Here is an 83481-nt window from a genome sequence, read left to right on the forward strand (position 1 = left end):
TTGCAGCTGCACGCACCAGACCCCGCTCACCGGTGCTGACAAGGCGCCGGCGATTCCCGCAGGCTGATCCAAACGAGAGGCCCTTAGGGTCCGCCGGCCCACCCGGCGCTGGTGCCTCAGGAGCTGGGGAGCTGTTGGCCGTAGTCCAGGGTTTCGTCCTTGGTGGGCTTCTTGAGGGGGAAGTCGGCGCCCCAGGACGAGAAGGTGAGGACGCCGGCCTTGCCGGCGCGGACCAGGCGGAGGGGGAACGGCTGGCCCTCGAGGGAGACGTCGAGCGTGCCGCCGGAGCCGTCGTCGCCGGTGATCCGGATGGTGCGCACGCCCGCCTGCTCGTGGTGGCCGTCCGTGGCCAGCTTGCCGTGCAGGGTCAGCAGCCCGCCGAGCAGCACGTCCTTGTCGGTGAAGCCGCTGAACTTCTTGTACGAGGGGTCGCCCTTGGGCACCTTCACGTACTTCTCGGCGAGCTTCGCGGCCGCCGCGGCGTCCGCCTTGGTGCCGCCGCCGTCCTCGCCCTTGCCGTCCTGGCCCCAGAACTCGGCGCCGGCCTTCAGGAACAGCTCGTCGCCCACCCGCAGCAGGCGGAACGTCTCGCCCTCGGTGGTGACCGACCCGATCCCGCCCTCGGACTTCACCCGCATGTCGAGCTTGTAGGTGCGGCCCTTGGTGACCACGGTGCCGTGCAGCCGGACCGTGTCGACCGACGCGGCGGCCTTCTGGGTGCGGCTCTGGATCTCCTCGGGGGACAGCTTGCCGACGCCGTTGGTGCCCTCGTTCGGATCCTCGGAGCACCCCGTGAGCCCCGTCCCCGCCACCAGCAGTACACAGACGGCGAGCGCCGGCGCGGCCCAGCGCGGACGGCCCTGGGAGATCGGAATCACAGGTGCGGCTGCCTCTCTGACGGGGACCTGAACGGCGTACCGCAGAGTACCGGGGGCACACGACCCGGACGGAGCCAGTCCGTACGGACCGGCCGCCTGAGCACGGCCGATCAGGACGGGCTAGCCTGAAGCCCACCCGAGCGGGCAATTCGTATAAGCCGACGCACCAGGCAGTCCCCGTAACGAACACCCCGCATGAGAAGGAGACGCGGCCATGGCAGCGGGCGCCCCCCGGTTCTTCGTCTCGCACCTGTCCGGTGTCGCGGTCTTCGACCCGACCGGCGACCAGGTGGGGCGGGTGCGCGATCTGGTCGTCATGCTGCGGGTCGCCCGGCGGCCGCCGAGGCTGCTGGGGCTGGTCGTCGAACTCGCCACCCGGCGGCGCATCTTCCTGCCCATGACCCGGGTGACAGCCGTGCAGGCGGGGCAGGTCATCACCACCGGTGTGCTCAATGTGCGGCGCTTCGAGCAGCGGCCCACCGAGCGGCTGGTCTTCGGCGAGCTGCTGGACCGGAGGGTGACGCTGGTGGAGACCGGCGAGGAGGTCACCGTCCTCGACCTGTCGGTGCATCAGCTGCCCGCCCGCCGGGAATGGGAGATCGACCGCGTCTTCGTGCGCAAGGGCAAGAAGGGCGGGGCCTTCCGGCGCCGCAAGGGCGAGACGCTGACCGTCGAGTGGTCGGCCGTCACCGGCTTCACGCTGGAGGAGGAAGGGCAGGGCGCCGAGAACCTGCTCGCCACCTTCGAGCAGCTGCGCCCCGCCGACCTCGCCAATGTGCTGCGCCACCTCTCCCCCAAGCGGCGGGCCGAGGTCGCCGCCGCCCTGGACGACGACCGGCTGGCCGACGTGCTGGAGGAGCTGCCGGACGACGACCAGATCGAGATCTTCATGAAGCTGGCCGAGGAACGCGCCGCCGACGTGCTCGGCGCCATGGACCCCGACGACGCCGCCGACCTGCTCGCCGAGCTGCCCGAGGACGACAAGGAACGCATGCTGAGCCTGATGCGGCCGGGCGACGCCGCCGACATGCGGCGCCTGATGTCGTACGAGGAGCGCACCGCGGGCGGCCTGATGACGACCGAGCCGATCGTCCTGCGCCCCGACGCGACCGTCGCCGACGCCCTCGCCCGGATCCGCAACCCGGACCTGTCCCCGGCGCTCGCCGCCCAGGTGTACGTCTGCCGCCCGCCCGACGAGACGCCCACCGGCAAGTACCTCGGCACGGTGCACTTCCAGCGCCTGCTGCGCGACCCCCCGTACACCCTGGTCGGCTCGATGCTGGACGACGACCTGCAGCCGCTGGAGCCCGATGCGGCGCTGCCCGTCATCGCCGGGTTCTTCGCGACCTACGACATGGTGGCGGCGCCGGTGGTCGACGAGGCGGGCTCGCTGCTGGGGGCGGTGACCGTGGACGACTTGCTGGACCACATGCTCCCCGAGGACTGGCGGAGGACCGAGTTCCACCTCGACAAGGGGGTGGTCCCGGATGGCGCCTGAGCGCGACGGCGTGCGCGAGCGGCTGCCGTCGGGCGCCACCGCCGCCGGGCGGCCCCGGACGCCCCGGCTGGACCAGCCGCGCCCGCCGCGCCGGCGGATCCTGCCCGAGTGGGACCCGGATGCCTTCGGGCGGATGTCGGAGCGGATCGCCCGCTTCATCGGCACCGGGCGGTTCCTGGTCTGGATGACGGTCACGATCATCGTCTGGATCGTGTGGAACACGCTGCTGCCCGAGTCGGTGCGGTTCGACGAGTACCCGTTCATCTTCCTGACGCTGGCCCTGTCCCTGCAGGCGTCCTACGCGGCGCCGCTGATCCTGCTCGCGCAGAACCGGCAGGACGACCGCGACCGGGTCAATCTGGAGCAGGACCGCAAGCGCAACGAGCGCTCCATCGCGGACACCGAGTACCTGACCCGGGAGGTCGCCGCCCTGCGGATCGGGCTCGGCGAGGTGGCCACGCGTGACTGGATCCGCTCGGAGCTGCAGGACCTGGTCAAGGAGCTGGAGCTGCGGCAGAACGGGCACCGGGAGCACAGCGGGGCACTTCCGGCGATGCGCGCACAACGGCCTCCGGGACGTGACGCAGGCGACCACTGACGGGCTTACCGGCCGGTGTACCCGGCGCCGTACCATCGTACTCATGGCTACGGAAGACGCGGTGCGCGAGGCACTGGCGACGGTGAACGACCCCGAGATCAACCGGCCCATCACCGAGCTCGGGATGGTGAAATCGGTGGAGATCGGCGCGGACGGAGCGGTCGCGGTCACCGTGTACCTGACGGTGTCGGGCTGCCCGATGCGCGAGACCATCACCCAGCGCGTGCAGGATGCGGTCTCCCGCGTCGACGGCGTCACCCGTGTCGACGTCACGCTGGACGTGATGAGCGACGAGCAGCGCAAGGAGCTGGCCAACGCGCTGCGCGGCGGCCAGACCGAGCGCGAGGTCCCGTTCGCCAAGCCCGGCAGCCTGACCCGCGTCTACGCGGTCGCCTCCGGCAAGGGCGGCGTCGGCAAGTCCTCGGTGACGGTGAACCTGGCGGCGGCGATGGCGGCCGACGGGCTGAAGGTCGGTGTCGTGGACGCCGACATCTACGGCCACAGCGTGCCGCGCATGCTGGGCGCGGACGGCCGTCCCACGCAGGTCGAGAACATGATCATGCCGCCTTCGGCCAACGGGGTGAAGGTCATCTCCATCGGCATGTTCACCCCGGGCAACGCCCCGGTGGTCTGGCGCGGCCCCATGCTGCACCGGGCGCTGCAGCAGTTCCTGGCGGACGTCTACTGGGGCGACCTGGACGTGCTGCTGCTGGACCTGCCGCCCGGCACCGGTGACATCGCGATCTCGGTGGCGCAGCTGGTCCCGAACGCCGAGATCCTGGTGGTGACGACCCCGCAGCAGGCGGCGGCCGAGGTGGCCGAGCGGGCGGGCTCCATCGCCGTGCAGACCCACCAGAAGATCGTCGGCGTGGTCGAGAACATGTCCGGCCTGCCCTGCCCGCACTGCGGCGAGATGGTCGACGTCTTCGGCACGGGCGGCGGCCAGCTGGTCGCCGACGGCCTGACCCGCACCACCGGCACCAATGTCCCGGTCCTCGGCAGCATCCCCATCGACGTCCGCCTGCGCGAGGGCGGCGACGAGGGCAAGCCGGTGGTCCTCACCGACCCGGACTCCCCGGCGGGCGCGGCGCTGCGCTCCATCGCGGGCAAGCTGGGCGGCCGGCAGCGCGGCCTGTCGGGCATGTCGCTGGGGATCACCCCGCGCAACAAGTTCTGAGCGGGCCCGCCGCTCTCCACCAGTCCTCGGGCCATGCGAAGGGGCGCCGGTCACCGACCGGCGCCCCTTCGCCTCATGGCTCAGGTGTAGGCGGCGATGTCCTTCACCGCGGCGAAGCCCAGCCCGTAGGCGCTCATCCCGCGCCCGTACGCCCCTACGTGCACGCCCGCCTGGGTCGACCCGGCCAGCACCCACCCGAACTCGGACTCCCGGTAGTGGAACGGTGTGGGCACCCCGTCCACGGGGAGGGTCAGCGTCGACCACTGCTCCCCGGACAGATCGTCCGCCAGCGCCCACGCCGTCTCCGTCTGCTGCTCCAGCCAGTCGTCGCGCAGGGAGTGGTCCATCTGCCCCGGCCAGGTGAAGGACAGCAGCCCCACACCCGCCAGCCAGGCCGCGGAGGACACCGAGGTGGCCTCCAGCAGGCCTGTGCCGTCGGCGCTGCGCCGCACGGGGTTGGCCGCCACGGTCACCACGACCGCGAACTTCTCCTTGACCTCCTGGCCGGACGCGGCGGCGTGCTCGTTGCGCACCGTCGGCTCGTCGCCGTGCCCGAGGGACCCGTGCTCGACGGCCCCGTCGGCGGCCGTGCCGACCTGCATCAGCCAGCGGGGCCCGGTGAACGCCTCGTCCAGGCCGTACCAGGGAAAGGGCGCCCGCAGGTAGTCGTCGACCGCACGCCGGGCGGGGTGGACCTGTGGTCCGTCCTCCGCGGCCGGCGCCTGCGCGACTGCCCGACTCGTCGTCTCCATGATCCCGGACGCCTCCTCGCTCTCGTCGGACCGGGGCGGCCCGCCCCCCTACGGGCGTACTCGTCCGATCCGCACAACAACTCGGCAGCATAACCACCCTGTCGGCACACGGCCGGAAAGCGCCCGGCGCGTGGGCCGTCCGGACACCCGGATCAGGCCGTGCGGGGGCACATCGGAGTATGAAACGCGTCACGTACGCGGGGGCGTGCGCCCCGCGCGGGCGCAGGTCGGAGCGCGGCCGGTTCGCGCGCCGGACGGCGGGCGGCAGGGGTCAGGTGGCGTCCGCGTCGAACGGCGGCCGGTCGTCGGCGGGTCGCTTGGTCATGTCGACCCGGCCGCCGGAGGAGGACGCGGCGGCGGACGGGACGGACCCGGAGTCGGAGTCGCGTCCGTGGACGGCGTCCGTGACCTCGGCCATCTCCTTCTTCAGGTCGAAGCCGTTGCGGATCTCCTTCAGCCCCAGGTCGTCGTTCTCCAGCTGCTTGCGGATGAACGTCTTGGGGTTGAGGTCCTCGAACTCGAAGTCCTTGAACTCGGGGCCCAGTTCCTGCCGGATGTCCTGCTTGGCGCTCTCCGAGAAGTCGCGGATCTTCCGGATGGTGCGTGCCACGTCCTGGATGACCTTGGGCAGCTTGTCGGGTCCGAAGACGAGCACGGCGAGGATGACGAGCGTGACCAGCTCGAGCGGTCCTATGTCGTTGAACACTGCAAGCTCCTCGCGATCCCATCGGGCCGGGTCCACGGTACCCGGCCATCCGGTACCACCGGTACTGCACCGGACCCCTGCGTCTCAGTCGCCGTCGGAGGAGCCGAGCACCAGCGAGACGGTGCGCTCCTCGCCGTCCCGTTCCAGGGTGAGCTCCAGCCGGTCGCCGGGGCGGTGCGCCCGGGTCTTGACGATGAGTTCCTCACCCGAGTGGACGGGCCGGCCGTCGACCTTGGTGATGACGTCGCCGGGCTTGATCCCGGCCTTGTCGCCGGGGCCGCCGGAGACCACCGGCGGGCCGCCGTCGCTGCCCTTGGTGCCCACGCGGGCGCCGTCGCCGGTGTACTGCATGTCGAGGGTGATGCCGATGACCGGGTGGGTCGCCTTGCCGGTGTTGATCAGTTCCTCGGCGACGCGCTTGCCCTGGTTGATGGGGATGGCGAAGCCGAGGCCTATGGAGCCGGCCTGGCCGTCGGAGTCGCCGCCGGCGGAACGGATGGCCGAGTTGATGCCGATCACGCGGGCGTCGGCGTCCAGCAGCGGGCCGCCCGAGTTGCCGGGGTTGATGGGGGCGTCGGTCTGCAGCGCGTCGACGTAGGACACGTCGCTGCCGTCGCCCTTCTCGCCGCCCGCGGTGATGGGCCGCTCCTTGGCGCTGATGATGCCGGAGGTGACCGTCCCGGCGAGGTCGAAGGGGGCGCCGATGGCGACCACCGGGTCGCCGACCTTCACGTTGTCGGAGTTGCCCAGGGGCAGGGGCTCGAGCCCCTTGACGCCCTTGACCTTCACGACGGCCAGGTCGTAGCCGCTGTCCCGGCCCACGACGGTGGCCTCGGCGGTGTCGCCGCTGTGGAAGGTCACGGTGATCTCACCGTCGTCCCCGGCGGGCTCCACCACGTGGTCGTTGGTCAGGATGTGCCCGCGGGTGTCGAGCACGAAGCCGGTGCCCGTGCCGGCCTCCCCGCCGCCGCTGACGTGCAGGGTGACGACGCTGGGCAGCGCCCGCTCCGCGATACCGGCGACGCTGTCGGGATCCCGCTCGACGTCCTCCTTCGCGGCCTGCGGCAGCTCCACCGCGCCCACCCCGCCGTTGCGTTCGAGGTATGCGCCGACGAACCCTCCGGCCAGCCCGCACAGCAGCGCGAAGACCAGCAGGAAGCCGATGAGGAACCTCGCCCGCCGCTTGCGCCGCCGCTGCTCCGTCTCGACCGGCTCACCGTGCAGCTGGAGCGGAGCGGCCGCAGCGGCAGCGGCCCAGGGGTCGTAGCGCCGCCAGGGATCGGGGGCGGCGGATCCGGGGGCGCCGGGGGCGCCCGAAGGCTGCCCGGCGGCGCCGGGAGCGCCCGGGGCCTGCGCGGGTGCGGCGGCGCCCGAGGCCTGCGCGGGGACGCCGGGGATGCCTGGGACGCCGGGGGCCTGTGCTGGGACGCCGGGGGCCTGTGCTGGGGCGCCGGGGGTGGGGGCGGCCTGCTGCGGGGCGGTGGCCTGCGGGACGGGAGCCTGCGGGGCGGTGGCCTGCGGGACGGGAGCCTGCGGGGCGGTGGCCTGCGCGGGGATGCCCACCGGGGCGTGACCGCCCGGCGCGGGCGCGGGCGCGGGGGCGGGGGCGGGGGCGTGGGGAGCCTGGGCGGGCATGCCCTGTGCGGGCACCGGGGCGGGGGCCTGCTGCTGCGGGCCGCCTGGGTGCCCCGCGAGGGGCGGTACGGCGATCCCGTGGGCCGGCGTGGTCGCCGGGTGCTGCACGGGCGGTGCCGGGGCCCAGGGGCCGGGCTCGCCGTACGGCGGGGTGTTGTAGGGGTCGGGGTCGTGCAGCGGCTTCTGCCGCCGCTCGCCAACGGGAGCCGCAGACGCGCCGTGCGCACCGGACGGGCCCGACGTACCGGACGACGCCGCCGGGGCCGCCGCCGACTCCGTTCCTGCCGCCGCCGACCCGTGCTGCCCGTTCTCCGAGCCCTCAGCCACAGCCGAGGACTCGGCCGCCTCCGCGGCCCCGGCCGGCTCGTGGACCCGGGCTGGAGACCTGTGCTGCCCGGACTCCCCGCTTTCGACCTCACTCGCCCCCGAGGACTCAACCGCCCCCGGAGCCCCGCCCGTGCGTATGGCCTGCTGCTCGGCGGTCGCTGCGCCGCCGGGGGCTTCCGGTACCGGCGGGGCCGGGGTGGCCGGGCGCTCGAGTTCGTAGTCGCCTTCGTGGTCGCGCCGGCGCTCGTTATCGGCGGGCCGCTGCGGCCGGGCCAGTTCGAAGTCGGCGTCGGCGGGCCGGGGCTCGCTTCGGGCCGGCTCCGGCGTGCCCTCCCGTTCCCCCGACGGCCCCGGCTTCCCCTCGTTCATGCTCTCCCCGCAGCTGGTCACGGCCGGCCTGTCGGTCCCGGCCGCAGATCATCGACTCCGTGGCGCGCTCGGGCCAGGCCCGGCGCGCCTGATGGATTCAATCAGGTCTGTGCGCCCACGCGCAGGGGGCGATTCAGCGAACCGTGCGGGAGGACGGCGTGGGTCCGGCCGTCGGCAGCAGGTCCGGGGTCTTGATCCCGGACTTGGCGGCCCAGTCGGTGAGCACCGGCGGTGCCGTGGTGCCGAGGGGTCGTATCAGCGGGGACACGGGGGCCGCGTCGCCCACGGCGGAGGTGCCTTGGCCGTGCCCCGCTCCCGGAAGCAGCGGTGCCGACACCACCGTGGGGGCGGTTTGGGTGTCACCGAAGGTGCCCGTGCCCTGCATCTGGCTGAGCAGCGGGGCGGCGCCGCCGCGGCGGCGCTGTGTCTCGGCGGCGGCGGCCGCGCCGGTGCCCTGCGTGCGCGCCGGCGTCACATTGCTGCCCTTGCCCGAGCCGCGCATCTCCGCGTCGGTGGGGGCCATGGTGGCGACCCCGCCGAGCGCGATCGCGGCCAGCGACACCGCTCCGGCGGCGACGAAGGCGAACCGCAGCCCGCGCGAGGCCGCCCGGTCGTGCTCGGACCGGCTGACGTCGTGGATGCGGAAGCCGCGGTCCGGCGACGGGCCCACTGCGGGGGCGTGCCGCCGCGTCGGGGCGTAGGCGAACTCGAAGCGGTCGCCGCGCCGGGCGCCGAAGACGCCGGAGCCCGTGCCCGGCAGTCCTGCGCCCAGCGGTGAGCCGCCGCCGAGGCCGCCGCCCGCCGGCAGGCCCTGGAGGCGGGCCAGCAGACTCTCGGACGGCGGTGGCGGGGCCGCCTGGGCGAAGACGCTCTTCAGGCGGCGCTGCTCGTCCACCTCCGTCTTGCACCGGGCGCAGGTGGCGACATGCGCGAGGACCCGCTCACGTGCGTCATGACCGAGCTCTCCGTCCACCAGGGCGGAGAGTCGGTCTCCCAGATGCTGCTCGGCGAAGTGTCCCTCGGAAGACTTCGGTCGTGATCCGCTCACGCGCCCGCGCCCCCTCCTCCCAGTGCGGCGACTCGCGGCACGAAGGAGCGGCGGTCCGCCCGGGCCTGCGGCGAGCGGTGCGCAAGGGCCTTGCGCAGCTGCGACCTGCCGCGGTGGATCCGGGAGCGGACCGTGCCGAGCTTGACGCCGAGGGTCGCGGCGATCTCCTCGTACGACAGTCCCTCGATGTCGCACAGCACGACGGCGGCGCGGAACTCGGGGGCGAGCGTGTCCAGGGCCTGCTGGACGTCCGCGTCGAAGTGGGCGTCGTTGAAGACCTGCTGAGGGGTGGGCTCCTTGCTGGCCAGCCGCTCGGCCGCGTCCTCGCCCAGCGCGTCGAAGCGGATGCGCTGCTTGCGGCGGACCATGTCCAGGAAGAGGTTGGTGGTGATGCGGTGCAGCCAGCCCTCGAAGGTGCCCGGCGTGTACGTCGACAGGGACCGGAAGACGCGGACGAAGACCTCCTGGGTGAGGTCCTCGGCGTCGTGCTGGTTGCCCGTGAGACGGTAGGCGAGCCGGTAGACCCGGCCGCTGTGCATGCTGACGATCTCCTCCCAGGTGGGCGGAGTCCACGTCTGCCCGTCCGCGTCGGTGGCGAAGCTCGCGGTCTGGGCCGGGCCCTCGGCGGACCCGGCGGCGTGGCTGTGGTCAGCAGCGGTGTCGTTCACGGATTTCGGCCTGCCCGCTGATGGGAGGAAGCGCCGCAGCACTCCGCCCCGGTGTCCGGGCGCAGCCGCACCTCCCCTGTCGGCTCTGGTGGTGTCCAGTGGAGCCCCTACCATAGCCACCTCGCCCGTTAGCTCCGGATAAGCGGTTTTACGAAAATTTGATGTGGGCTGCCATCGCTCGTACGACTGCGTCAGCACTTGCTCGGCGTCCTCGTCCACCGTCTTCCCCCCGTCACGGCTCCCGCCACTTGCTCATCCCTTTAAACGACCGGTCCCATCTGCGGGTTCCCGACGGCAACGGATACAGTCACGCCCAGGCAACCACGGGGACAGGAGAGGGTCATTACCGCCAACCGGCAGACGAGCTGGGCGTTCGCCGACGCCTATGTCGCCGAGGACGACGCGCTGCGCTGGGCCCGCGAACGGGCCTGCGAGGCAGGGCTGCGCTCGGTGTCGCCCGGCACGGGCGCAGCGCTGCGGTTGCTGGCGGCGTCGGTGGACGCCAAGGCCGTCGCCGAGATCGGCACGGGCTGCGGCGTGTCCGGGATCCATCTGCTGCACGGCATGCGCCCGGACGGGGTGCTCACCACGGTCGACCCGGAGCCCGACCACCAGCAGTACGCCCGGCAGGCCTTCCGGGACGCCGGCTTCGCCGCCAACCGGGCCCGCTTCATCCCGGGCCGCGCCCTGGACGTGCTGCCCCGGCTGGCGGACGCGGGGTACGACCTGGTCTTCTGCGACGGCGACCGGCTGGAGTACCAGGACTACCTCGCTGAATCGTTGCGCCTGCTGCGTCCGGGGGGCCTCGTCGCCTTCGAGGGCGTGTTCGCGAACGGCCGGACCGTCGACTCCGGGCCGCAGCCCACGGAGGTGCTGCGGCTGCGCGAGCTGGTGCGGACCGTGCGCGACAGCCAGGAGCTGGTGTCCTCCCTGCTGCCGGTGGGCGACGGGCTGCTCTGCGCGGTCAAGCGCTAGGACCTTCCGTCCGGATCAGCCCGCACGACGTCCGCTACCGGCGCGCTCACCTGTGCGAAACCGGAGCCGGCCTGCGCAAACAGCCGCCCCGGCACCGGGAGCGGCGCCGGGGCGGCTGAAAGGGTATGGTCGCTTGCGCGTCAGCCGACGACCTTCTTGAGGGCGTCGCCCAGTGCGTCGGCCTCGTCCGGGGTCAGCTCGACGACGAGCCGACCGCCGCCTTCGAGCGGAACGCGCATGACGATGCCCCGCCCCTCCTTGGTCACCTCGAGCGGGCCATCACCCGTCCGCGGCTTCATGGCCGCCATGCTCGTTCCCCTTCCTGAAACCCAGCTCAACCGTCTCAGCCGACGGCCCACGAAGGGCACCCGCGGTCCCCTTTTTCAGGCAGGACACACCGCACCGGCATCGAACACATTGCTTCCAGGCCATTATCCCGCATCCCGCGACCCGATGACCAACATCGGTCGGCATCGCTTGGGCAACGCGCGCGAGCAAAACCACTCAATTCGGCGATGTGGCTGCGATACTGCGCCACCGCGCCCCGTCGGGCGGAACGAAAACGAAGGTGAATTGTTAGACGCAGGTCACATGGCGGCCGCCGTTCAGGGCCGGTGATCTCCGTCATGCTGTGTGCAGACAAGGTGCGTACCGGCCGGTACGCGCCGAGCCGCCGACACGGAGGGGATACGTCATGGCCGACACCGTGCTCTACGAGGTGAGCGACGGACTCGCGACGATCACGCTGAACCGCCCCGAGGCGATGAACGCGCTGAACGTCGCGACGAAGGTCGCCCTCCGGGACGCGGTCCGGTCCGCCGCCGACGACGACGCCGTACGGGCCGTGCTGCTGACCGCCGCCGGCGACCGGGCGTTCTGCGTCGGGCAGGACCTCAAGGAGCACATCGGACTGCTCACCGCCGACCGGGAGAACGGTTCGGGCCAGACCATGAGCACCGTGCGCGAGCACTACAACCCGATCGTCGAGGCGCTGGCCTCCGCGCCGAAGCCGGTGGTCGCCGCGGTGAACGGGGTCGCGGCGGGGGCTGGCTTCGGCTTCGCGCTCGCGGCCGACTACCGGATCGTGGCGGACACCGCGTCCTTCAACACCTCCTTCGCCGGGGTCGCGCTGACCGCGGACTCCGGGATCTCCTGGACGCTGCCGCGGGTGATCGGGCCGGGCCGGGCGATGGACCTGCTGCTGTTCCCGCGGAGCATCTCCGCGCAGGAGGCGCACGAGCTGGGCATCGTCAACCGTCTGGTCCCGGCCGCCGAGCTGCGCGCGGAGGCCGAGAAGGTGGCGCGCGGCCTGGCCGAGGGGCCGACGGTGGCGTACGCGGCGCTGAAGGAGTCGGTGGCCTACGGCCTGTCCCACTCCCTGCAGGAGACACTGCGGAAGGAGGACGAGCTGCAGACCCGGGCCGGCTCCTCCGAGGACCACGCGATCGCCGTCCAGGCCTTCGTCAACAAGGAGAAGCCGAAGTACCTGGGCCGGTGAGGCCGGGACTCTCCCGGTGACGCAGGTGTCGCCCGACTGCTCTCCCGGGGCGCCCCTCAGCGGGCGTCCCGGGCTGCGCAGTCGGCCAGGTGGTCGTTGACCAGGCCGCAGGCCTGCATCAGGGCGTAGGCCGTGGTCGGGCCGACGAAGCGCAGGCCGCGCTTCTTCAGGGCCTTGGACAGGGCCGTCGACTCCGGGGTGACCGCGGGGACGTCGGCCAGGGTTTTCGGCGCCGGGCGGCCGGCCGGGTCGGGGGCGTGGGACCAGATCAGGTCGTCCAGCTCGCCGGGGGCCCAGCCGGCCAGGACGCGGGCGTTGGCCAGGGTCGCGTCGATCTTGGCGCGGTTGCGGATGATGCCCGGGTCGGCGAGCAGGCGGGCCCGGTCCTCCTCGGTGAACTCCGCGACCGTGGCGATCTTGAAGTCGGCGAAGGCGGCGCGGAAGCCGGGGCGGCGGCGCAGGATGGTGATCCAGGACAGGCCGGACTGGAAGGCCTCCAGGCTGAGCCGCTCGAACAGGGCGTCGTCGCCGTGGACCGGGCGGCCCCACTCCTCGTCGTGGTACGTGAGGTAGTCCGGGGCGGACAGGGCCCAGGGGCAGCGCGGGGCGCCGTCCGGGCCGGTGGGCGCGGCGGTGTCGCTCATGGCCGCTCGCCCTCCTCGTCGCGCCGGGCCCGCTTGTCCATGGAGGTCTGGGCCGCGGCGGCGCGGGCGCCGGCGAGGGCGGACTCCAGGTCGGCGATCCGTGCGTCCCGCTCGGCGAGTTCGGCGCCGAGGCGGCCGAGGGCGTCGTCCACGTCGGCCATGCGGTAGCCGCGGGCGGCGAGCGGGAAGCGGAGGCGCTCCACGTCGGCGCGGCTGACCGGCCGGTCCGGCGGCAGGGAGTCCTGGAGGCGCTCCGGCGGCGCGTCCGGCAGCGGGGCCTTCTCGCCGCCGCCGACCACGGCGAGGGTCACCGCTGCGACCACGACGGCGAGCGCGACGACCAGGAACAAGAACATCACCATCGCGGGATCCCCCATGGGCGAATGGTCGGACGGAACGGACAGGTCTGACAGGTCCGGCAGGTCTGGCGGGCCGCCGGACGGGCCGGTGCCGGATGCAGGATCCGGTTGTGTGCGTCCGATCGTGCCATGCGAGTCTGACAGTCGGCGGCACAGGCCGGAACGGACGAGGAGAGGCACAGGGGATGCTCAGGCTGGGCAGGCGGGAATTCGGGCCGCACGAACCGGTGATCATGGCGATCGTGAACCGCACCCCGGACTCCTTCTACGACCAGGGGGCGACGTTCCTCGACGAGCCGGCGCTGGCGCGGGTGGAGCAGGCCGTGGCGGAGGGCGCCGCGATCATCGACATCGGCGGGGTGAAGGCCGGGCCCGGTGAGGAGGTCACCGCCGAGGAGGAGGCGCGGCGGACGGTGGGCTTCGTCGCGGAGGTGCGGCGGCGGTTCCCGGACGTCGTGATCAGTGTGGACACCTGGCGGCACGAGGTCGGCGAGGCGGTCTGCGAGGCCGGGGCGGATCTTCTGAACGACGCGTGGGGCGGGGTCGATCCGCGGCTGGCGGAGGTGGCCGCGCGGTACGGGGTGGGTCTGGTGTGCACGCACACGGGCGGGGCGCAGCCGCGGACCCGGCCGCACCGGGTGGCCTACGACGACGTCATGGCCGACATCCTCGAGGTGACCGTGGGGCTGGCGGAGCGGGCGGTGTCGCTGGGGGTGCCGCGGGAGTCCGTGCTGATCGATCCGGGGCACGACTTCGGGAAGAACACGCGGCACAGTCTGGAGGCGACGCGGCGGCTGGGGGAGATGGTGGCCACGGGGTGGCCGGTGCTGGTGTCGCTGTCCAACAAGGACTTCGTCGGGGAGACGCTGGACAAGCCGGTGAAGGAGCGCGTGCTGGGGACGTTGGCGACGACGGCGGTGTCGGCGTGGCTGGGGGCGCAGGTGTACCGGGTGCACGAGGTCGCCGAGACGCGCCAGGTCCTGGACATGGTCGCCTCCATCGCCGGCCACCGCCCCCCTGCGGTCGCCCGCCGCGGCCTTGCCTGAGAGGGTCCCCCCTCTCCAACCCCGCCCAGCCCCAGCCCGCCCAGGCACCGCAGGCTCCACCCCTCCGTCCCGGCCAGCCGCAGCCCGTCCAGGCCCAGGCGCAGGGGCTTCGCCCCGCACCCCCACCAGGGGCTCCGCCCCTGGACAACTTCGTTGGGGCAGGTCGGCCCGGTGGCCTTTCGGCCGACCGGTGCGGGTGGGTGGGCGGGAGGGGAAATGCGGGTGGGTGGGCGGGAGGGGAAAGGGGACGTCAGCGGCCGGCTTCCTTGGAGACCAAGGCGACTGCTTCTTCGACGTCGTCGGTGACGTGGAAGAGGAGGAGGTCATGGTCGGCCGCCTTGCCCTGGGCGATGACCGTGTCGCGGAGCCAGTCGACGAGGCCGCCCCAGTACTCCGTGCCGAACAGCACGATCGGGAAGCGGGTCACCTTCTGGGTCTGGACCAGGGTGAGCGCCTCGAAGAGTTCGTCGAGCGTGCCCAGGCCTCCGGGGAGGACCACGAACCCCTGGGCGTACTTCACGAACATCATCTTGCGGACGAAGAAGTAGCGGAAGTTCAGCCCGATGTCGACGTACGGGTTCAGCCCCTGCTCGAAGGGCAGCTCGATGCCGAGCCCGACCGAGATGCCCCTGGCCTCGCACGCGCCCTTGTTCGCGGCCTCCATGACGCCCGGCCCGCCGCCGGTGATCACCGCGAACCCGGCCTCCACCAGCCCGCGGCCCAGCCGCACCCCCGCCTCGTACTCCGGCGAGTCCACCGGCGTGCGCGCGGACCCGAAGACGCTGATCGCGGGCGGAAGTTCGGCCAGCGTGCCGAAGCCCTCGATGAACTCCGACTGGATGCGCAGCACGCGCCAGGGATCGGTGTGCACCCAGTCGGTGGGCGCCCGCTCGTCCAGCAGCCGCTGGTCGGTGGTGCTGTGCTGCACCTGGTCGCGCCTGCGCAGCACCGGGCCCAGGCGCCGTTCCTTCGGCGGCTGCTTCTTCCCGCGGGGGTTACCTGTCGCCATGTGCGCTCCCTCCGTCGTGCCGTCGTACCGCCCTCAGCGTAGATCTACGCGGGTTACGTACGAGGGACGTCAGCATGTCCGCACGGCGCCGGGTTAAACGTCCCAGGGCGCCGGACGTCTCAGGAGGTCAGCCAGGACCTCAGCCGCTCCTCCCCGGCGAGGATCTTCGCCGTGTCGACCCGCTCGTCCCGCTTGTGCGCCAAGTGCGGGTTGCCGGGGCCGTAGTTGACCGCCGGGATGCCCAGCGCGGAGAAGCGGGAGACGTCGGTCCAGCCGTACTTGGGCTGGGGGGTGCCGCCCACCGCCTCGATGAAGGCCGCGGCGGCCGGGTGGGACAGTCCGGGCAGCGCGCCGCCGCTGTGGTCGTCGACGACGAACTCGGTCACCCCGCAGTCGGCGAAGACCTCCCGCACATGGGCCAGAGCCTCCTGAGGCGTACGGTCCGGCGCGTAGCGGAAGTTGACCGTCACCACGCACTCGTCGGGGATGACGTTGCCGGCCACGCCGCCGGAGATGGCGACCGCGTTGAGGCCCTCCCGGTACTGCAGGCCGTCGATCACCGGGTTGCGGGGCTCGTAGGAGGCGAGGCGCGCCAGGACCGGGGCGGCGGCGTGGATCGCGTTGGAGCCCATCCAGGAACGCGCGGAGTGGGCGCGCTCGCCGCTGGTCCTGAGCAGGACCCGGAGCGTGCCCTGGCAGCCGCCCTCCACCTGCCCGTCGGAGGGTTCGAGGAGCACCGCGAAGTCGCCCTCCAGCCATTCGGGGTGGGCCTCGGAGACGTGCTTGAGGCCGTTGAGGTGCGCGGCGACCTCCTCGTTGTCGTAGAAGACGAAGGTCAGGTCGCGGTTGGGGGCCGGGACGGTGGCCGCGATCCGCAGCTGGAGGGCGACGCCCGCCTTCATGTCGCAGGTGCCGCAGCCCCACAGCACCCCGTCCTCGTCCAGCCGGGAGGGCACGTTGTCCGCGATGGGGACGGTGTCGATGTGCCCGGCGAGGATCACCCGCTCCTCGCGCCCGAGGTCGGTGCGGGCGACGACGTTGTTGCCGTACCGGTCGACCGTGAGGTGCGGCAGGGCGCGCAGCGCGTTCTCGATCGCGTCGGCGAGCGGCTTCTCGGTGCCGCTGACGGAGGGGAAGTCGACCAGCTGCGCGGTCAGGCGGGCGGCGTCCAGCGTGAGGTCAAGCGGGGTGTCGGCCATGCCGTCGACCCTAACCCGCCAGGTGCCGGCCCACTGTCCACACCCGGCTCACGGGCCCCCGTACCCTCCAGTACCTTGTACGCGTGCCAGAGTCGTCCCTTCCCTCCAAGCGTCGCGGCCGCCTCTTCCGCTTCGGGGCGGCCTTCGTGGTGCTGCTCGCGGTCGCCGGCTACCTGGTGGTGCAGTACATCACCGGGGGCACGGGAGCGCCGGGCTGCAAGGTGGTCTCCGCCGAGGGCGACGGAGCGAGCTACGAGTTCACGCCCGAGCAGGCGGTGAACGCGGCGACGATCACCGCCGTGGGGACCTCGCGGGAGCTGCCCGAGCGGGCCGTGACGATCGCGCTGGCGACCGCCCTGCAGGAGTCGGCGCTGCGCAACATCGACTACGGCGACCGGGACTCCCTCGGCCTGTTCCAGCAGCGTCCCTCGCAGGGCTGGGGCACGCCGGAGGAGATCATGGATCCGGCGTACGCGGCCGGGAAGTTCTACGAGCACCTGGTGAAGGTGCCGGGTTACACGCGGCTGCCGCTGACCGTCGCCGCGCAGAAGGTGCAGCGCAGCGGGTATCCGCAGGCGTACGCCAAGCACGAGCCGGACGCCGCGCTGCTGGCCGCGGCCCTCACCGGCCGCTCGGGGGCCACCCTGACCTGCGAGGGCCGGCCGGCGGCGACCCGGGCGGCGGGCGCGGACGCGGTACGGGCCGCGCTGGTGCGGGACTTCGGCCGGGACGTGCTGGACCCGGCCGGCGCGGAGGTGGACGGCGGCGGGAAGCCGTCGCCCGCGGCGAGCGCGCCGGCGGACTCCGAGCCGGGCACGGTGACGCTTCCGGTCACCACCGAGAAGGGCACCGGAGGACGGAGCGCGGGCGCCCGGGGCTGGCAGCTGGCGCACTGGGCCGTGGCCAACGCCTCGGAGCTGCACATCAAGCGGGTGTCCTACGCGGGCCGCGAATGGGTCGCCGGGATCACCGACAGCCAGTGGCGGGCGATCGACGGCAAGGCCTCCGCGGACGCCTCCGACGGCGCCGGGGCGGTCCGGATAACGACCGTGCAGTAGTGCGGGGGCTCACTCCCAGGGGTTATGGGGCGTCGCTCCCGGCTGACGGGGTGCGCAGGTTTTCGTGTCCCTGTGTGCCACTGCCCGGATCCCTTGAAATCAGGCGGCCGAAGCGATTCCGCAGCCGCTTCGGGGAGGCGCCCTTTGCCCGTCTTCATCCACAACCGATAATGCGACGCATTGCCAACTCTTTACGTCGGTGCGCCGCAACCTTCCCGGACTTCGAGCGGTATTCACTGCGTCCGCGCCCCGAGATCACAGCCAGTCGATCAACTCATGGGCAGCTTCGGACGCTTCACCGTTCTCTCCCGTCGAAGGAGCACCATGTCCCTCCCCCTGACCCGTCGGATCGCCCGTGCCGCGCTGCTCGTCGCTGCGGGAGCGGCTGCGGGGGTCGGTGCGGCCGGTTCCGCCAGCGCGGCGCCCCAGTTGCCGGCCAACCCGAACCTCGGCGGGCTGACCGCCCTGGACGGGGCGAACGTCGGCAGCACCGTGGACGGCGCGGCGCAGAGCGTCACCGAGACCGCGGGTGACACCGGTGGCAAGGCGGTCAAGAAGGCGGTGCCGGCCGCGGGCAAGGCCGGCGGCAAGGCCGTCAAGAAGACGACGCCGGTGGCGCAGAAGGCCGCCGGTGACACCGCCGGTTCGGCCGGTGAGATCCTCGGCGACACCGCCGGTTCGGCCTCGAAGGGCGGTGCGCTCGGGACCGGCTCGCTGACGAAGGGCAACGGCCTGACCAAGGGCAGCGGCGTCTCCACGCAGAACCTGCCGGTCAAGGGCCTGCCGGTCGGCTGAGTCGCGGGACTTCGGTTCCCCAAGGGCCGCAGGATCCACGAGGTTCCACAGAGACGGGGCCCGGGGTGTTCTCCCCGGGCCCCGTCTCCGTTCGTCGTCCGTCAGCGTGACCGTGAGTTGTTGGTCAGCGTGAGAGCGTGACCGTGTGCGTCGTTCGCCGGCGTGACAGCGTGACCGTGAGCGTCGTTCGCCGGCGTGACGGTGGCGTCGCTTGTCGCGGCGGCGTCAGCGCAGGCGGGCGACCGCCGCCGCGACCCGTTCGTCCGTCGCCGTGATCGCGACGCGGACGAACCGCTCGCCCGCCGGCCCGTAGAAGTCGCCCGGGGCCACCAGGATGCCCAGGCCGGCCAGGTGGGCGACCGTGTCCCAGCAGGACTCGTCGCGGGTGGCCCACAGGTAGAGGCCGGCCTCGCTGTGCTCGATGCGGAAGCCGTGGCCCACCAGGGCGTCGCGCAGGGCCGCACGCCGTGCCGCGTAGCGCTCGCGCTGGGCGTGGACGTGGGTGTCGTCGCCGAGGGCCGCGATCATCGCCGCCTGGGTCGGCGCCGGGGTCATCATGCCGCCGTGCTTGCGGATCTGCAGCAGCGGGCCCAGCACCGCCGGGTCGCCCGCCAGGAACGCGGCGCGGTAACCGGCGAGGTTGGAGCGCTTGGACAGGGAGTGCACGGAGACGATGCCGTCGTACGAGCCGCCGTTGACGTCCGGGTGCAGCACCGAGACGGGGGCGGCCTCCCAGCCCAGCTCGAGGTAGCACTCGTCGGAGAAGAGCAGGACGCCGTGCTCGCGGGCCCAGGCGACGATCCTGGTCAGCTCCTCCTTGGACAGCACCCGGCCCGCCGGGTTGGACGGGGAGTTGAGCCAGAGCAGCTTCAGGTTCGCCGGGTCCAGGTCGGTGGGGTCGTCGTAGGCCTCGTACCCGGCGCGGGCGAGGCGGGCGCCGACCTCGTACGTGGGGTAGGCCAGGCGCGGGAAGGCCACCTTGTCGCCGGGGCCGAGGCCCAGCTGGGTGGGGAGCCAGGCGACGAGTTCCTTGGAGCCGACGACCGGCAGGACGTGCCGGTGGGTGACCTCGCGGGCGCCGAGCCGTCGCTCCACCCAGCGGGTGATGGCGTCCCGCAGCTCGGGGGTGCCCCACACCGTGGGGTAGCCGGGAGAGTCCGCAGCGGCGATCAGGGCCTTCTGAACGGGCTCGGGCACCGGGTCGACCGGGGTGCCGACGGACAGGTCGACGATGCCGTCGGGGTGCGCGGCGGCCGTCTTCTTGTAGGGCTCCAGCTTGTCCCAGGGGAAGGTGGGCAGCCGGTCGGAGACTGCGGACACGGGTGCTGACTCTCTTTCTGCTTCGGCGCCCGGCTCGGCAAACGCATGCCTCGGCAAACGCCTGCCTCGGCCAGTGCCTGCCCCGGCAAACGCCTGCCTCGGCCAGTGCCTGCCCCGGCAAGCGCCTCGCTCGCCAGACGCCTCGGTCCCGCGCGGCGGTCTGGGCCCGTACGGGACCGAGGCGGCAGGTCTACGGACCGGGCCGCCGGTGGCCGGCTCGGGCTCAGGCCTGCGGCGGAAGCGCGGCGATCAGCGGGTGGTCCCGCTCGATCAGACCCAGCTTGCTGGCGCCGCCCGGCGAGCCGAGCTCGTCGAAGAACTCGACGTTCGCCTTGTAGTAGTCCTTCCACTCCTCCGGAGTGTCGTCCTCGTAGAAGATCGCCTCGACCGGGCAGACCGGCTCACAGGCCCCGCAGTCGACGCATTCGTCCGGGTGGATGTACAAGGACCGCTGGCCCTCGTAGATGCAGTCGACCGGGCACTCCTCGATGCACGCCTTGTCCTTGACGTCTACACAAGGCTGCGCGATGACGTAGGTCACGCTGTCGTTCCTCCTCGATAGGGCGCTGGCGGGCCACCTCAAGGCTCCGCCGCCTGGCGCGCGGGAGCGCGGCGTCGTCGATGCCCGCCCCTAGTATCTCCGTTCCTGGGCATGATCCGAACAGGAGGGGTGCACCGACCTGTGGAAATCTCGGCCGGCGGGCGTCTCGAGGTCCGTATCACCGCTGCTGACGTGGGGAAACGGGTCTCCGTACGCAGCTTGATCGAACATGGTCCCTCGGGTGAGAAGTTCACCGACACGGTCGGTGTTCTCACATCATGGGACCACGGTGTGCTGCGTATCACACGAAAGAACGGAGAGAGCGTCCACATCGCGGAGACCGCGCTGGTCGCGGGCAAGGTGGTGCCGTCCGCACCGGCGCGTCGCAGAGGGCCCGCGGCGTCCTACGAGGAGCTGGCGCGGGTCGCGGGGCGGGCCTGGCGGCCGGTGGAGAGCGAGCGGCTCGGCGAGTGGGAGCTGCGCGCCGCCGCGGGCTTCACCCGCCGGGCGAACTCGGTGCTGCCGCTCGGCGACCCCGGCATGCCGCTGGACGCGGCGCTGGAGGCGGTACGGCGCTGGTACGCCGAGCGCGGGCTGCCCGCGTACGTGCAGACCGCGACCGGCGCCGAGGGCACCCAGGAGCTGCTGTGCGCGGAGCTTGAGCGGCGGGGCTGGGTGCGGGAGGTGACCGCCGAGGTGTGGGTGGCCGCGCTGGCGCCGGTCGCCGACGCGGTGGCGGAGCCGTCCGGGGTGGTGCTCTCGCGGGATGCGGACGAGGCGTGGCTGGCGCGGTACCGGCGCAAGGGTGTGAGCGAGGTGGCGCTGCGGGTGCTGACGGGAGGGCCGTCGGTGTGGTTCGGGACCGCGCCGGGGGACGCCGGAGCGCCGCCGGCCGCCACCGGACGGTGCGTGGTGGACGGGCGGTGGGCCGGGTTCGCGGCGGTCGAGGTGGACCCGGACCGCAGGCGGCAGGGCCTGGCGACCGCGGTGATGGCCGCGCTGGCCCGGCAGGCGCTGGCGGAGGGCGCGTCGGCGGCGTGGCTGCAGGTCGAGGAGGACAACGAGGCCGCGCGGGCGATGTACGAGCGGATGGGCTTCGCGGCGCATCACGCGTACCACCATTACCGGGAGCCCCGGAATGGCTCGGAATCGTCCTCGGAATCAGCGGCTCCGGCCGGTAGCGGATCATCGTGACCGGGCACCAACGGGGCATGCGGACCCCTCACCCTCCACCGCCCGAGCGCTCCGCCGCACTGCGGCGGCGGTTCGCCGAGGAAGCCCGCTGCGAGCGGCCCGGCCTGTCCACGCTGTGCCTGCTGATCGGGGCGGAGGCGGACGGGAAGCTGGACGAGGCCGGCATGGACGCCGCCGAGATCGAACTGGACGAGCTGGCCGGACAGCTCCCCTACCGGCCGGGCACGCCCCGGGCGTGGGCGGAGGCGCTGCGCGATCTGCTGGGCGAGCGGTACGGCTTCCACGGCACCCCGGGCGACTACCGGCGGCTGGAGTCCTCGCTGCTGCACGAGGTGCTGCTGCGCAGGCGGGGGCTGCCGATCCTGCTGTCGGTGGTGTGGATGGAGGTCGCCCGCCGGGCGGGGGCGCCGGTGTACGGGGTCGCCCTGCCGGGACACTTCGTCGTCGGCTTCGGGGAGGCGGAGCAGCAGGTGCTGGCCGATCCCTTCGACGGGGGCCGGGTGCTGACCGGAGCGGACGCGGAGCTGCTGGTGGTGGGGGCGACGGGGTCGCCGCTGGACCCGTCGATGCTGCGGCCGGCGGACCCGCTGGAGGTCGTGCTGCGGATCCTCAACAACGTGCGGGCGTGGGCCGCGGCGCGCCCGGAGCGGTCGGACGTGGCGCTGTGGGCGGTGGATCTGTCCCTGCTGCTCCCCTCGCATCCGGCGCGACTGCGCTACGAGCGGGCGCAGGTGCTGGTGCGGCGCGGCCAGTTCCTGGAAGGCGCCGACGAGTTGGAGGCGTACGCGGACGTGGTGGCCGCGGTGGACGAGGCGGCCGCCACCCGGATCCAGGCGCAGGCCCAGGCGGCACGGGCCATGCTGAACTGACCACCGGGCGGCGTCGGTCGCAGAGCCTCCCGGTGAGGAGGATCTGCCGCCGGCGCTACAGCCAGCCCTTGTCGCGGGCGATCCGGACGGCCTCCGCGCGGTTTCTCGCGGCCAGCTTCTGGATGGCCGTCGACAGGTAGTTGCGGACCGTGCCCTGGGACAGGTGCAGCGCGGTGGCCAGTTCGGCGTTGGTGGAGCCGTCCTCCGCGGCCCGCAGCACCTCGCGTTCGCGGTCGGTGAGCGGGTTGGCGCCCTCGGCCAGCGCCGCCGCCGCGAGGGCCGGGTCGATCACCCGCTCCCCCGCCAGGACCTTGCGCACCGCCTCGGCGAGCTGGGCGGCCGGGGCGTCCTTGACCAGGAAGGCGTCGGCGCCCGCCTCCATGGCGCGGCGCAGGTAGCCGGGGCGGCCGAAGGTGGTGAGCACGACGAGTTTCACGCCGGGCAGTTCGCGGTGGAGTTCGGCCGCCGCCTCGATGCCGGTGGCGCCGGGCATCTCGATGTCCAGCAGAGCCACGTCCACGGCGTGCTCGCGGGCCGCCGCCAGCACCTCGTCGCCGCGGGCGGCCTGGGCGACGACCTCGATGTCCGGCTCCAGCCCCAGCAGCGCGGCCAGGGCCTCACGGACCATCGACTGGTCCTCCGCGAGCAAAACCTTGATCGTTCGGCTCATGCCCGGGATCCTACGTCCGCCCGCGCGCCCACCGGCACGCGGGCGACCAGCCGGAAGCCGCTGCCGGCGGGGCCCGCCTCCAGGGTGCCGCCGGCCGTGTGCAGGCGTTCGGCGAGCCCGGTCAGGCCGTTGCCGTGGCCCGCGCCGCTGCCGCCCGTGCCGTCGTCCTCGACGGAGAGTTCGAGCACCTGGCCGCCGGGGGTGCGGCGGCGCAGCAGCTCGACCGTGCAGCGGCGGGCGCCGCTGTGGCGCACCACGTTGGTGACCGCCTCGCGCAGCGCCCAGGCCAGGGCGGCCTCGCTGTCCTCGGGGACGCCGGTGAGGTCGGGCTCGCCGGGCAGTTCGGCGGCCACGTCGGCGGCGGCCAGGGCGAGCCTGGCTCCGGCCAGTTCGTCGGCCAGGCGGGGGCGCCGGTAGCCGGTCACGGCCTTGCGTACGTCGACCAGGGCCTGGCGGCTGACCTGCTCGATGTCGGCGACCTGCCGGGCCGCCTGCTCGGGCTGGTCGGGGAGCATCCGCCCGGCCAGCTCGGCTTTGAGAGTGATCAGCGACAGGGAGTGCCCGAGCAGGTCGTGCAGGTCGCGGGCTAGGCGCAGCCGCTCCTCGTTGGCGGCGAGCCGGGCGACGGTGGCCCGGGCCTCGCGCAGCGCGATGGTGGTGCGCACGAGCTCGCGTACGCCGGTCATGGCGAAGCCGCCGAGCAGCGCGGGGATGAGCAGGGCGCCCAGGAACCCGCGCCCGTCCGGCACCGCGAGAGCGAGCGCCGCCATCAGCGCCGAGGCGCCCGGGATCGTCCAGCGGGCCAGCCGCAGGGGCAGCGCGGCCCCGGAGGCGATGGCCACGTACACGAACAGCACCAGCCACTCCCGGCCCAGGGCCAGGACCAGCAGGGCGGACTCGGCGGCGAGGAACGCCAGCGAGCCGAGCGCCAGGGCGTTGCGCTCGCTGCGGCCGGTGTGGAAGACCAGCAGCAGGTACCAGACGACGAACACCGCCAGCCCGAGCCAGCCCAGCGCCTGGGCGAGCACGCCGTGGCCCCCGTCCAGCAGGTCGGTGACGGGGGCGCTCAGATAGACGAGCCAGATCCCGGTCCACAGGATCTTGACGATCCACTGTCTGCGGTTCTCGGGACGTCTGCCCATGGCGGCGCCGCCGAGGCCGCCCGGGCCTGTCGTTGCGGTGGTCATGCAGGACATGGTCACCCGCGCGGGTGCCGGATGGTCAGTGCCGTCGGTCCGCTCCGGCGGATGACGGATGTCATGCCCGGCCGCACGTCATACCCGGCCGGGATTGTCCTGCCCGGCCGGCGGACCTCATGCCGGTCAATTGGGGTCGGTGTCGATGACCGCCACCCGGTTGGTCTTGCTCTTCAGGGCTTCGCGCAGGGCGCCGTAGACGTCCTGGGGCGTGACGGGCGTCTTCTCCCCGTTGGCACGAGTGATCAGCACGCCGTCGAAGGCACCGCCGTACAGCTTCTTCAGGGCGTTGAGGTCCGGCTTCTCGACCAGCTTGCCGTCGACCGCGGTCACCCTGAGGAACTTCCACAGGGACTTCTCCGGGCTCATCGGCACCGAGTGCGCCGGGTCCGTCTGCACGGTGACGTTGGCCGACATGGCCGGCTCGGCGAACTCCTTCATCATCCGGTCGACCTCGGCCTTGGACACCGTGGGCTGCCGGACGGTGGTGGGGACGGCCACCGGGGCGGAGGAGCCGGTCTCCACCTGGGTGCGGAAGGCCTTCTCGACCGCCGCGGTCGACCGGCCGACGTCGATGCCCTGACCGGCCTTGCCGTAGACCGGGATCGCCTTGCCGGAGACGAACTTGATGGTGCCCTCGGTCATCGACCCGGCGCCGCCCGCCGCGTCCTCGAGCGCTGCCTGCAGCTTCTCCTCGTCGACCGGGATGACCGGGTCCACGACCCGCTCGTTGCCGAAGAGGGAGCCGATCACGGAGATGGGGTTGTAGTCGCTGCCCGCGGCGTCCTCGACGGTGGCGTCGGTGTCGAGCTGGAGGCCGGCGTTGTCCGGCTGCAGTTCGACGGTCTTGCCGGCGACCTGCAGCTTGAGCGGCTTGTCGAGCCGTTCGGCGAGGGCGTCGTTGAGCTTCTTGACGGCCTCGTCGCGGGTGCCGCCGCCGATGTCGACGCCGAGGACGGTGGTGCCCTTGGGGACGTCGGAGTGGTTCATCAGCAGGCCGGCGCCGTAGGCGACACCGACGAGCGCGACCACGCCGCCGCCGACCAGGACGAGCTTGTTGCGCCCCTTCTTCTTCGGCGCCTGCGAGGAGTTCGCGGAGGACGGGGAGACCGGCTCGGGCAGCCTGGGCGGCGTGTGCGGGCCGGGGCCACCGGCGGCGCCGCCCGTGCCGGGCGCGCGGCCGAAGTCCGCGTCGGGCGAGATGACCGGGATGCCGCTGGTGACGGTGTGCCCGGAGACGTTGTCGTGCCGGGGGTAGCCGGGGGTGCCCTCCGGGGCGGGGGCCTGCGGGGTGAGGACCGCGGTGTCGTCGCTGAGACCGGCCGCGGAGCCGCCCGGGGCCTCGGAGGCGCCGGAGCGGGGCTCGGAGTGGCCGTCTGCCGGGACGGCCGGGCCCTTGCCGGTGACCGGGCCGGTGGTGGGTCCGGCGGGGCCCTGACCGCTCTGGCCGGGCCGGTCGCCGGCGCCGCCGGGGCGGTCGCCGGTGAAGTACGGCAGGTCGTCGCGCCGGGGCTCGCTGCCGCCGCGCGGGCCTGAGCCGAGCGCCTCGGTGACGTCGAAGGAGCCGGTGCCGCCGCCGTGCCCGGGGGCCACCGGACCACCGGTCGCGCCGGGGAGCCCGGAGCCGGGTGCGGAACCGTTCGTGCCGCCGGAGCGGGTGGCGCCGGGCACGCTCATCGCGCCGACGACCCCACCGGGACGTCCGCCGCCGGGCGCACCCGCGGGCTTGGCACCGGAGGAACCGGCAGAAGGCGCACCGGAACCGGTCGAACCACCCGGACCACCCGAGCCGCCCGGACCGGTCGAACCGGGCGAACCGCCCGGTGTGCTCGTGCCGTTGGCGGGAGTGGCGCCCGAACCGCCCTTGGACTGCGGCGGCTTGCGGGGCGCGAACCAGTCGCTGGTCGTCTTCCCCTCGGCGGGCTGCTGCGCGGGGGCGGAGGAGGCACCGGCGGACGGTTCCCTGGAGCGCGCGGCCTGCCCCGCGGGCCGGCCGGACGCACCGGGCCCACCGGGCTGCGCCGGCCGGTCGCCGCCGGCGGCCTTCTGGCCGCTGCCGCTGGAGGTGCCGGTGCCCGGCGCGGAGCTCTGGGCGGCGCCGGCCTTGCCCTTGACGTCCGAGACGGGCTTGCGCACGACGACGGGCGGGATGGGCCGCGATCCGGGGATGTTGATGCGGACCCGCGTCGTCAGTGTGGTCTCGGTCTTGCGGTCCTCCGAGCGCGCGGCCGCGTCGCCGCCCGCACCCGTGCCCGCCTCCGGAACCGTCGGCGTCCCGTAGGGCGGGGTGCCCGACGGGTATGCGGCTCCGCCGCGCCCGCTGGGCCCGGAGGACGGAGTGTCAGTTTCACGACTCAAGGCAGGTTCTCCCGGTTGGCTCCGCCGCCCGTCACGACCTCACGGTGGGGGGTCCCCCCGGCTCGGGCGAAGCCGAGGGCTTGGGGGAGGCTCGGCGGCGCGCACCACCATACTGTCCGCGTCCCGCGCGTATCCCAGGACCGCTGGGGAAACCCACACCGGACCCGCACCCCCGTCACCCGGCGAATCAGTACGTCACTTGCCAAGTCGGGCAGAACCGCCACCGGGTTGCCCGCCCGGTGAAAGGGTGGCGCAGATCACAGCGAGTGCGATGCCGCCGAGCAGGAAGAGATACGAGCCGCCGCTCGCGGCGAACAGGAAGTCGCCCTCCGGGCGGCTGGTGGTGAGCAGGATGACGGCGAGCGTCCAGCCGCCGCCCGCGGCAGCGGCGGCGGCGCGGCTGCGCAGGGCGCGGGCCGCCCCCAGGCACAGGCCGGCCTCGGCGGCGAGGGCGAGCAGCAGGCCGCCCGGGAACCAGGCCGGCTGCACCAGCGCCCCGGCCGCCCCGACGACGGCGCCGAGGACGAACAGCCCCAGATACGCGGCGATCCGCCCGGCGGACGGCGGGCGCAGCGGCTGGGCGAGCAGGGGTCCGTTGCCGCCGCTCATGACGTCCCTCCGATCCCGGCGAACAGGTCGCTCTCCCTGATTCCGGACGGACGCCCCCGTACCAACTCGTAGTACTCGGTGGTGAACAGGGGCTGGGCGAGTCCGTTGGAGAGGACGAAGTACGGCTCGTGCACGGTGATCTGGGTGGCGTGGGCGCGCATCGCGGCGGCCTTGGCCGCGGCGGCGGGCCCGGTGCCCTCGACGGCGGCGGTGATGCGCTCGTCGTCCACGACGCCGGGCACGTCGTCGACGGTGGCCGCCTTCTCGAAGGGCAGGCGGGGCAGGTCCTCGCGGAGGCGCTCGAAGGCCTGCTCGGCGACGGAGCGGGGGACCCGGTTCCAGTAGACCTTGGAGACGGGGCAGCCGGCCTCCTCGGCCAGCTCGACGGCCCGCATGGCGACGCGGTTGGTCTGGATGTGGTCGGGATGCCCGTATCCGCCGTTGTCGTCGTAGGTGATCAGCACCTGGGGCCGCACCTCGCGGATCACGTCGAGGAGCAGCCCGGCCGCCTGGTCCACGTCGGCCTGCCAGAAGCAGCCGGGGTCGTCGTTGTCGGGCAGCCCCATCATCCCGGAGTCGCTGTACCGGCCGGCGCCGCCGAGCAGCCGGAAGTCGCGCACGCCGAGCGCGCGCATGGCCTCGCTCAGCTCCCGGTGGCGGTGCTGCCCGAGGGCGGCACCGCTGAGGTGGGCCAGCTCGGGCGGGATGACCTCGCCCCGCTCGCCGAGCGTGCAGGTGACCAGCGTCACGTGCACGCCCTCGGCGGCATACCGGGCCATGGTCACGCCGTTGTTGATCGACTCGTCGTCCGGGTGCGCGTGCACCAGCAGCAGACGATGAGCGGGCAGTTCCGTCATGGCCCCAGCCTACGAGGCGACGGCGGCACGCCGGTCGTCCCCGGCCCGTCATGCCTCGTCATCGAGTACATGCGCGACGGCGAGCGCGATGCGCTCGATCCAGTCGATGGCGTCCGTCACCTCGGCCTCGTCGATCGGACGCCGCTGTTTGAGATCCCCGTCGATCAGGTCGGCGTCGTGTGCGATCTCGTTGCGGCGCTGGGTGATCTCCAGAAAGCGGCTGCGCAGCGTCTTCTCGTTGAATGTCGTGCGCCCCTGGAAGAACTCCCAAGCATCGTCACGTTCACGCTAGGCGGCCTCCTGGAGATCGGTTCGGCAGTCGCGGCAGCGTGCGCCGGGGTGGGGTGAACGGAAGCCGCGATCGCAGCCGTCGCAGTTCCGCATCGGGTACCGGGTGGGTGCCGGCGGGGCGGTGGCTGGTGCTCGGTACGGGGCGGGGGGCGGGAGCTGAGCGGCCAGGCGGTGAGCCAGGAGGGCGGCGGGCCGCCGTAGCCCCTCGGGCGGCAGGTCGGCGGTCAGGGCCCTGCGTACGGCGGCGGGAGTGACATCCCGTTCCAGCCAGGCGGCGACACCGGGCGCCAGATGGGCCGTGTCGTCGGCCGAGAGGAGCAGTCGTGAGTCATGGCGGCGGAGGTCCGCCAGGAGGTCGGTGGCGGCCTGGAACAGCGCGGGGACATTGCACTCGGGGCGGGGCACTGCGGGGAGCAGCCTGCCCCGGGGTTCTCGCGACGCACGGCTCCCACTGCTCCCACTCGGGGTGTGCTCCGCCCGGAGCTCCCGGGGCTCCCGGGGTGCCCGTGCCGCCTGGGAGGCGCCCTCGGTGGGGCGGCGGGCCGCCGTCGGCTGGTTGCAGGAGATCGTGCGGGTGACGATCCGGCCGGAGGGGGTGCGGACGCGTTCGCGTCGCAGATAGCCGTGGGCCTCCAGCTCGCGCAGGGCGGCGGCGATCCGGGTGGCTCCCTCGGGGAACCGGGCGGCGAGGGTCTTGATGTCGGCCGGCGCGCCTTTCGGCAGCGACTGGAGGTGCGTACCGAGCCCGATCGCGAGGAGCGAGAGCTCCGGGTGCTGGGCCAGGTGGTTGCCGATCACCGTGAAGCGGGTGGTGTGGCGGGTGTTGTCGTGCTGGAGCCCGCCGGTGCGGTGGGCCGCGCCGGGCCGCCGGTTCGGGTGCTTGTCGCCCGCAACACGGGCCTGCGCGCGCGGGGGCACGCTAGGGTTCTGGGTACCCATCGGGAAGGCCTCTTCTTCCTCGGTGGTCAGGCCCTCGCACTGGGATTGCCGTCCCGGCGGGGGCCGTCTCATGTCTGCGGTTGTGGTGGTGCGTTGCGCCGAGCGTCGGGCCTTGAGGGCTGGTAAATCCAGCGGGTTCGGGGATGTTCACCCGCCCGAGTGAGCGCGGCCATGGGCGGGAGGGGTGGGGCTTGGAAAGGTTCTCTCCCCCAAGTTCTTTGTCTTTCAGTCGCCGACGGCACCGGAACGCGGGGAGCCGGGTTCCGGTGACTTAAGATCCATCTCCGCCCAGACGGTCTGCGCGGGAAGCGTCCGTCGCTGACCCCCCAGCGGTCGGCGAGCGCGTCCACGAGGAGCAGCCCACGCCCCGACTCGGCTCCGCCGCCGGGCTCCCGCAGCACGGGCAGCCGGTCACCGCGCGTGTCGCTGACCTCGATGCGGAGCACGGCACCGGCCACGTAGAGCGTCAGGCGGAAGCTGCGGCCCGGGACGCGGCCGTGCGTGGCCGCGTTCGCCGCCAGCTCGGCGATTTCCTGATTCACGTCACTCAGCGTGGCCGACCGGACGTACCGTGTGAGGTGATTGCTCCGCTACGTAGAGCTACCGTCCAGGACTTGTCCAGCGCTGTCCGGACTGTCGGTACGGCTCCTGCGGGCGGGGAGCAAACAGCACGGCACAGCACTACGGAGGGGCGCGCATGTCGGTGAACGGCGAGGCGGTGCGGGTCAGGACCGAGACGGATCAGACGGACGAGCCGGGCTGGGAGGTGGACCCGGACGACGACTGGGCGCTCGCCGTAGTGGCCACCGTGGGACGGCAGTTGAGGCTCCGCCGGGAGGCCGCGGGGATGCGGGTCGGCGAGTTCGCGGCGGCGGTCGGGTACGGGGAGGACCTCGTCTACAAGATCGAGACCGGCAAGCGGATCCCCCGCCCCGAGTATCTGGACACGGCGGACGAGGTGCTGGGCGCCGGGGGACTCGTCGGGGCGATGAAGGAGGACGTGAAGAAGGTCCGGTATCCGAAGAAGGTGCGGGATCTGGCGCAGATGGAGGCGCGGGCGGTGGAGCTTCAGCTCTATGACCCGCTGCACATTCACGGGCTGTTGCAGACCCCGGAATACTCGCGCGCTCTCCTGTCGATGCGACGCCCCGCCTACTCAACGGAGGAGGTGGAGCGGTTCATCGCAGCACGCGTAGCTCGCAAGGCGATCTTCGAGCGAGACCCGGCACCCGACCTCAGCTTCGTCCTGGAGGAGTGGACGCTTCGGCGACCACTCGGTGGAAGGGAAATCCTGCGCAAGCAGCTTGAACACCTGCTTGCGGCAGGGCAGTTGCGCAACGTCGAGCTCCAAGTGATGCCGATGGAACGCTATGAGCATGCCGGGGTGGACGGTGGCATTGAGGTGCTCAAGTTTGAGGACGGTTCAGCGGTCGGCCGTTCACCAGCAGTGGCCAACGGGCGACCGGTTTCTGACCTGCGCCAGCTCCGTATCCTGGAACTACGGTATGGCATCATCCGGGCGCAGGCCCTCACGCCACGTGAGTCCGCCTCGTTCATCGAGCAACTGCTGGGGGAGACATGAGCCGCAAGACCTCGTCCGGGGGCACCTGCGACCTGGCGTGGTTCAAGAGCAGTTACAGCAGCGGCAGTGAGGGCGACTCCTGCGTCGAAGTCGCCACCGAGCCCAGCACCGTCCACGTCCGTGACTCGAAGCACCTCGAAGGCCCCCAGCTGGCCTTCACCCCCACCGCGTGGGCCGACTTCGTGCCGTACGCGGTCGGGGGCTGAGCCGGCGACTCCTACTCGACCTCGGCCTCCGGTACGTCCACGGTGGTGTCGAAGAGGTGGTTGTGCGCGGCGTCGTTGCGGCCCCGGCGCAGTGTGTCGAAGGCAGCACGGCTCCAGCCGACCAGGACCCCGGCACGGGTGAGCGCGTTGAGACGGTCGATCTGGCGGGTCCCTCGACGCGTGTCCGGACTCACGAAGCCCGGACCGCGGCGCGGGCCAAGCACGCCTTGGGGCAGGCACCAGCCGAGTGTCGCTCAGAACTTGATGCTGCCGATCATGCCCGCGATGTTCGTCGTCAGGTCGTTGATCGTCGGAGCGATGGTGGAGGACGCGAGGTAGAAGCCGAGGAGCATGCACACGATCGCGTGGCCGGCCTTCAGGCCCGACTTCTTGATCAGCAGGAAGACGATGATCGCCAGCAGCACCACCGCCGAAATCGAGAGTGCCACGGCGGCTCACCTCCAAGGGTCCAAGACATGGGGGCAGACAAGTCGACACGGCCATCCAGTTGTTGATGCAGTTGTCGACACAGATAAATCCACTTGGGTGCCAAGCAGGTTCATACCCACTCTGCGCCAGCGATCATAACTATTCGTACCTGCGCATCGATCGGCGCACGGCCGCACAAGGGGGCGCATGGCCAATATGGTCAGGGCATGACGACCGAGACCAACTCCTTCCCCCGACGGCACGCCCGCACCCAGCGCTTCACGCTCGGCGCGCCGCGTTCGTTCACCGTGGCGCCCGACGGCTCCCGTGTCGTGTTCCTGCGCTCGGGTTCCGGCACGGACCGGGCGAACTCGCTGTGGGTGCTCGACACGGAGGAGGGCACGGAGCGCGTGGCGGCCGACCCGCGCGCCCTCCTCGGCGGCACCGAGGAGCACCTCTCCCCGGAGGAGCGGGCCCGGCGCGAGCGCAGCCGCGAGGGCGGGGCCGGCATCGTCTCCTACGCCACCGACGCCGCCGTGGAGCTGGCGTCTTTTGCCTTGTCAGGGCGGCTTTTCACGGCCGAGCTGCGGGCCGGGACGGCACGCGAGCTGCCCGCCGCCGGCCCGGTGATCGACCCCCGCCCCTCCCCCGACGGCCGCCATGTCGCCTACGTCGCCGGCGGCGCCCTGCGGGTCGTGGGCGCGGAGGGAGCGGACGACCGCGCACTCGCCGCCCCCGACGGCGACCACGTGTCCTACGGAATGGCCGAGTTCATCGCCGCCGAGGAGATGGGGCGCTCGCGGGGCTTCTGGTGGTCACCGGAGTCGGACCGGTTGCTCGTGGCGCGCGTGGACGACACGCCGGTGCGGCGGTGGTGGATCTCCGATCCGGCGCATCCGGAGCGGGAGCCGAGCCGGGTGGCGTACCCCGCGGCGGGCACCGCCAACGCCGACGTACGGCTGTTCGTGATCGGGCTCGACGGCGTGCGCACGGAGGTGTCCTGGGACCGGGCCCGCTACCCGTATCTCGCGCGAGTGCACTGGTCAGGGGCGGGTGCGCCGCTGTTGCTGGTGCAGGCGCGCGATCAGCGCAGCCAGCTGTTCCTGGCGCTGGACCCCGACACCGGGGCGACCCGGATGGTGCACGCCGACGAAGATCCGAATTGGCTTGAACTTTTCCCCGGGGTTCCGTGCTGGAGCCCCTCCGGGCGGCTGGTGCGGATCACCGACGAGGGGGGTGCACGGCGCCTGGTGGTGGGCGAACGGCCGCTCACCGGGGCGCAGTTGCACCTGCGGGCGGTGCTCGACGTCTCCGACGACGACGTGCTGGTCGCGGCCTCGGCGGGCGAGGAGGCGGCCGAGCCGGAGATCGGCGAGGTGCATGTGTACCGGGTGAACGAGCTGGGTGTGGAGCGGCTCTCGCAGGAGCCCGGGGTGCACACGGCGGTGCGGGTCGGGGACGTCACCGTGCTGGTGTCGGCGACCCTGGACCGGCCAGGTTCGCGGGTGCGGATCCTGCGTGACGGGAAACCGACGGCGGCTGTCCCGTCATATGCCGACGATCCCGGTATGTCGCCCCGGGTGACCTTGACCTATGGGGGCGCACGCCGCATCCCGTGCGCCGTGCTTATGCCCCGGGACTACTCCGGGAACGCCCCGCTCCCCGTCCTCATGGACCCCTACGGCGGACCCCACGGCGCCCGGGTGCTGGCCGCGCACAACCCGCACCTCACCTCGCAGTGGTTCGCCGACCAGGGCTTCGCGGTGGTCGTCGCCGACGGCCGGGGCACCCCGGGCCGCTCCCCCGCCTGGGAGAAGGCCGTCCACCACGACTTCACCCTCTGTCTGGACGACCAGATCGAGGCCCTGCAGGACCTGGCGGCGTCCCACCCGCTGGACCTGTCGCGGGTCGCCATCCGCGGATGGTCCTACGGCGGCTACCTCGCCGCGCTGGCCGTGCTGCGCCGGCCCGACGTCTTCCACGCCGGGATCGCCGGCGCCCCGGTGACGGACTGGCGGCTGTACGACACCCACTACACCGAGCGGTACCTGGGCGACCCGGCCGCGCAGCCGGAGTCGTACGCGAGGAGCTCCCTCGTCACCGACGACGGGCTGTCCGGCGCCGCCGGGCCGCACCGCCCGCTGATGATCGTGCACGGGCTCGCCGACGACAATGTGGTCGTCGCCCACGCCCTGCGGCTGTCCTCCGCGCTGCTGGCCGCGGGCCGGCCGCACGAGGTGCTGCCGCTGTCGGGGGTGACCCACATGACCCCGCAGGAGCAGGTCGCGGAGAACCTGCTGCTGCTCCAGGTGGACTTCCTCAAGCGGTCGCTGGGGCTGCGCCCGCACTGAGCGCGGCCCCGCCGCTCAGAGCAGGCTTCTGATCTCCTGCGGCAGCTCGGGGGAGTCGGCGGTGAGGACGTCGCCGGGAATGGCGCCCTCCACCTCGGCGATCTTGTCCTGCATCAGGCGCATCTGAGCGTCGTTCAGGCTGCCGACCGGGGTGCTCGTCGGCACCCCGGCGGCTTCCGCCACGGCCTGGGCGTACTTCACCGGGTTGTTGCCGTCCGACGCGGGCGCGTAGCACTCGAAGGCGTCGAGGATGCTCAGGTCCCGGTACGGGCCGCGCTGGGGGCAGTTCGCCGTGCGCAGGAACGTGGCGATCGCCCGGAACCCGGCCTCCCGGGTCGGGAAGATCAGGAAGTTGTGCCAGTTGAACTTGCCCGGGTACTGCCCGTAGTCCGGTCCGCCGGGGCGGCCGGTGATGTTGCCGGGATTGTTGTTCAGCCAGGCGTAGGTGCCGGGGAAGCCGCGCATGTGCGGCTGGCCCCGGAAGATGGTGCCGTCGGCGTGCACCACGAACTGGAAGATCTCCTTGCCGTGCCCCTGGTAGTCGGCCGGGCCCGTGGATCCCGGGAACCAGGTGGTGCGCGGGATGTCCTGTGACATCGAGATCCGCCCGTCGAAGTACCAGACGTGGTCGCCCGGGGTCAGCCGTCCGCCGACGGGTGTGATGGGAGTGGCGGCACCGGCCGGCGTCCAGACCGCGTCCACCGAGTCCGCGAACCCGGCCTCGGCCGAGCCGGGCCAGTTGCCGCTCACGGGCAGGGGGTAGCCGTCGTCGACCCGGTCACCGGCGATGTCGTAACGGACGTATTGGCCCCGGCGGAAGAAGTACGCCTTGCCGCTGCCCGTGACGAAGCCTCCCTCGATCCCGTCCGTGAATCCCGCCTCGGCGAAGCCGGGCCAGTTGCCGCTCACGGGCAGGGGGTAGCCGTCGTCGACCCGGTCGCCGGCGATGTCGTAACGGAGGTAGGAGTCCCCGCGGAAGAAGTACACCTTCCCGTTGCCCCAGTTCACCGCCGAGTCCAGCGAGTCGCCGAATCCGGCCGCCGGGAATCCTCCCCACCCGCCGTCGATGCCGGCCGGCTCGCCGTCGACGGCGAGCCGCTGTTCGTCGATGCGCAGATAGGAACTGCCTCTGAAGAAGTAGAGCTTTCCGTTGCCGAGCGAGACGGCCGCGTCGATGCCCGGCTCGAAGCCGGTTCCGTCGATCCCCGACCAGCCCGCCGTGGCGGGTTTTGGATATCCGTCGTCCACGCGATCGTGCTCCAGGTCGTACCTGGCATACATCGCACCGCGCAGGAAGAAGGCCTTGGTCATCACTGCTCGCCCTCTCGCGCGCTGGGCCCGGCGAGCGGGCTCGGAGCACGCGGTTCACTTGCTGCGGGATGCCCGGGCCCTGCCGCGTTCGCCACCGCCCCACCGGCTGCCCGGGACGTGCTGGGCGCCCACTTCAAACATACGGCGGTCCCGGGCAGACCGCCTGTTCAGCGGGCGTGCGCACGGCCACGGGCCGGGATCCCCACAGGGTCCCGGCCCGCTTACGGCACCCGCACGGCCGTACGCTGTCCAGCGTCGCCCGTCCGTATATCGGAACCGAGTCCGCCAAGTTGCGTGCGTGTTAACACAGTTGGCGGACATATGTACGGATGTGGGAGGTGGCCGGGGAGCTCCTAGGCGAGCCGCTCCTCCGGCGGCACCACCAGCTTCTCCTCCGCGAAGTGGCAGGCCGACGCATGGGCCGCCGGGCCGCCCAGGGCGCGGTACTCGGCGGGCACCGCCAGCGCCGGGACCTCCACCGCGCACCGCTCCCGCGCCTTGAAGCACCGGGTGCGGAAGCGGCAGCCGGAGGGGATGTTCGTCGGGGACGGCACGTCACCGGTGAGGATGATCCGCTCCCGGCGCTCCCGGGCCTCCGGGTCGGGGACCGGGACGGCGGAGAGCAGGGCCTGGGTGTAGGGGTGGGTCGGATGCTCGTAGATCTCGGTTTCGGTGCCCGTCTCGACGATGCGGCCGAGGTACATCACCCCGACGCGGTCGGAGATGTGACGGACGATCGACAGGTCGTGCGCGATGAAGATGCAGGAGAGGTTGAACTCGTCCTGCAGACGCTCCATCAGGTTGATGACCTGCGCCTGGACGGAGACGTCCAGGGCGGAGACCGGCTCGTCGCAGATGATGATCTCCGGGTTGAGCGCCAGGCCGCGGGCGATGCCGATGCGCTGGCGCTGACCGCCGGAGAACTGGTGCGGATAGCGGTTGATGTACTCCGGGTTGAGACCCACCACGTCCAGCAGCTCCTGGACACGCTTGCGGCGGTCGCCCTTCGGAGCCACCTCGGGGTGGATGTCGAACGGCTCCCCGATGATGTCGCCCACCGTCATCCGCGGGTTCAGCGAGGTGTACGGGTCCTGGAACACCATCTGGATGTTCCGGCGCACCGCCTTCAGGGCCCGGCCCGAGAGCCGGGTGATGTCCTCGCCCCGGTAGCGGATGGAGCCGGCCGTCGGCCGCTCCAGGTTCACCAGCATCTTCGCGACCGTCGACTTGCCGCAGCCGGACTCGCCGACGATGCCCAGGGTCTCGCCGCGGGCCAGCGTGAAGTCCACTCCGTCGACGGCCCGCACCTCGCCGACGCGCTTCTTGAAGACGACGCCCCGGGTCAGCGGGTAGTGCTTGACCAGGCCGCTGACCTCCAGGATCGGCTCAGCCATCCAGGCACTCCCTCCAGAAGTGGCAGGCGCTGCCGCGGGTGGCGGACACCTCGAGCAGCGGGGGCTCGTCGACCCGGCACAGGCCGCGGGCCAGCGGGCAGCGGGGGTGGAAGGCGCAGCCGGGCGGGATGCGCGTGAGGTTCGGCGGCAGGCCCCTGATGGCGTAGAGCTCCTGGCCCTTCTGGTCCAGACGCGGGATGGAGTCCAGCAGGCCCCGGGTATAGGGGTGGGCCGGCGCCTTGTAGATGTCGTACACGGGGGCGGACTCGACGATGCGGCCCGCGTACATGACCGCGATGCGGTCGGCGACGTCGGCGACCACACCGAGGTCGTGGGTGATCAGGACGAGGCCCATGCGGTACTCGCGCTGCAGCTCCGCCAGCAGGTCCATCACCTGGGCCTGGACGGTGACGTCCAGGGCGGTGGTCGGTTCGTCGGCGATGATCAGGGCGGGTTCGAGGGCGATCGCCATCGCGATCATGATGCGCTGGCGCATGCCGCCGGAGAACTGGTGCGGGTACTGCCTGACCCGCTCCCGGGCGGCGGGGATGCGGACCCGGTCCATCAGCTCGATCGCCTTGGCCCGCGCGTCCTTCCAGGACGTGCCCCGGTGGACCACGAACATCTCGCCGAGCTGGTCGCCCACGGGGATCACCGGGTTCAGGGAGGACAGCGCGTCCTGGAAGATCATCGCCATCCCGGCGCCCCGGACCCTGCGGCGCTCCTCCTCCTTCAGCTTCAGCAGGTCCCGGCCCTGGAAGAGCACCTCGCCGCCGGTGATCCGGCCGGGCGGCATGTCGAGGATGCCCATGACGGCCTGCGCGGTGACGGACTTGCCGGAGCCGGACTCGCCGAGGATCGCGAGGGTCTCCCCGGCGTCCACCTGGTAGCTGACGCCGTTGACGGCCTTGGCGACGCCGTCCCGGGTGTGGAACTCCACGTGCAGGTCGCGCACTTCGAGCAGCACGTCGGCTCACCTCAGCCTCGGGTCGAGGGCGTCGCGCACCGCGTCGCCGAGCATGATGAAGGCCAGCACCGTGACCGCGAGGGCGCCGGAGGGCCACAGGAGCGCGTGCGGGGCGTTGCGGACGTAGGGCGAGGCGGCGGAGATGTCGATGCCCCAGGAGACGCTGGGCGGCTTCAGCCCGACGCCGAGGTAGGACAGCGTGGCCTCGAGCGCGATGTAGGTGCCGAGCGCGATGGTGGCGACCACGATGACCGGGGCGATCGCGTTGGGCGCGATGTGCCGCAGCAGCAGCCGGGTGCTGGAGGCGCCGAGGGCGCGGGCGGCCTGGACGTAGTCGTTCTGCTTGGCGGTGATGACGGCGCCGCGGGCGATGCGGGAGATCTGCGGCCAGCCGAGCAGCACGATGAAGCCGATGACGGGCCAGACGGTGTTGCTGGTGATGACGGACAGCAGCACCAGGCCGCCGAGGACGACGGGGATGGCGAAGAAGACGTCGGTGACGCGGGAGAGGAAGGAGTCCCAGACGCCGCCGAAGAAGCCGGCCAGAGCCCCGAGGACGCTGCCGAGCACGGCGACGCCGAGCGTGGCGAGGACGCCCACGGCGACGGAGGTGCGGGCGCCGTAGACGGTGCGGGTGTAGACGTCGCAGCCCTGCCCGTTGAAGCCGAACGGGTGGCCGGGCTGGGAGCCCTCCTGGGCCTGGGACAGGTCGCACTTGAGCGGGCTGCCGGAGGTGATCAGCGAGGGCCACAGGGAGATGACGATCAGGAAGCAGATGACCAGGGCGGAGACGATGAAGACGGGGTTGCGGCGCAGGTCGCGCCAGGCGTCGGACCACAGGGAGCGGGGCCTGCCCTGCGGGCCGGTGCCGTCGGGCCCTGCGGGCGGCTCCTGAAGGACCTCGGCCTCGTCCACGCCCAGGTCCATGGTGCCGCCCGTCCCGGTGCCCGCGAGGGCGCGTTCGGGCTCGTAGTGCTGGTCAGGCATAGCGGATCCTCGGGTCGAGTACGGCGTACAGCAGGTCGACGACGAGATTGCAGAGCAGGAAGACCAGGACGAGGACGGTGACGAAGCCGACCACGGTCTGCGTGTTCTGCCGCAGGATGCCTTGGTAGAGCTGGTAGCCGACGCCGTGGATGTTGAAGATCCGCTCGGTGACGATGGCCCCGCCCATGAGGAAGCCGATGTCGGCACCGATGAAGGTGACCACGGGGATGAGGGAGTTGCGCAGCAGGTGCCGGACGACGACCCGCCGGCGGGGCAGACCCTTGGCGACGGCGGTGCGTACGTAGTCGGAGCGCCGGTTCTCGGCGATGGAGGTGCGGGTCAGCCGGGTGACGTAGGCGAGGGAGACCGACGCCAGCACCAGGCCGGGCACGATCAGCTCGTCGAAGGGGGCGGCGGAGGAGACGGAGGGGCGGATCCAGCCCCATTTCACGCCGAGCAGCAGCTGCAGCAGCAGGCCGGTGACGAAGGTGGGCACCGAGATGACGACGAGGGTCACCAGAAGCACCGAGGTGTCGACCGGGCGGCCGCGGCGCAGCCCGGTGAGCACACCGAGGGTGATGCCGATGACGATCTCGAAGCAGATGGCGACCAGGGTGAGCCGGATGGTGACGGGGAACGCCGTCGACATCAGCTCGGTGACCTCCTGGCCGTTGAACGCCGTGCCGAAGTCGCCGGTGAAGATGTTCCCCATGTAGGTCAGGTACTGCTGCCAGCCCGGCTGGTCGAGGCCGAACTCGTGGCGGAGCCGGGCGGCGGTCGCCGGGTCGCAGCGGCGCTCGCCGCACAGCCCGGCGACGGGGTCGCCCATCACATGGACCATGAGGAAGATCAGCAGCGTGGCCCCGATGAACACCGGGATCATCTGGAGCAGACGCCGGACGACGTAACGCCCCATGACGGCTCAGCTGACCTTGATCTCGTCGTAGACGGGGACGCTGAAGGGGTTGAGCTTGACGCCGGAGAGCCGCTCGGACCAGCCGGCGCTGCCGTTCTGGTACCACAGCGGGATGGCCGCCATGTTGTCGCGGACGACCTCCTCGGCCTGCTGGAACAGCTCGACTGCCTTGGCGGGGTCGGACTCCCCGTTGGCGCGGTCGACCAGGTCGTCGAACTTCTCGTTGGACCACTTGCCGTCGTTGGAGGAGGCGTCGGTGTAGTAGAGCGGCTGCAGGAAGTTCTGGATGAGCGGGTAGTCCATCTGCCAGCCGGCGCGGAACGGGCCGCCCATCTTGCGCTGGGTGATCCGGCTGCGGAAGTCGGCGAAGGTGCCGATCGGGCTGGCGGTGCAGGCGCGGTCGTTGTCGAGGGCGTTGTTGATGGAGTTGCAGACGGCCTCGACCCAGTCCTTGTGGGAGCCGGTGTCCGCGTTGAAGGTGATGGTGACCCGGCCGCCGGGCAGGCCGCCGCCCTCCTTGACGAGCTTCTTGGCCTCCTCGGGATCGTACGTGCAGGCGTCGCCGCACAGCCCGTCCTGGAAGCCGCCGTCCTTGCCGAGGACCGGGGAGGTCCAGTCGGTGGCGGGGGTGCGGGTCTTGTGGAAGATCGTCTCGGTGATCTGCTTGCGGTTGATCGCCCGCGACAGCCCGGTGCGGACCTTCTCCATGCCGGGCTTGTCCCAGGCCTTGTCGTAGTAGGGGAAGGCGAGGGTCTGGAGGATGCCGGCGGGGGTGTTGAGGTAGCGGTCGCCGAGGTCGTTCTTGACGTTCTTCAGCTGAGAGGCGGGGACGTCGTCGACGAGGTCGAGGTTGCCGGCCAGCAGGTCGGTGTAGGCGGTGTTGTTGTCGGTGTAGACCTTGAGGTCGACTCCGCCGTTCCGGGCCTTGTCGTCGCCGGGGTACTCCTCCCACCGGCGCAGGGAGATCTGGGAGCCCTTGGTGTAGGAGTCGACCAGGTAGGGGCCGTTGCCGATGGGCTTGGCGATCCAGGCGTCGTGGTCCTCGAAGAAGGCCCGGGGCAGGGGGGCGTAGGCGTTGTAGCCGAGGGTGTCGGGGAAGGTCGAGAACTTCTGGGTGAGCTTGACGGTGAAGGTCAGGTCGTCGACGACCTTCAGCCCGGACAGCTTGCCGGCGGTCTGCTCGCCGTTCTCCGGGTGGACCTTGTCGTATCCCTCGATGTAGCCGAAGAAGTAGGCGTTGCGCTGGTTGTTCTTCAGGCCGGCGCCGTAGTTCCAGGCGTCCACGAAGGAGCGGGCGGTGACCTTCTCGCCGTTGCTGAAGGTCCAGCCGTCCTTGATCTTGATGGTGAAGTTCTGCGAGTCCGAGGTCTCGATGCTCTCCGCGAGCATGTCCTCGGCGGCCCCGGTCTCCGGGTCGTAGCGCTTGAGACCCCGGAAGATCATGTCGAGGACCTTGCCGCCCTGCACCTCGTTGGTGTTGGCCGGCTCCAGCGGGTTCTGCGGGTCGCCCCAGGAGGCACTGAGCACCGCACCCGCGTCCGCACTCCCGCCGCCGCTGCTCTCGCTTCCGCAGGCGGTCGCCGCGAGAGCCACGGCGACCGCACCGACGACCCACCTGGCGTGCGTGCCTCCACGCATGGAGTGCCTCCTCGTCCGTGCACCTGTCGATCCCTGAAGGCCCAATATCTGATAAATGGCGCACATCGCCTAAGTGCGACGCCTGTCCGGGGCGAAATCGGGGGCGGACTCCAGCCGTATGTACGTATCGGAGGAGCCTCGGGGCGGGGGGCCGAGGGCACGAAACGGCGGAACCCGGCGCCACCTGACGGGGCGCCGGGTTCCGGTCGGGGGGACGGGGCGTATGGGGGTTACGCCGCGTGGACCACGTCCTTCTCCTCGGCGAAGTGGCAGGCCGACTCGTGGGCCGCCGGGGAGTCGGAACCCTTGAACCGCTCGGGGACCGCCAGCAGCGGCACCTCGGTGGCGCACTTGTCCTGGGCCTTCCAGCAGCGGGTGCGGAAGCGGCAGCCCGACGGCGGGTTGGCCGGGGACGGGACGTCACCGGTGAGGATGATCCGCTCACGGCCCTCACGGGACTCGGGGTCCGGGACCGGGACGGCCGAGAGCAGGGCCTGGGTGTAGGGGTGGGTCGGGTGGTCGTAGATCTGCACATCGGTGCCGATCTCGGCGACCTTGCCCAGGTACATCACCCCGACGCGGTCGGAGATGTGACGGACGATCGACAGGTCGTGCGCGATGAAGATGTAGGAGAGGTTGAACTCGTCCTGCAGACGCTCCATCAGGTTGATGACCTGCGCCTGGACGGAGACGTCCAGGGCGGAGACCGGCTCGTCGCAGATGATGATCTCCGGGTTGAGCGCCAGGCCGCGGGCGATGCCGATGCGCTGGCGCTGACCGCCGGAGAACTGGTGCGGATAGCGGTTGATGTACTCCGGGTTGAGACCCACCACGTCCAGCAGCTCCTGGACACGCTTGCGGCGGTCGCCCTTCGGAGCCACCTCGGGGTGGATGTCGAACGGCTCCCCGATGATGTCGCCCACCGTCATCCGCGGGTTCAGCGAGGTGTACGGGTCCTGGAACACCATCTGGATATTGCGGCGCACCGCCTTCAGCGCACGCCCCGACAGCCGGGTGATGTCCTGGCCCTTGTAGAAGATCTCGCCGGCGGTCGCCTGCTCCAGGTTCATCAGCAGCTTGGCCACCGTGGACTTGCCGCAGCCGGACTCGCCCACGATGCCCAGGGTCTCGCCCTGGTAGAGGTCGAAGGAGACCCCGTCGACGGCCTTCACGGCGCCGACCTGCTTCTTGAACAGGATGCCCTGGGTGAGCGGAAAGTGCTTCACCAGGTTGCGGACCTGCAGGATCGGCTCACCGCGCTCGACCGGCGCCTCGATGGCGGCGACGGCCTCCTCCTCGGTGTGGGCCTCGACCTCGGCCACCTCGGAGACGTTCGGCGTGGCGTCGACCGGCTCGTCCTTCTTGCTGAGCTCAGCCATTGATCGTCTCCTTCCAGAAGTGGCACGCCGAGGCACGGCCGACCAGTTCGGTCCCGTCCGCCGCGGTCACCGGGTGCAGCGGCGGGACATCCGTACGGCAGATGTCCTGCGCCTTGGGGCAGCGCGGGTTGAACGCGCAACCGCTCGGGATCCGCGTCAGGTTCGGCGGCAGTCCCTTGATCGCGTACAGCTCCTGGCCCTTCTGGTCCAGGCGCGGGATCGAGTCCAGCAGACCCTTGGTGTAGGGGTGGGCCGGGCTCTTGTACAGGTCGTGCACCGGGGCGCGCTCCACGATCCGGCCGGCGTACATCACCGCGATCTTGTCGGCGACGTCCGCGACCACACCCAGGTCATGGGTGATCAGGATCAGACCCATCCGGTACTCGCGCTGCAGCTCCGCCAGCAGGTCCATCACCTGCGCCTGGACGGTCACGTCCAGGGCGGTGGTGGGCTCGTCGGCGATGATCAGGTCCGGCTCGAGGGCAAGCGCCATGGCGATCATGATGCGCTGGCGCATACCGCCGGAGAACTGGTGCGGGTAGTCGTTGACCCGCGCCGCGGCGGCCGGGATCTTCACCCGGTCCATCATCTCGATCGCCCTGGCCTTGGCGTCCTTCTTGGACAGGCCCTGGTGCACCCGGAACATCTCGCCGAGCTGGTAGCCCACCGAGAGCACGGGGTTGAGCGAGGACAGCGCGTCCTGGAAGATCATCGCGATCCTCCGGCCGCGGATCTTCCGGCGCTCCTCCTCGGACAGCTTCAGCAGGTCCTGCCCGCGGAAGATGACCTCGCCCTTGGAGATGCGCCCCGGAGGCATGTCGAGGATGCCCATGATCGCCTGCGCGGTCACGGACTTGCCGGAGCCGGACTCGCCGAGCACGGCGAGGGTCTCGCCCGCGTCCACGGTGTAGTTGACCCCGTTGACGGCCTTGGCGACACCGTCCCGCGTGTGGAACTCCACGTGCAGGTCCCGGACTTCGAGCAGGGGGCCGTCGAAGTCCTCGGCGCTCGGCTCGAGGACGGCGTCGGTCTTGTCGATGATGCTCACGTAACGCCTCCCTCAGCGCGACTTGGGGTCAAGGGCGTTGCGTACCGCATCGCCGAACATGAGGAACGCCAGCACCGTGAGGCTCAGCATCGCGGCCGGGAAGAACAGGACGTACTGCGCGGTGCGCAGGTAGTCCTTGCCCGCCGAGATGTCCTGGCCCCAGGAGATCGAGTCGGTCAGACCGATGCCCAGGAAGGACAGGGTCGCCTCGGCCGTGATGTAGCCGCCGAGCGCGATGGTGGCGACGACGATCACCGGGGCGACGGCGTTCGGAAGGATGTGCTTGAACAGGATCCGGCCGGTTCCGGCGCCGAGCGCCTTGGCCGCGGTGACGTAGTCGGCCTGTTTGACCGTGATCACCGAGCCGCGCATGACGCGTGCGATGGAGGTCCAGCCGAGGACCGCCAGGGACAGCGAGACCACGGGCACCGAACGCTCGGCGAAGGTGTTCAGGACCACCATGGCGCCGAGCAGGAACGGGATGCCGAAGAAGACGTCGGTGATACGGGACATCACCGAGTCGATCCAGCCGCCGAAGTAGCCCGAGACCAGGCCGACCAGACCGCCGAGCAGGGTCACGGCCACGGTGACCATGACGCCGACGAGGATCGAGGCGCGGGTGCCGTGCAGCAGCCGGGCGTAGATGGAGCGGCCCTGGTGGTCGTAGCCGAGCCACTCGGCGGAGAAGACATGGCCGAGTTCGGGCTTCTGCAGGTAGTGCTTGGTCAGGTCGCCGTCCCGCGGGCTGACGTTGCCCGAGATGAACAGGTCCGGCACGGCGGCGATGACCAGCAGCAGCAGGATCAGACCCGCCGAGAGCAGGAACATCCAGTTGTGCCGCAGGTCGTACCAGGCGTCCGACCAGAGGCTGCGGGGCTTGCCGGGAGCGGGACCGGCGTCCGTGGCGAGGACGTTGTCCGTGGTGGTCGCGGCCTGGGCCGCCACGGCGGTGTCCGTTTTCGAGGCCAGCTCAGGCATAGCGAATCCTCGGGTCCAGGACCGCGTACAGCAGGTCGACGATCAGGTTGACGAAGAGGTAGATGAGCACCATCACCGTGACGATGCCCACCACCGTCGCTCCCTCGCGGCGGCTGAGGGCCTGGTAGACCAGGTTTCCGATGCCCTGCACGTTGAAGATGCCCTCGGTGACGATGGCGCCGGTCATCAGGTTGCCGATGTCGATGCCGAGGAAGGTGACCACGGGGATCATCGAGTTGCGCATCAGGTGCATGGAGATGATGCGCCGGCGCGGCAGACCCTTGGCGACCGCCGTGCGCATGTAGTCCGCGCGCAGGTTCTCCGCGATGGACGTACGCGTCAGACGCGCGACGTACGCCAGGGACAACGAGGCGAGGACGATGGCCGGCAGGAACAGCTGACTGAAGTTCATCGAGTCCTGGACGGTCGGCGTGGTCCAGCCGAGCTGCATGGCGAACAGCCACTGGAACAGGAAGCCGAGCACGAACGACGGCACCGAGATGAGCGCCAGCGTCAGCACGAGCACACCGGTGTCGGTCTTCTTGCCCGCGCGCATGCCGGAGAGGATGCCCAGCGACACGCCCACGAGGACGGTGAAGACGAAGGCGATGATCGTCAGGCGGACGGTGACGGGGAAGGCCTCGGAGATGACCTCGGCGACCGGGCGCCGGCTGGCGATCTGGGTGCCGAAGTCACCTTGCGGCAGGCCGGCGAGGTAGTTGACGTACTGCTGCCAGAGCGGCTTGTCGAGCCCGTACTCCGCCTTGATCGCCGCGATCTGCGACGGGTCCACCGACTGTTCTCCGTACAGCGCACGCACGGGGTCGCCGGGCAGCGCGTACATCATGAGAAAGATCAGCAGTGTCGTCCCGATGAACACCGGGATCATCTGGAGCAGTCGCCGCGCGACGTAGCGCCCCATGGTTCCTCCATGTCGGTCACAGCGGGAGAGGCCGACGGGCTGTCCGCTCCGTGTTCCGGAGACTCATGCCCGTCGGCCCCCCGCCGGCACCGGTGACGGCCCGGAAGGGGCCGTCACCCGCGTGCGAACTGTTCGATTACTTCTTGAGGACCTCGACGTCCTGCAGGACCGGGTCACCGTTGTTGTCGAACTTCACGTTCTTGACGTTCGTGGAGTAGCCGTAGTTGGCCTTGTAGTACCAGAGCGGGATGGCCGGCATCTTCTCGAACATGGCCTTCTCCGCCTCCTGGTAGGCCTTGATGGCGCCGTCCAGGTCCTTGGCGTTGTCGCCCTTCTTGAAGAGGGCGTCGATCTCCTTGTCGGCGAAGCCGGAGGTGTTGCCGGCCGCCTTGGAGCCGTACAGGTCCCGCATGAAGTTGACGTTCAGCGGGTAGTCCTGCACCCAGCCGCCGCGGTACATGGACTTGACCTTGTGGGCGTCACGCGTGTCCAGGTCGGTCTGGAAGTCCGGCTTGGAGTCGCCGGCGCACTCGACACCGGTGGCCTTGCGGATGCTGTTGCAGACCGCCTCGACCCACTCCTTGTGACCGCCATCCGCGTTGAACTGGATGAAGATCTTGTTGCCCGGAACGCCGCCGCCCTCCTTGATGAGCTGCTTGGCCTTGTCCGGGTTGTAGGTGAGGATGTCGCCCGCGACGCCCGGCTGGTAGCCGGCGACTCCCTTGGCCACGAAGCTGGTGGCGGGCTCGCGGGTGCCGTTGAGGACGGTCTTGGTGATCGTCTCGCGGTCGATCGCCATCGACAGGCCCTGCAGGACCTTGGGGTCGATGTCCTTCCACTGCTTGGTGTAGAAGGCCGGGACGATCGACTGGACGGCGTTGTAGGGCTCGTCCACCGCGCGGTCACCGAGGTCGGTCTTGCGCTTGGGCAGGTCCTTCGGGCCGATCTGGCGGATGATGTCCAGGTTGTTGGAGAGCAGGTCCTGGTAGCCGGCCTCGACGGTGGTGTAGTTCTTGAAGATCACACCGCCGTTCTTGGGCTTGTCCGCGCCCTTGTAGTCGGCGTAGGTCTTGACCTCGATCTGCTTCTTGTGCTCCCACTTGACGAACTCGTAGGGGCCGTTGCCGACCGGCTTCTCGCCGTAGGCCTCCGGGTCCTTGAAGAATCCGCTGGGCAGCGGGGACCAGACGTCGTAGCCGAGCTTGTACTCGAAGTACGGGATCGGCGAGGACAGCTCGATGGTGAAGGTCTTGTCGTCGATGACCTTCAGACCGGACATCTTGTCGCTCTTCGGCTCACCCTTCTCCGGGTGGACGTCCTCGAAGCCCTTGATGTCGGAGAACCAGTAGCTGTTCGTCTGGTTGTTCTTGATGTTGGCGGCCCAGTTCCAGGCGTCCACGTAGGACTTGGCCGTGACCGGCTCGCCGTTGTGGAACTTCCAGCCGTCCTTGAGGGTGACCGTCCAGACCTTGTTGTCCTCGGTCTTGATGGACTCGGCGTTCTCGTAAACGATCTTGCCCTTGTCGTCGAAGTCGACAAGCTGGGAGAAGATCGCACGGATGACCTTGGAGCCGTTCGACTCCTTGGCGTTCGCGGGCTGGAGCGGGTTCTGGGGCTCGCCGACGTCGACCGAGAAAATGCCCTTCGGGTCGACCTCGCCCTTGCCGTTGTCGCTGCCGCTGTCGCCGCTTCCCCCACCACAGGCGGTCGCGCCCAGCGCCACAACCGCGGCTATCGCGACCCACTTGGCGCTCTTGGCACCGCGCATGGGTTCCTCCTCATGAGTCCATTGGTTCACCGCAAAGAAGAGCACACGACATGTCGCCGTCCACCGCCCGTCGCCGGTGCCGGAGATCGTCAGGTGCCCCCGCGCTCGTGAGTCGGCGCCGACAGCGCGTGACCCGTTCGTCCGAGCTCTACGCGCCTAACTATCTGCCATGCGCCTGGACCGAACCACACCCTCGAGGTCTCGGTTCGATCACAGCTCGGGCCTAGATCTTCCAAAATCCGGACAAAGGGTTTGGTGAAAGATCCCTGCGAAACGGACTTGTTACACATCTACCGGGGTTGAGTGTCCGAATACCGGACACCCGGGTGAGAAAAACCGATTGCGCGTAACGTGGCCGCATTGCAGGGTGACCGCCGGGGCTGCCGCGTGCTCAGCACACTTGGCCGGCAAGGCCGTTGGCCATGGGGACCTCGGGCCCGGTTGCTGCCGGCCGTATGGGCGCTTTGCTCGTCGCAGGGTAGTGCGGAATGACCCCCTCCAACGCTTCTCCCAGCGAGATCGAGGGTTTTCCCTACGCCCGTCCACCCCTGTTCGAGGGGCTCCCCCCGGCCCCCTCTGCAGCCCTCCCCGCCGCCTCCCCGCGATGCATATGCGAACGGCACCGGGCACCCCTCTTCAGGGGTCCCGGTGCCGTCTGCGGCGTCCTGCGGGCCGGTCAGGCGTGCTTGGCGCGGCTCGCGGCGCGGGCGCGCTCACGCTGGTCGAGGACCACCTTGCGGATCCGGACCGCCTCCGGGGTCACCTCGACGCACTCGTCGTCACGGCAGAACTCCAGCGACTGCTCCAGGGAGAGCTTGCGCGGCGGGACGATGGACTCGGTCACATCGGCGGTCGAGGACCGCATGTTGGTGAGCTTCTTCTCCTTGGTGATGTTGACGTCCATGTCGTCGGAGCGGGAGTTCTCGCCGACGATCATGCCCTCGTACACCTCGGTGCCGGGCTCCACGAACAGCACGCCCCGCTCCTGGAGGTTGGTCATGGCGAACGCCGTGACCACGCCGGCGCGGTCGGCCACCAGGGAGCCGTTGTTACGGGTCTGCAGCGGGCCGAACCAGGGCTCGTGCCCCTCGTGGATGGAGTGCGCGATACCGGTGCCCCGGGTCTGCGTCAGGAACTCCGTCCGGAAGCCGATCAGCCCCCGCGACGGCACCACGAACTCCATGCGCACCCAGCCGGAGCCGTGGTTGGACATGTTGTCCATACGGCCCTTGCGGACGCCCATGAGCTGGGTGACGGCACCCATGTGCTCCTCGGGCACATCGATCGTCATCCGCTCGACCGGCTCGTAGATCTTGCCGTCGACCTCCTTGGTGACGACCTGCGGCTTGCCGACGGTCAGCTCGTAGCCCTCCCGGCGCATGGTCTCCACCAGGATCGCCAGCGCCAGCTCGCCGCGGCCCTGCACCTCCCAGGCGTCCGGCCGGTCGGTGTCCAGCACGCGCAGCGAGACATTGCCGATGAGCTCGCGGTCGAGGCGGTCCTTGACCTGGCGGGCGGTGACCTTGCGGTCCTTCACGGCCGCCTTCGCGTCGGCGCCCTTGCCGGTGCCGCCGCGGCCGACCAGCGGGGAGGTGTTGGTGCCGATCGTCATGGAGATCGCCGGCTCGTCCACCGTGATCAGCGGCAGCGGCTTGGGGTTCTCCGGGTCGGCCAGGGTCTCGCCGATCATGATGTCGGGGATGCCGGCCACGGCGCAGATGTCACCGGGGCCCGCCTTCTCGGCCGGCTTGCGCGTGAGCGCCTCGGTCATCATCAGCTCGCTGATCCGCACATTGCTGACCGAGCCGTCGCGCTTGATCCAGGCGACGGTCTGCCCCTTCTTCAGCTCGCCCTGGTGCACGCGGAGCAGGGCGATACGGCCGAGGAAGTTGTCGGCGTCCAGGTTGGTCACATGCGCCTGGAGCGGGGCGCCCTCCTCGTAGGCGGGGGCGGGGATGTGCTCCAGGATCGTGGAGAAGAACGGCTCCAGCGAGTCGGAGTCGCCCGGCACGGTGCCGTCCTCGGGCTTGGTCAGCGAGGCGATCCCGTCCCGGCCGCACGCATAGACGATCGGGAACTCGATCTGCTCCTCGTCCGCGTCCAGATCCAGGAAGAGGTCGTAGGTCTCGTTGACGACCTCGTCGATCCGGGCGTCCGGACGGTCCGTCTTGTTGATGCACAGGATGATCGGCAGCCGCGCCTGGAGCGCCTTGCGCAGCACGAACCGGGTCTGCGGCAGCGGGCCCTCGGAGGCGTCGACGAGCAGCACGACACCGTCGACCATCGACAGACCCCGCTCGACCTCGCCGCCGAAGTCGGCGTGGCCGGGGGTGTCGATGATGTTGATGGTGATGGGGTCCCCGCCGGCCTTGGGGTGGTACTTCACCGCCGTGTTCTTGGCGAGGATCGTGATCCCCTTCTCACGCTCCAGGTCGTTGGAGTCCATCATGCGGTCGTCGACCTGGTCGAGCTGGTGCGCGGCGAAGGCGCCCGCCTGCTTGAGCATGCCGTCGACGATGGTGGTCTTGCCGTGGTCGACGTGAGCGACGATGGCGACGTTGCGGATGTCGTGGCGCGTGGCCATAAGCTGCCGTACTCCCGGAGTGGTGAGGAATGCCTCGCGCGAACGTCTGCGGTGCGCGGGCCCTGCCGGGCTGAACACGCCACGGCCTCACCCCATGGTACGGGGCGCGCCCCCGAACCCCTCGCCCCGCTGTATCGCCGCAGGTCAGAAGCGTCGTTGCACCCTGCTCAGCCATGCCTTTGAAGGCACCCGGGGTGGGTGCCGGCCGGGGGTGGGTTTGCGCCAGGGCCTGTCGTTTGGATCAGGTCGCAGGGAGTAGGCGCTACGCGCACCCCCACCGGAGGGGCAGTTGCGCCGCAGGCATCTCTACGCGAACCCCCGCCGGGCCGCAGAGTGTTCAGGACGGAGATGACTTCCCGGGGCCCTGGGCGCCCTTCTTGAGGAAGCCCATGTCTTCGTAGACGGGGGTGCGGAAGCCGAAGGCTCCGGCGTTGGCGAGGTTCTTGCGGGCCGCCACCAGCTGGGGGCGCTGGTAGAGGGGGATGGAACCGGCCGCGGCCCAGATGCGGGAGTCGGCCTTGCGCAGCAGCGCGCTGCGCTCGGAGTCGTCCAGGGTCGTGATCGCCTGGTCGAAGAGCTGGTCCACCTGGTCGGTGCCGACCCGCGTGTAGTTCTGCGCGACGTTCAGCGAGCCGTCCGCGGCCGGGACCGGCTTGGCGTACACCGGCCGGGCGTCCGTCGCCGGGTACGCCGTGGCGGGCCACGAGTACAGGGCCAGATCGAACTCACCGGACGCGATGTGGTCCTTGAAGTAGCTCTCGTCGTCGACCTTGGAGATCTCGGTACGGATGCCGATCTTCTTCAGCATCCGGGAGATCCGCTCGGCCACGGTGCGCAGCGCCTCCGAGCCGGGCCCGCTCGGGACCACGAAGCGCAGGGTGAGGGCCTTGCCGTTCTTGGCGACCGGCGCGTTCTCCGCGTTGGCGGGCGCCGCCGTGCCCTTGGGTGCGTAGGCCCCGGGCGCGCCGCCCTGCTTGTGCCGCGCCGTCCCGTCGTGCGCCGGCTGCCCTTCACCGTCCAGCGTGGCGGAATCCCGCGGCGCCTTCCCGTCATCCCCCGCGTCGTCTTCGTTCTCGTCGTTCTCCTCGCCGACGATGTACGTGCCGTCGTCGTCGCCGCTCCCAGACTCGCCCGACTTTTCTCCGGAGGAGTTCTCAGAGCCGGCGGCCTCCTTCTCCTCCCCCTCGTCCTTCGTCCCCTCCTTCACCGGCCCACCCGGCACCCACCCCGCATCCGCCAGCAGCGCCCGCGCCTCCGCCGCGTCCTGCTCCCCGAGCGCCCCGCTGTTGTCCGCGTAGGCCGCCTGCCCGGACAGGGCAAGATGGCTCCCGACCGGCTCGCTCGGCAGACCGAGCGGCTTGAGCACCGCCTCCGCCAGCGCCTCGCGGTCCAGCGCCCGCGCCACCGCCCGCCGCACCCGCTCGTCCGCCAGCGGCCCCTCCGCCCCGTTCAGCGCGAGCTGCGTGTACGCCGGCTCCAGCGACTTGCGCACCTCGAAGCCCGCCAGCGCCTTCTGCTCGCGGGCGTACTCGGCCGCAGCCTCCGCCCGCTCCTCCCGCTCGGCGGCCTCCTCGTCGGCCGCTTCCTCGTCGGAGCCCTTGGCAACCGCCCAGGAGCGCAGCGCCTCGGCGGCGGACCTGCCGGACTTGCCGTCCCCGGGACCCATCAGCGGCTCGTTCTCGCCCTTGCCCTTGGGCCGCGCGGCGACCGTGATCCGCTCGGCGGCACCCGGGTCGATCTCGGCCAGATCGATCTCGCCCTCGGCGAGCGCGGAGATCCGCCCGTCGCGCGGCACCTCCCGCAGCACGATCTTCTTCAGCCGCGCCGGCGCGCCCCACCACCGGGGATTGCGGGTGAGGGTGACCTCGTCGTCCTCCCGGTCGACCTTCTTCACCTTGAACGGCCCGGCGCTGATCTTCAGCTTCTTGCGCGCCCCGTCGTTGAAGGCGTCCGGCGTGCCGGTGACCTCCTTGGGGTACAGCGGCGAGAACAGCGACCGCCAGTCCGCGTAGGTGCGGCTGAAGGTGACCTTGACCTCGAGGTCCCCCTTGCCGCGCTCGATCTTCTCGATGCGGTCGTAGCCGGCGTTGCGAGCGGTCCAGTAGGCGCTGTCCCTGCCGGACAGGGCGCGCCACTGCGCGGCGAAGTCGGCGGCGCCGATCTCCCGGCCGTCACTCCAGACGGCCTGCTGGTTGAGCCGGTACAGCACGACCTGCTTGGGCTCGGTGTCGACGACCTCCGCGGACTCCAGGTAGTCGGGGTTGCGCACCGGCCGGCCGCGGCTGTCCATCCGGAACATCGACGGCAGGACGGCCTGGGCGATCCGGGTGGTGGTGGCGTCCGCGTCCGCCTGGAAGGTGTTCAGGGTGGCGGGGACGGTGTCCACGCCCCAGCGCAGGGTGCCGCCGTCGGCGACGTCCGCGCGGGCGGCGGGCCGGATGTCCGCTCCGGCGAGCGGCTTGCCCGCCGGGTCCTCGGAGCCGCATCCGGCCAGCGCGGTCACCGCGAGTGCTCCCGCGGTCAGGAAGGCGACCGAGCGCATGACCGCGCGCGGGCCGACGCCGTCGTGGGACATCTCTGGTTACCTCCGGAAGCCGCGGGCGTTACGATCACTTTTGGTGGTATTTGGCGCTCATCCGATGTATGCGGCCACTGAAGAGGAAAGGGTTCGGCAACCGAGAGCGACACGGCGACCACGGGCCGCAAGCCCACCCGTGCGGCGCAACGCATCGTGTGGTGCGCCGATGCGCCTCGGCCAATCGATGCACATCCCTTCACAGCACAAGGTGTGACGCGCAACACTCGCAGGCGCATGAGCGTTGCCGCCTTGGGCCGTGAAGGACCCGCGGAAGTGAGGGCAAGTCATGTCCGTGCACGACGAACTGACAACCGTCCAGCGGTGTCTCGACGATCTGATGCGGTCGGTGGGGCGCCTGGAGAAGCAGCTCGGCGCAGGCGGCCTGGAGATGCGCCGCGTGCGCACCGACGCGGGTCACCTGCGGGAGAGCGTCGCGCTGCTGCGGGAGACTGCCGATACCCCTGCCACCGCGCAGAGGCGGCCCGACCTCGTCACGATCTCCGACACCCCCTACGACCCGTCGCTGTGGGTCGACACCGACGACGAGGGTCTCGGCGCGCGCGACCGGCACGCGCCCTGACCCGGCGGCCGCGTCACGCAGGCAGCACCCGCCGACCCGTCGGCAGCATTCGCCGCCCGCGTCCGGCAGCAGTCCCCCGTCTGCTGCCGGACGCGCCTATTGACCCCTAGCGGAGTGGACACGTGGCCACTGGTACGGAACCTCCAGACACCGAATCCCGCCCCCGAAGCGGCGGCGTGCGCAGCGCCACGCGCGCCGCGATCGACGCGCCCCACCTGCGGACCGACCGCTGGTGGCTGGCCCCGGCCGCCATCGCCGCCGGTCTGCTCGCCTTCGTCGTGTACTCGACCTGGCGGGCACTCGCCAACGCCGACTATTACGCGGCCCCGTACGTCTCGCCCTTCTACTCGCCGTGCCTCGCCGAGAACTGCGAGCCGATGAGGGGCGGCCCGAACTGGGCGCTCTTCGGTGACTGGTGGGGCCTGTCACCGGCGATCATCATCCTGATCTTCCCGCTGGGCTTCCGGCTGACCTGCTACTACTACCGCAAGGCGTACTACCGGGGCTTCTGGGCGTCCCCGCCGGCCTGCGCGGTCGCCGAGCCGCACAAGAAGTACACCGGCGAGACCCGCTTCCCGCTGATCCTGCAGAACATCCACCGCTACTTCTTCTACGCGGCGGTGCCGGTCGCCGGCATCCTCACCTACGACACCGTGCTCGCCTTCCGCGACGAGGACTACGAGTGGGGGCACATGGGGCTCGGCACCCTGGTGTTCCTGGTCAACATCGTCCTGATCTGGGCCTACACCCTGTCCTGCCACTCCTGCCGGCACATCGTGGGCGGCAAGCTCAAGCACTTCTCCCGGCACCCCGTGCGCTACCGGATGTGGCAGCTCGTGGGGCGGATGAACGCCCGGCACATGCAGCTCGCCTGGGCGTCCCTGGTGAGCGTGGCGCTCGCCGATCTGTACGTCTATCTCATCGCGTCCGGTGTCTTCGAGGATCCGAGGTTCTTCTGATGTCCGTGGTCGACCGGCAGGAGTGGGACGTCGTCGTGGTCGGGGCGGGCGGCGCCGGACTGCGCGCCGCCATCGAGGCCCGCGAGCGGGGCGCCCGTACGGCCGTGATCTGCAAATCGCTGTTCGGCAAGGCGCACACCGTGATGGCCGAGGGCGGCATCGCGGCGGCGATGGGCAATGTCAATGCCGGGGACAACTGGCAGGTCCACTTCCGCGACACCATGCGCGGCGGCAAGTTCCTCAACCAGTGGCGGATGGCGGAGCTGCACGCCCAGGAGGCGCCCGCGCGGGTGTGGGAGCTGGAGACCTGGGGCGCGCTGTTCGACCGGACCAAGGACGGCCGGATCTCCCAGCGCAACTTCGGCGGGCACGAGTACCCGCGCCTGGCGCACGTCGGCGACCGCACCGGCCTGGAGCTGATCCGCACCCTGCAGCAGAAGGTCGTCGCGCTGCAGCAGGAGGACTTCAAGGAGACCGGGGACTACGAGTCCCGGCTGAAGGTCTTCCAGGAGTGCACGGTCACCCGGGTGCTCAAGGACGGCGAGCGGGTCAGCGGGGTCTTCGGCTACGAACGGGAGTCGGGCCGGTTCTTCGTGCTGGAGGCGCCCGCCGTGGTGATCGCCACCGGCGGCATCGGCAAGTCCTTCAAGGTGACGTCGAACTCGTGGGAGTACACCGGCGACGGGCACGCGCTGGCGCTGCTGGCGGGCGCGCCGCTGCTGAACATGGAGTTCGTGCAGTTCCATCCGACCGGCATGGTCTGGCCGCCGTCGGTGAAGGGGATCCTGGTCACCGAGTCGGTCCGCGGCGACGGCGGGGTGCTCAGGAACTCCGAGGGCAAGCGGTTCATGTTCGACTACATCCCGGACGTCTTCAAGGACAAGTACGCCGAGTCCGAGGAGGAGGCCGACCGCTGGTACGACGACCCGGACCACAACCGCCGCCCGCCCGAGCTGCTGCCCCGCGACGAGGTGGCCCGCGCGATCAACGCCGAGGTGAAGGCGGGCCGGGGCTCGCCGCACGGCGGGGTGTTCCTGGACGTGTCCACCCGGATGCCGGCGGACGTCATCAAGCGCCGGCTGCCGTCGATGTACCACCAGTTCAAGGAGCTGGCGGACGTCGACATCACGGCCGAGCCGATGGAGGTCGGGCCGACCTGCCACTACGTGATGGGCGGCATCGCGGTCGACTCCGACTCGGCGGCGGCGCGCGGGGTGCCGGGGCTGTTCGCGGCCGGTGAGGTCGCGGGCGGCATGCACGGCTCCAACCGGCTGGGCGGCAACTCGCTGTCCGACCTGCTGGTGTTCGGCCGCCGGGCGGGCTGGCACGCGGCGGAGTACGCCGGCGAGCGGGCCTCCGCCAGGCCCCGGGTGGACGACACCCAGATCGACGCGGCGGCGGCCGAGGCGCTGCGGCCGTTCTCCGCGGAGGGCGAGGAACCGGCCGACGGCCCGCCGGAGAACCCGTACACGCTGCACCAGGAGCTGCAGCAGACGATGAACGACCTGGTCGGCATCATCCGCCGGGAGCACGAGATGCGGCAGGCCCTGGAGAAGCTCGCCGAGCTGCGGGTGCGGGCCCGCCGGGCCGGGGTCGAGGGGCACCGGCAGTTCAACCCCGGCTGGCATCTGGCGCTGGACCTGCGGAACATGCTGCTGGTCAGCGAGTGCGTGGCGCGGGCCGCGCTGGAGCGCACCGAGTCGCGCGGCGGCCACACCCGGGAGGACTACCCGGCCATGGACAGCAAGTGGCGCAACGTCAATCTGCTGTGCCGGCTGTCCGATCCCTCCGGCGGCTTCGCGGCCGGCGACCCGGTCCGCGGGCAGATCTCCCTCACCCGCGAGACCACCGAACCCATCCGCCCCGACCTGCTCGCTCTCTTCGAGAAGGAGGAGCTGGTCAAGTACCTCGCCGAAGAGGAGCTGTACGAGTGAGCAGCTACGAGGCCCGCTTCAAGGTGTGGCGGGGGGATGTGCAGGGCGGCGGCCTGGAGGACTTCAAGGTCGAGGTGAACGACGGCGAAGTGGTCCTCGACATCATCCACCGCCTGCAGGCCACCCAGGCCCCCGACCTCGCCGTGCGCTGGAACTGCAAGGCAGGCAAGTGCGGTTCGTGCTCGGCGGAGATCAACGGGCATCCCCGGCTGATGTGCATGACCCGGATGTCGGTGTTCGAGCCGGACGAGACCATCACCGTGGCGCCGCTGAGGGCGTTCCCGGTAGTCCGCGACCTGGTGACGGACGTCGGCTTCAACTACACCAAGGCCCGGCAGGTCCCGGCGTTCGTGCCGCCGGAGGGCCTCGGCCCGGGCGAGTACCGGATGATGCAGGAGGACGTGGACCGCTCGCAGGAGTTCCGCAAGTGCATCGAGTGCTTCCTGTGCCAGGACGTCTGCCATGTGGTGCGCGACCACGAGGAGAACAAGCAGGCGTTCGCCGGTCCCCGGTTCCTGATGCGGGTGGCGGAGCTCGACATGCACCCGCTGGACGCGGCCGAGGAGACCGGCCTGGACCGCAAACGCACGGCCCAGGACGAGCACGGCCTCGGCTACTGCAACATCACCAAGTGCTGCACGGAGGTCTGCCCCGAGGGCATCAAGATCACGGACAACGCCCTGATCCCCCTGAAGGAACGGGCGGTGGACCGCAAGTACGACCCGCTGGTGTGGCTCGGCAACAAGATCCGCCGCCGGCCTGCTTCCTCGGGGTGAGGAGGCCAAGGGTTGCTCGCCCTCCTCGCCCGGAACGTCCTCCGCCGGTCGCTGCTCCGTACGCGTCATGCCGGGCCCTCTCGCCGCTGTCGGTGCAAGGGAGGACGACGATCACTGGGGCGCCGGTTGCGATCACCGAGCACCGGGCCCGGCGCGGCCGACGCGGGCTCAGAACAGGCTCAGCAGGGCCTCCGCAGGGTCGGTGAGGCCGGTTTCGCCGCCCGGCAGGGGCAGTTCGAACCACACGGTCTTGCCGCGCGGGGTGCGGCGGGAGCCCCAGGCCGCGCTGAGCAGGCCGACGAGCTGGAGGCCGCGGCCGCCCTCGTCGGTGTCCCGGGCACGGCGGCGGCGGGGCTGGACCAGCCCGGAGTCCCAGACCTCGCAGACCAGGGTGCGGTCGAGCAGCAGCCGCAGTCTGATCTCGCCCTCGCCGTAGCGCAGGGCGTTGGTGACCAGCTCGCTGACCAGCAGCTCGGTGGTGTCGACCAGGGCTTCCATGTCCCAGTGCAGCAGCTGGCTGCGGGCGAACTCGCGGGCGCGGCCCACGCTGCGCGGCTCGCGCGGCAGGGTCCAGTCGCCCACGCAGTCCGCGGGCAGTCCCTGCACGCGGGCCATCAGCAGGGCGATGTCGTCCTCGCCGTGGTGGGTGTCGAGCGTGTTGAGGACGTGGTCGCAGACGTCCTCGAGGTTGGAGTAGCCGTCGGCGCGCGCCGTGGGCGAGGTGTGGGGGCCGGGCGACGGGCGGGCGGGGTCGGTGAGCGCGCCGACGAAGGCCTGCAGGCCATCGTCGATGGACTGGTCGCGGCTTTCGACCAGTCCATCCGTGTAGAGCGCGAGCAGGGCGCCTTCGGGCAGTTCGACCTCGACCTCCTCGAAGGGCTCCCCGCCGACGCCGAGCGGCATGCCGGGCGGCACGTCGAGCATCAGCGCGGACTCGCCCGGTTCGACCAGCACGGGCGGCAGATGGCCCGCGTTGGCGAAGGTGCAGCGCCGGGTCACCGAGTCGTAGACGGCGTAGACGCAGGTCGCCAGGTACACCTCGGAGAGGTCGGCCTCCCGGGGGCGGCGGGCGGCGCGGGTGGCCTGCTGGACGCCGCCGGGCGCGCCGAGTCCGCGGGCGATCTCGTCCAGCTGGGAGAGCACCTCGGCCGGTTCGAGATCCAGCTGGGCCAGGGTCCGCACGGCGGTGCGCAGTTCGCCCATGGCGACCGCCGCGCGCAGTCCGCGGCCCATCACGTCGCCGACGACCAGGGCCGTGCGGTGGCCGGGGAGTTCGATGACGTCGAACCAGTCGCCGCCGACCTCGCTGGGGCGTCCGGTCGCCGCGTTGCCGGGCAGATAGCGGCAGGCGATGTCGAGTCCGGAGGCCTCGGGGTCGCCGGGCGGCAGCAGGGACCGCTGCAGTATCAGGGCACGCTCGTGCTCCCGCCGGTAGAGGCGGGCGTTGTCGATGCAGACGGCGGCGCGGGCCGCCAGCTCGACCGCCAGGTCCCGGTCGCGGTCGCCGAAGGGTTCGCTGCCCTTGGTGCGGGCGAACTGCGCCAGTCCCACCACGGTGTCGTGGGCGACCATCGGCACGGCGAGCGTGGACTGCACCAGACCGCCCTCCTCGCCGGCCACGGTCTGCGGCCGGGCGGTGCGCAGGGCGTCCGCACAGGGCGAGTTGAACGGGTAGTGGTGGACCGCGCCCAGCTTGACGGGCTCCCCGGTGCCGCTGAACGGCCCGTCGGAGACGGCGCTGGCGAAGGCGACCCGGCGCACCTCGGCGCTGCCGTCGGCCAGCCCGGGCGGGGTCTCGTCGCCGACCAGCAGCCCCTGGTAGAGGTCGACGGTGGCGAGGTCGCAGAAGCCGGGGACCACCACGTCGAGGAGTTCCCGGGCGGTGGTCTCCAGGTCGAGGGAGTTGCCGATGCGGGCCCCGGCCTCGTTGAGCAGGGCGAGGTTGCGGCGGGCGGCGGCGGCCTCGCGGGCGGCGGCGCGGCGGGCGGTGATGTCGGTGCCCAGCCAGGCGATCCCGATGGGGCGGCCGGAGCCGCTGTGCACGCGGTAGAGGTTGACGGACCAGTGGCGGCGCTCGTCGGAGCCGGGCACGAACCCGGTGACGTGCATGTCGGTGATGGACTCGCCGGTCTCCAGCACCCGGCGCAGCGTCGCGGCGACCCGCTCGGCCTCGGCGCGCGGCAGATAGTCGTGAACGCCCTTGCCGCGGTGGTCCTCGGGGGTGCCGCCGAAGATGGAGGCGAACCGCTCGTTGGCGCGGCGGACCTTCAGATCGGTGTCGATCAGCAAGAAGCCGAACGGGGATTGACCGAATATGGCCTGCGAGGCGGCCAGGTCGGTCTCGATGCGGCGCAGGGTGCGCACATCGACGACGATGCAGACGGCGGCCCGCTCTCCGTCCTCGGTGCGGGTCGGCATGACGTACACCTCGGCGAGGCCCGTCTCGCCACGCTCGAGCTCGCCCGTGCCGCCGGACTCCGGCACCCGGAAGGGCACCACGCCGGTCCATTCGCGGCCGTCGAGGATCTCGGCCATCTTGCGGTGGCCCTGCTCGCGCCGGTCCGGGTCGATGAAGGCGTCGATGGGGTCCATGCCGACGGCTCGCTCGGCGGGGATGCCGAAGAGCTGCTCGGCGCGCAGGCTCCACTGGTCGACCAGTCCGTCCGGGCCGATGGAGAAGGAGGCCACCTTGATGTAGTCGTACATGGAGCCGGGCGGGCTGGACTGCCACATCGGGTCGGCGGAAGCGGCATCGCCGCCCCGCCCCGGCACCGGGCCGTCGACGGCATCGCTCCTCGCACCGTCCGACGGGTCCTCGGACTCCGTGGCCTTCGCTGGTATCTCGCTCACGCGAACCGTCCCCTCCAGCTCACCGCGTCCGGCACCGGTCACCGGGGGCGGCTGCCCGCAGTATCCAGCACTACGGCGCCGCACAACACGGTGTTCACGATCACAGCACGGTCCCGATGCTTTTCGGTCCGCGCCGTGAGAACACTCCCAGTCTTCTAACCAGCGGACACGTCGTCGAATCCCCCTCTTCGGCAACGGTCACGGGCGTGATCCAGCCGATCGACAGCGCGGCCGGACGCGTACACCCCGCGGACCGCCGGACGGGGCGGACGAGATCCCTCCGCCGCCCGGTCGCACGGGGCGGACGCGTGCCCCGAAACCCGGTCGGGCGGGGCGAACGCGTGGCCCCGAAACCCGTTCGGGCGGGGTGGACGCGTGGCCCGGCGCAGCTCCGTCGGGCGGGCGGTCACATGGCCCCCGAAGCACCGTCGGGCAGGGCGGTCATGTACTCCCGAAGCTCCCGTCCAGCGGAGCGGTCCCGTCCGTCCCGCACACCGTCAGGCCGGCACTCCCAGCTCGAACCACACGGTCTTCCCGGCGCCTCCGGGCCGGGCGCCCCAGCGGCGGGAGGCGGAGGCGACGAGCCGCAGTCCGCGCCCGCTCTCGTCCTCGGGCCGGGCGTCCTTTTCACGCGGCAGCTCCGGCAGCGGGTCGGAGACCTCCACCAGCAGGACGTCGTTGAGGCTGGTGGGGCGGACGAGGCGGACCTCGATGGGGCCGGTGGCGTGCCGCAGGGAGTTGGTGACCAGTTCGCTGACCAGCAGTGCGGCCAGGTCGCTCAGGCGGTCCAGATCCCAGCGGTGCAACTGGTCGCGGACCGCAGAACGAGCGGCACGCACGGCGCCGGGTTCCGCGGGGAAGGTCCAGGCGGCACAGTCGCCCTCGGTGTAGATCACGCGGATCACTTCCCAGGCGAACGAGACACCCCTGTCCGATTCAGCGGCGTCAACAGTCACCTACCCGATATCCGGGGCGTTTTACCGTCCGGGGCGCATCGCAGCGTGCGGGATGCGCGGGGGCTCACACCGGCTCCCTCCTCATGCACCGATGCGCCCAGGCGTGACCCGGCGCCCGAACCCGCAACAGCTCCGGCCGCTCAGGTGTCCTGCCGCGCCGGAGCGGCATGGGCGAGGGTGGCCTCGACGGCCGGGACGTCGTGGTCGAGCCAGTCGACGTGCCAGATTTCGGCGGGGGTGAGCCAGCGCAGCTCGTCGTGGTCCTGGAGCGGGCGCGGGGCGGCGGAGCCGGGGCACAGTGCGGCGGTCCACACCTGCATGACATACGGCGGTTCCAGCGGCCACTCCCCCGGCACCCGCTCACCGGCCTCGACGCTGATGCCGAGCTCCTCGCGCAACTCCCTTACGACGGCGGCCCGGGAGCTCTCTCCCGGCTCCACCTTGCCGCCGGGCAGCTCCCAGCGGCCGGCCAGTTCGGCCGGTGCGCTGCGGCGTGCGGCCAGCAGCCGCCCCTCGTGCCACAGGGCCGCGCCGACCACCACGATCCGCTCACTCATGCGCCGGAGCCTACGGGAGCGCGCTCACCGAATGCGTGTCAGCTCGCGGCGCTGCCGTTCTGGCCGATGCGTTCGACCCAGTAGAGCTGTTTATGACCTTTGCTGTCGAGGCTGTCCGCGATCTTCTGCGCCTCGGCGCGGGTCGCGTAACGGCCCACGCGGTAGCGATTGCCGTTGTCGTCCTGACGCACGACGAGCCAGGGCAGAGTGACTGTGCCGTCGTTCATCGCGCCCCTCCACTTCCCGCCCGCGGCCTGTGCCGCGCCCCGCCCGGTAAGGAAACCGCAGTCCGCATATGCCCGAGCCTACGCCTTACCTTTACGCAGCGAACACGCCTTTACACAAAGAGGTACGCAACCAGCCAGAACGCAGGGGGCGCACGGTGGTGAATGCGCCGTGCGCCGTGCTCGACGCGTCCGGTCAGAAGCACGTTGTTCCAGCCGTGCCGTCCCGGGACGACCTGCGAGAACGACCGGATCGCTACGGCCCGGGGGCGGGCCGGGACCCGGCCGACGCGCCGGTGCGCGGCCGCCTGCGGGGCGCGAGAGGGGCGCGCGGATGGCCGGGATTGGACGGGGCTACTTCACCGGCAGGTGATACGCCACCCGGTACCGGTCGGCGGGGATGACCACGTCCGCCGTCTCCACCGGCCGGCCCGAGGCGAAGTACGTCCGCTGGACGACCAGGACCACATGGCCGGGGACCCCGCCCAGCAGGGCCAGCTCCTCGGCGAGGCCGGGGCGCGCGCCGACCTCCTCGGTGACGTTGTCCACGATCACATCGATGGCGCGCATCCGCTCGACGACGCCCATGCCGCCGAGCGGGCCCTCCTCGGGCAGCATCACCGGCGTCCGCCCGGTCAGCGCGAGCGGCTCCCAGGAGGTGGAGAGCATCATCGGCTCCCCGCCCTCCCGGAACACGTACTTGGTGCGCATCACCCGGTCTCCGGGCTCGATGCCGAGCCGCTCGGCGACGGCACCGCGCGCCTCGGTCTGCTCGCTGCTGGACTCCCAGGTGCCGTGCACCGAGGCGTCGGCCTGCTCCTGCCGGAAGGGCGTGGCCCCGCGCTCGGGGCGGAAGCCGGAGCGCGCGATGCGCCGTGGCACGGGCCGCTCACGGACGTACGTCCCGGAGCCGGAGCGGCCCTCGACGAGACCCTCCGCCATGAGCACCTTGCGGGCCTCCAGCGCGACCGTGTCTGAGACGCCGTACTCCTCCCGGATCTTGGCCTGGGAGGGGAGGCGGGTGTGCGGGGGCAGCAAGCCGTCGACGATCTTCTTGCGGAGATCACCTGCGACACGCAGATACGCCGGCTGCTCACCGAATGTCACTGGCCGCTCCCATCAGGTTGTACAGACAGCAACAGCCTGGCAACCCAGGGTTCGCTCAGGCAAGCACGGGCCAGAGAATCACTCGAAGTGATGACACGCGCCGCTGAAACCCTTCACGCAGGCACTTTCTCCCCGCTACCGCGCCCGCCACACCCGCGCTTCGCCGCCTTCCGCCCGGCGCGCGGGCTCGCCGCCGGAGCCTGACGGGGACACGGCAACGCCCAAAGCCTCGCGGGCGGTGACCGGCTGCCCGCCGGGCATGGTCCCGCCCTCCCTCAGCGAACCGATGAGCCCGCTCCTGGCGTCCCGGTGGCCGAAGACGCAAACGATCCGGCGGTCGCCCAGGCGCCAGCCCTCCCGGGACGGCACGCCGTGGTACGGCGCCACATGGTCCGGGAGGTCCCAGCTCCCGCCGACGTAGGTGTACTGCAGGGAGGCGCACTTCTTCTCGGCGACGGCGGTGAGGCGGTCGTCCCCGGGGTAGGGGCCGCGGGGCTGGGAGAGGACGGCGAAGACCTCTCCGTCGTGGACCTGGGCGCAGGGCACCTTGGCCGGCTCGTCGGTCCACTCCCGAAGTCCGCCGGGCGAGTTGAAGCAGTCGCCCGGGCGCAGGTCGGTCATGCGCTCGGCGTGCCAGGCCTTCCTGGCCTCCGCCCAGACCGCGGACGCGGCACCGGTGACCAGCGCCACCGCCCACAGCACGAGCCCCGCCGAGGACAGCACCACGCCGGCGACGGCCATCCCCCGCCCCTTCTCGCCCCGCCGCCGGATCTGGCGCAGCGCGATCAGCCCCAGCAGCAGCCCGGCGCCCGGCAGGAGGCACAACAGGCCCAGCACCAGCGCGGCGACGGCCATCGCGTTGAGCGCGGCCGGGGGACGCGGGCCGGAAGGCCCGTAGAGCCCGTACGGCGCGAACCCCGGCACGCCTCCGTAGGGCACCTGTCCCGGCGGGTGGCCGCCCGGCTCGGGCCCGGGAGCCGGCGACGGGTCGGGAGGGCCCTGGGGCCCCGAGGACAGAGGTGTGGACACGGCGACCGTGCTCCTGTTCCGGCTGCGAGCGACGAGAGGACGCGTGGGGGGCGTTGGGAAGCGTTGGGGGGCGTTGGGGGGGGAGACCGGCGTGCGGCTCGCCGCATCGTATGCGCGGGACGACCGGGCTCGGCAGCGGGGTCGGATTCAGCCGTCCCCGGTCCGCTCGGCGGACGCGGGGAGACACGGCACGCGCGGGGACATGCCTCGTCCTCGCGGCGGGCGGGGTCGGTGCCCCGTGCCGGTCCGCGAGGACGAGGGTGGTGGTGCGGGTGTGCGTCAGGGACTTGATGCCAGGTCAGTCAGAACTCAGAACTGCAGACCCCAGCAGAACTCAGAACTGCAGACCCCAGCTGTTGAGGCGGCCGGTGTCCCACCAGGCGTTGTCGCTGACGCGCAGCTTCCAGGTGCCGTTCGCCGTCTCCGAGGAGGCGTCGACGGTGTAGGTGGTGTTGATGTTGTCCGAGCTGCCGCCGGTGCCGTAGTCCTTCAGCGTGTAGGCGGTCCCGTCGGGGGCGACCAGCTGGATGCGCAGGTCACCGATGTAGGTGTGGGTGATGTTCACGTCCACGGCCAGGTCGGACGGGGCGTTGCCGGAAATGCCGGAGACGGTCACCGGGGACTCGACGGTGGACAGGTCGGAGATGGTCGCGCCCTCGGTGTTCTCGAAGCGGTCGCCGTCCGGGGGCGGGGTGGTGCCGCCGTCGCCGACGTACAGCAGGCGGTTGGGCGAGCCGCTGCCCGGGTTGCCGACGACGCCGGTGGTGGCGGCGGAGGTCAGCGCGGTGGAGACCTGCGAGGGGCTGGCCGAGGGGTTGTCCGCCAGGTACAGGGCGGCCGCTCCGGCGACGTGCGGGCTCGCCATGGAGGTGCCGGAGATGGTGTTGGTGGCCGTGTCGCTGGTGCGCCAGGCGGAGGTGATGGAGGAGCCGGGCGCGAACAGGTCCAGCACCGAGCCGTAGTTGGAGTAGCCGGCGCGGGCGTCGCTGGAGGTGGTGGCGCCGACCGTGATGGCCTCGGTGACCCGGGCAGGCGACTTGGTGGAGGCGTCGGTGGACTCGTTGCCGGCCGCGACGACGAAGGTGACGCCGGAGGCGATGGCGTTGCGGACGGCCGTGTCCAGGGCGCTGTCGGCACCGCCGCCGAGGGACATGTTGGCGACGGCCGGCTTGACGGCGTTGCGGGCCACCCAGTCGATGCCGGCGACGACCTGGGCGGTGGTGCCGGAGCCGGAGTTGTTCAGCACCCGGACGGCGACGATCTTCGCCTTCTTGGCGACGCCGTAGGAGCTGCCCGCGACGGTGCCGGCGACATGGGTGCCGTGGCCGTGGCCGTCCTGGGCGACGTTGTCGTTGTCGACGGCGTCGTAGCCGTTGGAGGCGCGGCCGCCGAAGTCGTTGTGCGAGATGCGGACGCCGGTGTCGATGACGTACGCGGTGACGCCCTCACCGGCCTTGTCCGGGTAGGCGTAGGAGCTGTTGAGCGGCAGGTTCCGCTGGTCGACGCGGTCCAGGCCCCAGGAGGGCGGGTTGGGCTGGGTGCCGGTGACGTGGAAGGTGCGGTTCTGGATCACCGAGGCGACGGCGGGGTCGGCGGCGAGACGTTTCGCCTCGCTCTCGGAGGCCTCGATCTCGTAGCCGTTGAGGGCCTTGGTGTAGGTCCGTTCGATGTCGGCGCCGTACCTCTTGGCGAGCGCGCGGCCCTCGGCGGAGCCGGCCTTGGCGCCCTTGAGGGTGATGATGTAGCTGCCGGGGACGGCGTTGGCGGCGTCGCCGTACTGGATGGTGCCCTCGGCGGCCGAGGCGGGGAGAGCGGAGACCAGGCTCGCGGTGAGCGCCGCGGTGGCCAGCGCTCCGATCGCGGCCATTCTTCGCCGGGTGCTGCGGACATGACGCATGAGGGGTCCCTCCTCAGTCGGTGGTGCCTGTGGGGTGGTGCACGCCGAGCCGGCCGCCCCGTTCGCGCCATGCGGCCGATTTCAGTCATGGCCATGACAACGTGGGGGCGGCGTGTGTGCGTCAGCCGAAAGATTGAGGGTTCCACAGGAATTCCACAAGGGCCCTGCGCGAAAGAAACAGAACCGCCAAGCAGCCGTCATATTCCGTCATGTACGAACCGTCGGACGTACCGTCAGGTACGGGCGCTCTCCGCGGTGCTGCCCGCAAGCCGCAGCTGCTCCTCCTCCACGATCCGGCGGGCGATCGCGGCGTCGGAGACGTCCACGGCGTCCGGGCTGGCCTCGGCCGTGTCGCTGCGCCGGGCGTAGGCGTCGAACAGGCGGCTCTTGTTCTCCAGGATGTGCAGCAGCCGTTCGTCCACGCTGTCCGTCGCCAGCAGCCGGTGCACCTGCACCGGACGGGTCTGCCCCATGCGGTGGGCGCGGGCCACGGCCTGATGCTCCAGCGTGGGCTTGACCTGCGGCTCGCACAGCACGACCACGGAGGCCGCCTGGAGGTTGAGCCCGACACCGCCGGCCTCGATCTGCGAGAGCAGCACCGCGGGCCCGTCGGTGCCGGTGAAATCGTCGACGATCTGCTGGCGTCCGGCGGCGGACACCGACCCGGAGATCGGGCCGAGCACGACGGGCCGCGCCCCGGCGCCGCCGTCCGCGCCGTCGGCTCCGCCCACACCGCCCGCGCCGTCGGCGGAGCCGCCTGCGTCCCCTTCCGTCAACGCCCGCCGAACGACGGCGAGTACGTCCCGGAAGTACGAGAACACCACCACCTTGAGCCCGTTCTCGGCGGCCTCGTCCACCAGTTCCCGCAGCCGCTGCAGCTTCGCCGACTTCTCCGGGTCGGCGTAGGCGGCCCGGCGCATCGCCATGAAGTTCCCCTCGGCGACCGCCGCGCGGTAGGCGTCCTCGTCGGCCGCGCTGAACTCCTCCCACTCGTCGACCTGGAGCAGCGCGGGCAGCTCGGTGAGCACGTCCTGCTGGTTGCGGCGCAGATAGGCGGGCGCGACCGAGGCCCGGAAGGCCTGCGGCCCGGCGACCGCGTCGCTGCGCCGCACCGAGGGGACCAGGTCGGGCCGCACGTGCCGCAGCAGCGCCCGGAACTCCTCGACCCGGTTCTCCATCGGGGTGCCGGTCAGGAACAGCACCCGCTCGCAGTGACCGGACCACACCGCCACCGAGCGGGCACGGCGGGTCTCCGGGTTCTTGACGTAGTGCGCCTCGTCGACGACCAGCAGGGCCGGCCTCGTCCCGCCGCCGTCCTCGGGGGCGGGCAGGGTGCGCAGCATGTCGAAGGTGGTGACGGCGACACCGCCCCGCTCGCACCACTCGGCGTACGCGTCCTGCCGCTGCGGGCCGTGCAGGGCGAGCGCGCGCAGGGTGCTGCGGGAGCGGATCTCGCGGGTCCAGTTGATCAGCACGCCGGCCGGGCACACCACCAGGAAGTGGCTGTGCCCCTCGGCCGCCAGATGGGCGAGGACCGCGATGGCCTGCACGGTCTTGCCGAGCCCCATCTCGTCGCCGAGGATCACCCGGCGCTGGGCCAGCGCGAAACGGGCGCCGAAGGACTGGTAGCCGCGCAGCGAGACCCGGCGGTGGGTGTCGTCGAGCGGCTGGGCGTGCACCCGCTCGACCACTTCCGAGGGCAGGAAGCCCTCGCTCGCCGCGACATCGGTGCGGTGCTCGGAGACCTCGGCGAGCTGGCTGTAGTACTCGGCGGAGCGCAGCTCGAAGCCGACCCAGGCCTCGATCTCGTCGGCGGGCGGGCGCAGCAGGTCGGTGGTCGCCTGGGCGAGCAGCAGCGGCACGTCACGGCGCCGGGCGTCGGCCACCATCTCCTGCAGCTCGGCGACCGCGGCGAGCGCGTGTTCGCGCCGCTTGCGCCCCGTGAACAGCATCCGCAGCCGCCCGGAGGCGGGCCGGGCGGCCGGCAGCAGCTCGCCCAGCCGCTTCTCGAGCCGCTCGGCGGCGTCCAGGGCGCGGCGCAGCTCGGGCCCCGCCTCCACCAGGCGGTGCAGCGCGGCGACCAGGGCGGTGGTGCGCGGCTCGGGGTGGTCCACGTCGATGCGGACGGAGACGGTCTCGCCGACCGCGCGGGCGATCTGGCGGGCGGCGGCCAGCGCACGGTCGGCGGTCTGCTCCCCCACTCCGGGCAGCTGCCGCAGCTCGTACCGGCCGGCCTCGTACACCGCACGCACGGTCGTCAGCCCCGCCGCCTCGAGCGCGCCGAGCCGCAGCCGCCCCTCGGTGGCGTCCCTGAGCCGGGCGACGGGGATGAGCTCCAGCTCCTCGGCGACCAGCTCCTCCTTGAGCGGGGCCAGCGCGGAACGCACGGCGTCCAGGGCGCGCTCGTGCTCCTCCCGCAGCGCACGGGCCGCCTCGTGCAGCGGCCCGGCCTGCGCGCACACCTCCCGCGCCGCCCGCCCGGCCTGCACCCCGTCACTCGCCATCACACCCCCACCCCGCCGGGACCCTTGCTCGCTTTGCTCGACTCGCTCGACTCGCTCGACTTGCTCGACGAGGGGTCATCCTGGCACGCGCCACCGACAGCGCGGACGAGTACGGCCGCTCCGGTCTCGCAGGCCCGGCCCGGGGTTTCTCACGGCCGTCCCTCCGGACGACTCCGGCCCCGCTCGGCCGCCCCGTAGCATGTTCGAACCCACGGCCATCGGCGGATCACTTGTTCTTCACGGGGGCGTAACAATTGAAAACGACACGAACCCGGATATGCACGCCGCGCGTGCTGCTGTGGACCACGGCAGGCGCGGCAGCCCTCGCGTTCCTCGTCGCGCTCGAATTCGCCGCCCGCCGATACGGCCAGGCCGGACCGCTGACCCATCAGGTGCGGGAGCTGTTCCTCCCGCCCAAGTCGGGCCCCCGTCTCTACGCCGGGCTCGCCCTGACCATGGTGGTGCTCACCTGGCGGCAGCGGCTGATCGCGGTCGGCGCCGCGGTCGCCATCGACCTCGTGTTCGTCCTGGTGCGCTGGAAGATCGGCGCCGGCATGAACTTCGGCAACGGCGCGCTGTGGGTGATCGTGGGCTGCGCGGTCGTCGCCCTCACCCGCAGGACCGGCGCCGAACGCGTGCTGCTGCTCAAGGGCGTGGGGCTGGGGCTGCTGCTGATGGCCGGGCAGAAGGCCGGGGACGCCTGGCTGCTCATCACCTCCAAGACCCGTCCCACCGTGCTGGACGAGTACGTCCTCGTCGCCGACCACTCCCTCGGCGACCCCTCCTGGCTGGCCGGCCGGCTGGTCGAGCTCACCGACCCGGTGAGCACCCACCTCCTGCATCTCATCTACGGCCAGCTCCCGCTGGCCGGTGCCCTCGTCGCGCTGTACCAGCTGCGCAACGTGGCGGTGGAGCGCCGTTTCCCGCGCCACCACCTGATACGCACCTTCCTGGTGATCGGCCTGATCGGCCCGGCCATCTACATGATGTTCCCGGTCGTCGGACCCGTGTACGCCTTCGGCGCCGACGGCGGCGTCTGGGCCGCGGCCCACCTGTGGCCCGACACGCTCCCGTCGGTGGAGCTCCCCCGGCCGATGCCGTTCGACGAGATCACCCCGCGCAACTGCATGCCCAGCCTGCACACGGCCTGGGCCGTCGCCCTCTTCATCCACACCCGCGCCGGCTCCCGCTGGATGCGCTTCGCCGGCACCTTCTGGCTGATCGGCACCCTGAGCGCGACGCTCGGCTTCGGCTACCACTACGGCGCCGACCTCGTCGCCGGAGTCGTCTTCGTCCTCACCATCGACGCCGGGATGCGCGCGAGCGCCCGCGGCTGGACCCGATCCGACACCCTCCTGGTCGCCCACGGCACGGCCGTCTTCACCGCGCTCGTGCTCTCCTACCGCTGGCTGCCGGTCCCCATGTCCGAGCACCCGTGGATCTCCGGCCCCCTGATGATCCTGGCGATGCTCTCCGTGATCTACGGCTACCTGCGGCTCACGGCGTCCGAGAAGCCGGAGGCCACCCCGCCCGTGCCACCCGGCCCGCACCCGAACGAGGCGCGACCCGAACTCGTATGAGGGCGAGAGAAGGGGGGCGCATGCCGTAGATCCTCAGACGTGGAAGCGGAATGTGCACCACAACGCTGTGACCTGCGAAGACACGTTTCCCGGGGGTCCCAGTCAGCACAGAACCAGCACGGGAAGCACAAGGTCAGCACTACGCCACCTCCTCGTACTCTTCGGGCGCCTGCGGCGCATCGCTCGCCACGGGCACGGGCCGCATGGCGTCCTGCATGACCTCGCGGCAACGATGCCAGGCCCCGGGGACGAGATGCCCGTAGATGTCGACCGTGGTCTTGATCGACTTGTGGCCGAGCCAGCGCGAGACCTCGTGGATCGGGATGCCGTTCGCCAGGGCCGTCGAGGCGAAGAAGTGCCTCAGCGCGTGCGGGGTGTACTTGGGCTTGCCGTTCGCGCCCACCAGTCCGGCGCCCTTGCACGCCTTCTTGAAGTGGTAGCCGTATGTTGTGGCCGTGGGCATGATGCCCTTCCCACGCTCGCGGGGCGCGAAGAAGACGTCGAGCTGCCGGTCCCTGCCGGCCTTGTCCTTGAAGATCACCGGGATCGGCTCCCACCGCTCCAGGTGGGCCTTCTCTCCGAGGGGAGCGCCGGCCTCCTGCACCGCTGGTTGGCACAGCGGCTCCGCGACCGCTGGCTGACCGAGGCCAAGCACCGCGCCGCGCATGTCTCGTACGAGGCCGCACGGCACCGCGCGGAGAGGAGCGGCCTGTGACGGCGTACGACCGGCGCCTCGTCGAGCTCCTCCTGCCAGCGGTGTGGGACGCCGACGCGGCGTACGGCATCCGCAGCCCCACGGCCCCGGACGCGGACATGCCGAAGGGGACCGTCGATCCGAGGGCCGCGAGCACCCTGTTCGCCCACCTCGCCGACATACGGCAAGGGTGGGCGGCGGCTCCTCTCACTCTCGGCGAACGCCAGGCCCTAATCCTTCGGTACGGCGTGGATCTGCCGGACAACGAAGCCGGGGCCCTTCAGGGCATTACGGGACGAGCTGTCCGCTACCGATGCGAGCGCGGGGTCGGAAAGATCGCGGCTCACCTGAACGGACATGAATAGGTTGATGGTTACGACGGAGACAACTCGCCCAGCAACTGACGCAAGTCCTCCGCGAGGACGGCACACCGAAAGCCGGTGTCATCGTCAAGCATCTCCGTAGAGGCGTCGTTGAAGGCAGCGGGAGTCACCCGGGAGAACGGGCTCGTCCAAGCGCCGGCCTTGAGTTCGTACCGGCCCGGCTCGGAGAGCGTCGAAGTCCACTCCCACGCGTTACCGCACATGTCATACACCCCGTAGGGACTGACTCCGCTGTGGTATCGCGTCACCGGGGTAGTCGAGCCGATACCGCTTTCACGGGTGTTGCATTTGGCCGGAGTCTGCTGGCTGCCCCAGGGGTAGATGTCGCCTCTGGGGCCCCGGGCTGCCTTCTCCCACTGCTGCGAGCTCGGCAGTTCCTTGCCCGCCCAGACTGCGTACGCTGCGGCGTCATGCCACGTGACGAAAACCACGGGGTGATCGCGAATGCTTTCCGGGCACCGTCCCTTGGGCCAGTGCTGCGGAGGCGCGTGTCCTGTCGCCGCCACGAACCGCTCGTAGTCCGAGTTCGTCACGGGATAGACGTCGATGTAGAAGGCGGGGAGCCAGACAGGGTTGTTTCCGGCCCCCGACAAGTACACGCCCGCGTCGACGAGAGCCATCTTCTTGCCGTCATGTGGGTGTCGGACCTGATGTTGCCTGGGGAGGGCCGAGCCTTCCTCTGCCCTCTGACCGGGTAACACCGAGCCCAACGAGCTCGTGAGTTTCACGAACCTTGCGTGGACCTCCGGCGAGGATGATGCCAGAGCTGTGTCCAGGGCCGCTTGATTCACAGGGCGGATCTTGATCGTCTCGCCGCGGGCCTCCCACTTGGAGACCATGCGATCACTCACTCCGAGCTTCGCGGCGAACGCCTCGATGCTCATCCGCTGTGCCTCACGCAGCGCCCGGACCTCCAGTCCGGTCCACCTCTCAACTGTGGCCACCCGAGACTCCTTTGAGCGAATCAACGGGAGTCCAGCGTAGTCAGGTGATCGTTACGGCGCGTCGTTACAGCGGATCTGCCGGCACCTCCATGTACGCCTTGCGAAGAGTGTCAATGATTGGGTGGTCGTCGGTCAGGGCGATGTCGTCGACTCCGCTGACGGCACGGACTCCGATCGCCGCGTTGGTCGCGAAGACAGCCTGCATGCCCGCGACATCCGCGAGCCGGACCGGCATCTCCTCGTGGGCATGAGCGTCCTTGAGGAGCTGCATCGTCACGCCTCCGAGGATGCCCGCCTCCGGCCAGATCACGCGCTCCCCGTCGAAGAAGCCGATGTTCCAGGTACCGCCCTCCGAGACGAGCGATCGCTCGTCGACGAACAACGCGTCGTCGAACCCGTTGAGCTGGGCGGCCCGTCGGTGCAGGAGCTGCCCGAAGAGGCCGACACTCTTCACACTCGGCAGGTCGCGGACGTACTCCCTGCTCTGCACCCGCATCGGCGCCAACGGGAGGTTGGCCGCCGGCCTCGTCGTGACAAATACCTGCGGGTCCGCCTTGGCGGCAGGGTGGCCCATGTCGAAATTCGGGTCGAAGACCGTCACCCGCACGACGCACGCGCCTTCAGTCGGGGCTACGCGCCGCGCCAGGTCGCGCACGCGCTCAGGGTCCAGTTCGGCGCCGAAGAGAGCCTGGCAGTCCCTTACAAGCCGGTCCAGGTGGAGCGACAGCCCACGGACACGGCCGTCCTCAACGCGCATGGACGTGAAGTGTCCGTACCCGGTGAGGGCCAGGGTCTTGAGCTGGTCCACGCTGACTGGTTCGCCATTCAATTCAGCCATGCCGACAGCATGGCACCGCCGTAGCGGGAGCCGACGGCAAAGGTCCTGGTAAGCGACCTAAGTTCAGGGAAAGTTCGGTGCCAGGGCAGTGGGAAGACGTTCCGATCCCCTCGCTCGCCGGGCGAATCTTGTTCTGCCGCCGCGGACCGCTGGTACCGCGCCGAGCAGCAACTTTCTCCCCGCCTGGCTCACCGAAGCCTGTGCTGGGCCACCCTGCCGACCCTGAGACGGGAGTTCGCCATGCCCCGAACGAGCATGACCTTCGGCAAGAGCCTCTTGGTGATCGACACCGGCACCCCGGAGCACGACGGGACGACCATCGTCGAGCGCAAGGGGCTCGGGCATCCCGACACCCTTGCCGATCACCTGGCCGAGCGGCTGTCCCGGGCGTACAGCCGCTACACCGTGCAGCACTTCGGTGCCGTACTGCACCACAACTTCGACAAGCTCGCTCTCCTGGGCGGGGCGAGCGAGGTGCGCTACGGCGGCGGCAAGATGACAGCGCCGGTCCGGGTTCTGGTCAACGGGCGGGCCGCCCCCGCCTGCGGCGGCGAGCGCATCCCCGTCCTGGAGATCGTCGAGGCGGAGGTACGGGAGTTCTTCGCCGAGCGCCTTCCGGAGGTCTGCGATCACCTGGACATCTCGTTCAACATCACGAGCAATTCGAGCCCCGGCGCCGTGCTGACCGGCGACGCGGTCCCGGACCGGACTCGCTGGTTCAACCCGAGGTCCATCGACGACCTCCGGGAGCGCCGGGTGCGGTTCTCGAACGACACCTCGCTCGGTACGGGCTGGGCGCCGGAGAACCCCTTCGAGTCGTTCGTGCGCGAGCTGGTGGACCACCTCTCCGGGCCGAGCGACTTCAGGCGAGCACACGTGTGGTGCGGCTCGGACGTGAAGCTCATGGGCTACTGGGACGGCGAGAGCGCGGACATCGTGTTGTGCGTACCGCAGAAGTCGCGGCACGTCGGCAGCCGGGCGGAGTACATCCGCAATACCGAGAGCATCCTCGCCGAGTGCCACCGGCTCGTCGGCATCCGCCTTCCCGGTGCCGAGGCCCGCTTCCGGCTCAACGCGCGCGACATCCCGGAGAAGGATGAGCTGTACCTGACGTACACCGGCAGCTCGATCGAGTCGGGTGACGAAGGGGTCGTGGGCCGCGGCAACCGCGTCAATGGGCTGATCACCCCTCTGCGCCCGATGAACCTGGAGGGCGCCAACGGCAAGAACCCCGTCTACCACGTCGGCAAGCTCTACAACATCGCCGCGCAGCGTCTCGCGCACCGCCTGCACGAGGCGACCGGCGGGCACGCCGAGGTCCACCTCGTCAGCACCACGGGACAGCGGCTCGACCAGCCGTGGCGCATTCTTGTCCGCCTGTCCTCGCGGGACGTGGAGATCGACAAGGTGCAAGCCCTCGTCGTCGAGGCCCTCGACGGGTTCCCGGCCCTGACGGACGAGCTTGTCTCGGACGGGATTGTGCTCAGCTGATGACCACGCAGACGCTCGGAGATGTGCCGCCTGGTTGTCGGCGGCGCCTTCTCGACCACTACGGCTCAACGGCGGCGGCGTGGCTGCGGGCCGCGCCGCACCTTCTGGCCGAGGCGGCGGAGCGCTGGAAGCTCACGCTGCGGAGCTACCACGACGCGGGGCACGCCTCCGTCGTAGCCCTGGCAACCGCCCTCGACGGGACTCCGCTGATCCTCAAGGCGTGGTACGAGCCGCTCCGCTACCGCCAGGAGATCACCGCTCTTCAGACGTGGGCCGGCGGTCCGATCGCTGATGCCATCGAGGCCGCCGACGACCTGTCGGTGGCGGCACTGGAACTGATCGGCGGCCGTCCCGGCGGCGGCGCCCCTCTCTCGCGAGAGACGCAGATGGTGGCCGCCGCCATCCAAGGGCTTCACGGTCTCGGCCAGCGGGGGACGCTGCCGGATCTCCCGAGCCTGGCGCACTTCCGTCGGGAGGTGGTCGTGCCCCGTATCCGCCAACGAGTACGGCGGCTCAACCTGGGCTCCTTGGAGCCGCTCGTGGAGGAGGCGTGCGAGGAACTCCCCGGCCTGCGGGAAGACCCGGCCCGTACGACGGTGCTCCACGCCGACCTGTACCGGGAGAACGTCCTGTTCGACGGAGGAGGGCACCCGCGCCTGATCGACCCGCACCCCTTGGTGGGAGACGCGGTGTTCGACTGGGCCTTCTGGACGGTCTACTACGACCTTGAACGAGAAAGTGGCCGACCGGCTGACCGCCGCCTCTCGGATCTCCCGTATCCCCGTTCCGGAGATCACGCCGTGGTGCAGGGCCCTCGCGGTCGACGGCCTCCTCTACTACACAGAGATCAACGACCCCGCGAAGCCGAAGATCGCGAGGGTGCTCTCCACGCTGCTGGCCTCCAGCCCGGGGAGCGATCGGTGACGACGTACATCCTCCGGCACGGGCAAACGGACTACAGCAAGCGGTACCTCGTCAACGGAGACCCCACTCGCCCCATCCGACTCAGTGAAGAGGGCGTGCGCTCGTGCGGACGAGCGTGGGCTGTGCTTCCCCTTCACAGCGTGCGCACGTGGCTGGCGAGCGAGTTCCCGCGAGCGCGGCAGACGGCTGCCCTGCTGATGGGGGTGCCGAAGGCGGAGCTCGTGGTGATCGGTCAGCTCAACGAGCTGGACTACGGGGAGTTCGAAGGCCGCCCGTTCCTGGAGTACGCCGCCTGGCTCGATCACCACGGCGGGGAGCGGCGCCCGCCGGGCGCCCGGGAGTCCCAGCGGGAAGGCATCCGGCGGATGCTCGCCGGAGTACGCGCGGCCCTGGAGCATCCGGGGCCACGCGTACTCGTCTGCCACGGCTTGCTGGTGTCGGTTCTGCTCTGGCACCGGGATCGTTCCCCGGGCGACGCCATGCCGCTGTTCTTCCCAGAGGCCCCGTGCGCCGAGCCGCTTGCCGTCACCGATGAGGCACTGCATGGATGGCTCAAGGCCCTGCTGACTGATCTTGACGGGGAGGGAGCCAGCGATGGAGATGGGCGCGGTGGCGCCGCGATATTGCGGGCCGAAGGGGGTTCGGCAGTTGCTACCGTCGACCGTGTAGACCACTCGCCGGAGGAGGACTCCCCTCATGCATGATGCCCGCGCCCTGATCGACATGGGTGCCGAAGCGGTACGTCGCCTCGCTCGCCGCGGATACTCGCTGGACCTGTCCGTGCTGGAGAGTCTCCAGTCCCGGCGCAACCAGAACATCCGCTCGGCGGACGAGCTGCGGGCAGAGTCCAAGCGAGTGGCCAGTGAGGTCCAGCAGACGGCGAAGCAGGGCGGGGACATCGCCAAGCTGAAGGAGCGCGCCCGGGAGATCAAGGACCAGATCCGCGAGATCGAGGCCGACCAGGAGAGGGTGCAGGAGGAGCTCCGCAGCCTCCTGCTCAGCATCCCGAACATCCCCGACGACAGGGCTCCCGACGGCGACTCCGAGGAGTTCGCGGTCGAGGTCCGCCGTGTGGGCACCCCGCCAGCCTTCTCCTTCGAGCCGAAAGACCACGTCGATCTTGGCGAGGCCACTGGCATCTTCGACTTCGCCCGAGCGACGAAGCTGTCGGGCCCCCGCTTCGCGGTATCGCGAGGGGCGGGTGCGGCCCTTGAGCGTGCCCTCGCGGCGCTCTTCCTCGACCTGCACACCCGCCGTCACGGCTACGTCGAACACGCGGTGCCGTTCCTCGTCACCCGGAAGACCATGACCGGCACGGGCCAGCTCCCGAAGTTCGAGGAAGACCTGTTCAAGACCGGCACCGCGGATCGAGAGTTGTTCCTGATCCCGACGGCTGAGGTCCCCCTCACCAACCTCTACGCCGACGAGATCATCCCGCCCTCGGAACTTCCGGTCGCCCTCACGGCCCACACGCCGTGCTTCCGCTCGGAGGCCGGCTCGTACGGCCGCGACACCCGGGGGCTCATCCGCCAGCACCAGTTCGGCAAGGTGGAGATGGTCCGGATCTGCGCCCCGGAGGACGCCGACGCCGAGCTGGAGAAGATGATCGGCCACGCCGAGGCGTGCCTGAAGGAGCTGGGGCTCGCATACCGCGTGGTCACCCTCGCAGCAGGTGACACGGGTTTCGCCGCCCAGCTCACCTACGACCTGGAGGTCTGGTTCCCGAGCCAGAACACCTACCGCGAGATCTCCTCGGTCTCCAACTTCGGCACCTTCCAGGCCCGCCGCGCGAACATCCGCACCCGCGGCACGGACGGAAAGCCCAAGCTGGTCGCCACGCTCAACGGCTCGGGCCTTCCGATCGGCCGCACCCTCGCCGCTCTGCTCGAACAGTGCCAGCAACAGGACGGCTCGATCGTCCTGCCCGAATCACTCGTCCCGTACCTCGGCTTCCGCCGGATCTCGGCGGACGGAACACCGGAGGCATAGTGCTTGTCGGCGTCTGCGACTTTCCTGGCAGCTACGCATTCCCCCCTGCCGGATACGGCGGGATCGAACGATGGCTCTGGGCGGTCGCAGTAGGCGCCCGAGCCGCAGGCGCCGACGTACGCCTCCTGGGCCCGGGATGGCTCCCGGAACTGGAAGCCGAATGGGTCCGCAAGCCGGTCCGCCTCGAAGACATCACGCCCGGCTCGCTGGCCGAGCGTGAGCTCAAAGCCGCCGGCTACGACCTCCTGATCGTCGGCCACGAGTACCCGTCATTGCCCGCCTGGGTCCGCACCTGGACCCAACTCGACTGCGACGTAGCCACGTTCCAGCATTCCCCGGTCTTCCAACACGCCGAATCCGCGTTCGACGGCAAGCGATCCCGCCTGTACTGCTACTCGCCCGAGATGATCGAGCGCTACGCCGCCCACCAGCCCGTTCAGGAACTTGCTGTCCACCTCGGCCTCCACGAGGAGGAACCGCCGGCCACCAAGGGACGAGACCTCGTGTGGCTCGGCCGTATCGACGAGGAGAAGGCTCCCCACCTCGCGGTGCGAGCCGCTCAGATACTCGGCCGTCGCATCCGCGTCGTCGGCCCCGTCTTCAGCGAGGACTACGTACGGAGCCACGAAAAGCTCTTCTCCGCAGACCACGTGGAGTGGGTCGGGGAACTCGGCGGCCCGGCGAAGACAGCCGCCATCCGCGAGGCATCCCTGTTCGTCTACACCTACGACCGCACCTACGTGGAAGCGGGCGCCGCCGTCTTCGGCGAATCGCTCCGAGCGGGAACGCCCATGGCCGCACTGACCTGGCGGGACGGAACCTGCGCCCAAGCCGCGCTCTGTGACCGCACGGGCGCCACGACGGTCGTCCCGCCCGACGCTGACGACGAGACGGCATCGCAGGCCCTCGCCGAGGCGATCGAGCGCGCCTCCGCACTGGATCACGCTCAGGTCCAAGCCATAGGCCAGCATCGCTTCGACCCGACGCGGCACTTCGAGGCGATGGCGGCACGCTGATGCTGACCGGGGGGCCCACGCATCAGGTATCAACCGCCCTTCGCCAAGTCCTCGGATCAGCCTGGGAGTTCACGTTCGAGGGCACGGATCTTGAGATCCGCCACCGTCGCCGAGGGTCACCGTACGCGCCGCCTCGCCGGCCGCCTTCGTGGGCCGAGCTCCTGGCCACCTTGGAAGACGCCTTCGCGGCCCGCGGCGTTCCTCGCGACGCGTGCATCCCGCTTCGCTGGGGAAGGGAAACCGAGCTGGCCATCTCGGCGGTCCAAGCCCTCGACCCCCTCCTCAAAGACGGCCGTCCCGTGACCTACCGCAGTGGATTCATTCCGCAACCGGTGGTCCGCTTCACCGGGGAGCGAGACGCCACGGGAGAGCTCCTCGACGGCTACCTGACCTCCTTCGTCAACGTCTCGCGCGTCCAGCCGATACAGAGCATCGACGAGTACGCCGCCGTCCTCGACGACTGGCTCTACGTCCTCTCACGACTCGGCTTCCATGCCCGGCATCTCAGCCTCTACGGTCAGCTGAAGGTCTGGCACCGCCGCCAGGTGGCCGGCGTGACCCTCATGTTCCGCCACCTGGACCTCACGCTCGGCGACATCGTGCTCCTCTGGAACAGAGAGAACCCTCAACGCATGGCCGTCGACCTGGGCACGGGCCTTGAACGCTTAGCTTGGGCCCGGACGCTGCGGAGCTGGAAGGAACTGATCTTCGGCTCTCTTGCCGGAGCCGCCCCCGCTCCCACCTTAGACGCGCTTCGCACGGCGACGCTCCTCCTGGGCAACGGCATCACGCCGGCCGCACGCGGCGCGGGCGGGGTGACCCGTCGGGTCCTGGGCGCGATGACCCCAGGGGCTGTAGGTCTCGGAGCGAGCGCCGTGGTTCGAGCATCGCACCAGTACTGGACGACGATCACTCCGCTTCCCGTCCCGTGGCCCGCCGTAACTACCGCCATCGAGCAGGAAGTTGCCCGTCGGGCCGCCACCTGCGGATGATCTTGGCTGGTGTCAAGACGAACCGCCCACGAATCACCTGCAAAGGACGTCAGAACGAGCGCGCCTCTTCCTCCTCGTCGTCCTCCGGCTCCTCGTCCTTACTGTTGGCGGGTTTGGAAGCTGGCTGGTGCGCCACGACCTCGGAGCCTCGGTAGTAACGCCACGCGCTCGGGTAGTCCACCCGCTTGTCGTCGTACATGATCACGTAGCCCATGAGGGCGCTGATCTGCCAGGTATCCGGCAATTGCGCCGCGACGAGGCGGAAGACCTCGTCCGCCGTCATGTCGACTGACGGCACGAACACGGAGATCTCATCGAACTGAGGACTCTCCTGGAAGCGGAAATTGTAAGGAAGACCATCCTTTATCGACTGAAGCAGGTCTGACAGCCTCTGCTCCCCGCGAGTCAGGTTCTCAGCCCTGCGGTCCAGGTCAATCGGGAATAGCATGTCAAAGTGGTTGGCTTTCAAGACTGTTCGGTCACGATTGCGCCCGGGGTCCTTGTTGCCGAACCCGTTAGCGTTCCAGGGGATATGACCGTCCGCCTTATACTTCTTAATGAGCAGCTTTTCGGGAGCGACCGCAGTGAAATCCTCGGCGACATAGAGGCACTTGAAAGTGATCTCATTGAGGGAGATGTTCCGGCGACCAGAGATCTTCCGAAGATGGTTGCCAAGCCGAGCAGGAAGAGGCTTATCGGCCTTCCCTACATACACGAGCTTGTCGCCGCGATAGAGCTGGTACACGCCGGACTTGCTGGCCAGCCGCTCGGCTTCCGCCTGCTCGTCCAGCAGATCGAGGTTGTGCCGAGTGAGTGGAGCACGTGTCAGCTTTCCAAGCGCTTCCGCCAGTTGATCCCCGAGAGCTTGCGTGATGCTGAGGCGGAACTGACTGCTGAACCGGCTGGCCATGCGAGTGAAACCCTCCCGAACGCGTGATCGCCGTCAGCCTATCCGGTGATCCGGTGGGTCGTGAGAAGAAAGTTACTGAAGTCGACACAATGATCAACAACTCCGCGGTACGCTTCTCCCATGTCTGAGCTGCGAGAAGCCCGCCGAGAGGTGGGGACCTGTGTCGAGTTGTTCGCCGGCGGTGGGGGGCTAGCGATGGCCGTGCACTCGGCGGGCTTCCGTCCACTGCTGGTCAACGAGTTCGCCAAGCGGGCGTGCGAGACCCTACGGAGCAACCCGGCGGAGCCCGCCAACGGCGACAGGCCCGCCCGCCCCTGGCCGCTCATCGAGGGAGACGTCCGGGAGATCGACTTCACCAAAGAGGTGAAGGAGCCCGTCGATGTCATCGCCGGAGGTCCACCGTGCCAGCCGTTCAGCCTGGGCGGCGTACACAGGGGCGACGAGGACGAACGCAACATGTTCCCTCAGATGTTCCGCGCCATCCGTGAACTGAAGCCCAAAGCGGTCATCTGCGAGAACGTCCGCGGCCTTCTACGCCCTTCGTTCGCCCCGTACTTCGAGTACATCAAGCGTGAACTGACACTCCCCTTCCTCACGCGAGACGGGGCGACATGGGAGGAACACGACGAGGCTCTAGCGAAGGCCATCGCCAACGATGACACCGATCCGTCCGAGCGCTATGTGGTGACTCACATGCCCGTCAACGCGGCTGACTACGGTGTCCCACAGATTCGCCATCGGGTGATTATCGTTGCCTTCCGCGCGGACCTCGGAATCGACTGGGAGAAGTATCGCCCCAAGCCGGAGTACTCGGAAGAGGCCCTGATTCATTCAATGCGGGATGGCGGGCCGTACTGGGACAGGCATACGGAGGTAGACGACGACGTGAAGAAGCGCGTCATCGAGAACCTGCCCGATCTCGACCTTGAGAACGAGAAAGTTAAGGAAAAGCTGAAGCTGAAGCCCTGGCGTACACTCAGGGACGCCATCGCGGGGATCGACGAGAACGAGGGTAAGCCACTTCCTCCCATTCCGGTGGAGGCGCTTAAGCCGAAGCGGCAGGTTGGCGATATTCCGGATCACTTCGGGTGGCCAGGGGCGCGAATGTACCCAGGTCACACTCCTAATCTCCTGGATCGCCCGGCGAAAACTGTGAAGGCTGGTGTTCACGGTGTCCCCGGTGGGGAGTCCGTGATGCGATTGGACGACCCCGAATACGATGGAACCGGCTACCGGTATATGACGGTGCGCGAGACCGCGCGGGTCATGACGTTCCCTGACCGCTGGGTCCTTGAGGGGCCACGCGGCGAGAAGATGCGCCAGCTCGGCAACGCCGTCCCTGTCAAGCTCGGAGCAGCCTTCGCGAGGGCGGTGGCGGCTGCGCTAGCGGACGCGGAGAAGAGGCAGTGACAGAGACCGCGAGTGATCAGCGGCGGCACTGGAAGGAGCGCGTCCCCGCCGATACGGCCTGGAAGCCGAAAGCCGGCATGAGCAAACACGCTCGCGCGGCTGAGCAGGATCGGGCCGCCGGCGGCTCCCATATGCGCGCCGTCAGCTTGGGTGAGGGGCGATACGCGCGCGCCTCCATCGCCCTACGCCTGTACCGCAAGCAACGCCGTATCCGTGCCTACCTGCGGTGGTCACAAGCGGGGGAAACGCGCGAGCGGTACGTAGGCGAGGTGGATGCCTCGACTCGTGCCGCCAACCTTAAAACAGCCTGGGAAATGGCCCGTGCCGCCGGGTACGTCACTACCGAAGAGGTTCCATCCAGTTCCTGGGCGTCGTCTCTCGCGTCCCGGGCGGTGATGCAGGCCAACAAGGGAAGAGACACGAAACCGGAACGCCTTCTTCGGTCAGCACTTCACCGTAAGGGACTTCGCTATCGGGTTTCCACACGGCCGATACCGGAGTTGCGCAGAACGGCCGACATCGTATTCCCGAAAGCCCGCGTAGCTGTGTTTGTCGATGGATGTTTCTGGCATGGCTGTCCGGAGCACTATCGCCCTGCCTCAAAGCGTGCGGAATTCTGGAAAGACAAGATCGCGGGAAACCAAGCCCGAGACGCGGAAACGACAGCCACGCTCGAAGAGCATGGCTGGAAGGTCGTACGTCTCTGGGAACACGAAGACGCGTCGCAGGCTGCAGAGAGAGTAAGTCAGGTCGTGAGGGAACGGCTGGAAGGTATGGGAACAGGTAGCGCGGGCAGCCGACTGAAGGGGTTGCCTGAATGAGGCGTGAGCAAAGCCGCAGTTCCGGACTTTGCCGCCTTTTCCACCCATTTTCCGCCTCGCCGACCAGGGCGAGACGGCGATCCCTTAGTCGAGTCTCCCCTGTTCGATCAGCTCCCGCACCGCATCCTCATGGCGGCGGAGCACGATCCGACCGTCCCCCGTGCTGTACGCGACCACAGGCGTCCCCGGAGAGACGCCCGCTTGCGCGAGGAGCCCCAGCGGAAGGGTTACCTGCCCGGTCTCGCTGATGGTCACTTCTTCTGGCTCACGCAACATGCGTGGAGTCTCCCACGCGGCACCGACAGCGAGGGCGGGGAGTGCGGGCCGCCTGCCTCGGCGCCCGACATAAGGGGCCGGGTCAGCACCAAACCAGCACGGGAGGGATGCAGAGGGGTGATGAGCGGTGCCGACAGGTCAGCACCAAGTCAGCACGGGCACAAGAAGGGGGCCTAACCTCGAAGAGGTAGACCCCCTCTGACCTGCATGTTTGCTAGATCAGGAATGCTGTGCTATGAAACCCGCTACACATTGAAGCGGAACTCCACCACGTCGCCGTCCTGCATCACATAGTCCTTGCCCTCCATGCGGGCCTTGCCGCGGGCGCGGGCCTCGGCGACGGAGCCGGCCTCGACGAGGTCGTCGAAGGAGATGACCTCCGCCTTGATGAAGCCCTTCTGGAAGTCGGTGTGGATGACTCCGGCGGCCTCCGGCGCGGTCGCGCCCTTCTTGATGGTCCAGGCGCGGGTCTCCTTGGGGCCGGCGGTGAGGTAGGTCTGCAGGCCGAGGGTCTGGAAGCCGACGCGGGCGAGGGTGGCGAGGCCGGGCTCGTCCTGGCCGACGGACTGGAGCAGCTCCAGGGCCTCCTCCTCGTCCAGCTCGGCGAGGTCCGCCTCCAGCTTGGCGTTGAGGAAGATCGCCTCGGCGGGGGCGACCAGCGCGCGCTGCTCGTTCTTGAAGTCCTCGTCGACCAGCTCGTCCTCGTCGACGTTGAAGACGTAGAGGAACGGCTTGGTGGTGAGCAGGTGCAGGTCGTGCAGGAGCTCGGCGCGCTCGCTGCCCTGGACGATGCCCTGCGAGAAGAGGGTGTCGCCCTTCTCCAGGATCTCCTTGGCCTCCTCGACCGCCTTGGCCTTGGGCGCCACGTCCTTCTTGATCCGCGACTCCTTCTGCAGGCGCGGCAGGACCTTCTCGATGGTCTGCAGGTCGGCCAGGATCAGCTCGGTGTTGATCGTCTCGATGTCGTCCTTCGGCGAGACCTTGCCGTCCACGTGCACGACGTTCTCGTCCTTGAAGGCACGGATGACCTGGCAGATCGCGTCGGACTCACGGATGTTCGCCAGGAACTTGTTGCCCAGGCCCTCGCCCTCGGAGGCGCCGCGCACGATGCCCGCGATGTCCACGAAGTCGACCGTCGCCGGGAGGATCCGCTGCGAGCCGAAGATCTCCGCCAGCTTCTGCAGCCGGGGGTCGGGGACGCCGACCACGCCGACGTTCGGCTCGATCGTGGCGAACGGGTAGTTGGCCGCCAGCACGTCGTTCTTGGTCAGGGCGTTGAACAGGGTCGACTTGCCGACATTCGGCAGACCGACGATTCCGATCGTGAGCGACACGTTGCGACTTCCCGTACGTGAGGATGAGGACTGGATCAGGATTGGTCAGGATGGGGGCTGCTCGGCCTGGCCGACTGGTCCGCGCGGGCCGATCCACCAGTCTACGGCGTGGCCGCGCCCACCCCGGCGGCGTATCGGACGCCTGGTCGTGCCGCCGCCCCGGCGTGTCTGTCGGGCTATTCGGCACATAAACCGACCTAAGTTGGTCCAGTGGAGCAACCGAGGACGCGATCCGCGCAGCACCCGCCGCGACGGGACGGACCGCCGGCCAGGCCTTCCGGGGCGGGCAGAGCCGCCCGGCAGGCCAGGGCGGCACCGTCGCCGGCCCGCGCGCCGGGGCAGGCGGCCAGGAAGCCCGCGCCGCTGCCTCCGCAGGCGGGCCGGG

Annotated in this window: 74 protein-coding genes and 2 pseudogenes; 27 read left to right on the forward strand and 49 right to left on the reverse strand. The window is 70.6% G+C overall.

Annotated elements, in window-relative coordinates:
• Positions 1-116: 116 nt before the first annotated feature.
• Positions 117-878 (reverse strand): hypothetical protein, encoded by a 762-nt coding sequence (locus ABD198_RS15915; protein ID WP_344001632.1) that lies wholly within the window; start codon positions 876-878, stop codon positions 117-119.
• Between the two features lie 214 nt (positions 879-1092).
• On the opposite strand from ABD198_RS15915, the gene ABD198_RS15920 reads away from it, so the two are divergent.
• From ABD198_RS15920 to ABD198_RS15930, 3 genes are read left to right on the forward strand one after another with little or no spacing between them, the layout of a single operon-like run.
• Complete coding sequence (locus ABD198_RS15920) at positions 1093-2376, forward strand: magnesium transporter MgtE N-terminal domain-containing protein (protein ID WP_344001634.1); 1284 nt, start codon at positions 1093-1095, stop codon at positions 2374-2376.
• Positions 2366-2974 carry a DUF1003 domain-containing protein gene (locus ABD198_RS15925; RefSeq protein ID WP_344001635.1) on the forward strand — a complete coding sequence of 203 codons (609 nt, stop codon included), beginning with the start codon at positions 2366-2368 and terminating at the stop codon, positions 2972-2974. The genes ABD198_RS15920 and ABD198_RS15925 overlap by 11 nt, the downstream gene beginning before the upstream one ends.
• 43 nt (positions 2975-3017) lie before the next feature.
• The gene (locus tag ABD198_RS15930) at positions 3018-4151 is read left to right on the forward strand and encodes an Mrp/NBP35 family ATP-binding protein (RefSeq protein ID WP_344001637.1); all 1134 of its coding nucleotides are present in this window, start codon (positions 3018-3020) and stop codon (positions 4149-4151) included.
• Positions 4152-4231: 80 nt separating this feature from the next.
• On the opposite strand, the gene ABD198_RS15935 is transcribed toward ABD198_RS15930, so the two are convergent.
• The 5 genes from ABD198_RS15935 to sigE all read right to left on the reverse strand — a co-directional run bounded on the left by ABD198_RS15935 (position 4232) and on the right by sigE (position 9770).
• Positions 4232-4903 (reverse strand): hypothetical protein, encoded by a 672-nt coding sequence (locus ABD198_RS15935; protein ID WP_344001638.1) that lies wholly within the window; start codon positions 4901-4903, stop codon positions 4232-4234.
• Between the two features lie 271 nt (positions 4904-5174).
• On the reverse strand, positions 5175-5609 hold the full coding sequence (locus ABD198_RS15940; RefSeq protein ID WP_344001640.1) for a sec-independent translocase: 435 nt from the start codon (positions 5607-5609) through the stop codon (positions 5175-5177).
• A gap of 84 nt (positions 5610-5693) precedes the next feature.
• Complete coding sequence (locus ABD198_RS15945) at positions 5694-7940, reverse strand: trypsin-like peptidase domain-containing protein (RefSeq protein WP_344001642.1); 2247 nt, start codon at positions 7938-7940, stop codon at positions 5694-5696.
• A gap of 133 nt (positions 7941-8073) precedes the next feature.
• Positions 8074-8988, reverse strand: coding sequence for an anti-sigma factor family protein (locus tag ABD198_RS15950; protein WP_344001644.1), 915 nt, complete (start codon positions 8986-8988; stop codon positions 8074-8076).
• Entirely contained in the window at positions 8985-9770 is a 786-nt protein-coding gene (sigE, locus tag ABD198_RS15955) for an RNA polymerase sigma factor SigE (protein ID WP_344001646.1), read from the reverse strand. Before sigE ends, ABD198_RS15950 begins: the two co-directional genes overlap by 4 nt.
• 162 nt (positions 9771-9932) lie before the next feature.
• On the opposite strand from sigE, the gene ABD198_RS15960 reads away from it, so the two are divergent.
• Positions 9933-10631 carry an O-methyltransferase gene (locus tag ABD198_RS15960; protein ID WP_344001757.1) on the forward strand — a complete coding sequence of 233 codons (699 nt, stop codon included), beginning with the start codon at positions 9933-9935 and terminating at the stop codon, positions 10629-10631.
• 140 nt (positions 10632-10771) lie between these two features.
• On the opposite strand, the gene ABD198_RS15965 is transcribed toward ABD198_RS15960, so the two are convergent.
• Entirely contained in the window at positions 10772-10939 is a 168-nt protein-coding gene (locus ABD198_RS15965; RefSeq protein ID WP_003966491.1) for a DUF3117 domain-containing protein, read from the reverse strand.
• A 386-nt stretch (positions 10940-11325) separates the two neighbouring features.
• Between ABD198_RS15965 and chcB the strand changes: the two genes are divergently transcribed.
• Positions 11326-12129 (forward strand): 2-cyclohexenylcarbonyl CoA isomerase, encoded by an 804-nt coding sequence (chcB, locus tag ABD198_RS15970; RefSeq protein ID WP_344001647.1) that lies wholly within the window; start codon positions 11326-11328, stop codon positions 12127-12129.
• 56 nt (positions 12130-12185) lie between these two features.
• Here the strand turns inward: chcB and ABD198_RS15975 are convergent, their stop codons facing one another.
• Together ABD198_RS15975 and ABD198_RS15980 are read right to left on the reverse strand one after the other, a co-directional pair.
• The gene (locus ABD198_RS15975; protein ID WP_344001649.1) at positions 12186-12773 is read right to left on the reverse strand and encodes a DNA-3-methyladenine glycosylase I; all 588 of its coding nucleotides are present in this window, start codon (positions 12771-12773) and stop codon (positions 12186-12188) included.
• On the reverse strand, positions 12770-13135 hold the full coding sequence (locus tag ABD198_RS15980) for a DivIVA domain-containing protein (RefSeq protein ID WP_344001759.1): 366 nt from the start codon (positions 13133-13135) through the stop codon (positions 12770-12772). The genes ABD198_RS15975 and ABD198_RS15980 overlap by 4 nt, the downstream gene beginning before the upstream one ends.
• Before the next feature lie 182 nt (positions 13136-13317).
• On the opposite strand from ABD198_RS15980, the gene folP reads away from it, so the two are divergent.
• On the forward strand, positions 13318-14178 hold the full coding sequence (gene folP / locus ABD198_RS15985; RefSeq protein WP_344001651.1) for a dihydropteroate synthase: 861 nt from the start codon (positions 13318-13320) through the stop codon (positions 14176-14178).
• Positions 14179-14428: 250 nt separating this feature from the next.
• On the opposite strand, the gene ABD198_RS15990 is transcribed toward folP, so the two are convergent.
• Together ABD198_RS15990 and dapE are read right to left on the reverse strand one after the other, a co-directional pair.
• Positions 14429-15187, reverse strand: a complete 759-nt coding sequence (locus ABD198_RS15990; RefSeq protein ID WP_344001653.1) for an LOG family protein — start codon at positions 15185-15187, stop codon at positions 14429-14431.
• A 119-nt stretch (positions 15188-15306) separates the two neighbouring features.
• The gene (gene dapE / locus ABD198_RS15995) at positions 15307-16386 is read right to left on the reverse strand and encodes a succinyl-diaminopimelate desuccinylase (protein WP_344001655.1); all 1080 of its coding nucleotides are present in this window, start codon (positions 16384-16386) and stop codon (positions 15307-15309) included.
• Positions 16387-16469: 83 nt separating this feature from the next.
• Here dapE and ABD198_RS16000 point away from each other — a divergent pair, with 83 nt between their 5' ends.
• Entirely contained in the window at positions 16470-17444 is a 975-nt protein-coding gene (locus ABD198_RS16000) for a heavy metal transporter (protein ID WP_344001657.1), read from the forward strand.
• A 324-nt stretch (positions 17445-17768) separates the two neighbouring features.
• Positions 17769-18239, forward strand: coding sequence for an ATP-binding protein (locus ABD198_RS16005; protein WP_344001659.1), 471 nt, complete (start codon positions 17769-17771; stop codon positions 18237-18239).
• Between the two features lie 225 nt (positions 18240-18464).
• On the opposite strand, the gene ABD198_RS16010 is transcribed toward ABD198_RS16005, so the two are convergent.
• Entirely contained in the window at positions 18465-19559 is a 1095-nt protein-coding gene (locus ABD198_RS16010; protein WP_344001661.1) for a bifunctional succinyldiaminopimelate transaminase/glutamate-prephenate aminotransferase, read from the reverse strand.
• 223 nt (positions 19560-19782) lie between these two features.
• Positions 19783-20100, reverse strand: coding sequence for a ferredoxin (fdxA, locus tag ABD198_RS16015; protein ID WP_167994178.1), 318 nt, complete (start codon positions 20098-20100; stop codon positions 19783-19785).
• Between the two features lie 141 nt (positions 20101-20241).
• Between fdxA and ABD198_RS16020 the strand changes: the two genes are divergently transcribed.
• Both ABD198_RS16020 and ABD198_RS16025 read left to right on the forward strand, forming a co-directional pair.
• Positions 20242-21294 (forward strand): GNAT family N-acetyltransferase, encoded by a 1053-nt coding sequence (locus ABD198_RS16020; RefSeq protein WP_344001664.1) that lies wholly within the window; start codon positions 20242-20244, stop codon positions 21292-21294.
• A gap of 17 nt (positions 21295-21311) precedes the next feature.
• Positions 21312-22163 (forward strand): transglutaminase family protein, encoded by an 852-nt coding sequence (locus ABD198_RS16025; RefSeq protein ID WP_344001666.1) that lies wholly within the window; start codon positions 21312-21314, stop codon positions 22161-22163.
• Positions 22164-22218: 55 nt separating this feature from the next.
• On the opposite strand, the gene ABD198_RS16030 is transcribed toward ABD198_RS16025, so the two are convergent.
• From ABD198_RS16030 to mshB, 5 genes are all read right to left on the reverse strand, one after another.
• Positions 22219-22833 carry a response regulator transcription factor gene (locus ABD198_RS16030; protein WP_344001668.1) on the reverse strand — a complete coding sequence of 205 codons (615 nt, stop codon included), beginning with the start codon at positions 22831-22833 and terminating at the stop codon, positions 22219-22221.
• Entirely contained in the window at positions 22830-24020 is a 1191-nt protein-coding gene (locus ABD198_RS16035) for a sensor histidine kinase (protein ID WP_344001670.1), read from the reverse strand. The genes ABD198_RS16030 and ABD198_RS16035 overlap by 4 nt, the downstream gene beginning before the upstream one ends.
• 135 nt (positions 24021-24155) lie before the next feature.
• Entirely contained in the window at positions 24156-26387 is a 2232-nt protein-coding gene (locus tag ABD198_RS16040) for a hypothetical protein (protein ID WP_344001672.1), read from the reverse strand.
• A gap of 195 nt (positions 26388-26582) precedes the next feature.
• Positions 26583-26996 (reverse strand): DUF6113 family protein, encoded by a 414-nt coding sequence (locus tag ABD198_RS16045; RefSeq protein WP_344001674.1) that lies wholly within the window; start codon positions 26994-26996, stop codon positions 26583-26585.
• Positions 26993-27853: an N-acetyl-1-D-myo-inositol-2-amino-2-deoxy-alpha-D-glucopyranoside deacetylase gene (gene mshB, locus ABD198_RS16050; protein ID WP_344001676.1), complete on the reverse strand. Its 861-nt coding sequence runs from the start codon at positions 27851-27853 to the stop codon at positions 26993-26995. Before mshB ends, ABD198_RS16045 begins: the two co-directional genes overlap by 4 nt.
• Here mshB and ABD198_RS16055 point away from each other — a divergent pair.
• Positions 27833-28201, forward strand: coding sequence for a hypothetical protein (locus ABD198_RS16055; RefSeq protein ID WP_344001678.1), 369 nt, complete (start codon positions 27833-27835; stop codon positions 28199-28201). The two genes, mshB and ABD198_RS16055, sit on opposite strands and share 21 nt — an antisense overlap.
• Here ABD198_RS16055 and ABD198_RS16060 read toward each other — a convergent pair.
• Together ABD198_RS16060 and ABD198_RS16065 are read right to left on the reverse strand one after the other, a co-directional pair.
• Positions 28142-29083: a helix-turn-helix domain-containing protein gene (locus ABD198_RS16060; protein WP_344001680.1), complete on the reverse strand. Its 942-nt coding sequence runs from the start codon at positions 29081-29083 to the stop codon at positions 28142-28144. The two genes, ABD198_RS16055 and ABD198_RS16060, sit on opposite strands and share 60 nt — an antisense overlap.
• A gap of 225 nt (positions 29084-29308) precedes the next feature.
• A pseudogene (locus ABD198_RS16065) lies at positions 29309-29613 on the reverse strand (ATP-binding protein); the annotation flags it as partial.
• Between the two features lie 167 nt (positions 29614-29780).
• Here ABD198_RS16065 and ABD198_RS16070 point away from each other — a divergent pair.
• Positions 29781-30665 (forward strand): helix-turn-helix domain-containing protein, encoded by an 885-nt coding sequence (locus ABD198_RS16070; RefSeq protein ID WP_344001682.1) that lies wholly within the window; start codon positions 29781-29783, stop codon positions 30663-30665.
• Complete coding sequence (locus ABD198_RS16075; protein WP_344001684.1) at positions 30662-30871, forward strand: DUF397 domain-containing protein; 210 nt, start codon at positions 30662-30664, stop codon at positions 30869-30871. The genes ABD198_RS16070 and ABD198_RS16075 overlap by 4 nt, the downstream gene beginning before the upstream one ends.
• Positions 30872-30882: 11 nt before the next feature.
• Here the strand turns inward: ABD198_RS16075 and ABD198_RS16080 are convergent, their stop codons facing one another.
• Positions 30883-31065, reverse strand: coding sequence for a hypothetical protein (locus ABD198_RS16080; RefSeq protein WP_344001686.1), 183 nt, complete (start codon positions 31063-31065; stop codon positions 30883-30885).
• Between the two features lie 60 nt (positions 31066-31125).
• Positions 31126-31320, reverse strand: a complete 195-nt coding sequence (locus ABD198_RS16085) for a hypothetical protein (RefSeq protein ID WP_344001688.1) — start codon at positions 31318-31320, stop codon at positions 31126-31128.
• Positions 31321-31527: 207 nt separating this feature from the next.
• Here ABD198_RS16085 and ABD198_RS16090 point away from each other — a divergent pair, with 207 nt between their 5' ends.
• Positions 31528-33651 carry a S9 family peptidase gene (locus ABD198_RS16090; protein ID WP_344001690.1) on the forward strand — a complete coding sequence of 708 codons (2124 nt, stop codon included), beginning with the start codon at positions 31528-31530 and terminating at the stop codon, positions 33649-33651.
• Positions 33652-33666: 15 nt separating this feature from the next.
• Here the strand turns inward: ABD198_RS16090 and ABD198_RS16095 are convergent, their stop codons facing one another.
• From ABD198_RS16095 to ABD198_RS16155, 13 genes are all read right to left on the reverse strand, one after another.
• Positions 33667-34962: a hemopexin repeat-containing protein gene (locus ABD198_RS16095; protein WP_344001692.1), complete on the reverse strand. Its 1296-nt coding sequence runs from the start codon at positions 34960-34962 to the stop codon at positions 33667-33669.
• A 353-nt stretch (positions 34963-35315) separates the two neighbouring features.
• Positions 35316-36356, reverse strand: coding sequence for an ABC transporter ATP-binding protein (locus ABD198_RS16100; RefSeq protein WP_344001694.1), 1041 nt, complete (start codon positions 36354-36356; stop codon positions 35316-35318).
• Positions 36349-37323 (reverse strand): ABC transporter ATP-binding protein, encoded by a 975-nt coding sequence (locus ABD198_RS16105; protein WP_344001696.1) that lies wholly within the window; start codon positions 37321-37323, stop codon positions 36349-36351. The genes ABD198_RS16100 and ABD198_RS16105 overlap by 8 nt, the downstream gene beginning before the upstream one ends.
• A 6-nt stretch (positions 37324-37329) precedes the next feature.
• Positions 37330-38310 carry an ABC transporter permease gene (locus ABD198_RS16110; protein WP_344001698.1) on the reverse strand — a complete coding sequence of 327 codons (981 nt, stop codon included), beginning with the start codon at positions 38308-38310 and terminating at the stop codon, positions 37330-37332.
• Positions 38303-39226, reverse strand: a complete 924-nt coding sequence (locus ABD198_RS16115) for an ABC transporter permease (RefSeq protein ID WP_344001701.1) — start codon at positions 39224-39226, stop codon at positions 38303-38305. The genes ABD198_RS16110 and ABD198_RS16115 overlap by 8 nt, the downstream gene beginning before the upstream one ends.
• Before the next feature lie 6 nt (positions 39227-39232).
• Positions 39233-40864, reverse strand: a complete 1632-nt coding sequence (locus tag ABD198_RS16120; RefSeq protein WP_344001702.1) for a peptide ABC transporter substrate-binding protein — start codon at positions 40862-40864, stop codon at positions 39233-39235.
• Positions 40865-41094: 230 nt separating this feature from the next.
• A complete protein-coding gene (locus ABD198_RS16125) occupies positions 41095-42243 on the reverse strand; it encodes an ABC transporter ATP-binding protein (RefSeq protein WP_344001704.1) in 1149 nt (382 codons plus the stop codon).
• Positions 42236-43291, reverse strand: a complete 1056-nt coding sequence (locus tag ABD198_RS16130) for an ABC transporter ATP-binding protein (protein WP_344001706.1) — start codon at positions 43289-43291, stop codon at positions 42236-42238. The genes ABD198_RS16125 and ABD198_RS16130 overlap by 8 nt, the downstream gene beginning before the upstream one ends.
• 12 nt (positions 43292-43303) lie before the next feature.
• A complete protein-coding gene (locus tag ABD198_RS16135) occupies positions 43304-44269 on the reverse strand; it encodes an ABC transporter permease (RefSeq protein ID WP_344001707.1) in 966 nt (321 codons plus the stop codon).
• A complete protein-coding gene (locus ABD198_RS16140; RefSeq protein ID WP_344001708.1) occupies positions 44262-45191 on the reverse strand; it encodes an ABC transporter permease in 930 nt (309 codons plus the stop codon). Before ABD198_RS16140 ends, ABD198_RS16135 begins: the two co-directional genes overlap by 8 nt.
• Before the next feature lie 136 nt (positions 45192-45327).
• Positions 45328-46959 (reverse strand): peptide ABC transporter substrate-binding protein, encoded by a 1632-nt coding sequence (locus ABD198_RS16145; RefSeq protein WP_344001710.1) that lies wholly within the window; start codon positions 46957-46959, stop codon positions 45328-45330.
• A 676-nt stretch (positions 46960-47635) separates the two neighbouring features.
• Positions 47636-49543, reverse strand: a complete 1908-nt coding sequence (typA, locus tag ABD198_RS16150; protein WP_344001712.1) for a translational GTPase TypA — start codon at positions 49541-49543, stop codon at positions 47636-47638.
• A 337-nt stretch (positions 49544-49880) separates the two neighbouring features.
• Positions 49881-52118 (reverse strand): ABC transporter substrate-binding protein, encoded by a 2238-nt coding sequence (locus ABD198_RS16155; protein WP_344001713.1) that lies wholly within the window; start codon positions 52116-52118, stop codon positions 49881-49883.
• 289 nt (positions 52119-52407) lie between these two features.
• Between ABD198_RS16155 and ABD198_RS16160 the strand changes: the two genes are divergently transcribed.
• From ABD198_RS16160 to ABD198_RS16175, 4 genes are all read left to right on the forward strand, one after another.
• The gene (locus tag ABD198_RS16160; RefSeq protein WP_344001714.1) at positions 52408-52701 is read left to right on the forward strand and encodes a hypothetical protein; all 294 of its coding nucleotides are present in this window, start codon (positions 52408-52410) and stop codon (positions 52699-52701) included.
• Between the two features lie 122 nt (positions 52702-52823).
• Entirely contained in the window at positions 52824-53660 is an 837-nt protein-coding gene (locus tag ABD198_RS16165; protein ID WP_344001716.1) for a hypothetical protein, read from the forward strand.
• Positions 53660-55594 carry a fumarate reductase/succinate dehydrogenase flavoprotein subunit gene (locus tag ABD198_RS16170; protein ID WP_344001718.1) on the forward strand — a complete coding sequence of 645 codons (1935 nt, stop codon included), beginning with the start codon at positions 53660-53662 and terminating at the stop codon, positions 55592-55594. The genes ABD198_RS16165 and ABD198_RS16170 overlap by 1 nt, the downstream gene beginning before the upstream one ends.
• The gene (locus ABD198_RS16175) at positions 55591-56370 is read left to right on the forward strand and encodes a succinate dehydrogenase/fumarate reductase iron-sulfur subunit (RefSeq protein ID WP_344001720.1); all 780 of its coding nucleotides are present in this window, start codon (positions 55591-55593) and stop codon (positions 56368-56370) included. Before ABD198_RS16170 ends, ABD198_RS16175 begins: the two co-directional genes overlap by 4 nt.
• 168 nt (positions 56371-56538) lie before the next feature.
• On the opposite strand, the gene ABD198_RS16180 is transcribed toward ABD198_RS16175, so the two are convergent.
• From ABD198_RS16180 to ABD198_RS16215, 8 genes and pseudogenes are all read right to left on the reverse strand, one after another.
• Positions 56539-59220: a SpoIIE family protein phosphatase gene (locus ABD198_RS16180; RefSeq protein ID WP_344001722.1), complete on the reverse strand. Its 2682-nt coding sequence runs from the start codon at positions 59218-59220 to the stop codon at positions 56539-56541.
• 497 nt (positions 59221-59717) lie between these two features.
• A complete protein-coding gene (locus tag ABD198_RS16185; protein ID WP_344001723.1) occupies positions 59718-60125 on the reverse strand; it encodes an ATP-binding protein in 408 nt (135 codons plus the stop codon).
• Positions 60126-60316: 191 nt separating this feature from the next.
• Entirely contained in the window at positions 60317-60733 is a 417-nt protein-coding gene (locus ABD198_RS16190; protein WP_344001725.1) for a (deoxy)nucleoside triphosphate pyrophosphohydrolase, read from the reverse strand.
• Positions 60734-60771: 38 nt separating this feature from the next.
• A pseudogene (locus ABD198_RS16195) lies at positions 60772-60993 on the reverse strand (SPOR domain-containing protein); the annotation flags it as partial.
• Between the two features lie 318 nt (positions 60994-61311).
• On the reverse strand, positions 61312-62064 hold the full coding sequence (locus tag ABD198_RS16200) for a GntR family transcriptional regulator (protein WP_167994246.1): 753 nt from the start codon (positions 62062-62064) through the stop codon (positions 61312-61314).
• Between the two features lie 135 nt (positions 62065-62199).
• Complete coding sequence (locus tag ABD198_RS16205) at positions 62200-63093, reverse strand: DUF4190 domain-containing protein (RefSeq protein ID WP_344001728.1); 894 nt, start codon at positions 63091-63093, stop codon at positions 62200-62202.
• A gap of 334 nt (positions 63094-63427) precedes the next feature.
• On the reverse strand, positions 63428-64960 hold the full coding sequence (locus tag ABD198_RS16210) for a S8 family peptidase (protein ID WP_344001730.1): 1533 nt from the start codon (positions 64958-64960) through the stop codon (positions 63428-63430).
• A gap of 263 nt (positions 64961-65223) precedes the next feature.
• On the reverse strand, positions 65224-67494 hold the full coding sequence (locus ABD198_RS16215; RefSeq protein ID WP_344001732.1) for a DEAD/DEAH box helicase: 2271 nt from the start codon (positions 67492-67494) through the stop codon (positions 65224-65226).
• 293 nt (positions 67495-67787) lie between these two features.
• Here ABD198_RS16215 and ABD198_RS16220 point away from each other — a divergent pair, with 293 nt between their 5' ends.
• Positions 67788-69074: a phosphatase PAP2 family protein gene (locus ABD198_RS16220; protein ID WP_344001761.1), complete on the forward strand. Its 1287-nt coding sequence runs from the start codon at positions 67788-67790 to the stop codon at positions 69072-69074.
• A gap of 139 nt (positions 69075-69213) precedes the next feature.
• Here the strand turns inward: ABD198_RS16220 and ABD198_RS16225 are convergent, their stop codons facing one another.
• On the reverse strand, positions 69214-69678 hold the full coding sequence (locus ABD198_RS16225) for a tyrosine-type recombinase/integrase (RefSeq protein WP_309141385.1): 465 nt from the start codon (positions 69676-69678) through the stop codon (positions 69214-69216).
• A gap of 107 nt (positions 69679-69785) precedes the next feature.
• Here ABD198_RS16225 and ABD198_RS16230 point away from each other — a divergent pair, with 107 nt between their 5' ends.
• Complete coding sequence (locus ABD198_RS16230; RefSeq protein ID WP_167994257.1) at positions 69786-70133, forward strand: hypothetical protein; 348 nt, start codon at positions 69786-69788, stop codon at positions 70131-70133.
• Positions 70134-70141: 8 nt separating this feature from the next.
• Here the strand turns inward: ABD198_RS16230 and ABD198_RS16235 are convergent, their stop codons facing one another.
• Together ABD198_RS16235 and ABD198_RS16240 are read right to left on the reverse strand one after the other, a co-directional pair.
• Positions 70142-71095 carry an SUMF1/EgtB/PvdO family nonheme iron enzyme gene (locus ABD198_RS16235; RefSeq protein ID WP_344001737.1) on the reverse strand — a complete coding sequence of 318 codons (954 nt, stop codon included), beginning with the start codon at positions 71093-71095 and terminating at the stop codon, positions 70142-70144.
• Between the two features lie 64 nt (positions 71096-71159).
• Positions 71160-71933 (reverse strand): aminotransferase class IV family protein, encoded by a 774-nt coding sequence (locus ABD198_RS16240; RefSeq protein ID WP_344001739.1) that lies wholly within the window; start codon positions 71931-71933, stop codon positions 71160-71162.
• Between the two features lie 240 nt (positions 71934-72173).
• On the opposite strand from ABD198_RS16240, the gene ABD198_RS16245 reads away from it, so the two are divergent.
• From ABD198_RS16245 to ABD198_RS16265, 5 genes are all read left to right on the forward strand, one after another.
• Positions 72174-73424 carry a methionine adenosyltransferase gene (locus ABD198_RS16245; protein ID WP_167994273.1) on the forward strand — a complete coding sequence of 417 codons (1251 nt, stop codon included), beginning with the start codon at positions 72174-72176 and terminating at the stop codon, positions 73422-73424.
• The gene (locus ABD198_RS16250) at positions 73424-75052 is read left to right on the forward strand and encodes a histidine phosphatase family protein (RefSeq protein ID WP_344001742.1); all 1629 of its coding nucleotides are present in this window, start codon (positions 73424-73426) and stop codon (positions 75050-75052) included. Before ABD198_RS16245 ends, ABD198_RS16250 begins: the two co-directional genes overlap by 1 nt.
• Entirely contained in the window at positions 75045-76337 is a 1293-nt protein-coding gene (gene serS / locus ABD198_RS16255; RefSeq protein WP_344001744.1) for a serine--tRNA ligase, read from the forward strand. Before ABD198_RS16250 ends, serS begins: the two co-directional genes overlap by 8 nt.
• Positions 76337-77353, forward strand: a complete 1017-nt coding sequence (locus ABD198_RS16260; RefSeq protein ID WP_344001746.1) for a glycosyltransferase — start codon at positions 76337-76339, stop codon at positions 77351-77353. The genes serS and ABD198_RS16260 overlap by 1 nt, the downstream gene beginning before the upstream one ends.
• A 170-nt stretch (positions 77354-77523) precedes the next feature.
• Positions 77524-78345, forward strand: a complete 822-nt coding sequence (locus ABD198_RS16265; RefSeq protein WP_240967573.1) for a hypothetical protein — start codon at positions 77524-77526, stop codon at positions 78343-78345.
• Between the two features lie 49 nt (positions 78346-78394).
• Here the strand turns inward: ABD198_RS16265 and ABD198_RS16270 are convergent, their stop codons facing one another.
• The gene (locus ABD198_RS16270; protein WP_167994281.1) at positions 78395-79255 is read right to left on the reverse strand and encodes a GIY-YIG nuclease family protein; all 861 of its coding nucleotides are present in this window, start codon (positions 79253-79255) and stop codon (positions 78395-78397) included.
• Positions 79256-79375: 120 nt separating this feature from the next.
• Between ABD198_RS16270 and ABD198_RS16275 the strand changes: the two genes are divergently transcribed.
• Entirely contained in the window at positions 79376-80665 is a 1290-nt protein-coding gene (locus ABD198_RS16275) for a DNA cytosine methyltransferase (RefSeq protein WP_344001751.1), read from the forward strand.
• On the forward strand, positions 80662-81486 hold the full coding sequence (locus ABD198_RS16280) for a very short patch repair endonuclease (protein WP_309141387.1): 825 nt from the start codon (positions 80662-80664) through the stop codon (positions 81484-81486). The genes ABD198_RS16275 and ABD198_RS16280 overlap by 4 nt, the downstream gene beginning before the upstream one ends.
• An 84-nt stretch (positions 81487-81570) precedes the next feature.
• Here the strand turns inward: ABD198_RS16280 and ABD198_RS30720 are convergent, their stop codons facing one another.
• Entirely contained in the window at positions 81571-81762 is a 192-nt protein-coding gene (locus ABD198_RS30720; protein ID WP_167994285.1) for an AbrB/MazE/SpoVT family DNA-binding domain-containing protein, read from the reverse strand.
• Between the two features lie 245 nt (positions 81763-82007).
• Positions 82008-83096 carry a redox-regulated ATPase YchF gene (gene ychF, locus ABD198_RS16285; protein WP_344001754.1) on the reverse strand — a complete coding sequence of 363 codons (1089 nt, stop codon included), beginning with the start codon at positions 83094-83096 and terminating at the stop codon, positions 82008-82010.
• Between the last annotated feature and the right edge of the window lie 385 nt (positions 83097-83481).

It is taken from the genome of Streptomyces thermocarboxydovorans (assembly GCF_039524635.1).
GTDB lineage: Bacteria > Actinomycetota > Actinomycetes > Streptomycetales > Streptomycetaceae > Streptomyces > Streptomyces thermocarboxydovorans.

Excerpts from the sequence above, each read along its gene's own strand:
- ABD198_RS16170 (WP_344001718.1), top strand. The coding sequence starts at position 53,660 with ATGTCCGTGGTCGACCGGCAGGAGTGGGACGTCGTCGTGGTCGGGGCG.
- ABD198_RS16210 (WP_344001730.1), bottom strand. The coding sequence starts at position 64,960 with ATGGCCGCGATCGGAGCGCTGGCCACCGCGGCGCTCACCGCGAGCCTG.
- ABD198_RS16160 (WP_344001714.1), top strand. The coding sequence starts at position 52,408 with ATGTCCGTGCACGACGAACTGACAACCGTCCAGCGGTGTCTCGACGAT.
- dapE (WP_344001655.1), bottom strand. The coding sequence starts at position 16,386 with ATGGCCGACACCCCGCTTGACCTCACGCTGGACGCCGCCCGCCTGACC.
- sigE (WP_344001646.1), bottom strand. The coding sequence starts at position 9,770 with ATGGTAGGGGCTCCACTGGACACCACCAGAGCCGACAGGGGAGGTGCG.
- serS (WP_344001744.1), top strand. The coding sequence starts at position 75,045 with ATGCATGATGCCCGCGCCCTGATCGACATGGGTGCCGAAGCGGTACGT.
- ABD198_RS15920 (WP_344001634.1), top strand. The coding sequence starts at position 1,093 with ATGGCAGCGGGCGCCCCCCGGTTCTTCGTCTCGCACCTGTCCGGTGTC.
- chcB (WP_344001647.1), top strand. The coding sequence starts at position 11,326 with ATGGCCGACACCGTGCTCTACGAGGTGAGCGACGGACTCGCGACGATC.
- ABD198_RS16095 (WP_344001692.1), bottom strand. The coding sequence starts at position 34,962 with ATGACCAAGGCCTTCTTCCTGCGCGGTGCGATGTATGCCAGGTACGAC.
- ABD198_RS15990 (WP_344001653.1), bottom strand. The coding sequence starts at position 15,187 with ATGGCGACAGGTAACCCCCGCGGGAAGAAGCAGCCGCCGAAGGAACGG.
- ABD198_RS15930 (WP_344001637.1), top strand. The coding sequence starts at position 3,018 with ATGGCTACGGAAGACGCGGTGCGCGAGGCACTGGCGACGGTGAACGAC.
- ABD198_RS16275 (WP_344001751.1), top strand. The coding sequence starts at position 79,376 with ATGTCTGAGCTGCGAGAAGCCCGCCGAGAGGTGGGGACCTGTGTCGAG.
- ABD198_RS16135 (WP_344001707.1), bottom strand. The coding sequence starts at position 44,269 with ATGCCTGAGCTGGCCTCGAAAACGGACACCGCCGTGGCGGCCCAGGCC.
- ABD198_RS16115 (WP_344001701.1), bottom strand. The coding sequence starts at position 39,226 with ATGGGGCGTTACGTCGTCCGGCGTCTGCTCCAGATGATCCCGGTGTTC.
- ABD198_RS15925 (WP_344001635.1), top strand. The coding sequence starts at position 2,366 with ATGGCGCCTGAGCGCGACGGCGTGCGCGAGCGGCTGCCGTCGGGCGCC.
- ABD198_RS16060 (WP_344001680.1), bottom strand. The coding sequence starts at position 29,083 with ATGGGTACCCAGAACCCTAGCGTGCCCCCGCGCGCGCAGGCCCGTGTT.
- ABD198_RS16125 (WP_344001704.1), bottom strand. The coding sequence starts at position 42,243 with ATGGCTGAGCTCAGCAAGAAGGACGAGCCGGTCGACGCCACGCCGAAC.
- mshB (WP_344001676.1), bottom strand. The coding sequence starts at position 27,853 with ATGACGGAACTGCCCGCTCATCGTCTGCTGCTGGTGCACGCGCACCCG.
- ABD198_RS15980 (WP_344001759.1), bottom strand. The coding sequence starts at position 13,135 with ATGGTGATGTTCTTGTTCCTGGTCGTCGCGCTCGCCGTCGTGGTCGCA.
- ABD198_RS16270 (WP_167994281.1), bottom strand. The coding sequence starts at position 79,255 with ATGGCCAGCCGGTTCAGCAGTCAGTTCCGCCTCAGCATCACGCAAGCT.
- ABD198_RS16145 (WP_344001710.1), bottom strand. The coding sequence starts at position 46,959 with ATGCGCGGTGCCAAGAGCGCCAAGTGGGTCGCGATAGCCGCGGTTGTG.
- ABD198_RS16190 (WP_344001725.1), bottom strand. The coding sequence starts at position 60,733 with ATGAGTGAGCGGATCGTGGTGGTCGGCGCGGCCCTGTGGCACGAGGGG.
- ABD198_RS16155 (WP_344001713.1), bottom strand. The coding sequence starts at position 52,118 with ATGTCCCACGACGGCGTCGGCCCGCGCGCGGTCATGCGCTCGGTCGCC.
- ABD198_RS16090 (WP_344001690.1), top strand. The coding sequence starts at position 31,528 with ATGACGACCGAGACCAACTCCTTCCCCCGACGGCACGCCCGCACCCAG.
- typA (WP_344001712.1), bottom strand. The coding sequence starts at position 49,543 with ATGGCCACGCGCCACGACATCCGCAACGTCGCCATCGTCGCTCACGTC.
- ABD198_RS16075 (WP_344001684.1), top strand. The coding sequence starts at position 30,662 with ATGAGCCGCAAGACCTCGTCCGGGGGCACCTGCGACCTGGCGTGGTTC.
- ABD198_RS16055 (WP_344001678.1), top strand. The coding sequence starts at position 27,833 with ATGAGCGGGCAGTTCCGTCATGGCCCCAGCCTACGAGGCGACGGCGGC.
- ABD198_RS16035 (WP_344001670.1), bottom strand. The coding sequence starts at position 24,020 with ATGACCACCGCAACGACAGGCCCGGGCGGCCTCGGCGGCGCCGCCATG.
- ABD198_RS16005 (WP_344001659.1), top strand. The coding sequence starts at position 17,769 with ATGTCCCTCCCCCTGACCCGTCGGATCGCCCGTGCCGCGCTGCTCGTC.
- ABD198_RS15945 (WP_344001642.1), bottom strand. The coding sequence starts at position 7,940 with ATGAACGAGGGGAAGCCGGGGCCGTCGGGGGAACGGGAGGGCACGCCG.
- ABD198_RS16215 (WP_344001732.1), bottom strand. The coding sequence starts at position 67,494 with ATGGCGAGTGACGGGGTGCAGGCCGGGCGGGCGGCGCGGGAGGTGTGC.
- ABD198_RS16070 (WP_344001682.1), top strand. The coding sequence starts at position 29,781 with ATGTCGGTGAACGGCGAGGCGGTGCGGGTCAGGACCGAGACGGATCAG.
- ABD198_RS30720 (WP_167994285.1), bottom strand. The coding sequence starts at position 81,762 with ATGTTGCGTGAGCCAGAAGAAGTGACCATCAGCGAGACCGGGCAGGTA.
- ABD198_RS16120 (WP_344001702.1), bottom strand. The coding sequence starts at position 40,864 with ATGCGTGGAGGCACGCACGCCAGGTGGGTCGTCGGTGCGGTCGCCGTG.
- ABD198_RS16030 (WP_344001668.1), bottom strand. The coding sequence starts at position 22,833 with ATGAGCCGAACGATCAAGGTTTTGCTCGCGGAGGACCAGTCGATGGTC.
- ABD198_RS16245 (WP_167994273.1), top strand. The coding sequence starts at position 72,174 with ATGCCCCGAACGAGCATGACCTTCGGCAAGAGCCTCTTGGTGATCGAC.
- ABD198_RS16110 (WP_344001698.1), bottom strand. The coding sequence starts at position 38,310 with ATGCCTGACCAGCACTACGAGCCCGAACGCGCCCTCGCGGGCACCGGG.
- ABD198_RS16045 (WP_344001674.1), bottom strand. The coding sequence starts at position 26,996 with ATGAGCGGCGGCAACGGACCCCTGCTCGCCCAGCCGCTGCGCCCGCCG.
- ABD198_RS15935 (WP_344001638.1), bottom strand. The coding sequence starts at position 4,903 with ATGGAGACGACGAGTCGGGCAGTCGCGCAGGCGCCGGCCGCGGAGGAC.
- ABD198_RS16140 (WP_344001708.1), bottom strand. The coding sequence starts at position 45,191 with ATGGGGCGCTACGTCGCGCGGCGACTGCTCCAGATGATCCCGGTGTTC.
- ABD198_RS16240 (WP_344001739.1), bottom strand. The coding sequence starts at position 71,933 with ATGGCTGAATTGAATGGCGAACCAGTCAGCGTGGACCAGCTCAAGACC.
- ABD198_RS15965 (WP_003966491.1), bottom strand. The coding sequence starts at position 10,939 with ATGGCGGCCATGAAGCCGCGGACGGGTGATGGCCCGCTCGAGGTGACC.
- ABD198_RS16250 (WP_344001742.1), top strand. The coding sequence starts at position 73,424 with ATGACCACGCAGACGCTCGGAGATGTGCCGCCTGGTTGTCGGCGGCGC.
- ABD198_RS16025 (WP_344001666.1), top strand. The coding sequence starts at position 21,312 with ATGCGGACCCCTCACCCTCCACCGCCCGAGCGCTCCGCCGCACTGCGG.
- ABD198_RS16100 (WP_344001694.1), bottom strand. The coding sequence starts at position 36,356 with ATGGCTGAGCCGATCCTGGAGGTCAGCGGCCTGGTCAAGCACTACCCG.
- ABD198_RS15975 (WP_344001649.1), bottom strand. The coding sequence starts at position 12,773 with ATGAGCGACACCGCCGCGCCCACCGGCCCGGACGGCGCCCCGCGCTGC.
- folP (WP_344001651.1), top strand. The coding sequence starts at position 13,318 with ATGCTCAGGCTGGGCAGGCGGGAATTCGGGCCGCACGAACCGGTGATC.